We start from the raw sequence: 115,343 nt of genomic DNA, 5'->3' as shown, positions 1-115,343 counted from the left end.
CGTGCTGGCGGCAATGCTGCACGGAATCTCGAACAAGATTGACCCCGGCGCACCTGTGGTCGGCAACGGCTACGAGGCCGAGGGCGACGACATCCGCCTGCCCAACCACTGGGCCGCCGCGATCGAGGCATTCGACAAGTCTGCCCTGCTACGAGACTACTTGGGTGACCGGTTCGTGACCAATTACGCCGTGGTGAAGGGCGTCGAGATGGCCAATTTCATGGCCCAAGTGACCGAGCTCGATTACACTTGGTATCTCAGGAACGCCTGACCCCTACCGCCGGTGGTTCTGCGCCGTTTCGAGGAACAGGCTCACCGCTTCACTGTGCCGGCTCAGCCGCCGCCAGCCGATGCCGATATCGACCGTAGGCAGGCTTTCACGCGTGCGTTTGGACAGGATGCGGTCGCCTTCCAGGCTCCACGGCCGGTAAACCAGGTCGGGCATCAGGGTGATCCCCGCGCCAGTCCCCACCAGGCTGCGCACCCCTTCGACCGACGATGTGCGGAAGGCCACGCGCGGCGGGTGGTCGAACTTGGCCCACATGCCCTCGACCAGCCCTTCAAGCTCGTCCAGCGCCAGCATCACCACCGGATCGTTTTCCATCTGCGCCAGCGACAGGCCATCGACATTGGCCAGCGGATGGGTCGGCGCCATCCATGCGCGGCATTCGCTACGCAGGAGCACTTCGTAGTCGATCGCGTGCCGCTGTTCGAGGTTGGCCACCAGCAGCAGCGCCAGGTCCAGTTCGCCGCCCACGAGCATGTGTTCGATATAGCTGCGCTTGTCCTCCACCAGGCTGACTTCGATCCGCGGATAGAGCCGCTGGAAGTGCGATAGCAGGTCGGCAAAGAAATAGCCGGTGACCAGCGGCGTTGCGCCGATGCGGATGCGGCCCTCGGTCTGGTCCTCGCCCGGCCCGGCCCCTGCCGCAAGTCCTGCTATGGCATCGACGATGGACCGGGCATTGCGCAGGAACTGGCTGCCTTCGCGGGTCAGCGTCACGCCCTTGGCATGGCGGTTGAACAGCGTCATGCCGGTTTCCAGCTCCAGCGTACGGATTGCATCGGTCACGGCGCTTTGCGAAATGCCCACCGCGCTCGACCCGCCGGACACCGAACGGGCCTCCGCCACGGCGATAAAATAGCGCAACTGGCGAAAAGTGATGTTCATGCGGTTTTTCCGATAGCTCGGATGCTGCATAATCTACTGGCAGCGCGCGTCAAACGTGCTTTCATGTCGAATTGTGCACTTGCAGCATTCAGGATGTGGAGTAGCATCCGCTCCAACCAGATGCGTACCGGACCCGGAATTGTGATCGAGGGCCGGTCGCTGAAAACAGGGGGTCACTACGATGAGCACTTTCAGGACTTCGGACAAATTCGCCCGCCAGCTCTTGCGCCATAACGGCATCGGCCGCCGCTCGATGCTGCAGGGCATGGGCATCGCAGCTGTCGGCATCAGCTTCGGTGGCCTCGCCGCCTGCAGCGGGTCGGAAACCGGCACGGCCAGCACGGGTGAGGAAGCAACGCTCAATTTCTACAACTGGGACACCTACATCGGTGAAACCACGCTGGAGGATTTCGAGGCGTCGAGCGGCATCGCCGTCAACATGAGCTTGTTTGCCACCAACGACGAGCTGTTCGCCAAGCTGCGCGCCGGCAATCCGGGCTTCGACGTGATCGTGCCGTCGAACGACTTCGTGGAACGGATGGTCCAGTCGGACCTGCTCGAACCGCTCGACCACTCGCTGATCCCCAACATGGCCAATGTCGATCCGACCTTCATTGATGTGGCCTATGACCAGGGCCGCGCCTATTCGATGCCCTATACTTGGCTGGCGCTGGGCATCGGCTATCGCAAGTCGAAGGTTTCCAGCCCGCCCGACAGCTGGAAGGTGCTGTTCGATTCCAATGAATATGCCAACCGCATCGCCCTACTGTCCGAAGCGGGCGACGTTATCCGGTTGGGCGCGAAGTACCTGGGCCATTCGGTCAACGAGATCACGCCGGAGATCATCGCCGAGGTGGAAGCCATGATGATCCGCCAGAAGCCGTTCGTCCGCACCTTCCACGAGGACAACGGGCAGGACCTGCTGCTGTCGGGCGAGGTTGATCTGGTGCTGGAATACAACGGCGATATTGCCCAGATCATGCTGGAGGACGACGATATCGATTTCGTCATCCCGAGCGAAGGCAGCCAGCTCAATTCGGACAACCTGTGCATTCCCAAGGGCGCACCGCACCCGCTCAATGCGCACATGTTCATCAATGACCTGCTCGATGCCGAAGTGGGCAAGAAGATCACCGAGACGATCCTCTATCCGACGCCGAATGCTGCCGCCAAGGCGCTGATGCCGCCCGAATACAGCAACAATCCGGTGATCTTCCCGTCGGCCGACCGCATGGCCGTGTCGGAATATGCCAGCTACAACGAGGCCCTGCAGCCGCTCTACGAAGAGGCATTTACCCGCATCCGCGCAGCCTGACGCAAGACAGGGTAACTAGGGGCCGCGATGGAAAGCTGGAGAACAGCCAAGGGGATGTTTGCCGCCGTCGCGACGGTGCCGACCCTATGGCTGATCGGCTTCTTTATCGTACCCCTCGGCATTGTCTGGCTCTACAGTTTCGGCACCAATGCCAGCCTGACCGAGATCGAGATATCGGGCACCTTCTCGAACTACTCCCGCGCGCTCGATCCGCTCTACCTCGGCATCCTGTGGAAATCGATCCTGGTGGCCGCCGCCACCACGGTGATCTGCATCGTGGTGGGCTTCCCGGTGGCGTTGGCCATCGTGTTTTCCAGCAACAAGTGGAAGCCGTGGCTGCTGCTGGCCATCATGCTGCCGTTCTGGACCAACCTGTTGATCCGCACCTATGCGCTGATCGCGGTGCTGCGGCGCGAGGGCTATGCCAACCAGTCGCTCGGCTGGCTGCACGACAACCTTGGCGGCCTGCTGCCGCTGGTCGGCCTGCCCGCACCCGGCGCATATGAGCCGCTGGAACTGCTGTACAACAATTTCGCGGTGATTTTCGGGCTGGTCTATGTCCACCTGCCCTTCATGGTCCTGCCGCTCTATGCCGCGCTCGACCGGCTGGACAAGTCGCTGATCGAAGCGAGCCTTGACCTTGGCGCCGGGCATTTCCGCACCCTCTTGGCGATTGTCGCGCCGCTGGCGGCACCGGGCATCATTTCCGGCGTGATCATCACTTTCGTGCCGGCACTGGGGGCCTATCTGACGCCTGACCTGCTGGGCGGACCGGACAGCCAGATGATCGCCAATGTCATCGAACGCCAGTTCAAGCGGGCGAACGACTGGCCCTTCGGCGCGGCGCTCAGCTTCATCCTGATGTATGCCACCTTCATCGCGATTGCCTTCCAGGCGATGAAATCGCGTCAGGCGGAGGCAAGGCAATGACGATGCTGGCCCGGCTGCTGCGCAAGCGCGAGCCGATCGCGCCACTGGAATATACCCGCCGGTTATGGATGCGGACCTGGGTGGGGCTGGTGATGTTCTTCCTCTATGCCCCGCTGATCACGCTGGTGGCTTTCAGCTTCAATGACAGCCGCCGCAACATCGTGTGGCGCGGCTTCACGCTGGAATATTACGAAAAGGCCCTGAACAACGCGAGCCTGATGGAAGCGCTGCTCAACTCGCTGACCATCGCCGCGCTCGCCACGGTCGCCAGCGTGGTGCTGGGCGCATTGGCAGCGGTGATGCTGTGGCGTTTCCGCTTCCCGTTCAAGGGCGCGGCCGAAGGGGCCATGGCGCTGCCCATCGTGGTACCGGAAATCTGCCTTGGCGTGGCCTTCCTGGTGTTCTTCGCCAAGATCGGCTTCCCGACAGACCTGCCCTGGCCGCTGAACCTGGGGGCGATAACCATTGCCCATATCACTTTCTGCTTTCCCTTCGTGGCGATGGTCGTGCGCAGCCGCCTGACCAGCTTCAACCGCGAGGAGGAGGAGGCGGCAAAAGACCTTGGCGCAACCGAGCTGCAGGCCTTCCGCGACGTGCTGCTGCCGCACATGAAGCCGGGGCTCGTGGCGGGTGCACTGCTGGCTTTCACCCTCAGCCTCGACGACTTCGTCATCACCTTCTTCACCAGCGGCCCCAATACCATCACTTTCCCGGTGAAGGTCTATTCGATGGTCCGCTTCTCGGTGACGCCGGAAGTCAACGCGGCAAGCACATTGCTCATCGTGCTGACCATCATCCTGACCACCATTGCGCTCAAGATACAGAGCCGCATGGGCACGGTTTCGCAGCGGCACTGATTTTTTGAGGCACTGATCGCATGACCGAACAACAGCCGATCATTTCCATCCGCAACGTGTCGAAGCGCTTCGGCCCGGTCACGGCGGTGGACAATGTGTCGATCGACATCATGCCGGGTGAGTTCTTTGTGCTGCTGGGGCCGTCGGGCTGCGGCAAGACCACGCTCCTGCGCATGATCGCCGGGTTCGAGATGCCGACCGAGGGGCAGATTCTGATCGACGGGCAGGACATGGCGAAAGTCCCGCCCAACAGGCGCCCGGTGAACATGGTATTCCAGTCCTATGCCGTGTTCCCGCACATGACGGTGGAACAGAACGTCGGCTACGGCCTCAAAATTGCCCGGGTCGGTTCTGACGAGATCAAGTCCCGCGTGGCAGAAGCGCTGGAACTGGTGAAGCTGGATGGCTTCGGCGCGCGCCGGCCCGACCAGCTTTCGGGCGGGCAGCGGCAGCGCGTAGCCCTCGCCCGCAGCCTGGTGATGCGACCAAAGGTGCTGTTGCTGGACGAACCTCTGAGCGCGCTCGACGCCAAGCTGCGCGCACAGATGCAGTTCGAACTGGCCGACCTGCAGGACGAAGTAGGCATCACCTTTGTAACCGTGACCCACGACCAGGACGAGGCACTGTCGATGGCCGGCCGCATCGCGGTGATCAACAAGGGCGAAGTGGCGCAGTTGGCACCGCCTTCCGATCTCTATGAATTTCCCGCCAACCGTTTCGTCGCCGATTTCGTCGGTTCGGTGAACCTGTTCGAAGGCAAGCTCACGCTGGACGAACCGGACCGGGCGGCGGTGGAGTGCGAGGGGCTGGGCAAGGTGTACCTCAACCACGGCGTAACCGGATCGCACCAGTCCAACGTGTGGGTGGCAATCAGGCCGGAGAAAATCTACCTTCACGTGCCGGGTGACGGAAAAGCCTTCCGTGCCGCGCAGGAAGATGCGCCCGAAGGCTACAATTTCGCTCGCGGCAAGATCAGGGGCATGAGCTATCTGGGTGATATCACCCTGTTTGATATCCAGCTCGAATCGGGCGCCATGCTGCGCGTGTCGCGCCCCAACCTCTCGCGCCGCGACCAGGAGGATTTCACCTGGGATGACAAGGTTTCGATGCACTGGCGCGCCGATAGCCCGGTGGTGCTGCTGAGCTAGCAGGCTGTTCCATCGGCAAATCCGATGGCATCGGGCTACCCTTTTGTATTTCCACCCACCTTGGCTCGCGCCTAATCGTGGCTGGCCCGAAGCAACCGACAGGACACCGCATGATCGCCCACAGCCAGTTCATCGCCGGGCGCCCCGCCAACGGGGAGGGTGAGCCCGAGGCGGTGTTCAACCCCGCCACGGGTGAACAGATCGCCAGCCTTGCCAGCGCCAGCAAGGCCCAGGTTGAGGCCGCCGTGGCAGCAGCGCAGCAGGCCTTCACCGTATGGTCGAAGATGACCCCCGCCGATCGATCACGCCGGATGCTGAAGATCGCCGACCGGATCGAGGAACTGGCGGACGACTTCGCCGCGCTCGAGATGCTCAACTGCGGCAAGCCGATTGGCACTGCCCGCGCTGTGGACGTGGGTAATACGCTGGACGTTTTCCGCTTCTATGCCGGTGCCGCCCGCACCGTTCCGGGCGTCCCGGCCGGTGAATACAAGGCCGGGCACACCTCCATGGTGCGGCGCGATCCTCTGGGTATCTGCGTCGGCATCGCCCCCTGGAACTATCCGCTGATGATGGCGAGCTGGAAGATCGCGCCGGTGATCGCGGCGGGCAATACGGTGGTTCTGAAGCCCAGCGAACATACGCCACTGAGCGCCCTGAAGCTGGCTGAAGTATGCGCCGAATTCCTGCCCGAAGGCGTGGTCAACGTGGTCACCGGCAATGGCAGCGGCGTGGGCGCGCAACTGGTGGCGCACCGGCAGGTCCGCATGGTCTCGCTGACCGGCGACGTGGCGACCGGGCGCAAGATCCTCGAAGCCGTGGCCCCCACGATCAAGCGCACCCATTTCGAACTGGGCGGCAAGGCGCCGGTGATCGTGCTGGCCGATGCCGACATCGCCGCTGCGGTGGAAGCCATAGCGGAAGGCGGCTTCTACAACGCCGGGCAGGATTGCACCGCCGCCTGCCGGGTCTATGTCCATGCCAGCCTCTATGACCGGCTGGTTGCCGACCTGAAGCTGGCGACAGAAGCGATCCCGATGGGCGATCCTGCGGCGGCAGGCACCCAGCTTGGCCCGCTCATCACCGCCCGCCAGCGTGACCGGGTGGACGGCTTCGTTGCCCGTGCCGCCGCCGATACGCCCGCCGAAGTGGTTACCGGCGGATATGCGCCCGAAGGCGAGGGCTTTTTCTACGCGCCCACGCTCATCGCCGGGGCGCGTCACACCGACGAGATCGTGCAGAAGGAGGTGTTCGGCCCGGTCGTGTCGATCACCCGCTTCGAAGAGGACAACCAGGCGCTCGACTGGGCAAACGACAGCGAATACGGCCTCGCCAGCTCGGTGTGGACGCGCGATGTGGGCAAGGCGGCGCGGTTTGCGGCAGAGCTGCAATATGGCGTGACCTGGATCAACACCCATTCGGTCAACGCCACCGAAATGCCGCATGGCGGGGTAAAGAGCTCGGGCTATGGCTCGGACCTGTCGATCTACAGCCTGGAGCATTACATGACCACGCGCCACGTGATGATAAAGCACTGATGGGCAACGCCCGCCCCGTCCTCGGCATCATTGCCTGCCAGCGCACAGTCGGCACGGAACCGGCGCAGGCGGTGATCGAGCGTTATATCCGGCCGACGATGCAATACGCCGATGTCGCCGCGCTGATCGTGCCCAGTCTGCCCGACCTGATGAGCGCGAGCGAAGTGGCCGGGCGGCTGGACGGGATCCTCCTCACCGGCAGCCCATCGAACGTCGAGACCAGCCGTTATGGCGAGGCTGGCGGCGATGGCCCGTTCGATCCGGGGCGCGACGAGATCGCCTTAAGCATTGTCGATCGCATGACCGGCGGGGGCAAGCCGGTGTTCGGCATCTGCCGGGGCTTCCAGGAGATCAACGTAGCGCTGGGCGGCACCCTGCGGCGCGATGTGTCGGCCAGCGCGGACCTGCTGGCCCACCACGCCGCAGAAGACGTGGCTTTCGACGCGATGTTCGATCACCTGCACCCGGTCCACATCGAGAGCGGCGGGATGCTGGCGCGGGCGTTCGGCAAGGACGAACTGACCGTCAACTCGGTCCACTTCCAGGGCATTGGCCGCCTCGCCGATGGCCTCACAGTTGAAGCGAGGGCGCCCGACGGGCTGGTTGAGGCGTTCTCGACTACCATTGGCAGTGCCCCCGTGCTTGCGGTACAGTGGCACCCGGAATGGAACACCGACACCAACCCCGACAGCCAGGCTTTTTTTCGCCTGCTCGGCCGCGTCCTGCGGGGCGAGGCATGATGCGCATCACCCGCACCTGCCGCTTCCTCGCGCGGATCGGCTTTTCTCCCTGACCCTGCCGCTTGCCCCTCGCCAGCCCAGACCAACGGAGAAAACCCATGCCGCAGAACTATGACATCGCCGAACTGAAGCGCCTCGACGTGGCGCACCACCTGCCCGCGCAGCAGGACTACAAGCTGATCGAGGACATGGGCGGCAGCCGCATCGTGACCCATGCGGAAGGCTGCTATATCCACGATGGTGATGGCAACCGCATCCTCGACGGAATGGCCGGGCTGTGGTGCGTCAACGTAGGCTATGGCCGCGAGGAACTGGTCGAGGCCGCCACGCGCCAGATGCGCGAACTGCCGTACTACAACACCTTCTTCAAGACCGTGACCCCGCCCACCGTGCTCCTCGCCCAGCGCATAGCGGGGCTGACCGGTGGCAAGTTGCAGCACGTGTTCTTCAACACCAGCGGTTCGGAAGCGAATGACACCGTGTTCCGCATGGTGCGCCACTACTGGAAGGTGAAGGGCGAGCCCAAGCGCACGGTCTTCATCAGCCGGTGGAACGCCTACCATGGCTCCACCGTGGCGGGCGTTAGCCTGGGCGGCATGAAGTTCATGCACGAACAGGGCAACCTGCCCGTCCCCGGCGTGGAGCACGTCCGCCAGCCCTACTGGTTCGGCGAAGGATTCGGGCAGGACAAGGTACAGTTCGGCAAGGACTGCGCCGCCGCCATAGAGGAACGTATTCTCGCCGTCGGGCCGGAGAACGTCGCCGCCTTCATTGGCGAGCCGGTACAGGGCGCAGGCGGCGTGATCATTCCGCCCGATGGCTACTGGCAGGAAGTCGAGGCGATCTGCCGCAAGTACGGCATCCTGCTGGTGGCGGACGAAGTGATCTGCGGGTTTGGCCGCACCGGTAACTGGTTTGCCCACCAGACGCTGGGCTTCACGCCCGACATGGTGGCCATGGCCAAGGGCCTGTCATCGGGCTACCAGCCGATCAGCGCCACGGCCGTTTCCAGCGATATTGTCGAGGTACTGAAGACCGGCGGCGATTTCGTCCACGGCTTCACCTATTCGGGCCATCCGGTGGCTGCCGCCGTGGCCCTGGCGAACATCGACATCCTCGATCACGAAGGGCTGGTGACACGCACCCGCGACGACACCGGGCCTTACCTCGCCAATGCCCTGAAGCGGCTGGATGGCCACGAACTGGTGGGCGAAACCCGCTCGATCGGCCTGCTCGGCGCGGTTGAGATTGTCAGCAAGCCCGGCACGAACGAGCGCTGGGGCGGGAAGGAAGGCAATGCCGGGCCAGTGGTGCGCGACCATTGCATCGCCAATGGCCTGATGGTGCGCGGCATCCGCGATACAATCGTGATGTGTCCGCCGCTGATCATCACGCACCAGCAGATCGATGACATGGTGGACATTATCGCCAGGTCGCTGGACCAGGCACTGCCCGATTTGCAGGCGCTTTAACCCAAGCTATTGCATCCGGCTGTGGCTCTGCCGACATGCAGGCCACGATGGCCGATCTGTTCGATATCCCGCTGGTCCCCGGCCTCGCCCTGGCCGAAGAGTTCCTGTCGCCCGACGAGGAGCGGGCGTTGATTGCGGGTATCGACGGTGTGGCGCTGGCGCCCTTCCGGTTCCAGGGGTGGGAGGGCAAGCGACTGACCGCCTCGTTCGGCTGGCATTACGATTTCGACCGGGCGCAATTCGGCCCGACCACACCGATGCCCGATTGGCTGGTCGGGATGCGGGAACGGGCGGTCAGGTTTGCCGGGCTCGATCCCGCCGCGTTGGTCCAGGCGCTGGTGATCCGTTACGATCCCGGCGCGGGCATCGGCTGGCACCGCGACCGGTCAGTGTTCGAGCACGTAGTGGGCCTGTCGCTGGGGTCCGACGCCGTTCTGCGGCTTCGTCAGCGGCTACCTGACGGCAAGTTTGCCCGTGCCGCGCAGCCCCTCCCCCGCCGCTCGGTCTATCACCTGTCGGGCGAGGTGCGGCACCAGTGGGAACACAGCATCGTGCCCATGGAAGTGACCCGCTGGTCGATCACCTTTCGCAGCCTCGCCCGCTGATCGCCGCTTTACTCCGCCCGCGCCATGTGGAACCTCCCGCACAACGGGAGAGAACGGGATGGATCAGGTAGTCGGCGGACTGCGCCAGCAGGTCGAGCGTAAGCTGCTGGTGCGGCTGATCATTCCGATCGCCATCATCACTTTCGTCAATTCGATCGACCGGGTGAACGTCTCCTATGCGGGCAGCGCAATGTCGGCCGACCTTGCCCTGTCGCCCGACCAGTTCGGGCTGGGCGTGAGCATGTTCTTCTTTGCCTACCTCCTGTTCCAGTACCCCCACGTCCGCCTGCTGCGCGCCTGGGGCATCAAGCGGTGGATCTTTGTATCCATGGTACTTTGGGGCCTGTCGGGCCTGTGGATGTCACGGGTGGAAAGCGCCGCCGAGTTCTATGCCGCACGCTTCCTGCTGGGCATGGCCGAAGCGGGCTTTGCGCCGGGCATGACCTGGCTCATCTCACGCTGGGCGCCGCCTTCGATGCGCGCAGGAGCCCTGGCGGCGGCGCTGGTCGCGGTGCCGCTATCGATGGTGCTGGGCGGACCGCTGTGCGGCTGGCTGCTGGGCATTGCCAACCCGCTGGGCTGGGAGCCTTGGCGTTACATGTTCCTGCTGATCGCACTGCCCAATCTGGTGCTGGCCGTGGTGGCGGCGCTGTACATGGTGGACAGCCCGGACAAGGCGCGCTGGCTATCACCTGTAGAGCGCGACTGGCTGGCACGCGAGTTCGTGGCGCAGGAAGGCGCGGCAGACAGCCCGGCCATACCGATCCGCCAGTTGGCGCGCGATCCATGGCTGTGGCGCTGCTGTCTGACCTGGCTGCTGGTCATGACCGGCTCCTACGCGCTGGTGTTCTGGCTGCCGCAGCTTGTCCGCCAGCTGAACCTGGGATCGAGCGAGCTGATGATTGGCACGCTCAGCGCCCTGCCGCTGGCAGCGCTGGCAGTAGGCCTGATGGTCAATGGCAGGCGATCCGACAAGAAGGGCGAGCGGCTGCGCCATACCGGTTTCCCCGCCGCTGCCGCCGGTCTTGCCATGATGGCGGCAGCGTTCCTCCAGCCGGGCTGGCCGGTGCTGGCGCTGCTTTGTGTGGCGGGCCTTGGCATCGGTGCGGCGCAGGGGGTGTTCTGGGCCATCCCGGGTACTGTGCGGCTGGGCGGCGACCGGGTGTCGGTAGGAGCCATCGCGCTGATCAGCATGTTCGGCACGGCAGGCGGCATCATCGGCCCGTGGCTGACCGGTGCTCTGGTGGAATCGAGCGGCAACTTCGCGCTCGCCATTGCCCTCCTCGCCTCGCTGCTGGTGCTGGCCCTGCCGATGATCGCTATCGCCCCGGGAGAAAGGGCGAAGGTCAGGCCAGCCGCGCAGTTCTGATCATGTCTGCCGCCTTTTCGGCAATCACCACCGTTGGGGCGTGGGTGTTGCCGCGAATGACATCGGGCATGATCGAGGCATCGGCCACCCGCAGGCCCGCGATGCCCTTCACGCGCAGTTCGCTGTCCACCACCGAACCCATCGCGCAGGTGCTGGTCGGATGGCCCGCACTGATCAGGCTGGCGCGCAACCAGCCTTCCACTTCCTCATCGCTCTGCGCGGCCGGACCGGGGGCCAGCTCGGCCTTGACCAGCGGTCGGGCGGCCTCGGTGTCCATGAATTGCCGGATGAAGCGGAAACCCTTGCGCAGCCGCTCGCTGTCGCCTTCCGCGCTCATGAAGTTGAACTGCACCTGCGGCAGCATGGCCGCGTCGGCAGAAGCCAGCGACACCTCGCCCCGGCTTTCCGGGTTGAGCAGGATCGCCCCGCACGAGAACATGGCCGAAGGCGACTTGCGCCAGCCGGGGAACCACACCCGCGCATCATAGCCGCTGTGGACCACCTGGAACTGCAGGTCGGGCCGATCCTGCCCGTCACCCGAACGGACGAAGCCCTGGACCGACATAGGGCTTTGCGCCAGCGGCCCCTTGCCGGTCAGCTGCCAGTGCAGGAAGTTGACGGCCAGCCGGTCGAGCCTGATCTGGCGGTTGAAATCGATGTCCAGCGCACCGGCAAAAATACCCATGGCGATGGGGTGGTCCTGCAGGTTCTGTCCTACGCCCGGCAGGTCCAGCGCCACCTCGATGCCGTGTTCGCGCAGGTGCCCGCCCGGCCCAATGCCCGACAGCATCAGCAGGTGCGGACTGTTGAGCGCGCCTGCCGACAGGATCACCTCGCCCCGGCAGCGGATAGCCTTGCCGCCGACCAGCTCGATCCCGCTTGCCCTGCCCTGTTCGATCGTCACCCTCCGCACCGGGCTATTCGCCATGACTTGCAAGTTCGGCCGCCCCTTCACCGGATCGATGAAGGCCCGCATCGTGCTCGCCCGGCGACCCTGGCGGATGGTGCAATCGGGAATGCCGAAGCCTTCGGGCTGGGCCACGTTGAAATCCGGGCAAGGTTCATAGCCAAGCTCGCGGCCCGCCGCGATGAAGGACGGGTAAAGCGCCGGGTCGGGTTGCATGGGGGAAACGTGCATCTCGCCCTCGCCACCATGGACCTCGCTCGCCCCGCGCCAATTGGTTTCGGACCGACGGAACAGCGGCAATAGGTCGTCATAGCCCCACCCCGCATGACCCGCATCGCGCCAGGCATCGTAGTCCGCCGCCGCGCCGCGAATGTACATCGTGCCGTTGATGGCCGAAGAGCCGCCGAGAAGCTTCCCGCGCGGAATCGGTTGCGCACGACAATCGAGGTTGGGGTCGGGCGCGCTCATATAGCCCCAGGTGAAGCGCTCGCTGGCCGCCGCCTGCATCCAGGTAAGCGGCATGTCGATCAGCGGATGGCGGCTGTCAGCGCCTGCCTCGACCAGCGCCACGGTCACGCCCGGGTCCGCGCTCAAGCGGTTGGCCAGCACGCAGCCCGCGCTGCCTGCCCCCACAATGATATAGTCGAACTCTTCCACCATGCGTCCCGTCCCGTTACACGTGGGCAAAGCCTAGCGCACAATGGCCGGGCGGGGGAGAGAGGCTTTGCAGAAACCCGGACTGGAACTGGCATTCAGCGTGCGGCTGGATTTCCACGATGGGCCGCGCACCCGCTTCACTCCCGGCCCGGCATCGTTCACCCGCGGTTTCGTTGGCCTGGCAGGCGGTGTGGTCGAGGGGCCGCGACTTGCGGGCAAGGTCGTGCCAAACTCCGGCGGTGATTGGCCGCGCATGTGGGCCAGCGGCCTGATAGAGTTCGAGGCACACTACATGCTGGAAGCGGATGACGGCACGCCGATCTATATCCATAATCGCGGCCTCGCCTGGTCCCCACCCGAAGTGCTGGCGCGGGTCGAGGCGGGCGAAACCGTGGGGCCAGAGGAAACCTACTGCCGCATCACCCCGCGATTTGAAGCACCTGCCGGGCCGCACGATTGGCTGTGCCGCACGATATTTGTCGGCACCGCCGAACGGCGCGGGGCATCCACCTTCTTCGACTATTATGCGGTGACCTGAGCCATGACCGTCAGCCCCACCACCGCAGACCACATCGCCGTGCAGCAGGTGATCGCTCGCTATGCCTGGGCGCTCGACACCGGCGATGTAGAGGGCTTTGTGGGGTGTTTCTGCCCCGATGGCGAGTTGGTGTGGGATGCGTTCGAGCAGCCGGAAAGCTGGCAGGGCCACGATGCGCTGCGCCACTTCGCGCGCTTCTTTGCCGCCCTACCAAGCTCGGCGGGCCGGCAGCATCACGTTTCGAACATCGTCATCACGCCCACCGCCGATGGTCTTGCGGCGCGGTCCTATTGCATGGTTGCACTGAGACAGGGTGATGGACCACACGCCCTGCACGTGATGGGCTGGTATGAAGACAAGTTCCGCCAACACCTAGGCCAGTGGCTGCTGGCCCGCCGCACCATCCGTGACTGGTCCGGGCCGATCCTGGCGGGCTTTGCGGGCCAGACGGGCGAGCGGGTGGCCCGCCCGATGCCGCCGCCGCTGGCCGGTCTGCGCTATCCGCCCGAAAGTTAGTCAGAACGTCGAGTTGGTCGCCCCGCCGTCGATCACCAGGTTCTGCCCGGTCATGTAATTGGCAAATTCACTGCAGAACATCGCCACGAAAGCACCCACATCGTCGCAATCGCCGAAGCGTTCGGCAGCGATGCGCCATTCCTTCGAGAATTCAGCCACTTCCTGCTCGTAGGTCGTGCCCTTGGCCCGCGCCCGTTCGCCGAACTGGTCGGCCACGAAAGCGCTGTGGTGCATGCCGGGGAGCACGTTGTTGATCATCACGTTGTGCTTCGCGACCACCTTGCCAACTGCCCCGGTATAGTTCGCCAGCGCCGCCCGCGTTGCGCCGGACAGGACGCGAATTTCGCCTGGATACTTGGCCGCCACCGTAGCGATGTTGACCACCCGCCCCCAGCCGCGCTGGGCCATGCCGTCCACCACTTCGCGCATGAAGGCGATGGGCGACAGCAGCGAAATGTCGATCGCCTCGCGCCACTGCTTTTCGGTGATCGCGCGATAGTCGGGCGTCATCGGCGGCGGAGCGCAGGTTCCCACGAGGATATCGGGCGCTGGGCAGGCGGCGAGGATCGCGGCGCGGCCTTCCGGCGTACTGTGATCGGCGCAGATCGGCGTGACGTGGGAGCCGGTTTCGGCGGCAATCTCGCGACAGGCGGCAACCAGCCGCTCCTCGCCCCGTGCCGAGACGAAGACTTCAACGCCCTCGCGGGCCAGCGCCAGCACCGTGCTGCGCCCCATGCCCGCGCTGCCGCCATTGACGATGGCCTTGCGGCCCCTGATCCCCAGATCCATTAATACCCTCTCCCGTTCGGCATTTTCCGGCAGGCTGGCGCAGTTCGGCCCGAAATGCCAGTGCGAGACGACAAGTCCAGCTTTGACCCGTCCGCCCGATTGGCTATCGCGCAACCAATGATGGATCGTTTCCTGGCTGCCCACCGCCCGCTGTTCGTGCTTGTGATATTCACCGGCAGCTTCCTGCTGTTCCTGATCCAGCCGATGGTGGCGCGCATGGCCCTGCCGCTGCTGGGCGGCGCGCCCAACGTGTGGAACAGCGCAATGCTCGTGTTCCAGGCGCTGCTGCTGGGCGGTTATGCCTATGCCCATGCGCTGGCGCGGCTGCCGCTGCGAAGGCAGGTCGGCGTGCATCTGGCGCTGCTGGCAGCCGCAGCCCTGACCCTGCCGATCGCGCTGGCCGACATCGCCCGCCCGGCAGCTGGGTGGGAAGTGCTGTGGGTTCCGGCACTGTTCGCGCTGACTGTCGGCCCGGTGTTCATGCTGGTGTCCGCCCAGGCCCCGCTGATGCAACGCTGGTATGCGGCGCATCCTGCTGCGGGCAATCCCTATGTGCTTTACGCGGCGTCCAACCTCGGCAGCTTTGCCGGCCTGCTGACCTATCCGCTGTGGCTGGAGCCGCGCATGGCGCTGGGCGAGCAAAGCGGGCTGTGGACCGCAGGCTATGCCCTGCTGATCGTGCTTGTCGCGGCGCTCGCGATAAGCCGCTGGAACAACGGCACGGTGGTATCCGGCCCGACAGTGACGGTAGAGGTGGAAGAACCGGCTGTCAGGCCCACCGCACGCCAGATCCTGCTGTGGATCGCGCTGGCCGCTGTCCCATCAGGCCTGATGCTATCGACCACCTCGCTGCTGACGACAGACCTCATGGCCATGCCCCTGTTGTGGGTGATCCCGCTCGGCTTCTACCTGCTCAGCTTCTCGCTGGCCTTTTCGGATAGTGGCGACTGGTCACGGGTCCTGACCCGCCTCGCGCCGGTATTGCTGTTGCTGGTAGGCAGCATGGCGATGATCTCGGGCGGACAGGCCAATCCGGCCACCGCCATCGCCATGGTCGGGCTGCTCTTTGTCCTCTCGGTTGCGCTTCACGCGCGGCTGTACGACCTGCGACCACATCCCCGCCACCTGACGCTGTTCTACCTGGTGGTGGCGGCAGGCGGCGCACTGGGCGGGGCGTTTACCGCCATTGTCGCGCCGGTGCTGTTCGACTGGATCTACGAGCATCCGATACTGTTGATCGGCGCTGCGCTGCTGCTGCCCGCCAAGCCGCTGGTGCCGCAAATGGCGTGGCTGTGGGAAGCTGGCCCGCGCCGCCGGGTGATAGCGGGTTGCCTGCTGCTGGTCGCAGTCGTGCTCATGGCCTTGCTCGCCCAGGCGACACTCGACGGCAACGGCTCCAGGATTCTTGCGCTGATCCTGGCATTGACGGTGCTGGGTGTGGCGGCGATGGGCAACCGCGCCGCCTATGTCGCGGTGGTGGCGCTGCTGATGCTGGGGCACGGCGGGATCGGCACGCTGAAAGCCAGCCTGGAAGGCGACCGAACGCGCAGCTATTTCGGGGTCTATACCGTGGAGGTCGTGGACAACGGGCGGCTGCTGCAGTTGAGCCATGGCACGACCGTCCACGGTCGCCAGTGGCTGGTGCCATCGCGCCGCACCGAGCCGACCACCTACTACGGCCCAACTGCAGGCGTAGGTATCGCACTTGCCGAGGCAGCGCCGGATGCAGTGGTGGGAATTGTCGGTCTGGGTGCGGGGACACTCGCCTGTTACCGGCAACCAGGGCAGCAATGGGTCTTTTTCGAGATCGATCCGCAGGTGGCGCGCTATTCGGACGATGGCACTTTCACTTTCCTTGCCGACTGCACGCCCGATGCCCGCATGGTCATCGGCGATGCCCGGCTGGAACTGGCCAGGGAACCGCAGGGCCACTTCGACCTGCTGGCGATCGATGCCTTCTCGTCCGATTCCATCCCCATGCACCTGATGACGGCAGAGGCCTTTGCCACCTACCAGCGGGTAATGGACCGCGATGGCCTGCTGCTGCTGCACGTGTCGAACCGTTTCATCGACCTTGCCCCGATGATCTCGGCCCTGACGCAAGCGACCGGTTGGCACGGGCTGCTGCGCTCTGACATGGAACAACCGGGCGAAGGACTGACGCCATCGGTGTGGATCGCGCTCGCCCGCACTCCGGAACGACTGGACGCACTGGAACAGGCGAGCACCCTGCCCTGGACCGCCCTGCCGCCACCCGCCCGCCGCGCATGGACGGATGACAACGCCTCGATCCTGCCGCTGATCCGCTGGTGAAAGGGCAGGCGACCGGTTGCGCGCCTAGCGTTCCTCGCCCATGCGGATGATGGCGCGGCGGTCGGTTGCGGACAGGAAGGTTGGCAGGCTCACCTTGGAGCCCCGCTCCCCGATCACCGCACCCGGCCCGGTCGAGGCCGAGTAATCCGGCAGGCCGGCGGCGATGAGCAGGAATGGCGAGATACGGCTGCGGGTGCACAGCCCGCCGTCGCCATCGCGCACCAGCGAATTTTCGAACTTCACGCCCTGGACTGCACCAGGGCTGCGACGGACGGTGGCCACCTCAAGCTGGCCCTCACCAAAGTCGAGCACGAACTGGGTGCCCACAGAGACATCGATAAGGCCTTCGATCAGGGCCCCGGTCTGCGACATGTTGCGCAGCATCACCGTGTAATAGTGATCCTCGCGGATCGCGCCGATCTTGCGGTACATCTTGATCCGCTCGTAGCGTTGCCTGGCATAGCCGCTGGGCTCGATACCCCAGTCGGCCTGTTCGGCCTGGGTCACGAATTCGGCTTTCTCGAGCGGGGCGTAGTAGATGTAGCCCTGGACATGGCTAACCCCCAGTTCCCGCACGAGGTCGAGCTGGTCAAACGTTTCCACGCCTTCGGCCGTGGTTTCCATCTCCAGCGCGTTGGCGAGGCTGACGATGGCGCAGATGATGGCGCGGTTGCGGACATCATCCGCAGTGGCGCCGCGCACGAAACTCCGGTCGATCTTGATCTTGTCGAACGGCGCGGTCTTCAGATAGGCGAGCGACGAATACCCGGTGCCGAAATCGTCGAGCGCCAGGCGCACGCCCAGTTTTTTCAGCGCCTTGAACGTTTCGTCCGTGGCAGAACTCTCGGCCAGGAACACTCCTTTGGTGATCTCCAGCTCCAGACGGCGCGGAGCCAGCCCGCTGGCCGACAGGGCCTGGGTCACGACCAGCGGGAAGCCCGGATCGTCAAATTGCGTGGGGGACACATTGACTGCAACCCTGAGCGGAGCGGTCCAAGCCGCCGCGTCGGCGCAGGCCTGGCGCAGGACCCCTTCGCCGACCCGTCCGATGAGATTGCATTCCTCGGCGATCGGGATGAACAGAGCTGGCGAAATCCGCCCCTGTTCGGGATGATTCCAGCGGATCAGCGCCTCGGCTCCCGAAACCTGGTTGGAAGTGGAACTGACAAGCGGCTGGTAAAGGATTTCGAAATCGCCGCTCAACAGGACATCGTGCTGGGCATCTTCCAGCGCGCGACGCTGTCCGGCCGCATCGAGATGATCCGTTCGGCCCGGTCCCCCAGTTAACCGCGGTCGTCCATCCCCGGCAGGAAAATCTGGAACTCGTCGCCGCCCAGCCGGCAGACTTTCTAGCGGTCGCCCACCACCGAAATCAGTCGATCGGCTACCAGCTTGAGCAGGCTGTCACCCGCCGTATGGCCCAGCGTGTCGTTCACCTGCTTGAACCGGTCCAGGTCAATCAGCATGGTGGCACAGGGCTTTCCGCGATGGCGGTAGGACGACAGCACCTGTTCGAGCATGACACCCATCCGGCGCCGGTTGATCAGCCCGGTCAGGGGATCGTGCATGGCCATCTGCGACGTTTCCTCCACGTCGCGCCGGTCGCTGGTAATGTGGAACAGACGCCGTGGTATCCGGCAAAGGCCCCTGCAGCATCCACTCGGGGCGAGCCCGAGAGCGACCAGAACCGGCTCTCCCCAACCGATACCGTCTCGATCACGACCCGTTTGAAGGTCTTGCGCCTAGTCATAGTAAAGTGAAGATTGCGCGCCGCATCGCTCTCGCCATTGCCGCTGTCGAACAGCCCCGCCAGCGTGACCCGGCCTCGCGGATCCTCAGACGACAGCGCCTACCAGATGGACTCGGAAACAGCGACGAACCGACCCTCGACATCGGTCCTCCACACTCCGCCAAGTTCGAGACTCTCGAACAGCAGGGCGAATTCTTCGCCACCACCCGCAATCATGTCGCTGGACGGAAGTGCCGCCCTGCCCACGATCAGTCGGTGCATCATGGTATTGGCTGCGGCACGCATGGGATCGAGCGACTTCTGCTATTATCTTTGCAATCTCTAGGCTCTTATATTCAAATGGTTAGCTTTTCCGAACAATCCCAGGATTGTTGGTCGTCGGGGACTGCTCTAGACACTGTCGCGGGCGATCAGGCGGAAGCCCGCGTCGATACGCCGGGAGGTGAATTCGCGGCCTTCCTGGTGGCGCGAAATTGCGGCCATCACTTCGCGGGCGATGCGCGCGCCGTCGATATCGACCGTGGTGATCGTGGGTCGCATCTCGCCGGAGATGGCATTGTTGCCAAAGCCGATCACCCCGAGGTCATCGGGCACTCGCAGCCCCGCCGCCTGGGCCTCGACGATGATTCCCTGGGCCAGGAGGTCGGACCCGCAGACGACCACGTCGGGCCGCTCGGCCAGCCGACGCACATCGGCGAAGACCCGCCGGGCGTGGCCGAAGCGGGTGGGCATGTCGGTGATCGATTCGGTCGGCAGGGACAAACCCAGTGCTTCCCATTCGGCAAAAAAGCCGTCGCGCCGGCTGCGCGCACGCGGGCTTTCTGCGGTCACCACATGGGGCCGGAGATAGCCCCGCGAGGCGAGGAAGCGGGCAATGTCGCGTCCGGCATCCTCGTGGCGGAAGCCGATGGCCACTCCCACCGGATCCTCGGGCAGTTCCCACACCTGGATGAACAGGGTCCGGCTCCGCCCCACCATGTTGATCACGTTCTGGCTGACGGTCCCGGTCGCGATGATCGCATCGACGCGGCGCGAGAGTGCCGCCCGTACCAGGCTGTCGGTCCGTTCGGTTCCGGTGCCTGTCAGCCCGATCATCACGTTGTTTCCGCTCGCCGTCATCTCTCCGACCATGCGCTCGATCATATCGTTGAACAGCGAGTTCTCGAGGCAGGGTATGAGCACTGCGACCATGCGGCTCTTGTTGGTGGCAAGGTCGCCGGCCAGGGCGTTGGGAATATAGCCCGTCTTGTCGATCGCAGCGCTGATCCGCGTTCCGGTCTCTCCTGCCACCACGCCGGGATTGTTGAGGAAGCGGCTGACCGTGGCGGCAGATACATTTGCTTCGCGCGCGACGTCGTTCAGCGTCGGGGCCCTGGTCATCGGTGACATGCTATCTCCGCGTCATGGTGACCGTGGAACATGCCCCAGCCCAGCGCCCGGTGCAATCGCCTTGCATGCATTGCGACCTCTGCCTGCAAAATTTCGCAAGGCCTTACATCGCGGTAGCCGTGAAAATCTGGCCGGCCTCTAGTCGCCCGTCACCCGGAGAATACCGCGACTGCGCATCCAGTCGAACAGGGGCGGGCCCCACAGCTTTTCGGTCATGGTGAAGTTGGGCACGTCGTAGATGTGCAGTTCGGCCGGCTGGTAGGCCGCGTTCCAGATGCGGAACACTTCGATCAGGCCGTCCGTCACCGCTCCGTGTTCTGCCTCCACCGCCATGAACAAAGGGGGAGCGCCCTCCCACGTTGCAACATCCTGCAACGAAGGGCCGAAGATCGAGACAAGGAAATCGGGCCGTTCGTCTGCTGCGGCCTGCCGGTCGAGCAGCGTGCCGAAAGCCACCCCGCCACCGGCCGAAGTGCCCATCACCCCGATCCGGTCAGGGTCTATATTCCATTCTGCCGCATTCGCGTGGAGCAGGCGGAGCGCGGCCTGGGCATCCTGCGTTGCCAGTTCGAGCACGTCTGTCATGGCGATAGTGCCGGCTGCCGGATTGGCATTGCCGTTGACGATTTCCATGCGGGGAAAGCGAGCAGGCGGATCAGCGGGATCGCGCGGCGGGGGCGGAGCGGTCATCCATTCCAGCTCTGCCGGACTGAATTGCAGGGTGCGATATTCCAGCATCAGCACGCCCACCCCTTCGCGCACCAGGGCGTCGATCTCGTCCTGCAGCGCGGCTCCCGTCCCCAGCACGCGCAGGCCGCCACCCGGTAGCATGACGAGGGCCGCGCCGCTGGCACGATCGGGCCGTGGCAGGAGCAGTTCATAGACCGGCTGGCGGGTGTTATAGACCGACACGGCACCATCCCGCTCGATCGCGACTCGCTCGTGTTCCCAGCTTTCCGAACCCGGTGCAGGCCCGTCATAGAGCGGCTGCCGTTCCACATGGGCGACGCCTTGGGCTGACCAGAGGAGTGCAGCCAGTGCGACAGAACCTGCCAGCAGTTTCCTGCCACCCTTGCGACGGATCATCTAAGCCTCCTCACCCTGCCCCCGTCAGTCGGTCTGGAACGTGACCGGCGTGCTGGTCGGTCCCAGTTCGGGCAGCCTGGTCATTTCGAGCGGTCCGTCAAGCGCCATGCCGGTGGTCCGCTGGAGCAGTTCTTCCAGGAAGATGCGCATCTCCAGGCGGACCAGCCCCGCGCCCGCACACTGGTGCGCGCCGCGCCCGAACCCGAGGTGCTGGCGGATGTTCTCGCGGTCGAAGCGGAAGCTGTGGGGGTCGTCGAACACCTCGTCGTCGCGGTTGGCCGAGGCATAGACCATGGTCACCGGATCGTCCTTGGGGATCGTCCGGCCGTGCAGTTCGACATCGCGCGTGGTGGTGCGGGCAAAGCCGCGATAGGGCGAGTAGAGCCGGATGAACTCCTCCACCGCCGCCGGGATCCGGGCGGGATTTTCCCGCAGGTACTGCTGCAGGTCCGGGTGGCGGATCAGGTGGATCACGATCGCCCCGAACAGCGGCGGCGGAGCCATCAGTCCCACCACCAGCACCTGGCGGATGGTCTCGATCACATAGTCCGGCGGGATCGGGCCGGACGGGGTCTCCTCCGCCAGCAGGGCCGAGGCCGGATCGCTTTCAACAGGCCGCGGATGGCGTTGGCGATCCTCCACCACCTCGCGTGCCACGGCATAGAGCTGGCCGCTGGTCCGGGCCACATCGTCCATGTTCTCGTTGCGCCAGGCGACATTGTAGAGCCGGGCGACATCGGCCAGGAGCACCGCGTTGGATGGTTCCAGGTTGAGCCACTCGACCTCGATCCAGGCCGGATAGATGGTGGCAAAATCGCTCGACACATCGCCCCGCCCGGCACCGATCATCCGCTCCAGTTCACGCGACGCATGGGCGCGCAAGCGCGGTTCCAGCGCAGCGATGCGCGAGTTGCGCAAGGTCCGGTCGAGCGCACGGCGGAACGGGGTATGCTCGGGCGGATCCTTGCCCAGCGGCGGCCGCCGCTTGCCGAGCGACATGTTGGGAATGACATTGATCTTCGAGGTGATGAAGGTCTCGTTGTCGGTCACGGCCGCCACGATATCGGCATGCCGGGTCAGCGCCCAGAACCCGCCGTGGGCGCTGGAATGGGCCACGGGGCACTGTGCGCGCATCCGCTCGTACTCGACATGCGGGCTGTCGAACGTCTCTTCTACATGCGGATCGAAATCGTCCGGTACAACGGACGCTGGCCCAGTCGCTGGCCCAGTCGCTGGCCCAGTCGCTGGCCCAGTCGCTGGCCCAGTCGCTGGCCCAGTCGCTGGCCCAGTCGCTGGCCCAGTCGCCTCGTCGGTCACGCAAGTCCCCTCAAAAGCAATCTGCAGGCAAAGATGCAGCCTGCCTGCAAGCGCTTACAGTCTTGCTGAGGGCGGCGCAAGGGGGCGAAAGGCGGTAGCGGACAACCAAAAGTCGCCATTCTCAATCCGTTGGCATCACTGCAAGATCAAGGCTCGACGCACCCGGATGTAAGCGCTATCACCCCGCCATTCAGCGGATTTGGGTAAGGCATGGCAGCTTCATCATTATTGATCCTCGCCATATTGATCCTCGCCATCGCGGTAACCTGTGCCGTGCTGCGCCTGGTGGTGCGGCGGCAGTTGCGCGACCTCAAATGACCGACAGCCAGACGACAAGAACCACCCCCTCCCTGCGGGGCACGATCCTGCTGCTAGGGGCCGTTGCCGCGCTGGGATCGCTCGCCACGCAATTGCTGGTCCCGGCCCTGCCCTCGATCGCGGGCGAGCTGGGCGTGGGCGTCGCATCGGCGCAACTGGTCGTGGGAGTATTCCTTATCGGCCTTGGAGCGGGGCAGTTGCTGGTGGGGCCCCTGGCCGACCGGATGGAGCGACGCCGACTGCTGCAGCTCGGCCTGCTGATCTATACGGCGGCAAGCCTGCTGGGCCTGGTGGCCGAAAGCCTCGGCGTGCTGCTGCTGGCACGCCTGGGTCAGGCGGTAGGCGCGGCTGCAGGCCTGGTTACCGCGCGTGTCCTGCTCAACACCATGGTTCCGCCGGAAAGGGCCGTGGCGGCGCAGGCTGCACTTATGACTGTTGTGCTGGTATCGCCCGCCATTGCGCCCGTAATCGGCGGGCTCGTCACCGAATGGTTCGGCTGGCGGGCGATCATGGGCGGGCTGGCTCTGGCCGGGATTGTGGCAGTGCTGGTGGTCTCGCGCAGGATCCCCCGCGCCGGACCGGCTGCGGACCTCCCCGATCGTCCGACGCTGCGGGTGGCCTATCGCCGGGTGCTGGCGAACCGCCGGTTCCTGGCCGCGACCTCCGCCATGGCGTTCGCCAGCGCCAGCCTCTACGTGTTTCTTGGCTCGGCCCCGTTCCTGCTGGAACGAAGCTATGGCCTGACCCCGCGCGAGACGGGCATGTGCCTGCTGCTGGTCGCCTGTGCCAGCATCGCTGGAACCAGAGTGGTCGGACTGGTCCAGCGGCGGACCGACGCACTGCTGGTCTCGACCGTGCTCGGTGTCCTGGCGGCGGCGACGCTGTTGTCGCTGTCGTGGCGGGGCAATCCCGATCTGCCGCTGGTGCTTGCGCCACTTGTTCTGCTGGGACTGACCGCAGGACTGACCGGCCCAACGGCGATCAGCCATATCCTGGCCAGCGAACCCGGGCTGGAAGGCACGGCAAGCAGCCTGGCGGGCGCGCTGCAAATGTTGGCCAGCGCATTCCTCGCATGGATGCTCGGTCCCTATGCCGCCGAAACTGCCATGCACCTTGGTCTGTCGCTGACTCCCTTGACGGGCGCAGCCCTGCTCGCGGCAATCGCGTTGCGCAAATCCTGAGAAGCACTTCTGCAAGCGCTTGCGCAATGCCGATGCAAGCGCTATCAGCGCCACAAAAGGGGGGTCTGATCGCCCCTGACAGGGAGGAACCATCAGATGAACAGTCGCAAATTTTCCGCAAGTGCCTTGGCCGTCCTGCTGTGCGGTACCGCCATGCCCGTCGTGGCCCAGGACTCAGCGCCCGAAGGCGGGCTCGACCAGATCCTCGTCACTGCCGAGCGGCGCGAACAGAACCTGCAGGACGTGCCCGTCTCTGCCACGGTCCTGTCGGGCGAGCAGCTGACCCAGCGCGGTGTGGTCACTCTCAACGACATCCAGCAGGTCGCCCCGTCGATCGCGATCAACACCTTCAACCGTTCGACCTATATCAACATCCGCGGCGTTGGCATCGCCCAGTCGGCTCCCACTTCGAACCCTGGCGTCGCCTACTACATCGACGGTCAGCTGATCCCGCACGAACAGTTCATCGGCCACAGCTTCTACGATATCGGCACGATCGAAGTGCTGCGCGGCCCGCAGGGGACGCTGAGCGGACAGAATTCCACCGGCGGCGCGATCTATGTCCGCTCGCCCGCACCACAGTTCGACACCACGTCGTTCGGCGGCGATTTCACCGTGGGCAACTACAACCGCTACCGCGCTGTACTGACTGCCAATATCGGCGCAGAGAACGTGGCCCTGCGCCTTGCCTATGTGCATGACGAGCGCGACAGCTTCACCGACAACATTGCCGCCAACGCGCAGAGCCAGCCCGGCAACATGAACCTCGATGCAGTGCGCGCCAACCTGGCGCTGCAGACATCGGACGGACGCGGCACGATCAATCTGCGCGGCGAATGGTTCGACATGCAGAGTGACAACAATGCCGTGAAACGCCGTGGTGACACGGTCAGCACCGATCCTTTCGAGATCCAGGAAGATGCGCTGTCGTTCCTCAACCAGCGCGGCTACCGCCTGTCCGCCGAAGTGAACTACGAAATGTCGGACAGCGTCGGCGCACGCGCGCTGGTGTCGTTCCAGGACGGCTATACCCGCGACCAGACCGATGGCGATCGCACGGCAACCGCAGTGGGCGTACCCGCCAACCTGCCGACCAGCGGCGCGAATACCCGCACCTTCCCCGGCCGCGTAAGCATCGGCGATACAGTGTTCGAAACCTTCATCGCCGAATTCAACCTGCTGTCGCTGGGTACCGGCCCGCTGCAATGGGTCGTCGGTGCGTTCATGCTGGACGAAGATGTCCCCGTCACCCTGCTGCGCGACAACCGCAACACCACCGATTTTGTCGTATCGAACAGCGACATCATCGCCGAAGCGGTGAACACCTCCTATTCGGTGTTCGGTCAGGCTAACTATTTCCTCAATGACAACCTCGAAGTGCTGGTCGGTGGCCGGTACAGCTGGGACAAGCAGGTCTATACGCGCTTCGCAGTCCCCGGCCCGCCTGTCGCCCTGCCACTGACCAGCGCCGCCACTTCGGAGAAGCTGACAGGCAAGCTGGGCCTCAACTACCACTTCGACAACAACGGCATGGTCTATGTCTCGGCTTCGCGCGGGTACAAGGCTGGCGGTGTGAACCTGACGCCCAACACCCCCGACTTCCTGCCGGAACAGAACACGGTCTATGAGGCCGGCTTCAAGACTGAAATCCTCGATCGCCACCTGCGCCTTAACGGTGCGGTGTTCATGTCGGAATACGAGGACATCCAGCTCTCCAGCCTGGTCGGCGGCCTGCCGGTTACCCAGAACGCGCTGGCGGGCGAATCCATCGGCGCGGAACTGGAAGCGACTGCCCAGTTCGGCGGGTTCCAGGCCAATTTCGGGGTCGGCTACCTCGATGCCACCTTCTCCAACTCGGCCTGTATCTCTGATACCAACCTGCCCGGCACCGATGTCGGCTGCCCGACCAACCTGCGCTTCGTTCCCGAAGGCGCGACGCTGCCGTTCTCGCCCGAATGGACGATCAACGCCGGTGTCCAGTACACCTTCATGCTGGGCAATGTGGACGTAACCCCGCGGGTCCAGTGGTCGCACCTGTCCAGCCAGATCGCCACGCCGTTCCCTTCGGCCAATACGATCGTGCCCGGGCGTGACCTGTTCGATGCCCGCATCACTTTCGACCTGGGCGAGAGCTACAAGCTGGAAGCCTTTGCCAACAACATTACCAACAAGACCTATATCGCCTCGCAGATCCAGAACAGCTCGAGCGCCGATGGCGGCATCATCTATGGTGCGCCGCGGACGATCGGCTTGCGCGTAAAGGTTGAATTCGGCGGCTGATGAAATCCGGTTCCTCCCTCCCGGCGCCTCGCAAGGGCAAGCGGGTCCTGCTGCTGGCAGCGGGCCTGCTTTGCGGGGCGCTGGGATTTTCCGGGCTGGCCGGGGCGGAGGGGCCTGCAGACGATCGCTGGTGGGGTCCGGGCGAAGACCGGACCTGGCCCGAAGTGCTCGACTATCCCAACGCCAACGGTATCTTGCGCACGCTGATTACCGGCGGCCCGGTGCAGACCAAGGGGCACCCGTTCTTTGAACCGATGGGCCCCAATGGCCGGGCCTGTATCTCATGCCACCAGCCCGCTGACGCCATGAGCCTGGCGGTCGAGACTATCCAGGAGCGCTGGCGGGTAACAAACGGCACGGACCCGATCTTTGCCGCCTACGACGGGTCAAACTGCCCCGTGCTGCCGCAGGGCGAGGCAGCGTCCCATTCGATGCTGCTCGAGCACGGCCTGTTCCGCATCGAGCGGCCCTGGCCGATTACGGAATACGAAGGGCGCGCCGTCACTCCCGATTTCACCATCGAGGTCGTGCGCGATCCCCATGGCTGCAACAGCGGCGTGCAATATGGCCCGGAAAACGGCCGCATCTCGGTTTATCGCCGCCCCAGGCCGCTGGCCAACCTCAAGTACCTACTGGCCGTCGGCTTTGCCTATGATCCCAAGCAGGGTCTGACCCTGCCGCGCGATCCGGATACCGGCGAATACCTGTCGGGCAACCTGATGTCGGACAACCGCGCGGTCAACCTGCGGCTACAGATGGAAGATGCCGCCAGCACCCATGGCGAGATGATCGACCGCCTGTCGCCCGCCGCCATCCAGGCCATCACCGCCTTCAACCTGAGCGTGTTCACCGCCCAACAGGTGGGCGCGCATGGCACCGCACTCGACAGCCTTGGCGCAACCGGCGGCCCGGCCACCCTGCGCGATAGCGAGGCAGGCGCGCTCGGCTCCATCGGGGTGCCGGTGTTCAGCGAATTCGCCGTATGGGAGACCATTGCGCCGGAAGAAGCCGCCCGGCTTTCGCCAGAACAGCTGGAATGGCGGCGCTCCGTCGCGCGCGGGGCGCGGGTGTTCCGCGACAAGACCTTCCTCATCACCGACAGCGCGGGCATCAATTCGCCGATGGGCTTCGGCAACCCGGTGCGCAATTCCTGCGTGTTCTGCCACAATATGACGCGCATGGGGAACGACGTGGCACCGGGTCAGGTGGATCTTGGCACCACCACCCTGCCCTTTGCCGATCCGCTGCCCGATTTCCCGCTGTTCCGCATCACCTGCACCGGGGATCCGCACCCGCATTACGGGCGAGTGATCCTGACCTATGATCCCGGCTTCGCCCTCACCAGCGGGCGCTGCGCCGATGTGGGCAAGATCACGCTGCAGAGCCTGCGCGGCCTGTCCGCCCGCGCGCCCTATTTTGCCAATGGTTCGGCCAAGGATCTGGAAGGCGTGGTCGACTATTACGAGCGGCGCTACAACATCGGCTATACCGCGCAGGAGCGGCAGGACCTCATCAACCTGATGAGCGCGCTGTGAGGCACCTGATCGCCCTTGCAGCGGCGAGCCTGCCGGTCATGTCGGCCTCGGCGGCACAGGCGGCAGACAACCAGCGGTTCATCGCCTGTCCGATCTATCGCGATGCCGATGCAGGAGCCAAGTCGGGCTGCTGGCTGGTGACCGATCCGGCAACCGGCCAACAGTGGGATGTCTCGCAATCGCCCTACAAGCCGGACTGGAACTATGCCGTGCTGGTGGAAGGCACCGCCGCAGACACGGCGGAGCGGCCTTGCGGGGCGCCGGTGCTCGATCCGGTGCGCACGTCGCGGCTGGAAACGCAGTGCCTGCGTCACATGCTGCCTGCCGAAGGCTATCCCGGCCGCCCGTTCGTCCGTCCGGCGCGCAACATCAGCCCCTTGTCCAATCCGCCCGCTCCGCCCCCCGGCCCTTACAGCGAGCGGGCCTTCACCCTGTTCTTCGAACTGGACCGCAGTTTCGTGGTCTATCAGTACGGCGACTACCTGCTTGACCAGGCGGCGCACTGGATCCGCGCGACCAACCCCCGGCGGCTGGTGGTAACCGGCTATGCCGCAAGCGAACCCGAAACCGTCTCTGGCCAGGTCATCGCCGAGCGGCCCGAAATGGCGCAGCAGCGGGCCGAGGTGGTGGCCCTGTCGCTCAGCCGCCTGTTTCCGGACATGGAAATCGAGACGCATGCAGTGACCGGTGCGCAGGTGAACGACCATCCCGATGCCGACGGCATCCCCGGCCAGTCACAGCGCCGGGTGGAAATCACCGCCCTGTTCTAGCGCCGGAACAGCGCGCCGACATCGGCGCAATCATCCAGCGCCAGTATCCTGCCTGCAAGATCCTGCGCCTCGCCCACCGACAGCGGCATGGCCGCGCGCGTTGCGCAGTCGGTGAACTTGGCGATCATCTGTGCATCGCTCAGCGGATTGTCGGCGGTGCCGCGGGCACGGTCGAGGGCAGCGTGGAACCGGCGCCCATCCTTAAGGGCAATTTCCAGCGTCCCGGCATCGCCGCGCCAAGCTTCTGCCCCGGCCGGCTGGTGGAATTCCACCTTACGCGCCAGCGCCAGGACTGCCGGATCGCGCAAGTGGTCCAGTCCAAAACTGTCAAGTCCGATGCTCCGGTTGACGAGGGCCGAAGCGGTGCAGAACGGGATGGAGAACTTGGCATCGATAGCCACAGCGGGGGCAGCCTTGCGTACGGCGGGCTCCACCAGCATCCGCTGCATCGGCCCCAGCCCCACCCTGACCTGATTGATCTCGCCGACAGCAAATCCGTGTTCCGCCACCAATGCCAATGCCATCTCGATAAAGGGGTGCGTGCCCCGACAACTGGGCCAGGGCTTGAAAGTCAGGTGTTCGATCCAGAAGCTGTCGCCAAGCGGCGCGAGCAGCACCTCACGGTCGAACTTTCCGCCGGCGTAGAGCGCATAGAAGCCTCCCTTGCCCTCCAGCGGTTGCTCGAACCCGGCCAGCCCCTGCTGTGCCAGCAGCGCCGCCTGGACCGCCGCCTGGGCAGGAAAGGCCTCGCGGACAGCGCGGATCACGGTGCGGGCGGAATACTTGATCTCGCCCGGCATGGTCACCTGGCACAGGCTCAGCGATAGGGCATCGGCCATCTGCCGCGCGTCCAGCCCGAGCAGGTGCGCGGCGCCAAGGGCAGCCCCGTGGCCAGCAAGGATGGGCGGAGGATACCAGCCCCCCACTTCCATCTTTTGCTGCAGGGCAAGGCCCATGCGGCAGGCCATGTCGCATCCCGCAACCATCGCGGCGAGGAAGCGCGGCCCGCTTACCGGTCCACGAAACTGGGACAGGGCAATCAGCGCAGGAACAAGACTGGCGTTGGGATGGCCGGGGGCTAGATCGAAGGCGTCTTCATAGTCCAGCGCATGGGCCATTGCCCCGTTGGCCAAGGCTGCCATGACCGGCGATGCGCCATAGCCTGTCCCAAGCACGCTGCACGCCCCATCGCCCATGGCGCGGGCGAGGCTGACAAAACCATCCACCTCGCGCACCATGCCGCTGGCCCCCAGCATGACACCGGTCGCATCGAGCAGGACCCGCTTCGCCGCATGGACCGTCCCGGGGCTCAAGCCGTCATGGTCGAGCCTGGCATAGAGCCCGGCCAGTTGCATCGTCACATCGTCTTGCGTCTCGGATTTACCCATGGGGACCGCTCTCCTTGCACAGTGGCAATATGGCTCCGCTCCAACCCTTGCAAGCGCTTACACGTCGCACCGCAGGCAAATCGCCTGCTGGACGGGCGCTTCGCCTGCGGTATTGTTCGCTGCGATAATGATAGAGCCTCGGGAGGGTGAAGCGATGAATCCGGCATACAAGGGTGCCTTGTCGGGCGCGGCAGTCCTGGCCTGCGGTGCATCGCTGCTGGCCATGGCGCAAGGCCCGTCCACGCCAGCACCGGTGGCCGACCCCGCCGCACAATGCGCTTCCATGGCGCAACTGGTGCGGCCCGGCGTCGAAGTGATCCGTGCCGAACTTGTGCCCACAGGCCCCGCACCCGCCCCGCCCGGAGCCTCGCCCGCCATCCTGCCCGAACACTGCCTGGTAAGCGGCGCGATCGACCGGCGGATCGGTGCGGGCGGACGCGAATTCGCCATCGGTTTCGAACTGCGCCTGCCTGCGGAATGGAACGGGCGGTTCCTGTTCCAGGGCGGCGGCGGGCTTGATGGCGTGGTCCAGGCGGCGGTCGGCAACATTGCCAATTCGTCCGGCCGGCCCGCACTTGCCCGCGGGTTCGCCGTGGTCTCGACCGACAGCGGGCATGCTGGCTCGATCGTCGATGCGACCTTCGGCCTCGATCAGCAGGCCCGCACCGATTACGCCTACAACGCGCTCGACAAGGTGACCGACGAGGCGAAGCGGCTGGTGAGCGTGTTCTATGGCACCGCACCAGACTATTCCTATTTCGTCGGCTGTTCCAACGGTGGCCGCCAGGCGCTGGTGGCCTCGCAGCGGCTGCCGCTGGAATACGATGGCATCGTTGCAGGCGATCCGGCGATGAGCTTCTCACGCCTGGCGCTGGGCCAGGTCTGGAGCATGTCGGTCGTCGCCCGCATCGCCCCGCGCGATGCCGATGGCCGGCCGGTCTATTCCCGCGCCTTCACCGACACTGACCTGCAACTGGTGCGCAGTGCAGTGCTGGACCAATGCGATGCGCTGGATGGCCTGGCCGATGGCATGATCAACGACTGGCAGGGCTGTTCCTTCCACCCGCGCCAGCTGCAATGCAGCGCCGCCAAGACCGATAGCTGCCTGAGCGAAGGCCAGGTGGGCGTGCTGGATGACTTGATGCAGGGTCCGCGCACGGCTGGGGGCCAGCACATCTACGGCCCGTTCACCTTTGACACCGGCATTGCGTCCAGCGCCTGGCGCGGGATGCGGCTGGGCACCAGCGAGACCGGCCAGCCCAATTCGGCCGACAGTTCGCTCGGCCTCGGCCAGTTCCGCTATCTCCAGCTCACCCCGCCCGATCCGGACTGGGACCCGCTCGCGCCCTATGACCTAGATGACATGCTCGACCGGATCCGCCACCAGGGTGGCATGGGCGATGGGGACAGCCCTTTCCTGTCCACCTTCGTACTGGGCGGCAAGATGATCGTTTATAACGGCATGTCGGACCAGGGCATGGCCACTCCGCACATCGCCCGCTGGTATGAGGACATGCTGGAAGCCACCGGACCCGGCGCGGCAGAGGCGGTCAAGCTGTTCACCGTGCCCGGCATGCTCCACTGCAATGGCGGCGAGGCGACCGACCGGTTCGAGATGCTCGATGCCATTGTCGGCTGGGTAGAACGCGGCGAAGCGCCCGAACGGATCGTGGCAACCGGCGCGGCGATGCCCGGCATGTCGCGCCCGCTCTGCCCCTATCCGGCAGTGGCCCGCTATACCGGCGGTGATCCGGCCGATGCGGCAAGCTTCAGCTGCCGGGTGTGATGGCTGGCGGCGCGGCGGCTTTCAACTGGCGGCTGTAGAACCACCCGATCCCGATCAGGCTGAAGCCCAGCGCCACGAAGCTGGCGATCCGCGCAAGGCCCTCAAGATCGGCGGCATCGACCAGGAACACCTTGAGCACGGCCAGCAGCATCAGCACTAGCGAACCAAGCCGCCAGTTGCGCAAGCCCTGCTTCGCGCCCCACCACAGGAAGCCGATGGCCAGCACGATGCCGGTCAGCGAGCGCAACAGGTCCTCGGTCTGGCCCATCGGCACGGCTCGCAGCAGCGAGCCGGAGAACACCTGCCGCAGCAGGCTGATCGCCAGCAGGGTAACAAGCAGCATCACCGCCGCGTCGATCAGCAGGGCAGGCCGCGCTGCTGCCGGGCCGAGCTTTGCCCGCCACCACAGCAGCGCGGCAATCGGCAGACCATAGGCTGGCAGCAACAGGTTGGCGACCGGCGCGGGGCCGACTGCCTGGGCATCGAACAGCGGGTTGTGCAGCAGCAGGGTGAACACCAGCCAGTGCAGCGCAGCAAGCATGGCCAGCGCGGCTGCGAAGGGTGCCTCTGCGGCAAACCGCTGGCGCAGGCTCCATGCCGCGAAGGCGAGACCAGCCAGCAGGACCTGCCATACCGTCCGCTCTGCCAGGCCGAGGCTCGTGAAGTCCGCGAAATCAGCCAGGCCGAACACCTGCTTGAAAACGATATGCACCGGCACGACCATGGCCAGCGCTGGCAACAACGGCAGGCCCTCTTTCACCTTGTCCAGCCGGTCCGCATTGGCCCAAAGCAGAACGGCCAGCGCCGCTGGGAAAGGCAGCAGGTAGAGCGCGGTCTCCCGCACGCCGGGAAGCCGGGTCGCCAGCACCGGATCGCCCGCCAGCCCCGGGAAGGCGCCCATCAGCCATTCCACGCCGGGAGCCAGGGCCCATAGGCCTGCAATGACGGCAAATGCCACCTGCGCCGCGCGCCGTTCACGCAGGGCAAGGGCGCAGGCCATGGCAGCCACGGCGGCAAGCCAGGCCAGCGGTTCGGACGGCAGGACTTGTGCGGCCAGACCATAGGCGAACCACGCGGCCAGCACTTCGGCCACACGGGTCCAACCGCGGCGGTGCTCGCGCCATGACAGGCCTGCGAAGAAGGCAGCCACGGCGGCCCAGCGCAGGACCGCAAACACATCGCCCGTGCCAGCTTCGAAACCCGCCAGCCTACCAAATTCGACAAGGGCGTCGCCAGTGAGGATGTGCAGCACGAAGACAGCGGAAGCCCCGATCCACGCCATGCCCTGCAGGCCGTCATCGCGGCGGTCCCGTACCAGCAACAGCATGCCAGCGCCCAGCGAGCCTGCGACCAGCGGCGCGGCCCAGGCCGGCGTCAGGTATAGCCCGCCAGCCAGCAGCAGGGCCCAGGCGGTGAGGGCCAGTGCCAGCGCTTCGGGGCTCGCCCTCTCGCCGGTTGCGGGCCACAGGCGCCACAGCGCGGCGGCGGGGAACAGCGCGAGCACCAGCGCAGCCAGCCCCACGCCCCATTGCACCGTGTCGTCGAATGCGCCGAACTGCCATGCCGTGGCAGCAAACAGCCCGAGCACCACGACGCACAATTGCGCCAGGTCGAAGCGGTTGTGCCGCGCCGTCCAGGCAAGGGCCAGCGGCACACCGGCCAGGATCGCGGCAAAGCTGCCCGCCACCAGGGCGAAGGTGGACGCCTGCGGCTCCTGCCAGTCATACAGCATCAGTGGCACCAGCAGGCTGGCAAAGCCGCTCGCCCGGCGCAGCGGTTCATTGCGCCAGCCGAGCAGGGCCAGCGCGGCCGCCAAGAGCAGGAACAGGCCCCACGACAACAGGCTGTGGCCCGCCGCATTGATCAATGCGGCCAGCTGGATCGCGGCGATGGCGGCAGCGATGCTTTCCACCAGCCACTTGTGGCGGCCCATGTCAGGCATGGCCCACAGCGGCAGGGCCACGCCGAGCACCAGAAGGAACAGGCCCACGGCCAGGGTATCACCCGGGCTGCCATCCATGCCGAGCAGCAGCAGGCCCCAGCCAAGCCCGCCGCCCAGCGCTGCTAGCCCCATCCAGGCCCAGCGGCGATGGCGCGATGTCACCATCAGCCCGCCGGTCACCAGCGCAAGGTAGGTAGTGAGCAGCGGCACGTTGGCCTCGTCCCCGCCGACCAGCAATGGCGCGGCAAACCCGCCGACCAGACCCAGCACGGCACTCGGCATGCCGAAGCGGAACGACAGGGCGATTGCGGCAGCGGTCACAGCGGCGAGGCCGATAAATGCGGCGAGTGGGCCGATCAGGCCGTACATCGTCCCGGCAAGGTAGAAACTGGCATAGAGCGTGGCGATCCCCGCGCCCGCCAGCGCCTGCCGTACGCGCGGATCGGCCACCCGCTCCTCGAACCGGTAAGCCGCTTCGGCTGCTGCCAGCAGGCCAAGCCCGAAAGCAAAGCCGAGGAATACCCGCACCTCCGGCGTCAGCAGTCCGGCATCGATCGAATAGCGCACGATGAAGAAGCCCGCGACGGCCAGGGTGATCCCGCCCGCCCAGATCGGCAGCAGGCGGCCGAACAAGTCCTCGAAATCGAACCCCAGGCGGCTGGCGAAAGACATTGGAGGAAGGGCAACTTCCTCAAGCACCGCACCAGGCTCCGGCTCGGCCTTGCGGGCCATCGCGGGGCGCGGAGCGCAAAGTGATGGTGCAGGATCGGGCGTGGGTTCAGGTGCTGGCTCCGGCATCGCAACTGTCTTGGGCGTGGCGACCGCAGTTTCGCCAGGCTGCCCGGCCTGCAACTGCGCCTCTACCCGCGCGAGGCGCTGTTCCAGCCAGTCTAGGTCGCGATTGCCCTGCTGTTGCGCTTCGAGCGCGGTGACACGCTGCCACAACTGGTAGGCTACCACGCCAAGCGCGATAATCAGCAGAATTTCCACGCGGCACCCCTCCCCTATGGATGGCGGCGGTTAGACCATATCGCAAACCGTTGCGCACCCCGGCGGCACAGAACGCTGTGGGTAGTGGTCAGCCGCCACTGCCTGCAGGCCGGTCGATCACCCCGGAATCGAGCAGGGGCGCGGCATCCACGGCAGCAATGCCGAGCACGTCACCCAGCCGTTCGAGGCCTGCCAGCATCATGGCCTGCTCCCACTGCGGCAGGACGCCGAACTGCTCGGTAAAGCGCGCCTGCAGCAGGTCTGGCGCGTTTTCGATAGCCTCCCGCCCGGCAGGCGTGGCCGACAGGAGGATCCGCCGCTTGTCCTCTGCTCCGCGTTCGCGGGTGGCGAGGCCCATGGCTACAAGCCGGTCACAGATGTTGGTGATCGTCGCCTGGCTGAATTGCAGCGCGGCCGACAGGGCAGTGGGCGTGGTCTGCCCGCGATCGGCGATTTCCTGCAGCACCAGCAATTGCGACGGGGCGAGCCCGGTGGCGGCAGCCAGTTGCCGGTTGCCGAGGTCGGATGCCCGCAGGATACGCCGCAGCGCGCGCAAGGCAGGAATGGTCAGGGTTTGCTCCATGCCCCCATGTCTAGGCGGCCCGCACGCGCCCGCCAAGACCTCCTCGATACCTACCGCCGCGCCTCTTGCGGGGACCGCCCGGACGATTTGCCAACAGAGCGGAACCAAGCGCGGACTGCGCAATTATATGCTACGATTTTGGAATTAGTTTTTCCGCCCAGACACCCCGTGGGGTTGTCAAACAAGGCCAAAGCACTACATTACGCGGGCACTTCACCGAGCTAGACACAGGATCAGGGGCACAAGTTTAATCAAATGTTGGAAGGACAATCTGCCGACCAGAACGCGACCGACATTGCGGATCCTGCCTCTCGCGAGGCTGTTGGCCAACTGCGGCTCCGCGCCCCGGTTGCGGCAGACGGGCCAAGCGTCACACGGCTGATTGCCGATTGCCCGCCGCTTGATACCAATTCGGCCTATTGCAACCTGCTCCAGTGCAGCGATTTCGCCGATACATCGATCCTGGCGGAACGCGATGGCGACCTGCTGGGCTGGATATCCGGCTATCGCCCGCCTTCGGCTCCCGACACCCTGTTCATCTGGCAGGTTGCCGTGTCCGCCAAGGCGCGCGGCATGGGGTTGGCCGGGCAAATGCTCGATACACTGGTGAAGCGCCCCGGGCTGGCCGATGCCACGGCACTGACGACCACGATTACCGCCGATAACGCCGCCTCATGGGCGCTGTTCGAGGCCTTTGCCCGCCGCCACGGCGCCACGCTGACCCGCGCCCTGCGGTTCGAGCGCGATGAACACTTCGGCGGCGCGCACGACACCGAGTGGGAAGCGCGGATCGCGCCACTGCCCACCGCCTGAACCCCTTTTTCCAAAGTACAACGGAGACCCCTCCCATGACCACTTCCCCCCAGCCGAGCAATCAGGCTCCCGACACTGCGATCTATGACCGTCGCGAATCCGGCGTCCGCTCCTATTCGCGCAGCCTGCCGCGTCAGTTCAACAAGGCGCAGGGCGTATGGCTGCATGACGAGAACGGCGGCCGCTATCTCGACTTCCTGGCAGGCTGTTCCTCGCTCAACTATGGCCACAACCACCCGGTGATGAAGCGCGCCCTGCTCGACTATATCGAGGCCGATGGCGTGACACACGCGCTGGACCTGCATACCGATGCCAAGGAGGACTTCCTGCGCACCTTCGAGGAAGTGATCCTCGAGCCGCGCAAGCTCGATTACCGCGCCATGTTCACCGGTCCCACCGGCACCAATGCGGTCGAAGCCGCGATCAAGCTGGCGCGCAAGGTGACCGGGCGCGAGATGGTGATCGCCTTCACAAACGGCTTCCACGGCATGACGCTGGGCGCGCTGGCCTGCACCGGCAATGCCGGCAAGCGCAGCGGCGCGGGTGTGCCCCTCAGCCACGTAAGCCATGAGCCCTATGACGGCTATTTCGGGCCGGACGTGAATACTGCCGAACTGCTCGACCAGCGCCTGTCCGATCCGTCCAGCGGCCTTGATGCCCCGGCCGCGATCCTGCTGGAAACCGTGCAGGGCGAAGGCGGGCTCAACACCGCCAGCCCCGAATGGGTGCGCGCCATGGCCAAGATTGCCCGCAAGCACGGCGCGCTGCTGATCGTGGATGATATCCAGGCAGGCATCGGCCGGACGGGATCGTTCTTCAGCTTCGAGGACATGGGCATTGTGCCCGATATCGTCACCCTGGCAAAATCGCTGTCGGGCATGGGCCTGCCCTTTGCCCTCACCCTGTTCCGTCCGCACCTCGATGTGTGGTCGCCGGGCGAGCACAACGGCACGTTCCGTGGCAACAACCACGCCTTCGTTACCGCCACGGCATCGCTGCGCCACTTCTGGGCCAGTGACGACTTCGCCCGTGACATCAAGCGGCGCGGCGACCTGCTCGGCAAGCGGCTGGATGCAATGGCCACCGAACACGGCCTTACCACTCGTGGACGCGGCATGATGCGTGGGATTGACGTGGGTTCGGGCGAAGCGGCCGATGCCATTACCGGCGCCTGCTTCGATGCGGGCCTGATTATCGAGACCAGTGGCGCACATGGAGAAATCGTCAAGGTACTGGCCCCGCTGGTGATCGAGGACGACCTGCTCGAACAGGGCCTGACCATCCTCGAACGCGCCGTCCGCACCGAACTTGTCCCGGCCCGCGCCCCCGCCCTGGGCAAGGCCGCCTGATCCCCATTTTGGAGAATAACACCATGATTATCCGCAAGTTGAAGGAAATTCGCCGCAGCGACCGCAACGTCAAGTCGGACGGGTGGGAAAGCGCCCGTCTGATCCTGGGCGATGACGGGATGGGCTTCTCGTTCCACCTCACCACGCTCAAGGCCGGCAGCGAACTGAAGATGCATTACAAGCATCACCTCGAAGCCGTGATGGTGCTAAAGGGCACCGGAACGATCGAGGACCTGGGCACCGGCGAGACGCACGAGCTGAAGCCCGGCGTGCTCTATGCGCTGAACGAGAACGACCGCCACGTGGTTCGGCCGGAAACCGATATCCTGACCGCCTGCGTGTTCAACCCGCCGGTCACCGGCCGCGAGGTCCACGATGCCGACGGCGCCTATCCCGCACCCGAACCGGAACCCGCTACTGCCAGCTGACAAGAGTACCCCATGCAAGATATCTACCCATCCCGCTGCAAGTCCGAGCCCGAGGTCCTGCCGCGGCAGGAGCCGGTCGCCCGCGCCGCGTGGAGAGAAAGTGCCCCGCTCAGCCAGGCCCAGATCGAGCATTTCGACAGCCAGGGCTTCCTGGTGCTCGAAGACCTGTTCGCTGCCGACGAGGTCGTCGCCCTGCAGGACGAGACGCGCCAACTGCTGGCCGATCCGTCCAGCCTTGACCCCGAAACAGTGATTACCGAGCCGGGCGGCAGCGAGGTGCGGTCGATCTTCGCCATCCACCGGCAGAGCGCGCTGTTGGCGCGTCTGGCGGCGGACGAGCGGCTGGCGGGCGTGGCCTCGTTCCTGCTGGATGACCAGGTCTATCTTCACCAGACCCGGCTCAACTACAAGCCGGGGTTCAACGGCAAGGAATTCTACTGGCATTCCGATTTCGAGACCTGGCACACCGAGGACGGCATGCCGCGCATGCGGGCCCTGTCGATGTCGGTCCTGCTGGCCGAGAATACCCCCGACAACGGCCCGCTGATGGTCATCCCCGGATCGCACAAGAGCTTCATTACATGCGTCGGCGAAACGCCCGATGACCACTATCGCAGCTCGCTCAAGAAGCAGGAATATGGCGTGCCCGACCAATGGAACCTGGCACGGCTGGCGCACGAGCACGGCATCGTTGCCCCTACCGGCAAGCCCGGCACGGTAATCCTGTTCGATTGCAACACGATGCACGGATCGAACGGCAATATTACGCCTTTCCCGCGATCCAACGCCTTCATGGTCTATAACGCCGTGTCGAACCGGCTTGAGCGCCCTTATGCCGCACCCCGCCCGCGCCCCGATTTCATCGCAGCGCGCGAAGTGGAGCCGCTGGTGATGCAAAGCGGATCGCTGGCCCGCGCAGCCCAGGTCGAAAGGGCCTTTGCATGACAGACACGATCCAACCTGCGACCCATACTGTGGAGAAGATCGGCGGCACGTCTATGGCCGCCACCACCACCCTGTTCGACAATGTGCTGATCGGCGGGCGCAGCGGCGAAGGGCTGTACAACCGCATCTTCGTCGTCTCCGCCTATGCCGGGATGACCGACCTGCTGCTGGAGAACAAGAAGACCGGCGAACCTGGCGTCTATGCCCGGTTCCTGCGGGGCGGCGAAGGCTGGAAGGACGCGCTGGAACAGGTGCGCCACGCCATGTGCGAGCGCAATGGCGAGATGTTCGCCCGGTCAGAAAGCCTCGCCCATGCCGACCGCTTCGTCCACCGCCGGATCGAGGCGCTGAACGCCGTACTCGACGATCTCGACCGCCTGCGCGCCCATGGCCGCTTCCGCCTGTCCGACCAGCTGGTCACCGCGCGCGAGATGCTGGCCGGGCTGGGAGAAGCGCACAGCGCGCACTCCACCGCGCTGCTGCTGCGCGACCGCGGGGTCAACGCGGTCACAGTCGACCTCACCTTGTGGACCGAGGAAGATGTCGCCAGCCTGGATGACCGCATCCGCGAAGCGCTGGAACCGATCGACCTTGCCAGCCAGATGCCCATCGTGACCGGCTATGCCGGGTGCGAGGGTGGCATGGTGCGGCGCTATGCCCGCGGCTATTCCGAAATGACCTTCTCGCGCATCGCTGTCCTGACCGAGGCGCGGCAGGCGGTGATCCACAAGGAGTTTCACCTCTCCAGCGCCGACCCGCGCCTTGTCGGCGTGGACCGGGCACGCAAGATCGGACGCACCAATTACGACGTGGCCGACCAGCTCGCCAACCTCGGCATGGAAGCGATCCATCCGCGCGCCGGGCGTGGGCTGCGTCAGGCGCAGATCCCGCTGGTGGTGCGCAACACCTTCGACCGCGAGGACGATGGCACCACGATCTGCGGCGACTATGTGTCGGACAATCCGCGCATCGAGATCGTCACCGGCGTGCCCGAAGTCCATGCGCTGCAGTTCTTCGAACAGGACATGGTGGGCGAGAAGGGATATGACAGCGGCATCCTGGAAGTGCTCACCCGGCACGGCGCCTGGGTGGTCAGCAAAAGCTCAAATGCCAACACCATCACCCACTACCTGTCGGGCAGCACCGAAGTCCTGCCGCGCGTCATGGAAGACCTGGAACAGCGCTTTCCCGGCGCAGCGGTAACCGCACAGAAGGTTGCCATCGTAGCGGTGATCGGCAGCGACATCTCCGAACCCGGGCTGGTCCCGCGGGCGCTGGCTGCGCTGGACGCTGCCGGCGTGATGATGATCGCCATGCAGCACCAGATCCGCAATGTGGACGTGCAGTTCATCGTTGCCTGCGACGACTTCGAGGACGCCACCCGCGCGCTGCACCGGGCGCTGGTGGAGAAGGTGCCGGTCGTCGCGCAAAACAAGCGCGCCGCCGCCGCGTGACGGGAACCAAGGCGCCGCCAGCGCCTCTATCAATGTGCTGAAGGCAATCGCCCCCGTCCGTAGCCTGCTGTTGGCGATCTTCCTGCTGATGGCGGGCAACGGCTTCATGTCCACGCTGGTTTCCGTCCGGCTGGAACAGGGCGGGAGCAGCGCTCTGGTGATCGGCGCGGTTGCCACGGCTTACTTTGCCGGCCTCATCATCGGCTCGCTGAGAGCGGGACTGCTGGTCGGCAGCGTCGGCCATATCCGTGCTTTTGCCGCCTTCGTCTCGCTGCTCTCGGTCAGCACGCTTGGCTATGCGCTTCACCGCGATCCGGTGCTGTGGGGCATGTTGCGGCTGATCGACGGGCTGTGCGTGGCGGGTGTGTATGTCTGCCTGGAAAGCTGGCTGAACGAGCGTGCCGAAAGCGAAACCCGCGGCACGGTGTTGGCGGGCTACATGATCGCGCTCTATGTCGGGCAGGCACTGGGGCAGTACCTGCTCAATCTCGGCACCAGCCTGCCTTCGCTGCCCTTCGTCGTCGCCTCGATGCTGGTGTCGCTCGCCGCCATACCAGTCGCCCTCACCCGCATCCACGCCCCGCCGATTGTGCCGGTGGCCGGCCCGCAGATCCGCGAGCTCTATGCCGTGTCGCCATTGGGTGTGGTGGGCGCGACGATTACGGGGCTGATGCTGGGCGGGTTCTATGCCCTGGGTGCAGTCTATGCCCAGCGGATCGGGATGACCCTGTCGCAAGTCGCTTTTTTCATGAGCGCGGTGATCCTGGGCGGGGTGGCGCTGCAATATCCGCTGGGAATCCTGTCCGACCGGCTCGACCGGCGGCGGGTAATCGTCCTGGCCTTTGCCGGAACAATCGCCACCAGCCTGGGTATTGTCCTTGTCACCGAACCCGGCTGGCCCTTGCTGGCGCTGGGTGCATTGTTCGGCGGCCTGAGCTTTGCGCTCTACCCCTTGTGCGTGGCCCATGCCAACGACCGTCTGCCGCCCGAACAGCGGGTGTCGGCCAGTTCCAGCCTCGTGCTGGCCTATTCGCTGGGGGCGGCGGGCGGACCGATTGCAGCAGCCAGCGCCCTGACGCTGGCAGGACCGGCGGGCCTGTTCTGGTTCACCGGGGCCTGTGGGGCGCTGGCCCTGCTGTTCGGCCTGTGGCGCCAGTTGCGCGCCATGCCGGTGCCTGCCGAGGCCCAGGGCACCTACCAGATCCTGCCTCGCACCACTCCGATGAGTGCGGCGCTCGATCCCTCGGCCGAGGCCGACCAACAGGAGGAACCATGACCGACCGCCACGCAACGCACCTGATTGGCGAGGACATCCCGGCCGGTCATCCCGAAGCCACCCCGCCCTCGGTTATCAAGCGGGCAATCGCCGCCTCGGCACTGGGCAACGCCACCGAATGGTTCGACTACGGCATCTACGCCTATGGCGTGGTCTATATCTCTGCCGCGCTGTTTCCCGGCGAACTCGAGAACGCCACATTCTTCGCCCTGGCGGTATTCGCCATCTCGTTCCTTGTGCGCCCATTGGGAGGATTTTTCTGGGGGCCGCTGGGTGATCGCTATGGCCGCAAGACGGTGCTGGCAATGACCATCGTGCTGATGTCGGTCGCGACCTTCTTAGTCGGCCTTATCCCGTCCTATGACAGGATCGGCCTGTGGGCCCCGGCCCTGCTGGTGATCCTGCGCATGGTCCAGGGCTTTTCAACCGGCGGTGAATATGGCGGCGCGGCGACTTTCATGGCCGAGTATTCGCCCGACGACAAACGCGGGTTCTACGGCAGCTTCCTCGAATTCGGCACGCTGGCGGGCTTTTCACTCGGCGCGCTGCTGATGCTGGGCTTCTCGGTCTGGCTGGGCGAGGCGGCGATGTATGACTGGGGCTGGCGCATCCCCTTCCTGGTGGCCGCGCCGATGGGCCTGATCGGCCTCTATTTGCGCTCGAAAATGGAAGACACCCCGGTGTTCCGCGAGATCGAGGAGCAGCACGAGACCGAACCTGCCGTTTCGACCGAACTGCGCCACCTGCTGACCGGATACTGGCGGCAGATCCTGACCATGGGCGGGCTGGTCGTGGCACTCAATGTCGTCAACTACACCCTGCTCAGCTACATGCCGACCTACCTGCAGCGGCGGATCGGCCTCGGTGCCGACGATGCGCTGATGGTGCCGATCATCGGCATGCTGTTCATGATGGTGCTGGTGCCCTTTGCCGGCGCCCTGTCCGACAGGGTTGGCCGCAAGCCCCTGTGGTGGTTCTCGCTGGTCGGCCTGTTCGTGGCCGTGGTGCCGCTGTACCTGCTGATGTCCACCGGGCTGGTAGGGGCAATCATCGGCTTTGCCCTCCTCGGCCTGCTATACGTGCCGCAATTGGCGACGATATCCGCCACCTTCCCGGCGATGTTTCCCACCCACGTGCGGTTCGCCGGTTTCGCGATTTCGTATAACGTCGCGACATCGCTGTTCGGCGGCACGGCCCCTGCTTTCAACAGCTGGCTGATCGACCGGACCGGCAACGAGCTGATGCCCGCCTTCGTGATGATGGCCGCCTGCGCTGTCGGTGCAGTTGCCTTGTCGCGAACCCGGGAAACCGCCGGAACATCGCTGCGCGGCAAGAGACTACCGGGATATTAGGCCGCATTCGCGGGAGCTTTCAGTCGCCCGCCCCGTTGAACGGGGAAAGGAGCCTTCATGCGAACTTCCCTGCTTTGTGCCAGTGCCGCCCTGTCCCTGATACTTGGTGCCTGCACCATGGAATCTGGCGATGAGGAGCAGGATGCCCAGCCTGCAGCTGCGACCGTTGCCGACAGCAATGGAGCCGATTCCATGGCTTCGATCGACCCCGCGCCCGGGGCAACGGCCAGTGCCGATCCTGGACAAGCCGATGCAGAACAGCGGCCGATGATGCAGGCGCAGGTCGTGCTGGAGAGGCTGGGCTTTGGGCCGGGAGTGATCGACGGCGAGGCGGGAAAATCCACCGCCAACGCGCTCAGCGGTTTTCAGGAATCGCGCGGCCTGCCGGTGACCGGCGAATTTGACGAAGCCACCCGCCAGGCACTGGCCCAGTGGGACAACATCGCGGCAACCCGCATTGTGACCATACCCGACGATTGGAGCGAAGTGAGCTTCACGCCCGTTCCCGATGGAGCCGAGGCACAGGCCGGGATGGCGAGGTTGGGCTATGAAAACATGGCCGAGAAGCTGGCCGAACGGTTCCACACCACACCCGAGGTGCTCGCCCGGCTCAATCCAGGCGGCCAGCCTGCCCGAGCGGGTAATGCGTCAAGCTCCACATCTTCCTCTTCAACCAGCCGAACGCAGCCGACCTACTCCCCGGGACAGCAGGTTCGTGTGCCCAATGTGGGCGCAGACCGGATCGATGCGGCATCGGTCGATAACAAGGATTGGCTGGATACCCTGCGCTCGCTGGGTGTAGGTACCGACCAGCCCGAGGTTACCCGCATCGTAGTCGACGAGTCCGAAGGCTGGCTCAAGGCCTATGACGAGGCCGATAAGCTGGTCGCCATGTTCACTGTCACCACCGGATCCAGCAACGATCCGCTGCCCTTGGGCGAGTGGGGCATCAACGGCGTCGCCTATAACCCCCCGTTTGCCTATGATCCGGAACTGTTCTGGGATGTGCCCGACAGCGAGGAAAGCCAGCAGCTGCCGCCCGGACCCAATGGCCCCGTCGGTGTGGTGTGGATCGACCTCACCAAGGAGCATTACGGCATCCACGGCACCCCCGCGCCCGAAACCATCGGCTCGGCGCAAAGCCACGGATGCGTCAGATTAACCAACTGGGATGCGGCGCGGCTGGCCATGATGGTCAGCGGATCGACCAAGGTGTTGTTCCAGGCCTGATCGCTGGCGTCAGGCTAGGCCCGCACTGGCGATATCGCGGGTAATTTCCTGTGTCCAGCGGGTGACATTGCAGTCCCTCACGCACTCGTTCATCGCCTGCCACCGCTCCTTGCGCTCCTCCAGCGGCATGTCGAGCGCGCGCTGGATCATCGAGGCGATGTCGTCGGGGCTGTAGGGGTTGACCAGCAGTGCTTCGGGCAGTTGCTGTGCCGCACCGGCAAAACGCGACAGGATCAGAACGCCGGGATCATCGGGGTCCTGTGCCGCGACATATTCCTTGGCCACCAGATTCATCCCGTCGCGCAGCGGGGTGACGAGGCCGATCTTGCACGCCCGGTAGCAACCGAACAGTTCCGCCGTGGTATGACCCTGGTTGACGTAGCGCACCGGCACCAGATCGATCCGGCTGCGCGCCCCGTTTATCTGCCCCGCCTTCTGTTCCAGCGTGGCGCGGATCTGCTGGTATGACCCGATGTCCTCGCGACTGGGCGGGGCGATCTGGATGAAGACCAGATCGTTCACCCGTTCCGGATGTCGATCGAAAAAGCGGCTGACCCCGTCCATTCTCTCGGGCAGGCCCTTGGAATAGTCGAGCCGGTCCACCCCGATCATGGCCGTGCGGCGACGGGTGCTCGAAAGCACGCGCTGGGCTGCTTGCCGCGCATCGCCGGTATCACCCTGAGCCATGAAATGATCATAGTCGATACCGATGGGATAGGCCCGCGCGATCACCGTGCGCCCTTCGAAATCGATCCGCCCCGTGGCATCGTCCACCGTCGCGCCCAGTTCCTTGCGGCAATAGTGCAGGAAGCTCTCCAGCCATTCGTCGCACTGGAAGCCGATCACGTCATAGGCCAGCAGGCTTTGCACCAGCCGTTCGTGATAGGGCAGCGAGACGAACAGCCGGGTCGGCGGCCAGGGGATGTGCAGGAAGAAGCCCATGCGGTTGCGCACCCCGCGCCGTCGCAAGCCGTCACCCAGCGGGATCAAGTGGTAATCGTGGATCCAGATGAGGTCGTCTTCGCGCACCAGCGGAGTAAGGCTGTCAGCAAACAGTTCGTTCACCCGCTCATAGCCCATCGCCGTATCGCGTTCGTACTGGGTCAGGTCGAGGCGGTAGTGGAACAGCGGCCACAGTGTGGAATTGGCATAGCCGTTGTAATATTCATCGATATCCTGCTGGGCGAGGTCGATCGTCGCCATCGTGACGCCGTCGTGTTCCTGCATATGAGGTTCTACCGAGGGTGTCTCGGCCTCTTTGCCCGACCAGCCGAACCACAGTCCGCCTGCTTCGCGCAGGGCTGCGAGCAGGGCTCCGGCCAGTCCACCTTGAGCCCCTTGCGCCCCGCGCGCTGTCGGGACTGCGACGCGGTTGGAAACAACAACCAGCCTGCTCATGGACACATCATCGTATGGTGTTCCAACTTTGCGACAAAAGGCCTGCGCAATTGATCACTCCCACCAATGAGTAGGTCTGGGGAAAGTTTCCCCACAACTCGCCCGTCTCGAAGTCCATGTCTTCGGACAGCAGGCCCGACCGGGTGGTATGGCCCAGCATGGTGGTAAACAGCTCGCGCGCCTCGACCGTGCGGTCGCAGCGGGCCAGCGCATCAATCAGCCAGAAGGTGCAGATGTTGAACGCGGTTTCGGGCGCGCCGAAATCGTCTTCCTGGGCATAGCGCAGCATGTGTTCGCCCCGCCTCAACGCCTGTTCAACCGCGTTGAAGGTGGACACAAAGCGTGGATCGTCTGGCGCAAGATAGCGCAGTTCGACCAGCTGCAGCAGGCTGGCATCCAAATAGTCGCTTTCAAAGCTGGCGCCATAGTGGCCGCCATCGGACGTATCGACCCAGGCCTCCGCATCTATTTTGGTGCGTACTGTGGCAGCGCGGGCAGACCAGTATTCCGCCCGATCCTCCTTGCCCAGCCGCAGGGCGGCATTGGCCAGCCGGTCGCAGGCAGCCCAGCTCATGACCGCGGAATAGGTGTGGACTTCCTGCCGGGTGCGGAATTCCCACAGGCCCGCATCGGGCTGGTCATGCTTGGCCCAGGCCATCTCGCCCACTTGCTCCAGGCTGGCGAAATCGTGATCATCGGCCATACGCAGCAGGCGCTGGTCGAAGAAGCCCTGCACCGTAGGTAGCACGATCTGGCCATAGCAATCGTGCTGCACCTGCAGATAGGCGGCGTTGCCCACGCGCACCGGCCCCATGCCGCGATAGCCCGCCAGGTTATCGGCGAAAGTCTCGTGCAACTCGCCATCGCCCATCACCGAATAGAGCGGCTGGATATGCCCCCCTTGCGCGTTGTCGACGATGTTGCGCAGATAGGTGAGATACTTCTCCAGTACGTCGAGCGCGCCCAGCCGGTTCAGCGCCTGCACGGTGTAATAGGAATCGCGGATCCAGCAGAACCGGTAGTCCCAGGTCCGCTGGCTGCCCGGCGCTTCGGGTATCGAGGTGGTGAGCGCGGCGACGATGGCGCCCGTTTCCTCGTGCTGGCACAGTTTCAGGGTAATGGCGCAGCGGATCACTTCGTCCTGCCACTCCAGCGGTGTGGCAAGGCCGCGCACCCAGATCTGCCAGTACTTGCGCGTCAGGTCTTCCATCTCGCGCAGTTCGGCCCGCACGTTGCCGCTGAAGGCCTCGTCCGGCCCGAGGAAGAAATGCTGGTCGCTTTCGACGCGGTAGGGCCGGCCTTCCAGCACGTAGCCCACCGGCGCATCGGTCGAGAGGCGCATGGCCTGGTCGCCCAAAAGGTAGCGCACGTGGTTGGTACCATGGGTGGTTTCGGCCACTTGCGCGCCATAGTCGCGCATGGGCCTGAGCGTCACCTTTATCCGCGGCGTTCCCGCAACCGGGCGCACCGTGCGCACGAAAGCCACCGGGCGATACATGCGGCCCGACCGTTCGAACCGGGGGCAGAAATCAGTCACCTCCACCGCGCTTCCGTCCTCGGCCTCGAGGCGGGTGACGAGGATCGGGGTGTTGCGGACATAGCGCTGGGTCGCGGAGACCTGGCCGACCAGTTCGAACCGCCAAACGCCGCGCTCCCTGTCACCGGCATTGAGCAACGAACAGAATACCGGATCGCCATCGACCCGCGGAATGCAGCCCCAGACGAGGCCTGCGTCGTGGTTGATCAGGCCGGAGACCTGGCAGTTTCCGATGGGCCACAGCTCAAGGCTCTGGGCTTCGCTTTTTTCAGGGATGGTCAAAGTTGGAGCCAATGTTGAACTGCGGCGGTATCCGCCAGATTGTAACGGGCGAGCGCGCTGTTGCGTTCCCCCACGGAAATGCCGAAGCCTCCCAGCCGTTCGCAGGCGGCAAAGCCATCCTCGTCGGTAATGTCGTCGCCCACGAACACGGGCGTCGATCCCGCAAATGGTGCAACGGCCATGAAGGCTTCCACCGCCGCCCCCTTGTCGACACCGGGGTGAACCAATTCGACCACCATCTTGCCGCGCTTGATGGCGAGGCCGTGCTGCTCGGCCAGCGACGTCATGAATGCCAGGCACTCATCTTCACGCGCCGGGTTTTCGCGGGAATGGAGCGCAGCGCCATGTGGCTTGCGCTCGAAGCCGACTTCGTGAGCCGTGGCAAAGGCCTCGATCTGGGCAACCACGGCAGGAGGCACCGGCACCATTGCGGCTCCGCCCACTTCGCCGCCCGCCATGCGCCGCGCCGCGCCGTGCGACCCGGCAATGGCGACGGCGATAGTCCCGCAGTGGCGCTCCACATCCTCGATCCCGCGCCCGCTGACGAGCGCCAGGCGGCCCCCGAGGCGGTCAGACAGCGCATCGAGTCGCGCAGACAGCAGGTCGGGCACCGCGATGGAACCGGGCGTGTCGGCGATCTCGACCAGCGTTCCGTCGAAATCGAGGAACAGGGAAAACGGTCCGGCGTGGATCAGGTCCGCCAGCGGCGGTGGAGGTTTCAGGTGATCGGGAACACTAAGCATTGCACTGCAGCATAGGATGCCCGACCGACCCGTCAACCGTGGCCAACCCGAGAAGCGCAGATGGCTCCCCTAGCGGGACTTGCCCGATTTGCGATTCTTGCGCGCGGCATAGCGGGCATCTCGTTCGGCCTTGCGTTCTTCCTCGGTCGGCTGGGCCGCCTGTGCGGCCTCCTCCTCGGCCTGGGCTGCGGCTTCCTCGGCCAGGGCGGCAGCGATCTTTTCCTCGGCTTCGCGCTGCTTCTGTTCGCGGGCGAGGCGGGCAGCTTCGCGCTTGGCAGCCTCCTTGGCCTCCTTCTCGGCCTGGCGGGCCACACGGGCCGCGATGGTGGCTTCGTCGAGCACGGGAGCGGCCTTCAGCTTGGCGAGCGCCTTCTCCTTGGCCCGTGCCGATGCCGTTGCCCGGTCCTGAAAGCCCGGTTCCTTGTAACCCTTCATCATCGTCCCTTTGGTATGTTCGTTGGTATGGTCGTGGCCATGTTCGTATATGCGGATGAGCGCCCCATGACAGATGCGGACCGGTCTGTCAGGCTTCTTCGTGGTCCATCCATTGCGCCAGTAGCGAGGTCGGCCGGTCCAGCAGATCAATGACCGGACCCGTCTCGACGTTCCGGCCGTGCTGCATGAAGCACAGGTCATCCGCCACCCGGGCTGCATCGGCGATATCGTGGGTGACCAGCACGATGGGAATATTCGACATGGTCCGCACCTGCTCCAGCGAGCGGTGCAGCAGGCGACGGATTGGATGGTCCACGGCAGAAAACGGCTCGTCCAGCAGCAGCACTTCCGGCCGCCGCGCCAGCGCCCGCGCCAGGGCAACGCGCTGTTGCTGCCCGCCAGAGATCTGGCCTGGCTTGCGATGCTCAAGGCCGGCCAGGCCCAGGCGGGCCATCAGGTCTGCGGCCTGTTCGGCTCGCTCGTCAGCCGGCAGATCGAGCATGGCCTGCATCACGTTGGCTGCTGCCGAAAGGTGCGGAAAAAGGGCGTAGGACTGGAACACGAAGCCCACCTTGCGGTCCTTGGCCGCCAGGTCCACGCCGCTCGCGCTGTCGAACCAGGTCTCGCCATTGCAACTGACCGCGCCTGCCGCCGGATGGTGCAGCCCGGCAATCGCGCGCAGCACGGTGGATTTGCCCGCGCCCGACGGACCAACCATCGCGAGCGTCCGCCCGCGCGGAACCGCCAGATCGAAATCCAGCATGATCGGCGCGTCCTGCCGCAAGCTGATGTGCAAACCGTCAGCCATGCGGGCGAACCCTTCTGGCAAGGTAGAAAGTAGCGGTCACTGTCGCCAGCGATACACCCATCAGCAGCAGTGCCATGGCATTGGCCCCGGCCATGTCGAAGGCCTGCACCCGGTCATAAATCGACAGGGACAAGGTGCGTGTCTCGCCGGGGATCGACCCGCCGATCATCAGCACCACGCCGAATTCGCCCAGCGTGTGGGCGAAGGTGAGGACTGCGCCTGTCACCACGCCGGGCCAGGCCAGCGGCAGTTCGATCCGCCGGAATGCCTGCCACTGCGAATGGCCGCAGGTCGCCGCAGCGTCCCGCAAGTCCGTCCCGACGCTCTCGAAGGCCCGTTGGACCGGCTGCACGGCAAAGGGCAGGTTGACGATGACGGAGGCGATGAGGATCGCTTCGAACGTGAACACCAGGTTGGTGCCGAAGACACTGCGCCACGCCATTCCAATGGGCGACGTCGGACCCAGGCCGACCAGCAGGTAGAACCCGATCACTGTGGGAGGCAACACCAGCGGCAGGATCACCAGCGCCTCTGCCAGCGCCTTGCCGCGAAACCGCGCATAGGCCAGCCACCGCCCCAGCAGCAGGGCCAGCGGCAGCAGAATCGCCACCGTTGCCGCCCCCAGTTGCAGCGCCAGGATCAGGGCCTGCCAGTCCATGTGTCAGCCTGCTCCATCGGGCAGGGTAAAACCGCTGCGCTCGAAAATGCGCCGTGCCTCGTCGCCTGAAAGATAGCGATAGAACTGTTCGGCCACCGGCCCGGCATCACGCATCAGCACCATCCGCTGGCGCAAGGGCTGGTGCCAGTCGGCGGGGATCACCACGTGGTCGATTTTTCCCTGCAGCGCCGGATCGTTTACCAGGGACAGGGCGACGATTCCCCCTTGCGCCCCGCCGGTCACAGCAAACTGCATAGCCTGCGACACGTTTTCGCCCATTACGAGCCTTGGCTCCAGCTCGTCCCACAAGCCCACGTGTTCGAGCGCTTCGCGGGCGCGCTGGCCATATGGCGCGTGGTCGGGATTGGCGATGGCGAACTGTTCGATCTGGCCACTTGCAGCGGCCTGGCGCAGCCCTTGAAGCTGCGGATCGAGTTGCAGGGGCGAGCCTGTGGGCGCAACAAGCGCAAGGCGACCTACGGCATAGAGACGCCCCCGGTCCCGCGTTTTCCCGGCCTCTGCCAGATCGAGCACATATTGCTCGTCCGCCGAAAGGAACAGGTCGAACGGCGCATCGTGCTGCAACTGCTGGAAGAAGTTGCCCGACGAGCCAAACACCAGGTCCACCTCGTGCCCGGTCTCGCTCTCAAACGCGGCCGCCACCTCCGTCAGGGCCAACCGCAAGTCCGAGGCAGCGGCAACGCGCGCACTATCGTCAGGGCTGGTGCCGCAAGCGGACAACAGCACGCAGCATAGGAGCGCGAGCCGGCGCCGGGCGGACAAGGGTATCATCGAACGATCCTGCAGGAAGCGATATGCGCTTGCATATACATCGCTATGCCGGAATACCCGCATCATGCAAGCTGTTTGGCAACGCCGCTTCCAATGATAAGTGCAGGTCCATGACCACGCCGCCCGCCCCCCGCCTGAAAGTAAAGGCGCAGATCCTGGTGGGGGACGAAATCGCCATTGGCCCCGGCAAGGCCGACCTGCTCGAAGCGGTCGAACGCACGGGATCGATTTCCGCCGCCGGTCGCGATCTCGGCATCAGCTATCGCCGCACGCGGGACATGATCGACGTGCTCAACTGCCACTGGGGCGGCGCGGTGGTGGAGACGGCGAAGGGCGGCCCGGCTCATGGCGGATCGGTGCTGACCCGCCGGGGCCGCGAGGTGCTGGATGCCTACCGCCGGCTCGACGCCGAAATGCACCATGCAGCCGAGACTCACGCAGCTGCTCTGCTGAGGCTGGCAGGCCGGGAATAAGCCAAATAGCGTATGCCCTTGCTGCCCGCGCAATCCGACATTGCCGGAGCCGCCCGATAAGATCTGCCGCCTGACCAGGCAGACCATGGGCCACGGCTAAGGACGGGCGCATGACTGATACACCGCAATTCGCACCCGGCTTCGCGATGAACAAACGCGAACTGCTTTCGCTCATCGGCAAGTCTGCCGGGGCCGGCGCCATGCTGATGGCCATGGCCCCCCTCAACCAGGCCCACGCATCCACCTTCACCGGACCGATCAAGCTGGACGGCGGGGCCAAGGGCAAGTCGGTTCTGGTGCTGGGCGCGGGTGTGGCCGGGATGGTCGCGGCGCTGGAACTGAGCCGTGCGGGCTACGAGGTGAAAGTCCTCGAATACAACCCCCGCGTCGGCGGGCGCGCCTGGACCATCAAGGGCGGCGACACCTTTACCGAACTGGGCGGTGCCACGCAGACCTGCGAGTTTGCGGAAGGCAACTACATCAACCCCGGCCCCTGGCGCATCCCGACAGAGCATGGCGGGCTGATCCACTATTGCCAGGAACTGGGCGTGGCGCTGGAACCCTTCCAGCAGAACAATTACAACGCCTATCTCCACTCCACCTCCGCCTTCGGCGGGCAACCACAGCGCTACAAGACCATCCAGGCCGACTATTACGGCCATGTCTCCGAACTGCTGGCAAAGGCGGTCAACCAGAACGCGCTGAACGATGCGGTTACGGCAGAGGATGCCGAAATCCTGCTGGAATCTCTGCGTTCGTGGGGCGCGCTCGACAGCAATATGCGCTATGTCAGAAGCGCGGAATCTGCCCGGCGGCGCGGGTGGAGCAAGGGCCCCGGCGGCGGCCTGACTGCGGAACCGATCCCGTCCGATCCGCTCGACATCTCCACCGTGTTGAAATCGGGCATGTGGCGCAACATCGGCACCCATCTCAGCAACGAACACCAGCACGCAATCTTCCAGCCGGTCGGCGGCATGGGCCAGATCGCTGCCGGGTTCGACCGGGCGGTAGGCCACCTCATCAGGCTCAATTCCAAGGTCACCGCCATCAGCCAGGACGATAGCGGTGTGACGGTGGACTATATGGATACCCGCACCGAGGAGCGGCTGAGCGCGCGGGCAGACTATTGCATCTGCACCATTCCGCTTTCTGTCCTGGCGCAGATCCCGCTCAACGTGAACGCTCCGCTGGCCGCCGCCATCAAGGCCGTGCCCTATCGTCCCAGCGTCAAGATCGGGCTGGAATTCAAGCGCCGCTTCTGGGAGCAGGACGAACAGATCTTTGGCGGCATCACCAGCACCAACCTGCCGATCAGCCAGATTTCCTATCCCAGCTATGGCTATGGTTCGCGCGGGCCGGGCGTCTTGCTGGGGGCCTATACCGGCGGGGCCATGTCCTATGAACTGACCGGCCAGTCACCCGCCCAGCGGGTGCAGCGTGCGGTGGACTGGGGGGCGCAGATCCACCCGCAATATCGGGAAGAGTTCATGAACGGCATTTCCGTCGGCTGGCACCGCGTGCCGTGGACTCTGGGCTGCTTCGGCATGTGGAGCGAGGAAAGCCGCGCCACCCACTATCGCAACCTGTGCGAGATCGATGGCCGCTTCATGGTGGCGGGCGAGCACGCCTCGTACATCGGCGGCTGGATCGAAGGTGCGATTACCTCCTCGCTCGATGTGATCGAGCGGCTCCATCAACGCGTCCAGGCAGGATAACCGCTATGACAGCCAAGACTCCGCTCGCCGCACTTGCAGCCGTCACCCTGGCACTGAGCGGCGCACTCGCTGCCGGTGCGGATGCACAGACGGCTCCTGCCTCTCCTGTCGGCGCAGATGCCGACAGCACCGCCGCCTCCACCACGATCAGCGGCCCGACGGGCGCGGACGTCTATGCCAATGTCTGCGCCGCCTGCCACATGCCCGATGCCATGGGCGCCGTCGGAGCGGGATTCTACCCGGCGCTCGCCAATAACCCCCGCCTGCTCGGCAGCCGCTACCCTGCCTACATCGTCGTCAAGGGCATGAACGGCATGCCGCCGATGGCCGACATGCTGGACGACCAGCAGATCGCCGACGTGGTCAACTATGTGCGAACCAATTTCGGCAACGACTATCCCGGCCCGATCTCGCCCACGGAAATCGCCGCGCTTCGTTGAGGCGCATTGCCTGCCGCCCAGCCGGTTGTGGATCGCGCCGCGTCAGAAATCCGCTATCAGCGCGATGCTGGCATGACGGCGCGGGCGATAGACAAAGCCCCCGCTCGACGTGACATTCCAGCTGTAGGCATTGGTCACGTTGTTCACCTGCGCCCGCAGCAGGAGATTGGCAAACGCCAAGTCGAAACGATAGCGCATCCCCAGATCGATGATATCACTGCCGGGTGCCAGCAGGGTTCCGGGCGCATTTGCGACTTGCGAACCCCGGCTGTTCACGCTGATGTCGAACGACAGTGGACTATTCCCGCCGTCCAGCCGCCAGTCGGCATCGAAGATGATGCGGCGGCGGGATGAGCCGACAGGCCGGCTGCCGATCTGCCCTGAATCCACCAGCAAGCCGCTGATCCGCGAATCTAGCAATACCGCTCCAGCGACGATATTGAGCCCGGGCACCACCTGGCCGGTCAGGCTCAGTTCCACTCCGCGATTGGTGTTGGAGCCCAGTTCGCGGAAGACCTGCCCCGGGTCGAGGTTGAAGTAGGGCTTGTCGATGGAGAACAGCCCGGCCACCAGCCGGATACCGCTCGGGAAGGCATAGCGCAGCCCCAGATCTGTCTGCCGCGTCCGCAGCGCTGGCGGCGCATCGCCCTGGTTTACGGCAATGTCGGGTGCCACCACGGCATCCTCGAACCCACGCACATGGCCGCCGTAAAGCACCAGGTCGCGGGTCAGGAACAGCGAACCGGTGAGGCTGGCGGTCAGCGGATTGTCGCGGATCGCCACGTCCTCACGCCCGATGGCGGCGAAATCCACTTCCTTGCGATAGGTGGACTGGGTGATCGAGGCATCGAGCGAGAAGCTCCCGGGGGTGGTTGCGCTCCAGGCCAGGCCGATGCTGCCCTGGCGCACGCGATCGATGTTTTCCGCCCCCAGCGCGATCGCGGGCCGTTCGCGAATGTCGCGGGCCAGCAGCGTGCTTTCGCCCAGGTTGATCCGCTGCTGCCCGCCGAATTGCCGCTCACCCTGCCGTCCCCGCGCGCTCAACATCAGCTTGTGTGCCACCCGGCCGGTGACCATGCTGCGCGTCAACCGCAGTTCGCCCGATGTAACATCATCGTGGTTGTTGCCGTCGGCCACGATGATGCGGGCAGGCGTGGTGCCATCTGCGCGGAGGCGGGTGAACAGGTCGGAATAGGTTTCCGGTATGTCGCGGCCTGACTGGAACAGCCCGGCATCCACCTGCCATTCGCCGAAGGGAAGCTTGGCAACCGCGCCGAACACCTGGTTGATGTTTTCACGCAGGGCCCAGGGCTGGGAAAGCAGTTCACGCCGCCGGTACTCGGGCGGCAGGAAATCGCCGTCAGGAAAGACTACCGGGGCGGCGGGATCATCCCAAAAGCGGAATTCCGAGGCAAAGGCGATAATCTGCGCGCCTTCCCATGGCCGGACGGCCACCGTGCCGCCAAATCCGGTATTCTGTGCCCTGCCCCCTTCGTGCCGTTCCTGTTCGCGCAGGTTGATGGAAAAGGTGACACCGGCATCCGGCCCCAGTGGCAGCCTGCCATCGATCAGCGCGATGGGCGAACCGTACTGGCCGTATTCCAGCCTGACACGGCCGCCGAGGACGCCGAAATTGCTGTAGAGGCTGTAATCGACGATCCCGGTAGGGGCGGGGAAGGCATACCCTTGCGCCGACAGGCCCACACGGATCATGTTGCCCGAAATGGCCCGCCCGCCGGGCCCGGAAGCCTGCACGAAGTACAGCCCTTCGATCCGGCCATTGCCTGCATCGACCGGAGAGAAGCCGCGCACGTCGTTGCTGTCGTACAGACCCCCGCGCTCGTTGCCGACCGACTGGCCGAAGGCATCGTCGGCATTCACAACCGCGTTGTCTTCGGCCGGGCTCGTCTGCGCCGCCGCCGGTGCCGCCAGCAGCAACACCAGCGGCATCAGGCAACAGGTGGCAGCGCAAAGGGAATTGCCGCCCGGTTGACGGGCAGGATCGAAGGAAGATGTCATGCTGATCCTGTCAGGGCCAAAGCCCCCGATGCCGGTACTATTCCGCTGCGCGTCGCGTCGCTTTTGCCAACGGTCAGGGAGCGATAGCTGCGATGCCCTCGATCTCGACATACATGCCCGGCCGCCCCAGCGCCGCGATCTGGATGGTGGAGCGGGTCGGACGGTTGGGCTGCTCCGGCGTGCCGAAGAAGGTGGCGAACACCTCGTTCATGGCAGCCGAATCCATCCGCCCGTCAGTTTCCGGCGTACCGACCAGGAACACGGTCAGCTTGACCAGATCACCCATCCCCATCCCTTGGGACTCTAGCGAAGCCTTGATGCGGTTGAGCACCGAAAGTGTCTGCGCGCGGGTATCGCCCAGATCATCGGGATTGGCGGGATCGAGCGGGGCCGGCACCGTGCCCGAGACAAACACGATCTGGCTGCCCGGCGGGACCATCGCCAGGCTGGCGATGCGCGCGGTGGGGCTGCTGTAAACGCGCTCGATTTCGGGTGCCTCCTGCGCTGCAGCGCAGCCGGTCGAAAGCAGGAGGGCTGCCGGAAGAGCGGAAAGGGCGAGAATTTTGTGCATGGGCTGGGCTCCTGTTGGTCTTGGATGCAGTTTGGGGAGCGGGGATGGTGGCCACCCCCGCCCCGGTTCGTCAGAAGTTCACCGTCACGCGGGCGTAGTAATATCCGCCGTTGCTACCATAGGGCCCGAAGTTCAGCGGTGCGTTGTGGGCGCCGTTGTTGTTGATATAGGGCGAGCGACCCGAGAGCCATCCGGTGGAAGGATTGGCAGGATCGTAGTCGGCCACGAAATCGGGCACCGGCGGCCGCTTGTCGAACAGGTTGTTGGCACCGATCGCGATGGTGAAGTTGTCGGTGATGTCGTAATCCAGCTCGAGATCGAAGATCGCCGCCGCGCCTACTGTCGCCTCGTAGAATGTGCCCAGGATCGGGCGCGGCGTTGTCGAGAAGGCGTTCGGCCTGACGAGCTGGGTGGTTGCCGAATAGTAGTTCATGCGCAGGTTGGCGCTGAACGCTCCCGTTTCGAACAAGCCACCCAGGTTGGCGCGGAATGTCGGGCTGGCATTCTCGATCACGTCTTCGGCAGTAACCGTCCACAAGGTACCCAGTGCCGAGCTGTCCGTCACCTTGGTCTCGTTGACGTTGGCGCTGGCCGTCAGGTCGAGCGAACCGAAGGACAGGTCCACCGGATAGCGGGCCGAGAATTCCAAGCCCAGGGTGCGGGTGTCGATCCCGTTGGTGAAGGTCTGGATCGACAGGCTGCCCGATTCCAGCACCGTCGGGTCAAGCTGCTTGCCGCTGGCGATGATGGCATTGTTGACCAGTTCGAACGGCGTCAGCCCGTTGATCAGCGGGGTCAGCACCGGAACGCCCGGCGTACCGATCGGCTGGTTCTGCTGGCCCTGGATGGCGCCGGACGACACGATCCGGTCGTTGATCTTGATGTAGTAGCCATCCAGCGTGACTACCAGGCGCGGCACGGGCCGCAGCACCATGCCAGCCGAGAAGTTGACCGATTCTTCCGGTCCAAGCGCCCCGAACCCGGCGCTGGTCGCACCCGGCGAGCTGGGAGCAAGTTGCAGGACCGCGCTGGTCGGACCCACGTTGGTGGCCGAATAGCCCGATTCCTGCAGTGACGGGGCACGGAAGCCCGTGCTGGCCGTGGCGCGCAAGGCGAAGGCGGGCGAGAAATCGTAGCGCGTGGTGATCTTGCCGATCAGCGTGCTGCCGAAATCGCTGTAGTCCTCGAACCGGCCAGCAAGGTCGAGCGTCCAGTCATCCACCGGATTGGCGATGAAGTTGAGGTAGGCTGCCTTAGCCGTCCGGCTGATCTTGCCGGCATCGGTGGCCGAATAGCCGGGGAACGACTGGCCGCCTTCGACGAACAGCGAACCGGCGTCGCCCTGGAAGATTTCGTAGCTTTCGTCGCGGAACTCGCCACCGAAGGCAACAGTCAGCGGGCCGCCCGCCAGGCCGATGTCAAATTCCTTGTCGATATCCACGGTGCCGACGAACTGGTTGAACTGGAACCCGCCGTCATAGAAATCGGTCGGCGAGAACCCGGTCGCCACGAACAGCGAGGCGTTGGCAGAACCGGTGGTGTAGACCTTGGCCACGTCCTCGGCATAGGTGCCCGACACGTCCCAGTTCCAGCCCCCGGCAGTTTCCCCGCGCAGGCCACCGGTGAACGAGAACTCGTCCTGCGTCACTTCGATGTGCGGGACCAGGCCGGTGGCAGCCGTATTGCCAAAGCAGTTGGTCGGATCAGTCGTCTGGGCAGTAGCCGTAAGCGGGTCGCGGCACAGGCGGTTGGGTACGCGGTAACCCTGCAGCGCGTCACCGGCGCGATAGGACACGTTGCCGAAAGAATAGACCTCGAAGGTGTCGAACTCATAGCCGAAGTTGTAGAAGCCCAGGGTCAGCTTGGAGGCAGGTTGGCCGCCGTTGATGCCGTTGAGCAGGTCGTTGTCGGCGATGTTCTGATAGAGCGGGCGGAAGGCCGCGGAGATACCGCTCGATTGATTGATCGTGCCGTTGAGGTTGTAGACCGAGAACTGCCCTTCGCCGATCGTGGTCACCTCGTTGCGGCGGTGGAACAGGGCGATATCAAGGAAGCCGGCATCGCCCACTTCCATCCCGAAATTGCCGCTGACGCTGTAGGTCCGTCCTTCACCATCGAAGTATTCACCCGCCGTGGCACGCAGGGTGCCGCCCTGGGTATCGCTTTTCAGGATGATGTTGATCACTCCGGCGATGGCATCGGAGCCATAGACCGCGGCGGCGCCATCCTGCAGGATTTCAATGCGCTGGACGATGTCCGGCAGAATCAGGTCGATGCTCGGTGCGGCGGACCCGCCGAAGGCGCCGTTGATGACCTGGAGGATGGAGTTACCGTGGCGGCGCTTGCCATTGACCAGCACCAGTGTGTGGTTCGGGCTGGTGCCGCGCAGGCGGGCCGACAGCGAGAAGCTCGCCATGTCGGTGCCCTGCGTCTGCGCCTGGAACGACGGGACCAGCTGGGTCAGCGCCTGGTTGAGGTTGGGCTGGCCGACCCGGCTCAGCGCATCATCGGACAGCAGCAACACGGGGGCAGCGCTTTCCGCTGCATTGGTCCCGGTGGCGCGTGTACCGGTGACGATGATCATGTCACCTTCGGTCTCGGCGGCACTCGGCGTTGCGTCTTGCGCAAGGGCCGGAGCGCCCAGGGCCGTGGAAAGTGCGGTGGAAGCGGCGAATGTGACTGCAAGTGTCTTCGAGAAGCGCGACATAGGAACCCCCTTATCTTGTCGTCCTCCCCCTGGACCCGGTACTTTCCGGCTTTGGGTTGAGCCGCCTTCCCCGAGCCCATGCAGTCGGAGAAGGCGGCTACCCGCCGGTTGTTGTCTATCGGCACCTTCCAGCGGGAGGAGCCAAACCGGACTCGTTGTTCCGACCCCCTCAATCGAGAGCATTGGTGGCCTGATGCACATACGCCGTTTGGCGTAGGGAGCGTGTCTGCGGGCCGATGCTAGCCCTTGGCATCATTCCTTCCGGTGACGGCAGAGGCATCGCCCGCGCCCCATCCCGGTCCAAACCGGAGATTGCCCATGGCCCGTCTGTTTCCCCTTGCTACCGCCGCCGTTGCCGCCCTGGCGGGAGGCTTGATGACCGTCCCGGCAGCAGCAGAGGGCGAGGTGATCCGCATCCAGCGCAATCCCAATGCCATCATCCTTGAAGCGGCGCGGGTGAATGCCGGGGCCGATGTGATCTATGTCTCGGGGCAACTGCCCTCGCCGCTCGATCCGGCCATGCCGATGAGCGAGGTGACAAGCCTTGAACAGATGGGCGATACGCGGGCCCAGACAGTCTCCACCCTGGCCAAGATCGCCGATGTGCTCGCCACCCAGGGCTTTACCATGGGCGATGTGGTCAAGCTGCAGCTGATGGTCGTGGCCGATCCAGCCACCGGCGTAATGGACTTTGCCGGGGTCAACGCCGGCTTCCGGGAGTTCTTCGGCACCGAGGAAAACCCGCTCACGACCGCGCGTTCGACCTTCGAGGTCGCCGGACTGGTGGGGCCGCACTTCCTGATCGAGATCGACGCGATCGCTGCCCGCGCGCCGCAGGATTGACTGCCATAGGCTCCGTTCGAGGCCGCCAACTGCGCATTTGCCGGTGAAATCGCCTGTTGCGGGTGGATTTTTTCGTTCGTTTCCTGTTGCGATGCAGCAGCATTCCGCGGTCTCGGAAGCGAGCCTGTTTTATAAGTGCCGCTGGTCCAAAGTCCAAGTCGAGCGCGTCCGCCCCTGCGGCCCGCATACGCCATTTGGCGTATTTACGCCGGCAAACAAAATTCCAGAAGCCAAGCCTTTCCGTTTCCAGCCACGGGGACACATCGCAATACGTTGACAAGCTCGTATCATTTTGAGTCTATCTTGATACAATTCTAATATTTATTGAAGCCACATCTCCTGTCATGATTCTATTGTGAATCTCTCTAAGTATTATTTGAACATACGGCAATGTCCTAAAATGGTCATTACGCTGTTGCAGCATTGAAACATCCAATTCTGGACAGACTTTTTCGGTAGTATGCCTTGCGCGACTGCCGCTGCAGGACTAATTGAGCCTCAGCGCATAAGACGCATACAGGCCAAGCGGACAATCCGATCCGCACCAGCCTGATAAAACAGTACCGTACGTTCAAATATACGTGTTCCAGGAGAGAACCCATGAAACTGATGTTACCGCTGATCGCGGCTGGCCTGCTCGTCGGTGCCACGGCCGCAACTGCTGCCGACCGCGAAGCCGTTTCCGTCCGGATTGATGCGTCCAGCGTGGACTTTTCCGATCCCGAGAGCATTGCCGCGTTCCGCCGCGACATCGCCCGCCAGATCGAAGCCGTCTGCAATCCGGGCGACCGGCTCGATGCCGACATGAAGCCGGACTTCCGCTGCCGCCAGGAAATGGCCGCCAACCTTGAACCGGTTGTCGCCCAGCTTATCGCACGCGCTTCGGATCGCCAGCTCGCTTCGAACCGCTAAGCGCCCTTCAAGGCAAACATCATGGCGGGTCGGACGATGGCGTCCGGCCCGCCATTTCGTTTCACTGCTCGGTAACGCGAATCGCGATCGCGGCTGCTGAGGATCGCGTTTCCACGCCCAGCTTCACAAACACGTTCTCCAGGTGCTTCTGCACGGTGCGCCGGCTGATGTTGAGCATGTCGCTGATATCGCGCGTGGTTTTGCCATAGCTGACCCATAGCAGGACTTCCGCCTCGCGCGCGGTCAGGCCCAGCGCGGAGCCGAGTTGTTGGACATTCTTCTGCGGGCTGAGCTCGTTGAGGCGGATCAGCACTTCATTGTCGCGGTAGTGACTCACCATGACCAGTTCCAGCGAGCCTTCGCCGCTGCCCTCGTTCGAGTCCTGCTCCACCCGCACGCTGCCGCCGATCTCGTTGCGCGAGAGGAGGCGCTCCACCGGCACACGCAATTCGGGCGGCAGGCTGTCGCGCCGCGTCCAGGCGGGCACGGTGCGCAGGATGGCCGCTTCGGCGCGCGGGGTACACCACAGCAGGTTGCCTGTGGCATCGGTCGCCAGCATCATCCGTCCGGTCGCATCGAGGCTGGCCGCGCTGGCCTGGACCGCCCGCCCCTGGTTCATGTGGACCCGCACCCTGGCGAGCAGTTCGTTGATGTTCACCGGCTTCTTCACATAGTCCACGCCGCCCACCTCGAAGGCTTCGACCACGTGTTCGCTTTCGGTCAGTCCGGTCATGAAGATCACCGGGATATTGGCCAGGCGCGGGTTGCGCTTGATGCGGACAGTGGTTTCGAACCCGTCCACCTCGGGCATCACCGCATCGACGATTATCAGATCGGGCAGGATCCGGTCGAGCAGCTCGATCGCGGCCGGGCCGGACGTGGTGACCAGCACCGAGATGTCCGCGTTTTCAAGCGCGTCGATAATCAGGCTCAGGGTGCTTGGCTCGTCATCGATCACCAGGACGGTGTCGGAATGTCCGGGGGTTCGGGTACTCATGTTCGCTCCAGCAGTTTGGCCATCCCGGCAAGGTCGAATTCGTCGAGCGCCGCATAGAGCGCCGTGACCAGCCGGCCGTGGCCGGGCGCGGTCTCGGCCAGCATGGCGATCTCCGCTTCGATGCCGCGGACATGACCGATAAGAATCCGTTCGCGCAGGCTTTCGACATGCGGCATGGCCGCGCGCGGCAGCCCGCCGGGCGCAGGTGCGCGATCGGTGGCCGCGTCGCCCGATGCTTCCCACTTCCACGACAGGCCGAGCAGCGCCGCGATGGCTTCGGCCATTTCGTCCAGCCGGTAGGGTTTGACGAGGAAGTGGTCGTGGGTCGGCTGGTGGTATTCGGGCCGGTGGAATTCCTGGGCATTGGCTGATGCCATGACGATAACGATGCCCTGGCCCAGCCTGCCCCTGATCCGCGCCGCAGTCTCCCATCCCGAAATGCCGGGCAGCGAGATGTCGAGCACGGCGAGGTCGAACGACCGTGCGGCGCACAGCGTCTCGGCAGTTTCGCCGTTGGGCAGCGAGACCACTTCGAACCCGCAAGCACCAAGGAACCGCTGGAGGAAATCGCGCTGGTCAGGATCGTCATCGACAATCAGGATTGAACGCTGTGGCCCTTCGTGGCCCACGATCCGGCGAAGCGGCGCCTCGGGTGCGAGAGCATTGGCCGGTTCCGACAGCATGAGCGTGACGCGAAACTTGGATCCGTGCCCCTGCTCGCTTTCCACCTCCAGTTTGCCGCCGAGTATCTCAATAATCGCCTTGGTGATGGGCAGGCCGAGGCCTACCCCCTTGCCTTCGTGCCCCTCCACCCCAGTCACCTGCTCATAGGGGTCGAAGATGCGCTCCAGGTTCTCGGGCGCAATCCCGGGTCCGGTGTCGATCACGTCCAGCGTTGCCACTTGCCCGCGATAGGCCACGCGCAGGATTACCCCGCCCGTTTCGGTGAACTTGATCGCGTTGCCAAACAGGTTGAGTAGGGCTTGGCGCAGGCGGGAATGGTCCGTCTTCACGAATTCGGGCATGCGCGGCGGCAGTTCCAATTCGAGCGAGAGCCCCTTGGCCTCGGCAGCGGGACGCATCATCCACACCAGCTGGTCGAGGAATTCCGGCAGGCGGATAATCTCGCTGCGCACCCGCAACAGCCCGTTCTCCAGCCGCGAAATGTCGAGCAGGCTTTCAACCAGGGTGGTCATGTGTTCGGCGCAGCGCCGGATCACCCGCGCAGCATCCTTGGGCGGAACATCGGCCTCCTGCTCGATCAGCTGGGCATAGCCGTAGATGGCATTAAGCGGCGAGCGGATCTCGTGGCTGACATTGGCGAGATAGCGCGCCTTGGTGTGGTTTGCCGCCTCGGCCGCCTGCTGGGCCTGCAAGGCCGCTTCAAGTTGCCCGGAAAGCTGGGCCAACTGCTCTATCCGGTGACGCAGCAGGCGATAGCTCACCACGACGGCGATCACTACCGCTAGCAGGCCGAACAGCGTGAACCGGTGGTTGCCCCAATGTCCGCCACCCCACCATATCTCCAGCAGCAGCAGGGCGGCTTCCAGCAGGGTTGCCAGGACGATCAGGCCGAAGGCCATCGGCAACAGGGAAACATGGTCACGCAGACGCGGCAGGGAAAACGCAGGCAAGGTCCGTTTCGACAAGGCAGGGAATGCAGGGTTGCCGGAAGCCTGGGTCAATGCAGGCGCCCCGCTTCTGCGATGCAGGCGACTTGCGGCGCGTTGTAACCGCCCGGTTGGGAAGATGCTGCCTGTTCGTTCATGTGACCCTTTGGCGCCCTTTGGGCATGCCTTCTTATTCGCGTCAGATGGTGCATCGCAAAATCATATGTTGCAAGGCAGCATATGTTTGGTTCGCGCCTGTGTCATTTTAACATCGCACCCACCGGACCACCTTCGGGATCGCACTCGGGCAAGAACGCCAAGTGCCTGCGATTTATATGTTTATCCATTCTCCTTTGTCGATCTCCCGGCTAGTCGGTCCGGTCGGTCTGGCCTGCCCCGGGATGGTCCATTGCGTCATAGCGGGACCTGAGGCTCATCTGGCCAGCGAAGCGGCTTCGAAATCGATCCGCCCGAGACCTGCTGCGTCCGGCGAAAGCGGACGGCTTCCCGCTGGCGCTCCGTTGGCACGCAGGATGAAAGCCACCAGTGCAGTGGTATCTTCCGGCGACAGCGTGCCGGGTGCGTTCTGGGGCATGGCGCGCCCCAGATAAGCGAACAGGTTGCCCAGCGGCCGCCCTGCCCAGTTGGCCACGAACTTTCCGACCAGGCCCGGCGTTTCCACCGTGCCTTCAAGTTGCGCCCCGTGGCACATCGCACAGCGCGCGGCATAGATCCGCGCGCCCTCGTCCGCCTGCCCGGTCGTATAGACCCCGCTCTGGGTGCCGCGGCCGGTCGCCGGGCTTGCCGCAAGCATTGCCAGTCCGCCCGCCAGGGCAATCGCCAGAGCCCGCCGGTTCATGCCGCCCCCCGCTGGTCGGCAGGCCAGAAGAAGCGCGAGAGGCTGGCCATGGCTTCCTCCACTGGCGCGCGGTTGGGTAGTTCCATGCTGTCGCCCACCCCCAGCATTTCGCCAAGATCCGGGTTGTTGTTCATGATCACGATCCCGTCTGCCTTGGCCATGGCCGACATGTTGTTCGAACGGATGGAATAATTGACCCCCGGTTGCGGTACCAGCCAGCCGGTCTGTCCGCGCACCGGGATGACCGTATGATCCTGCCACAGGTCGCGCGCGGCATAGCCGGTAGCGTGGATCACGACCCGTTCGGGCAGGTCGCCCACATCGGCCGGGCTATGCAGGTTGCGCATTTCATAGCGGCCGCCGCGGGCGAGAAACTCGGTCATCAGCAGGTGGCTGTAGGCGGGGAAGTTGAAATACATGTGCGAGGAACGCGTGGCATAGGGCGTGCCGAAGGGATTCTCCCCGGGTTGCAGCGGCACCGACTGGGGCACAATGTCCCTGATCCGGGAATCGAGCCTGGCAAATTCGGAGTTCTGCTGCGGCAGGCCTGTGGTTTCGTAACGGGCAGCGATGGCAGGATCGGCCGGCCAGGTGCGCCGTTCGATCGGGTTGTCCGACAGAGAGTAGCTGTCCCCGAACGCCACCGGCTCTCCCGGCAGCCCCAGCATCGTGCGGAACATCTTCCACGAATAGCGCGCCATGTGCTCCCACTGGTCGGGAAACTGCGGACCTGCGGGCCCTGCAAGGGCAATGCGCGATCCCGGCGTGAACGAGCCGCTCGCCCGGAACGAGCGGGTCTGCTGGATCGGGTCGCGGGCATAGATGGTAACGGCCAGCCCGGCGCGCTGGGCGACGATGGCCGAAGTCAGGCCGATGATGCCGCAACCGACCACCGCGATCCTGTCCGGCAGGACCGACAGCGCCTTGCCCACGGCCACTTCGGCCGAACCCCACGACAGCGACCAGCCGCTGCCGCCGTGGCCATAGTTGTGGATTACCAGCCGGTCGCGCACCGTTTCAGTGCCGAGGTTCGGCCCGGCAGCGCGCAGCGGGCGGATGCAGCACTTCAGGTCAATCAGCTGGTCGGGCGAAAGCCGCATGGGGACAAGCGGCGGTGCTGGGCCGAGCAGGGCCTGGGCGCGCAGGCTTCCGGGCAATGCCAGCCCGCCAGCCAGGGCCAGCGTACCGCGCATCACGCCGCGGCGGTTCTGCATACCAATGGTCGCCGAACGCAAAGGCAGGTGTGTCAAAGCCGGGTCCCCCTGCCGGACCGCTTCGGGAAAAACGGGAACAGCGGATATTGCGCAAATTGCGTATTGCAACGGTCGCGCCAGGCTCGACACCCGCCAGGCAAGTCGCCAAATTTATGTTGACCACTCAACTCCTGCTGCTGTCTAAGCCGGTTTGGCATATTCCCGCGACAGAGAGGTCCAGGGCCGCATGAACCGGTTCGATATCGAGGCATTCATCGACAGGCAGGCCATCGGCCGCCCGCAATTGCTGATCCTGCTGGTCTGCGGACTGGTGTGCTTCATCGACGGGTTCGACATGTTCATGATCGGCAAGATCGCCCCCGCGATTGCCGCCGATTTCGGCCAGCCGCCCGAGGCCATGGCCAACCTGTTCATCTGGCAGCAGATCGCCATGGCAGTGGGCGCTTTCGTGGTCTCCCCGCTGGCCGACCGCTTTGGCCGGCGGCGCATGTTGACGATGTCGTGCGCCTTGTTCGGCGGCTTTACACTTGTCAGTGTGTGGGCTGAGACGCTGACCCAGCTGACGGTCCTGCGCGCGCTCGCCAGCGTGTTCATGGCAGCCGGCCTGCCCATGGCCCTGGCGCTGATTTCCGAAGCGGCCCCTGCAAGGCGGCGCGCCACATTCGTTGCACTGTCGCTGGTCGGCTATTCCACCGGCAATGCGGCAAGCGGCGCGGTGGCGGCCTGGCTGATCGACGACTATGGCTGGCAGAGCGCCTTCTGGATCGGCGGCATCGCGCCCATCGCCTGCATCCCGCTGCTGTTGTTCTTCGTGCCGGAATCGATCAAGTTCCGAGCCGAACGCAACCCACGCGATCCGCGCATCGCCCCCATTCTGCGGCGGCTGGACCGCACCGTGGAAGTGCCGGAAGATCCGGTCTATGTTTTCGGCAAGTCCGATGGGGAGGCCCGCAAGGCGAAGCTTAGCGATATCTTCACCGAAGGCCGCGGCCTGATGACCGCCGTGCTGTGGGCCGCCTGCCTGATCTCGATGACCAGCATCGCGCTGACCAGCCAGTGGCTGCCGACCTTCTTCCAGGAAATGGCCGGTGTGCCGATCCAGGAATTCGCCGTGTCCGCCCTGATCGGCTATCTCGGCGCGATCACCGGCACACTGCTGATCGGCTACCTGATGGACCGCTTCCGCGCCACGCGGATGATCCCGCTGTTCTACTTCGGCCTGTTCCTGGCCTATATCGGCATGGGCTGGGTTTCGTTCGAGGCGCAGATCTTCGTCTTCATCCTGATCGCCTTCAACTTCCTCCAGACCGGCGGACAGGCCGGGCTCAACACGCTGATCACCAAGATCTACCCGCCGCGGATGCGCAGTACGGCGCTCGGCTGGGCTGGCGGTGCGGGGCGGGTCGGCGGAGTGCTGGCACCGGTCTATGGCGGGCATGCGGTAGCCCAGCACTATTCGCTGGAACTGACGCTGGGCATTGCCGCCCTGCTGCCGCTGACCGTGGTCGTGCTGATCCTGGTGCTGGGCAGAGTGGTGCGCACCGGCAAAGCCGTGCTGGCACCGGAAGCCGGGCGGGTCTGACTAGGTGGCACAGGTCGGCAGTCGGGAGTGGTTCGACCGCTATGTCGCCGCCTTCAACGCCCGCGACTATGCCGGCTTCGGGGCCTACTATGCCCCGCAAGTGGACTTCCAAGGGCAGGCGGCAAAGCTCACCGGCGGCCAGGCTATCATGGATTTCTATGGCCGGATCCACGCCCAGGTGGACGAAACGGTAGAAGTGCTGGCCTTTGTCGGATCACCCGGGCTGGTGGCAGCAGAACTGCTCACCACGCTGGTATCCAGGGGCGACTGGCCGCACTTTCCCAATGGTCCGATGACCGCAGGCGAGCGACGCCAGAGCCGCAATTTCGCGTTCTACGACATCGATGAAAACGGGCTGTTCACCCGCATCCGCACGGCCAACTTCTGGCGCTCGGCCCGCTAGCCGGGCAGGACCGCATGGCCCTGCCCGGTTGCGCGATCAGTAGCGGAAGCGCAAGCCCAGCTTGTAGCTGCGGCCGATCACGTCATACAGCACGTTGTTGGTCGGACCGAAGCTGGACGGGGCATCGACCGGCGGATCCTTGTCGAACAGGTTGTTGACCACCCCGAACAGCTGGAGGTTTCTGTCGCCATCGGCCCACAGGTCATAGCTGGCGTTGAGGTTGAAGTAGGTCCAGGCACCGATCCGGTTGTCGTTGATGCTGTTGTCCTTCAAGGGATCGTATCCCTCGTCTCCCGGACCGACCAGGGCGGTATTGTAGGCCCCTGCCGCAATGTGCCGCATCTGCAACTGCACGGCGAACGGGTCGGCATCATAGGACAGGTAGGAGTTGATGATGTAGCGCGGCACGCCCGACGGCTGCGATACCGGCGAACCATTCATTCCCGCCCGGTCAATCGCCACTCCAGCCGAATCCACTGTGATCAGGTCATCTACGATGGTGGCCAGCGCCCGCAGCGACAGGTCACCATTGCCCAGCGGCATCCGGTAGCTTGCTTCGATATCCCAGCCGCGAGTGATCAGGGAGTTGAGGTTGAGATTGAAATTGCGGATCGTGGTGATCTCGTCATTGTCGTTGCGATCAATGAACTGGCAAAATTCTGTCCTGCCCTCATTGCAACGTGTGACCAGCACCTGGGCTCCCAGGGTTGAAATAGCGCCATCAAGCTTGATGTCGTAATAGTCGACAGACAATCGCAGGTTGCCCGGTCCTATCTCGGGCTGAAGTACCACGCCCGCAGTCCAGGTATCGGCCCGCTCCGGCTGTAGAGTAGCATTACCGCCGAGTAGCACCGAGGCGAGCACTTGAGTGCTGCCATCAACTACCGACTGGAACGAGCTTTGCAGCGGGCCGAACAGTTCGAAGATGTTGGGCGCACGGATATCGCGCGAACGGGTGGCGCGGAAGCGGATCCAGTCCGCCGGAGCGAAGTCCGCGCCCACCTTCCACGTCGTGACCGAGCCGCTGGTGCTGTAGTCGGTCAGGCGCACGGCACCGTTCAGTTCGACCATGTCGACAATCGGCGCGACGACTTCGACGAAGCCTTCCCACACATCGACACTGCCCGAGATCGGCGCGCCGGGGCCGGTATAGAAGCCCAGTGCGGTCGAGATCGGGTCGGCCGTGCCGGTGGCCTGGTCCTTGCGGAATTCCACGCCGGTGGCCAGGGCCAGCGATCCGCCCGGAAGTTCCAGCAGGCTGCCCTGCACCGCCAGGCTGGCGACGTGCTGCTTCAGCGTGGTGTCCTGTTCCACCGTGCCGCTGACATAGTCCGCCGCTGCGGCAGAAGGGCTGCCTTCGCCGAAGATGTTGATCGGCTGGCAGCCGGCGGCGGCAGCAACGCCCTGCAACACCGCCCGGCAGATCGGATCTCCGGTGTTCGGATCGGTAACCACGTCCAGCGCATAGATCATGTTCTGGTTGATGTTGGTGTTGAACCCGCGCTGGCTGTAGTTGGTCTGGCCGTACTGGTAATAGGCGTCGAGGCTCCACCCGGACCCAAGTCCGGCCTCAAAGCCGGTGACGGCACGATAGATATCGCGCTCCACCCGGCCCTGCTGCGGGCCGAGATCGTTCCATATCCTGCCCACCATGATGGCAGGCAGTCCCAGATCGTCCATCTGTGCGCCAACGCTGTCCGGGATGAAGGGGTTGTCGCGGGTGATCCGGCGCGGGCCAAGATCGCGCCGCTGGGCACCGATGGTCTCGGCACTGACGCGGCTGAACGAGCCTTCGGCAAACCAGGTGACCGCGTCGGTCAGGTCATATTCCACATGGCCGAAGGTGTTGATCCGCTCGCTCGGCGAGGCGATGGGGAAGTTCTCATAGAACGCCAGCCGGTCGTCTCCGCCGCCGCTCTGGAAAATGCCCGCCCCGAAGAACGTGCCGTAATCGTGCTGGAAGGTAGTGCCATCGGGATTGAATTCGGTCCCGCGCAGGGGACCGGAGATGACAATGCCGTTGGCGGTGGCTGTAGCCGTCCGCGCATTGGGCAGGATCAGCGTGGCCGGATCGCCCGGTGACACCCGCCCAAGTGACCGATCCGCCGGATCGATCAGCGGGTTGCTGACCGTGTTATAGCTGAGCGCGCACCAGGCCCGCGAATAGCAATCGCCGGTGCCCTGCACATCGACATATTCCGCGCCGACAACCACGCGGCCGCGGCCCCCGGCGAAGCTGTCGCCGATGGCCAGCGAGGCGGCGAATTCCTCGTTATCGCCTTCATCGGTGATCCCACCCTGCACGCTGGCGCGGATGCCCTGCAGGTTGGTGTTGATGATGAGGTTGACCACGCCGGCCACGGCGTCGGAACCATAGGCAGCAGAAGCGCCCCCGGTGACCACTTCAACCCGCTCGACCAGCGATGACGGAACCATGTTGAGATCGACCGCGCCCGCCGGGGCAAAGGAACTGCCCTGCACGGTGGCGGGCACAACGCGCCTGCCGTCGATCAGCACCAGCGTGCGGTTGGCCCCGAGGCCGCGCAGGTCGGCGGTGTTGGCGCCAATATTGTTCTGGAAGATCGCCGTGGTGGATGCGGTGTTCTGCGGCCGGAAAGCGGGCAGGTCGTTGAGGACGGCCGCCACATTGCTGGCACCCTGCCGACCAATCTGTTCGGCACCGACCACGGTCACCGGCTGGGGCAAATCGAACCCTTCGCGCGCGATACGCGAACCGGTCACCACGATGGTGTCGCCCTGCGCGGCACCTTCGTCGGTATCCTGCGCCTGGGCCAGGGCCGGAAATCCGAGCGCCAGCGCCAGGGCAGCCGTGCTGACCCCGAACCGCCCATGAAATCGCCCCCGTCCACTACGGAACGTACGACCGTTTAGTTGCGCCATTTCTGCTCTCCCAAGTCAAGAATATCGTTGCCGCCTGACGGCGATGCGGTCCGCTGTGTGAGATCGATCCTCTCGCGTAACCGTGCCTACGATTCGCGCACAGGTGTTGATTTGTCAATAACGAGCCCTGCCCCTTCGAAGCGAATTGGCTGCAGCTGTGACAGGATCAACGCAGTGCGTAATAGCGAAACAAGCTACGGTCCGGCGCGGTACGGCGTTCGCCGCCTCCCACGATCACGGTGCGCTCCAGCCAGTCGTGCGGGCCTTGCGGAACGCGGAAATAGGGGGTCAACCGGAAGTAGGCAGGCTGTGCCTCCCCTGCTGCAGGCCGCACCAGGAAACCCTTGTTCTCGATGTAAATGCGCGTGCCGTCGTCTGCTTCCAGCAGGTAATGCGCTTTCAGTTCGATCACCCCGTCAATCCGCACCGTGGCATAGTCCGCGCCCGAATGGGGCACCACGCTGCCCGACAGTTTCGGCCCGCTGATCGTGCCGCCGATGGCCGGGGTATAGCCCTGGCTCGACCCGCTCGGCAGGGGGCCGAAGATCATGCGATCGGCGCCGAACATCACTTCGATATCGAACACGTGTTCGAGGCGGCAGTCGGCTGGGCTCATCCTTCGCTGGTCCTTTCGGGGACGATGGGCAGGCGCAACACGGAGTCATGTTCGCCGCCGGTGTGGAACACATGTGCGCCCTTGTTGCGGGTGTCCTCGTGCATCGGGAACGGCAGCATGGCGCCTTCCTCGCGCCGGTAGATGTCGGCCCCGGCGACAACCAGCCGCAGGCTTTCGCCAGCCTCGAAACGGGTCGAGAAGGGCCAGAACTCGATCTCGACCGGCACAACCTGGCCAGGCTCCAGCAGGTCCTCGCGGGTATGCAGGTGGACCGGGCGCTCCGGCGTGGAGCGCTCGGAATCCAGCGCGCGGTGGCTGACCCGCTGCCAGCCCAATGCTACAGGGCCATATTCGTAGAAGGCATAGAAGGTGAAGCCCACCTTCTCCCCCGCCGCGTCGATCTTCTCCAGCGCCACGAACAGGTCCATATCGTCGCTGCCGTCCGCCTCCACCCACAGCTTCAGCGCGGCATGACCGGTGACTTCGGTGGCTACATCGAAAGTGAGGTCGAAGGAGGCGCTGCCTTCAACCGCGTACTGCCGCAGGCTTGCCGCACCCGGCGGATTTTCCGACAGGCGCATGGTCGCAGCATCGAGGTGAAGGTCGCAATAAGTCGTGCGGGCGGGTGGGAACTCGCTTTCGGCCCGCTCTACCGCCACGCCGTGCCGTTCGCGCACTTCAAGCCGCACCGGCGGCCAGGCGGTGACTGCGGTCGGCCGATCACGCAGGAAATGGTCGAAAAAGGCCAGTTGCCGGTCCCTGCTCGATTGCAGGTAATAGTGCGCCCATTTCTTCTGGCCGTGAACATCGAGCCACTTCTGCGCAGCGCCCATGCGCCGCCATGCCTCAATCGTGCCGCGCAGGTGAAGGCCCACGTCTGACCAGCTTGCCACGCAATAGGACGGCTGGGTTATGCCCTCCAGATCGAGTTCCTTGGACTGCCAGAACTCGTCGATCAGCGGGTGGGCGCGGACGTTTTCCAGCGTGTTCTCGGTCCGCCCCAGCGAATAGATGATGTTGTCCGACGCGCGCGGCAGGAAGCCAGTTTCCGGGATGCCTCCGTGGTAGGCAAATTCGCGGTACCAGTCGGAAAATCCCTCCCACGGGTTCAGCGCGGCAAGCGGTTCCGGCTTCAGGGGAGCAACCAGATACTGGATCGCGGCAAGGTAGGACACGCCGGTCATGCCCACCCGGCCATTGCCCCAGTCCAGCCTGCCCAGCCATTCAATGGCATCGGCGCAGTCCTCGGCCTCCTGGATGCCGTTGTGATAAAAGTCCCCGCCCGACAGCCACGCCCCGCGCGGATCGACAACGGCCACGCCATAGCCATGCCCTCCCCACCAGACCGGGTCCGGCCCTTCGAACGGGGTCAGGGTGGACAGCCAATCAGGGTTCACGCCAGACCGCGGCCAAAACACCTGGTTGGAATGCGAATGCTTGCCGTAGGGCCCCCAGGCCAGCAGGACCGGCAGGTCCCGCGTCGCGCCTTCGGGACGGTAGAGGTCGCAGAAAATCTCCGTTCCGTCGCGCAAAGGGATCACGCAGTTGCGTTCGATCGTAAGGCCCTGCTCGGTGCGCCGGTCATAGTCGGCGGGCGGCAGCGGCGGCTTGTGCTTTGCGCTGAACGGATCGACACCCGGGCGGGTGATCCCGGCAAAGCGCGGCGCGGCCATTACAACACCACGAAATAGTGGATGCGATTGGCGCCCGGCACTTTCTCCGCCACGCCCACGAAAACATGACGCGACATCCATTCGTGCGGCCCTGCGGGCGCATCGAAGCGCGGAGTAACGCGCATGTAGTAATCGTCGAAGCCGACATCCTCGTTGTTGCGCATCTTCGCCGCAATCTCGTCATTCTTGGCCCAGCGGTAGCCGACATTCTGCAGATAAATCAGCGCGCCGTCATCCGCCTCCAGCAGGTAGCGGGCATCGAAATCGATCACGCCGTTGTCGCGCGCCAGGGGATAGTCCCCGCCCGACATCGGCACCACCGTGCCATTCAGCCGCGGTCCTTCGACCTTGCCAGACACGGCGTGGATTGCCGCACGCGTGTCGCCCCGCGCACTGGGACGTATCCAGTAGGGCTTGCCAAGTTCGATAGAGATGGTGAAAGCGTATTCCATACGCGGCGAGAAGGGGTGCTGGTCGGTCATGATCATGCTTAAAGCTGGTCAGGAGTTGAGTCGTCAACACATTTTGCGTTAGCACGACATCTGGTCCGCTTTGAAAGCGGGCCAGCGAACCGCACTGCGATCCCTTGCAAGGTCTGGAGTTCGATATGGAGCTACCCAAGGTCTGGAACCTGTTTGGCGAGGATCACCTGCCCTACCGCCTGCTGCTGCTCGCCCGGATGATCGACCGGGAAACCGCCAAGCAACTCCACAGCAAGTTCGGCCTGACCCTGGCTGAATGGCGCGTGCTGGCCATCGCCACGGCCCTGGGGCCATGTTCGGCCAGCGAGATCGGTACCGCAGGAGAAATCGACCGGGCCGAGATCAGCCGCGCCTTTCGCCGCCTTGCTGCCTCCGGCCTGATGCAGCGCCAGCCCGATCCGGCCCACAAGAAGCGCCAGATCATCACCCCCACACCCGAGGGCCTCGCCCTGCACCGTCAGGTAAGGCAGGAACGCCGCGCCTTTTTCCACACCGTCCTGTCAGGCCTGGCGCGCGAGGAGCGGGCGGACATGGACAAGTACCTGGAGCGGATGGCGCTGGCGATAGAGGTCTGATCCGGCCCGCTCCCAAAAGGGGCGCTCAGGTCGCCCCTTCAAGCTGCACATCGTAGGTAAACCACGCATTCTCGCCATGGTCGAACAGCTGGACCCGGCCGCCGCTTACTTGCGCCACACAGGCGCTGGCCGTTCTCCGGTCATAGCCGTGCGCCCGGCCTTCCTCGATTTTCAACGAGATGAAGGCCTGGTCACCGAAATCATAGACTTCCGGCAGAACACCCCCGAACCGCACCGAACGATCGCCGTCGAAGCCCTGCAGCCGGTTACCCCGACACTCGGCCGCAATCCGCCGGTCGATGCCAGAGGCGTGATCGTGCAGCCCGGCGGCCTTCTTTCCGCTGATGACGGCAAAGGCAGCAGCGGCGAACAAGGCGCGGGTGTGTATATCCATTCCGCCACCCTGCCACCGCTGCAAGGGCCGAGGCAAGCGGCGATCCTGGCTCAAGGCCAGCCAGTCGGCCCCCGCCCCTGCCGGAAGCCTACTCGCGCAGGGTTCCGGCTTCTGACAGCAAGGCCGTGCTTGGCGCAGCTTCGCGGCTCACCTCGATGGTCGCCTGGGCGCGCAGGGCGCCGACCTGGACAAGCACGGGGCCATCGGCAGCGGGGTCCTCGACCATCAGTTTGACCCACAGGCGGTTGCCGTCGCGGAACCAGGCCGTCTGGTCTGCTGCCCGCAGGGCGGCAAGACTGTCTTGCTCCACACCTTGCGCGCTGTGGGCGAAGCCGGGCAGTTCGAAGATTACGAATGACCCCTGGTCCATTTCGCGCAGCGATATTGCAAGGGTCTGCTTGGACGTATCGACCCGCAGTTCCGCCCCGCTGGCGATGGTGGTTTCGCCGTTGTATTCAAACCGCCTGCCATCGCGCTGGAGGACAACCGGTTCCGGGATCGGCTGATTGCCGAAATCGGGGAAATTGCCGGAAAAATGGAGGCGTCCCATATCGCCCTGGCAGACAGCCGCACCCCAGCTTGACCGGATTTCGCAGGCGTCTTCTTGCGAGGCGATGCCGTTATCGATCACGATATAGGCACCGGGCGTGCCGGTGACCGAACCATCGCGGTCCTGAAACGCGGCGCTGCGATAGGCTGCCATCCCGCCGTAGTCCGAGGCCCAGCGGCGCTTGACCGGCGGGAAGCTGACCGGCTTGGCATTGATGAAAGTGGCGCCTTCGACCGAGTTTTCTGTGCTCATGCCGAAGCTGGTGAACAGCAGGTAGGACAACGCCCCCGCATCGCGCAGGTCGTTGGGGACATAGTTCACGAATGTCGTGTTCTGCACCTCGTGGAGGTAATCGTAATACTCATAGCCGCGGATCGGGTAATCGGCATAGCCTCCCGGCAGGGGCAGGCTGCGGCCATAGGCCAGTTCTTCCGGCGTGCGCGGGTTGCCGACATTGTCGCTCTCGCCCACGAACAGCGAATCCACCACGCGCGAGGTATAGGGCGCGCGGCCCGGTGCCCCGGCTGCGTGGGTAAAGCCGATGGCGTTGTCGGCCAGCTTCAGGTTGGTGAACAGGTGATACTCACCCCGGCCCCAGATCGCGCCGTTGCGGTTCTTGTAGGCGGTGAAGTTGTCCACCACCGATACCACCGGCGCACTGTTCGCATCAGCCGGATCGGCCAGGCTGATGTGCGCGCCGCCACCGATGGTGAAGGTGCCGTCGGGTGCCGGGCCGCGATCGAACATCAGGCCGTCGAAGTTGGAGTGGGCGGTGTTGCCGGTGAATTCGCGCAGCTGCGTACGGCGCGGCCAGGTATCGCGGCTGATCTGGGTGCCTTCGAACTCGCCGGTCGGATGTGTGGGAAAGGCCAGCCAGAAACCGATCTGGTCGGATCCTGCAGCAACGTTGTCACGATAGATGTTGTCGGGGTTGGTGACCCAGAAGGTGGCAGCCGTGTTGTCCGACGGGATCAAGACATGCGGCGAACGCTGGCCGGCGGTGCCCTGGTGAGCCAGGACCAAGTTGGTCGGCTCGCACGGCAGGGTGGGATGGCACTTGGTCTGGATGCCCAGGTTGCGGACGAACTCGTTGCCGGTCTCGATCCCGTCTTCCAGGAAGAAGCAGTGGCCCACCGTGTTGTAGGTCACGTTGTTTTCCACCCGCAGGTTGTTGGTGCCATGCACCGTAACGCAGCGGCTGAAGGTATCGTGGATCGCGGCGTTGCGGATATATTGCCCCTCACCCTCGCCGATGAGGTGCCAGTGGATAGGGTAGCGGGCCAGGGTCAGATGCTGTCCCATGCGCGACAGGGCCACGCTGTTAACATACATCTTTGAGCCGGCCATAGCCATGATGTGCCCGCCGAAATAGTTCTCCTCGGAATCCTCCGAAGCCTGGATGCGGATGTTGCGCGTGAGCAGGCCCACCTCGCCGCGCTGGTCCACGCCATAGGTGATCTCGCCGAAGTGCATGTAGTCGAGAGGGCGGTCCAGCGTCAGCCTGTTGCCCGCAATGGCCGCGATGCGCCGCCGTTCCGCCTGCCGGGGATCGAAGTCGGTCGAAGCAAGGACAATCTCGTCCCCCACCCGCCAGCCGCTGGCATCCTGCACGTCGATCGCGCTGCTGCCTGCCTGGGCAGTCGCGGCAAGCCTGGTCCAGGTGTGTTCCCGGTCGCCGTGCAGGTTGAGCGTGCCGCGCATCAGGATGATGCCGCGATCACCCATCGTGTTGATGTCCTCGCCGGGGACATTGTCGGTCAGCGTGATCGTGGCAAGGCGGGTATAGGGCCTGTCTTCGGTGCCGATCTCCAGCTCGCCGCCGGGCACGTAGATCCAGTCGGTCGCCAGATCGATATCGCGTTCGGGTGAGAAACTCAACTTGCCCTGGATGGTCAGGCTCCGCAGGACGGGCGGGCTGACATCGAGGACCACATTCATGTCACGGCTGATGGTAACCGCGGCTCCTTCACCGGGCACCCGGCCATCGGGCCAGGTAGCCGGATCGGACCACAGCTTGGGCGCGGCCGCTACCGGCGCCATGGGCGTGCCTTCGTCCATGTGCGCGTGGCCGTCCTGCGCCTGGGCGACCTGCCCTGTGGCAAGCAGCAGCGGCAATGGCAGAAGCACGCAAAGACGGTGCAGGCGAGATGGCTTTCGCATGATATTTTTCCCCTCAGGCAGACTCTTTTGAGTCCCGCATTCTTTTCTGCGTGTAGCTTCGCAACGGACGGATCAATTTGCAAGCAGCTATCCGTTCCGGCAGGCCCGCCGCACGTTCGGCCTGCGGGACAAGTCCCGGATACGCACCTGGCCGGTGAAACGTCTGTGTAACCCGACCATAACCGTAAATTACGTATCGCCCGATCATCGACCGCCAGAAACTCCGACCAAAGCCGGGACAATCCTTTCGAAGATCGGCTGCTGGGAGATTTGCATGCAATCCGGAAACTTCGCCATTACCGCTCCGCATTTACCCGATCGCATGGTGGATCAACTCATCCTCGCGGCCGAGGCGGTCGTGCGCTACCGGATCGCCACCTATCGCGACCGGTTCAAGCTGACCGAACTGCAATATCGCATGATGATGCATGTCGAACAGCACGGGCCGGTATCGGTCGGGGAACTGGCCGCCCTGGTTGACCGCGATATCGCCCAGGTCAGCCGAACTGTGAAGTCGCTGGTCGATACCGGCTTGATGGTCTGCCAGCGGACGCCCGGCAATATCGCCAAGTCTCTCCGCCTTTCGCCCGAGGGCCAGGCCATCTACCTGGAAATGGCATCGGTCGGCGAGGAGTGGGAAGACGCTATCTCAAAGGTCCTGCCGTCCGACGATCTCGTCCATGCTGTCCATGTGATGGAGCGTTTAAACGAGGCGGCGCACCGCATCATGGGTAGGGGGGGGCGATGCAGGTCAGCCTGCAGCCGCCTATCCCCGGCGCTACAGGCGCTTCCACGGCAGCAGCCAGCGTTCGCCGTTGTGCTGGCCGGTCAGGGGGGTCACGCCATAGACCTGTTCCAGAACTTCGGGCACCAGCACGGCCTCGGGCGGACCTTCGCAGAAAATGCCGCCCCGGTGCATGACGATTACCCGGTCGAGGAAGCGGGCCGCGAGGGTCAGCTCGTGCAGCACGGCCAGTACGCCGGTGCCGGTCCCTGCCCGGCGGCGCAGTATGTCCATAACCGCCAGCTGGTGAAAAGGGTCGAGCGCGGCGACAGGCTCGTCCGCCAGCAACAGGGGCGCACCTGTGGCGAGCGCGCGGGCGAGCAGGACGCGGGCTTTTTCGCCGCCTGACAAGACCTTGGCCGAACGGCTGGCGATGGACGCAATGCCGGTCTCGGCCATTGCCAGGTCGATGGCTGCCTCGTCCTCGCCACTGAGGCGGGCAAACCGGCGCTGGAACGGATGGCGGCCCAGGGCCACAACCTCGCGCACACTGATACCCCATTCGATCTGCCGGTCCTGCGGCAGATAGGACAGCAGCCGCGCCCTCTCGCGGGGGCTCATTTGCGCGGCGGGAACATCCCCCAGTCGCACTTCGCCTTCATGGGGCGCAACACCGGCAAGCGCCCGGATGAGAGTCGATTTGCCCGCCCCGTTGGGGCCCAGCAGGCCGACAAACTCGCCCGGCGCCACATTGAGCGACACCACATCGACAATCGGGCATTGCCCGATTCTGACAGTGATCGAATGGGCGCTGAGCATCAGCCGACCCTGCCACTTCGCGACCGGACCACCAGCCACATGAAGAACGGTGCGCCGACCAGCGCGGTCAACACGCCCAGCTTGAGTTCGGCCCCCGGCGTGACCAGGCGCACGGCGATGTCGGCCACCAGCAGCAACAGGGCGCCGCCCAGCGCGCTGACCGGAAGCAGATAGGCCGGGCGGTGCCCCACCAGGGGCCGTAAGAGATGCGGCACGACCAGCCCGACAAAGCCGATCACCCCAGCCACGGCTGTCGCCGCACCCACGCTCAGTGCAGTCCCCAGGACAATCATCCAGCGTAGACGCCCCAGATCGACCCCCATGCTGACCGCCGCCTCCTCGCCCAGGGTCAGGGCCTCGAGTGACCGGGCCGAACCCAGCAGGAGCACGAGACCAACCACGATGAACGGTGCCGCCAGTCCAACGTAGACTAGCGAGCGGTCGGTCAAAGATCCCATCATCCAGAAGACGATTTCCTGCGCGGCAAAGGGGTTGGGCGACAGGTTAAGCGCCAGCGAGGTGAGTGCACCGGCCAGGCTGGATATCGCCACGCCCGCCAGGATCAATGTCAGGACCGAGCTCCCGCCGCTGAGCAATTGCAGGACCAGCACGGCCAGCAACGCGCCGGTAATGGCCAATAAGGGCAAGGCCAGCGGCACGGCGACAGACAGGCCAGTGTAGAGCGCAATCACCGCCCCCAGCGCCGCGGCCGAGGAAATGCCGATCACGCCGGGTTCGGCCAAGGGATTGCGCAGCAAGCCCTGTAGCGCGGCACCCGATGCACCCAGCGTCGCGCCGATCAACAAGGCCAGCAGGGCGCGCGGCAGGCGGATTTCGCGCATGATCAGGATAGCAGTGTCAGCCTCTCCACCCGTAAGCTGGCCGAACAGGGCGGAGAGATTGGCGGCGGCAGGGCCGATCGCCATCGACAGGGCGAAGGCTGCAGTGACCAGCACTGCCAGGACCGCAAATGTCAGGCCCGCCCTGGTCCGTGAGTTGCGCGGAGACGATACACCACTCGGCAGACTGGCCTCGCTCATCAATCGAACTCCTGCCGCGCCGCCACGAAGGCCTCAAGCGCGCGAAGCGTGAGCATATTGCCGCAGCCCGTATAGCGGGCCGGTATGGCGATGGTCCGCTGTTCGCGAACGAGCTTCTGCAGCACAGGATGGCGGAACATCTCTGTTGCCAGGGCAGGTGCAGGATAGTCCGAAGCAAGATCGATCACGTCGGGACGGCTGACCAGCATCTGTTCGAGCGAGACCTGCCGCGTTCCGCCCAGGCCGAGCCGCTGGCCGAGAGTCTCGAAACCGGCGGCATTGGCTACCGCCGCAACCAGCGCCCCATCGCCCGAGGTGAACCCGTTCGCATCGTAATTGGCATAGACCGGCTGCCCTGCAGGATAATCCCCGTATTGCGGGACAGCGGCGAGTGCCTGTTCGATCTGGCGCACCATGGCCTCCCCCCGCTCCGGCTCGCCCACGGCTTGCGCCATCTTGCGAAGATTGGCGATGATAGACGGGAAATCGCCCTCCGGCTCGAACTCGACCACGTTGTAGCCCAGCCGCTGAAGCAGGGCGACTGTCTCGCGTGCGCTGAAGGTACCAGCCAGCACCAGGTCGGGCCGCATGGCGATTACCTCTTCCGCCAGCCCTTCGGTCATAGGCAGGCTACGCGCCTGCTCCACCATGGCAGAATAGCGCGGATTGGTGGCGAGATAGCTGATAGCGCGAATGCGATCGCGTTCTACCATCTGCATCAGCATCTGGTCGGTGCAAACATTGAGCGACACGATACGCCGTGGCGTCAGTGAAGGTATTGCGGGTTCCGCCGCCGGGATTCCGTCGCCCGCGGACGATTTTGCCAGGGCATTGCGGTCGTAGGCCAGGCCACCCGCCGTTGCGAGCACAAACATTGCGGCCAGGCCTCCGCCAAACCACCGCATCGCTGGCGAGAGTTCAGCCGGCAAAATCCTCATCCCCTTCGTTAGTCTCGTCTAGGCACGTTCAACCTGTTACCGCCGACACCCGGCCTCTCGCAATTATGGCAGGATCACCCGCAAGCCCGCGTAAGCTGCAAGGCCCGGCGTACCATAGCTGATGACTTCCTGATATTGCTCGTCGAACAGGTTCTCGACCCGGGCGGTCAGCTGGAAAACCTCGGACAGGCGATATGACCCCGCCAGGCGCACCACTACATAGGAATCCAGCGGGTTCTTCTCGGCTGCAAACACGGTGAAGAAATTGCGGAAGTCGCTGTCCAGCATGCGTCCGTTGTAGATCACGCCAAGGTTCAGATTACCCGCGCCGTCGGGTCCAAAATCGGCTCCGGCGTTGAAGCTGGCCTGGTGGCGCGGTCGGCGAACTTCGCGGGTACCATCGGGGTCGGTCGCATCGAGATAGGTGTAGCTGGCCGCTAGGTCGATCGGGCCTAGTTCAGCCTGCATACTCACTTCGATGCCTTCGCGCCTGCTCCTGCCGGAATCGTTCACCACGGTGGGAAACTGGCTGGTGATCTCGTCGGTCAGCGTGGAGGTGAAATAGGAGACATCGACCAGCACGCTCTCGCCGATCCGATGTTCCACCCCCACGTCGAACCCGCGCGCCTGTTCGGGCGTGAGATCGGGATTGCCCACGAATGTCCCGGGACTGAATCCGAACTGTTCGCTGAACGTGGGGTTGGTCGCTCCGGTACCGTAACTGGTGTGCAGGCGTGTGCCGGTTCCGGGTATCTGCCATGCACCTGTCAGGCTGTAGGTGGTGGCATCGCCGAATGCCTTGTTGCCATCATGGCGCAGCGCTGCTCTGAGGAACAAGTGGTCGAACAGGTTCACACGGTATTCCGCACCAAGCCCGAAGATGTCCCGGCGCTGGGTCGGCACCTGGTCCGGGGCCGAGGGGAAGGTGTTGCGGTAACGCTCTTCCTCGAAGTCGGTGAAGAAGGTGAACACATGGGACGCCTGCGCCCCGGTGTCGAAGGCGAAGCTGGATCGTCCGGCCAGCTTCAGCCGGTCGCCGGAATTGCCGAAAGTGCCGGTTCCGCCCTGCCCGCCTTCCGATTCCCCGTCGGTGTAGGCCGCAGAAAGAACCGTGGCCCACCCCTGCACCGGCTCCAATGTCAGCGCGCCGCCCAGCGAGATGTCGCGGGTGTCGGAGTAGCTGTCGTCATCGATGGCAAGGCCCTGGTCCGGACCGCCCGAAAAATCGAACCCGTCAGCCTCGGTAAACTTGTCAACGAAACGCAGGTTGCCGTCGAACCGGATGCCCGGCGCAAGCTCCACCCCGCCGCGCAGGTAGACGGTGGCGTTGCGGTCACCGTCCCGCTCGGCCCCCAAGGCTGCGCTGCTGATACCGGCGGTTTTGCGGTACTGGCCCGAAGCCGAGAGGAAGTCGCTCCGGTCGCCGACAGTCACGGTTGCGCGACCCATAAAGCTGTCGAAACTGCCAGCCCCTACCGCCCCGTCGAACAGCGGGCCATCGCCGCCCTTGGTCATAATATTGATCACCCCGGCCAGCGCGTTGGAACCGTAGAGGCCGCTTTGCGGGCCGCGCAAAACCTCGATCCGGGCGATATTGCCGCCGAGCAGGCTGGAGAAGTCGAACGCTCCTTCGCCCACCGAGGATACCTCGATCCCGTCGATCAGCACCAGCGTGTGGTTGGCTTCCGCCCCGCGGATGCGGACCTGGGCAAGCTGACCGAAGCCGCCGCCCTGGTTCACGGCAAGGCCGGGCACTTCACGCAGGATATCCTGCACATAGGCATGATTGCGCCGCTCGATGGCGGCGGTGTCGATTACGGTCAGCGAACTGCCGATCCGGGATAGTTCGACCGGAACCGCAGTGCCTGTCACCACGATGATGTCGTCCGGCGCGGCTGCGTTCCCGGGCGCCTGCTCCCCCACCATCTGAGCCTTGGCGACGCCGGGCAGCGCAATCAGCGCGCCCGCCAACACTGATCCCTTGAAGTAACGCAAACCGCTCATTTCTGCCTACACAGTCAGCCGCGCGCCCTGGCTGCCGCTTCCAGCCGGACGAGCAGGTCGAGCAAATGCTGCGCTTCATGCTCTTGCAAGGCTTCGCCTACAAACATCGCCTCGAAATCGGCGATGATCACTTTGAATTGCTGGTACTGGTCTTCCCCCTTGGGTGTCGCCCGCAACTGGTGCGAACGGCTGTCCACAGCCGATTTCCTCCGTCCGACCAGCCCGCGCGATTCCAGCTGCTTGATGATCGGCGTTAATTGCGCGGCATCCAGCGTCAATACCGATGCCAGTTCTCCCGGCGCAATATCCGGATTGCGACAGATCACTGCCAGGGCCCCAAGCTGGTTGGTGGGAATACCGATGGCGTTTGCAAACTGCTGGAACTGGCGGTTGTAGGCGAGCTGGATGCGCCGCAACTTGAAGCCCAGGGACTGAGGTAACGACCGGGCTACGGCCAGCGCCTGCTTCAGCCGCTCGTTCAGGCGTGGCAGGGCGGCATCGCCCCAGGTATGCATGGCTGCTGCATCGTCTATGAAAGTGATGTGCGAGCGGTAGAGCCCCCCGCCGAGCGCCTGCATGTCATCGCACAGGGTGCGGAACAAGCGCTGGCACGCAGCGGTCATTTCGGGATCGTCGCGCCGGTAGATCATGTCGGCCACGAAGATCAGCGCGCGGCCGCCCATGCCGAACATGCCCGTCCACGGATCCAGGCCATGTTCGATAAAGCGGCGCTCGATCACCTCGTAAACTTCGTTCACCCGTTCGCCCACAGCGGCGACGACCGGCCCGAAATCGCTGTGGCCGCCGGGCGAACCATGCCAATCGACAATGCCGAACGGCGCAAGGCTGACTTCCTGCCGCATCCACGCCTGCTGCGGCTCGCCCTTCACCCAGCGCGTGTTTTCCAACTTGGCATCGGGCATATGGCGCTCGAAATGGCGGCGGATCTTGTCGATCCTGAGGTCGATGCCGCCGAGCGTATGGTCGAACACGTTGAAGATCCCATTCCACCAGCCGCGGCCGCGCTCTGCCAGCAGGCGGCCCACAACTTCCTGCGGAATGGCGCCCTCGCCCTGCCAGACATCCTCGCGGAGGGTGCCGCCGGTGATCTGCCGCCAGCCGTTGGCAATGGTATAGGTGGCATTAATGGTATCATCGAGCCGCAAGGGACGCAGCGTATCGACCAGTCGTGCGAGGTCTCCCTTGCCGGGCACGCTGATGGCAAAGCCCGCCATGCCTTCGGGTTCGGGCATCAGCCAGATGCCGATCTTGGTCACGATGGCAAAGTTGGACTGGGTGAACAGGCCATCCCAGTTGGGGCCGAACGGCCACTTGTAGGCCTGCCATTCGCGCGAACCGTCGATCGCGCCAAAACCGGTCCGCACCAGGGTGCCGTCGGCCAGCATCACTTCCATGCCGCAGATGGTTTCGGCGTGGATGCCATAGGGGGTGTAGCCCACGCCGTGTTCCAGCGCGTTACCCATCACGCTGCCCCAGCTGTGGGCTGCGCCGGACATCCACAGCTTCGATCCGCGCCGATCGAGTTCGGCCTTGAAATCGAAATAGCTCACACCCGGCTCGACCACGACATAGGCGAGGTCTTCGCTCAGTTCGACAATGCGGTTAATCCGCTTGAGGTCGAGCACCACCGACCCCTTCAGCGCCGGGGCCGCAGTGCCATAGGCAAAGTTCTTCCCCATCGAGACCGGCCATAGCGGAACGCCATGGCGGTTCGCTGCGGCCAGCACGCGGGAGAGTTCAGCAGTATTGGCCGGCGCAACGGCGGCAGCAGCGGCATGGGTTTGCTGGTCCCCGATGGCGAAGGGATCGAGATAGCTCGCCCGGTCTGGCTCGCTGGTGAAGACCCATTGCTCGCGGACCGCCTCGCGAAACTCGGCGAGAGCAGCCGCAAAGGCGGCGGCATCGATTCCGGGAGGGGTCAGATCGTCCATCAGGAAGTGATAACCGCCGGGACGCAAACCGACCAGCCGCGCGTGTCGTTAAGCCTTGGTGTGAGGGGTTGCGGCGACGAGGCCGCAAGTATCAAAACTCTCATTTGCCCCCTCCCGGTAATGCCCTTTGAGCAAACGGCTACATGGCAAGTTGCAAACGCTTGCAACAGATGTTGCCAATCTGTTTGTATATGTCAAGAAGGGGGAAAGGGCGAAAGGCCTTGCCGAAACGGGAGCGGACCATCTGACATGACATTGTCCTATGCACACCATCCTGCACTGCGCGGACCGATGGAGCCAGCACGGTTCAATTCGGAAGTTTTCGATTGCGAAGTGATCGGCACGATCCCCCCGGGCCTGAATGGAACCTTCATCCGGGTCGGGGCCGAATGACTCTATCCGCCGATGTTCGCCGACGATTCGCCCTTTGCCGCCGATGGCATCGCCAGCACTTTCCGCATCGCCGACGGATCATGCGATTTCACCGCCCGCTTCGTGGAAACGCCGCGCTATCTCGCCAACCGGCAGGCCCGGCGGCAGCTGTTCGGCTATTATCGCAATCCCTTTACCGATGACCCGTCGGTAGCCGGTGTTTCGGGCACCGTGTCGAACACCAACATCATCATGTTCAACGGCAAGATGCTGGCCCTGAAAGAAGATGCCCTGCCCTACGAAGTTGATCCGGCCACCCTTCAAACCGGCGGCTCGTATGATTTCGGCGGCGGCTACAAGGCGCCCACCTTCACCGCCCACCCCAAGATCGACGGGAGGACGGGCGAGATGATCGCTTTTGGCTATGAAGCCGAAGGCCTGGCGAGCAATGCCATATGGATTTACACGATCGATCCCGGTGGCATGGTGACCAGCGAACGCAAGCTGGCCGCGCCCTATATGTCGATGGTCCACGACATCGCCATTTCGCAGAACTACATCCTGATCCCCGTCTATGGCATGGTCTCCAGCATGGAACGGCTTCACCAGGGGAAGGTCCACTGGGGCTGGGACGATAGGATTCCAAGCTATATCGGCATTGTGCCGCGCAATGGCGATGCCAGCGAAGTGGTGTGGATTGCCGGGCCGGAGATGGCGATGGTCCACACCTTTTCCGCCACAGACGAAGGCGGCGTGATCACGCTTCACGCCGCAGTCAGCGATTCCAATCCGTTCCCGTTCTTTCCGGACGTCAACGGCAAGCCGTTCAACCCTGCCGGAGCCCGCACCACCATCCGCAAGTACACCTTCGATGTCGCCCGCCCGCAGGCCGGATGGCAGGAAGAGACACTGTTCCCCGAATGGGCCGGGGCATTGTCCAGGATCGATGATCGCTACCTGGGACATCCCTACCGCTACGGCTTCCTGACCGCCGCGCACCCGCACGAAGCTATGGCGGGGCAGCGCCGCATATCGCCGATGTCGTCATGGTGGACATGATCCGCATGAACCGCATCCTCGAATGCAATGTCGAGATGGGCTATGTGGTGGTGGAGCCCGGCGTGGGCTTTGATGACCTCTACCACTACCTGACAGACAACGACATTCCGCTGTGGATGTCGGCCCCCGCGCACACCTGGGGCAGCGTGCTGGGCAATGCGCTGGAACGCGGCGTGGGCTACACCCCTATGGCGAGCACGCGTCCAAGGTTTGCGGAATGGAAGTGGTCACGGCCGATGGCAGCCTGCTGCGCACCGGAATGGGCGCGCTGGAAGGCAGCAATGCGTGGCATGCGTTCCCCTATGGCTTTGGTCCGTCGTGGGATCCGGCCTTCATGCAATCCAACTTCGGGATCGTCACCAAGATGGGCCTGTGGCTGATGCCGGCCCCGCGCCAGACGCTGAACCTGGCCATGCAGCTCGACCGGACGGACGAACTGCCGGCAGCGGTGGATGCCCTGCGACCGCTGAAACTGGACGGGACGGTCGCGGCCAGCCCGTCGTTCGGCAATGTCATTCGCAACCTCGCCACCCGCGCCACGCGGTCGCAGTATTACCAGGGAACGGGCGCCATGCCCGCCGACGTGCTGGAATCGGCGCGGCAGCAGGCAGGCGTGGGCCACTGGAACTTCGGCATACGCCTGTTTGGCGATCCGGACATCAACGCGATCAATGCCCGCAAGGTGCGCCAGGCCTTTGCCGGAAAGGTGGATGCGGAATTCACCGAAACCGAATGGAACGCAGGGGATGACCTGCCGGGATCGGGCCACCCCGTCCCGTCGCTTGGCGCGCTTGGCGTGGTGGACTGGCTCGGCGGACCCGGCGGGCACCTTACCTTCTCGCCGGTTTCGCACTTTTCCGGGGCCGAGGCGTGGAAGCAATATACCACCGTGCGCGGCATGTACGAGGATGCGGGGTTCGACTATTATGGCGGCTTTACCGCCGGACAGCGCTATCTCAACCACATCACCATGATCGTCTTCAACCGCAACGACGATGACATGACCGCCCGCGCCAATGCGCTGTTCTCCCGCCTGATCGCGGTCGGGGCGGAAAATGGGTGGGGCGAATACCGCACCCATACCCTGTTCTATGACGAAGTGGCCCGGAGCTTTGCCTACAACAACGGCGCGCTGCTGCGCTGGAACGAGAAGGTCAAGGACGCCATCGACCCGCAGGGCATCATCGCGCCCGGCAAGATGGGCATCTGGCCCCGCCGCTATCGAGGTGTGCAGGGATGAGGTGGCCGCTGATTTCCGTGTTCGCACTAGCCGCAGCCATCGCCGCGCCCGCCGCCGTGGCCGAAGATGCCGCCCAACCTCCGGTTGCAGGTGAACGGCTCTATATCGAGAAGTGCGGCCTGTGCCATCTGCCAGGTGGCTTCGGCACCCGCGTGCTCGAACGCCGCGTGCCGGCGGGCCAGGCTCTGCTGCAGGATCGCCAGTCCTTGCCTGCTGCCTATACTTCGGCTGTAGTCAGGCGAGGGATCGGATCCATGCCGCAAATGCGCGAAGCAGAACTCGCCGATGCGGAACTGGCGGCGATTGCCACCTATCTGGAGACCGGCCGATGACGGCAATCACCCGGCGCATGATGATGCAACATAGCGCGGCTGCCGCTGCGGCAGTCTCATTGGCGGGAACTGCCGCCTTCTCCTCGTCCCTGCGGGCAGCACCATCGCAAGCCAGCCCGGCCTTGTTCGTGTTCGATGCTCGCTTTGATCGTTCGGTCGCCCTGGCCGAAAGCTATGCCCGGGCCGGTGCCATCCTGCTCGATCCGCGCGAGGCCGATCTTGGCCGCGCATGGCAGGGGCTGATCCCATCATTGCTGCAACAGGGGCAGCGGATCGAAGGCCTGACACTCTGGTCAGATCGCCTGATCAGCGAGATTTTCGCACGCGAACACGCCGTCGCTTTCCAGTCGACGGAGATATCCGCGGGAACAGGAAGCACCGGCATGTTGCAGCAATGGTGGCTGGCATGATCTTTTCGCGGCGACAGTTCCTCGCCAGCAGCAGCATCGCAGCCCTGCCGGTGGTCGGCGTTCCTGCCGCTGCAGCACTCTCTGCCCAACCTTACGAAATCGGCGAGATCTGGGGCATGCGCTACGTTGCACGAGGCGCGGAAGCGGCCACTGTGCCGCGCCGCAGGCACCGGAAGGTGCATATCGGGTAACTGGCGCACCAAGGGCGGAAGACGTCGCCCCCTTCACCTTCCCACCGGTCGATCAGGCCGGGGTGGCTATTGGTGTATTTCAACCATCCCAGGACCTTGCCGGTATTGCGCATTCAGCCCCGCCTCGGCGGTCACCTGGCGCAGGTAATCGACCACTGCGTCATGTTCGTCGCTACCCGGCGCGGGCAGACGCGGGACGGCGTCGCGGCCGATGTGGAGCGGCAAGAAACCGGCCTTCAGCAGCTTGCCGCCCGCCACCTCGAACCGCGCCACCATCGCCAGGCGCGAGGCTGTCGGGAAGTTGTAAAGGCCTTCGAAATCCGGCTCCCATTCCTCGGCCAGGACCCTGATCTCGTTCCAGCTTTTGGACTTGGCATGGGCCTCGTCCATGGCGAGGTCGGTGGCGAAATTGCACAGGCAGTGGAACACTGGCTTGCCGTCGATCACCTGGCAGCCCTTGATGATGTGCGGATGGCCGCCGATGATCGCATCGGCCCCTGCCTCGATCGCGGCGCGGGCCACGTCATGCTCGTAATCGGCAACTACCGCGCGGACGAAATGGATGCCCCAGTGCTGCGATACGAAGACGAGGTCCGCCTGCTCCTTGGCCGCCCGGATATCCGCCTGCATGGCAGCCAGGTCTTCGCGGTGGGGATAGGTGTGGACGCGGGCGGGCGTCCCGGGCTGGTCGTGTTCGATCTGCTCGTAAACCGTATGGGCCCGCATCGGCGCGCAACCGGGACGGCGCTCGTCGGCCCAGTAGGAATGGGGCAGGATCGAGGAATAGGCGAGGAAGGCCACACGGGTGCCGTCGCCCAGGGTGCGGATGACCGGTTGGCGCGCCTCGGCAATGTCCTTGCCTGCGCCTACCACACTGATCCCGGCCCGTTCGAGGTTGCGGCGCGTTTCGAAGTAGGCCTCGCGTCCCCAGTCCATGCAGTGGTTGCCGGCCATAGAAATCACATCGAACCCGGCCCGGGCCAGGGCGGCCGATCCGTCGGGCCGCGCCAGGACGGCGTGGCGCGCTTGCGGCAGGCGCGTGCCGCTGGCGGCAAAGCTGGTTTCCAGCTGCCCGAAGACTATGTCCGCCGCCTGGAGCACCTCGCGCGTGGCGACATAGCTGTCGTCATAGTTCGCGCGATCGGGGGCGAGGTCGCCAGTCGCCAGAATGACATGGGTCACGAAACAATCTCCCAACTGCGGCAGGGTTTTCCGGTCCTTCGCGCAAGCGTTTGCATGGCATAGAGCGAGTGTGCGGACAAGTGATCCAGGCGGCCCTCAGGAGGGGGGTTACACGCTGTCCCGGGCAATCAGCCGGAAGCCCCCGTCAGTCGGTCCGGAACGTGACCGGCGTGCTGGTTGGTCCCAGTTCGGGCAGCCTGGTCATTTCCAGCGGTCCGTCAAGCGCCATGCCGGTGGTCCGCTTGAGCAGTTCTTCCAGGAAGATGCGCATTTCCAGACGGACCAGCCCCGCGCCCGCACACTGGTGCGCGCCGCGCCCGAACCCGAGGTGCTGGCGGATGTTCTCGCGGTCGAAGCGGAAGCTGTGGGGGTCGTCGAACACCTCGTCGTCGCGGTTGGCCGAGGCATAGACCATGGTCACCGGATCGTCCTTGGGGATTGTCCGGCCATGCAGTTCGACATCGCGCGTGGTGGTGCGGGCAAAGCCGCGATAGGGCGAGTAGAGCCGGATGAACTCCTCCACCGCCGCCGGGATCCGGGCGGGGTTTTCCCGCAGGTACTGCTGCAGGTCGGGATGGCGGATCAGGTGGATCACGATCGCCCCGAACAGCGGCGGCGGAGCCATCAGTCCCACCACCAGCACCTGGCGGATGGTCTCGATCACATAGTCCGGCGGGATCGGGCCGGACGGGGTCTCCTCCGCCAGCAGGGCCGAGGCCGGATCGCTTTCAACAGGCCGCGGATGGCGTTGGCGATCCTCCACCACCTCGCGTGCCACGGCATAGAGCTGGCCGCTGGTCCGGGCCACATCGTCCATGTTCTCGTTGCGCCAGGCGACATTGTAGAGCCGGGCGACATCGGCCAGGAGCACCGCGTTGGATGGTTCCAGGTTGAGCCACTCGACCTCGATCCAGGCCGGATAGATGGTGGCAAAATCGCTCGACACATCGCCCCGCCCGGCACCGATCATCCGCTCCAGTTCACGCGACGCATGGGCGCGCAAGCGCGGTTCCAGCGCAGCGATGCGCGAGTTGCGCAAGGTCCGGTCGAGCGCACGGCGGAACGGGGTATGCTCGGGCGGATCCTTGCCCAGCGGCGGCCGCCGCTTGCCGAGCGACATGTTGGGAATGACATTGATCTTCGAGGTGATGAAGGTCTCGTTGTCGGTCACGGCCGCCACGATATCGGCATGCCGGGTCAGCGCCCAGAACCCGCCGTGGGCGCTGGAATGGGCCACGGGGCACTGTGCGCGCATCCGCTCGTACTCGACATGCGGGCTGTCGAACGTCTCTTCCACATGCGGATCGAAATCGTCCGGTGCAACAGCCGCTGGCCCAGTCGCTGGCCCAGTCGCTGGCACAGTCGCCTCGTCGGTCACGCAGGTCCCCTCAAAAGCAATCTGCAGGCAAAGATGCAGCCTGCCTGCAAGCGCTTACAGTCTTGCTGAGGGCGGCGCAAGGGGGCGAGACACGCCGTGCTCCCGGTCAGCCCCCCACAACCTGGAACATCAGCACGGCAATGAAAGTGCTCAGTACCACGCCCAGCAGGGCGCACAGGATGCCGGGCGTAACCAGATCCTCGCGCCCCTGCGCTGCGGCGACCGCCGCCGTCGAAGTCGGCCCTCCGACCCCGGCGAGCGAGGCCAAGAACAGGACGTGCGGGTCGGACTTCAGCAGTCGGCCGATGACCAGCAGGAACACCAGGTTGATGGCCAGTGCAGTCGCCGAGAAAATCAGGACCCGCAGGCTCGAATAGCCCAGCGCCCCAAGGTCGATCTGCGCCGAGACCGCGCCGATGAACAGGAACATGGCAATCATGCCCATTTCCCTTGCCCCGCTAAGAATCTCGCGAATTCGCGGGAAAAGGTTGGGCACGGCCACGGCAACCAGGGTTACGACCAGGATCGAGTAGTTCTCGATCCCCATGGCGATCGTCAACCAATCGACCACAAGGAATGCGCCCACTGCATAGATCAGCGCCAGCAGTTCCCCAAGGGGCGGAGAGGGAGCACGACTTCCATCCTTGATACCGGCCACCGAATCCTTGGCGGCAAAGTGCCCCGCGCTGGCTCCGGGCTGGACGCCGATGATCCGGCCGATCAGGCTGCTCTGCATCAGCACCATGAGGATCATGAGATAGATTGGCGCAAGCAAGGCATTGACCGCCAGAATCGCCGCAACCAGGGTCGCGTCCGCCTGGATGGCCTGGGCCGTGGCGACCATGTTCAGGACACTGCCGATGAACAACGCCGAAAGCAGCGACCACAGGCTGCCCTCGTCGTCGAAATGCATGAGCTGGCCGACAATCAGGATTGCCACGACCACTCCCACCCCAGCCAGCAGGAACGGCGGCAGCATCTTGCCCGACGATCGCAGGATTTCCCCGATATCGGCCTTGAGCAGCAGCAACAGGATTCCAACCGGGATGGCGATCCCCGAAATGCTGTCATAAGTCGGAGACTGCGTTGGAAGGACGCCCACATTTGCCAGGGTGCACGGGATGATCAGCACCATCACCGGCCCCGGCAGGAATTTCCGGAAGCGGCTGCGCTCCAGCGCGATCGAGATCGCAATGGCTGTCAGCAGTATCCAGACGATTTGGAACAGCCCGCCAAGGGGAAATTCGATCATGTAGCTGTGATCCTGTCCGGCACTTGTTGGAGCGTTCGATACAATTCCCGGTCTTGCCGCTTCGCCTGGGCGACAACCCGAAGGCACGTTCTAGAAACGGTCACAAAGTCATGCAATCGCTTTCATGCACGCCATGCACGACTGCCGACCGGCCAGCTGTGTCTGATCCGGGAAAGACCCTCAGCCCTACAGGTTGATCGTGACCGACTTGATCTCAGTGAAAGCTTCCACACCCTGCCGCCCGTTCTCGCGGCCCCAGCCCGATTGCTTGAAGCCGCCCAGCGGCATTGCCGGATCGGGGCCGCCCATGCCGCCGTTGATCCGCACCATTCCCGCTTTCAACCGCTTGGCCAGCTTCAGGCCGTTGGACATGTTGTTGGTCCAGATGGCGGAGGACAGGCCGTACTGCGTATCGTTGGCCGCCGCCGCGACCGCTTCCAGATCGTCGTCGCCGAAAGTCATCGTGCACAGCACGGGGCCGAAGATTTCTTCCTCCACAGCCTTCATCCCGGCCCGGGTTTCGGTGAGCACGGTGGGGGCGAGGAAATTGCCGCCCTCGCCGCCTTCCACATCCAGCTTGCCGCCGCCGACCAGCACCTGCGCGCCTTCGGCAAGAGCGCTTTCGAGATAGCCGGTCACGCGAGCGAACTGCACATCGCTCACCAGCGGACCCATTTGCGTGCGCGGATCCATCCCGTTGCCGACCACCAGCCCGCGCGCCATGTTCGAAATGCCTTCAAGCACCTCGTCGCGCACACTTTCATGCACGAACAGCCGCGAACCGGCAGCGCAGACCTGCCCGGCATTGCCGAAAATCCCCATCGCCGCGCCGGGGATAGCCTTGGCGAGGTCGGCATCGGCGAAAATGATCACCGGGGACTTGCCGCCCAGTTCCAGTGTAACGCGCTTCAGACTGTCGGCGCAGGCATGGACGATGCTCTTGCCGGTCACGGTCGATCCGGTGAACGAGATCTTGTCCACCAGCGGATGGGCAACAAGCGCCGCGCCTGCGGTCTTGCCGAAGCCGGTGCAGATGTTGATCGTGCCTTCGGGGAAGCCTGCCTCGGCCACCAGTTCGGCCAGGATCACGGCGGAAAGCGGGGTCTGCTCGGCCGGTTTCAGCACCACGGTGCAGCCCGCCGCGAGTGATGCGCCCAGCTTGGCCACTGCCATCACGAAGGGGAAATTCCACGGCACGATCGCGCCGACCACGCCGACCGGCTCGCGCACCGTATAGGCATGCCATTCGCCGGGATTGGACGGGGTGAAGGTCTCGCCGTTCAGCTTGGTGCACCAGCCGGCGAAATAGCGCAGGGCCTCTGCAGCACCCATGCCGCCGCCGAAGAAAGCCATCATCAGCGGCATGCCGTTGTCGAGCGTTTCGGTCAGCGCAATGCGGCTGGCATTGGCCTCGATCAGGTCGGCCAGCCGCAGCATGATGCGCGCCCTCTGGGCCGGTGCCATGTTGCTCCACTTGCCGCTTTCGAAGCAGCGGCTGGCAGCTTTCACGGCAAGGTCGATATCGGCGGCATCGGCAGAGGCGGCATGGCCGATTACCGCGCCTGTTGCAGGATCGGTCACCTCGAAGGTCTCACCCGACACCGCGCTCACGAACTCGCCGCCGATGAACAACTGGCGCGGTTTTGCCAGCAGGTCGGCGCGCAAGGCTGGTAAGAGCGAGGTATCGACGGGCATGGGGGGAGGGGACATATCGGGCATCCTCTGGAATTTGGCTATCAGGCTCTGGCCGTCCAATACAAGCCAGCGGGTGCCACGCAAACAGAATGGTTTGCGCCAGCGCCGCGCCGACCGTAACGAACGTGAAGGAGAGAAGCGAGAACCATGCAATTTGAAACTGGGCAATTTGACTATGTGATCGTCGGCGCGGGATCGGCTGGTGCTGTTCTCGCCGCCCGGCTGACCGAGGATGCGGCTACCCGCGTGTTGCTGCTCGAAGCTGGCGGCAAGGGTGATGACTGGCTGCTGCGCATGCCGCTGGGCTTCCTGAAGGCACTGTTCAAGCCCGGCTATACCTGGCCCTATATGTCCGAGCCGGAGCCGCACCTGAACCAGCGCCGCCTGTTCCTGCCGCGCGGGCGGCTGCTGGGCGGATCGTCCAGCATCAATGGCATGTTCTACATGCGCGGCCATTCATCAGACTTCGATCGCTGGGCGCAAAAGGGTGCCAGCGGCTGGAGCCATGCCGATGTGCTGCCCTATTTCCTGAAGATGGAGCGGCACTGGGCGGGCGACGATGGCAAGCATGGCGCGCAGGGTCCGCTGGCGGTAACACGCAACGCCACGCGCCACCTGCTGCACGATCAGCTGATGGAAGCGGCGCAGGCTGCGGGCCTGCCCATTACCGAGGATATCCACGTCTACGAAGAAGGCGTCGCGCGCGGCGAACTGACGATTGACGAGCGCGGGCGGCGTGCCTCGACCTTTGCGGCCTATCTGAAACCGGCGATGGCCCGGCCCAATCTCACCGTGCTGACAGGCGCCCAGGTGTCACGCGTGATGCTGGAAGGCAAACGCGCCATCGGCGTGGCCTTTACCCACGAGGGCGAAGCGAAGCAGGCGCTGGTCGGGTGCGAGGTGATCCTGTCCGGCGGTAGCTACAATTCGCCGCAATTGCTGATGCTGTCGGGCATCGGACCGGCCGAGCACCTGCGCCAGCATGGCATAGCAGTGGCACACGACCTGCCGGGCGTAGGGCAGAACCTGTCAGAACATCCCCGCGTGCCGGTCGAATTCGCCGCCAATGGCGCCGTCACCTTCGTGAACCAGCTTCGGTTCGATCGCGCGGCGCGGCATGTGATCGAATGGAAGCTGTTTGGCACCGGGGCCTTCGCCGCCCAGGTCAACAGTGCCAACCCGATCCTGCGCACCGATCCTCGGCTGGCCCAGCCCGACATCCAGCTGTGGTGCAACCCGGTCAAGGTCGGCGCGCACCTGTGGTTTCCCGGAATCAAGGCCCCGCCCAAGCACGAGATGACCAGCGACGTGATCCTGCTCCACCCTGAAAGCCGGGGCCATGTGGAGCTGCGCAGCGCCGATCCGGCGGACAAGGTGAAGATACACCTCAACATCTTCAGCGCAGCGGCCGATTTTGCCACGGCGCGCGCGGGCATCCGGATTGCGCGGCGGCTCTACGGGACGGAACCGATGGCGGGCCTGGTCGCGTCCGAGACCTTGCCCGGCCCCGATGTGACCAGCGACGAGGCCCTGGACGAACATATCCGCCAATATGCCCAGGTCACCCAGCATCCGGTCGGCACCTGTGCCATCGGCCAGGGACCGCTCGCCGTTGTCGATCCGCAACTGCGCGTTCACGGCATCGCGGGCCTGCGGGTGATCGATGCCTCGGTGATGCCCGATGTGCCCGGAGGCAACACCAACGCCCCCACCATCATGATCGGCGAAAAGGCCGCAGACATGCTGCGCGGCCGCAGCCTGCCGCGTTTCGAGGACCACACATGACCACAAGTGACTATATCATCGTCGGTGCCGGCTCATCGGGCGCCGTGCTGGCGGCTCGGCTGACCGAGGATCCCAACGTCACCGTCACCCTGGTGGAAGCGGGGCGGCGGGAGCGCAACATCCTGCTCGAAATGCCCATCGCCTTCCCGATCGTGATGATGGGCGGCACCCGCTTCAACTGGTCCTACATGGGCGAGCCCGAACCTTTCGCCAACAACCGCTGCATCCGCCAGCCGCGCGGCAAGGCGCTGGGCGGGTCATCGATGATCAACGGGATGCTCTATGCCCGCGGCCATCCGCGCGATTACGACGAATGGCGGCAACTGGGCCTTGAAGGGTGGAGCTGGGACGATGTCCTGCCGCTGTTCAAGCGCAGCGAGAATCATTGGGGTGAGGCCGACGAATACCACGGCAGCGGCGGCCCGCTCAGCACTACCAAGCATATCCCCGACGGCGAGCTGTTCCCACGGTTCATGGCAGCGGTGGAGAAGCTCGGCTACAAGCGCCAGACCGACCATCATGGCCCCGACCAGGAAGGCTGGGGTTCGCCCGACATCAACATCCATCGCGGACGGCGCGCCAGCACGGCGGCGCGGTTCCTCTACCCGGCGATGAAGCGTCCCAACCTCACCGTGCTGACCGGTGCCCACGCCACCCGCGTGGAAGTCGAGAATGGCCGGGCGGTCGCGCTGCATTACCGGCAGGATGGCCAGGACAAGATTGTGCACGCCGGGCGCGAGATCATCCTTTCGGGCGGCGCATACAACACGCCGCAACTGCTGCTGCTATCGGGCATCGGGCCGGCGGAGGATTTGCGCCAGCATGGCATACCGGTCGTCCACGACCTGCCCGGTGTAGGGCAGAACCTGCAGGACCATCCCAGCATTGCGATGATTTCCGGGGCCGAACGCAAGGCCACGCTCAATCCCGAGCTGCGGTTCGACCGGCTGACCCTGTCCGTGCTGCAATGGCTCGCCACCGGCAAGGGGCGCATCGCCAACATGCCGGTCACGGCAAACGGCTGGATAAAGACCCGCCCTGACCTCGAACGCCCGGACGCGCAGTACCTGCTCCAGCCGACCACCATCTTTGCCCGCCCCTGGTTCCCCGGAGTCCGCGCGCCCGCACCTGATGTGATTGCCATGGCTTGCGTCTTGCTGCGCCCGGAAAGCCGCGGCTGGGTCAAGTTGGCCAGCGCCGACCCCTTTGCACCCCCGCGCATTGTCAACAACGTCCTCGGCACCGAAAACGACCGCGCGTTCTTCCGCCGAGTGGTGCGCCAGATCCGCGAAATCTGGGCAACCGATCCAGTGCGCGATGTGCTGACCACCGAAATCGCGCCCGGCCCTGCAGCGCAGACCGATGCCGAGATCGACGCCTGGGTCCGCGAGGCGACCAACACCGCTCTCCATCCGGTAGGAAGCTGCGCGATGGGTACCGACGCAATGGCAGTGTGCGATGCGCAATTGCGGGTGCGCGGGCTGGAAGGCCTGCGGATCGCCGACGCATCGGTCATGCCGCGCATCGTGGGCGGCAACACCAATGCGGCCTGCATCATGATCGGCGAGAAGGCCGCCGACCTGATCCGGGGTGATAGGTAAGGAAGGTCGCAAGACCCTTGCCGTGATCAGCGGAAATGCCGGAACAGGAATGTTGCCCACTGCTGTTCATGGGTGGCGGTGCCGTCAGTCTAACCGCAACTCGTCTCCGATCGGCATAGCTGACCCCAGCCCAGCATCGGCTCAGGCCATGAGGGTCTGCCACTCGGCCAAGGCGGCCGAGCGGAGGGTCTTTTAGGTCTGTCTGTCGATCAGCTGGCGTCGAGATTGACCCGAGGGGCCGCGAAGCGAAATGGTTATGGACGTTGGCGTGGGCCGAGGCGAATTTCTGTAACGACTTCATCTGCCGAAACCGCAGCATTGCCCGCTCTCTTCGTCGGAACGGCAGGTTACTATTGATGTTGGCTTCGCCGCCCTTCGGGTCAGGTAGACCTAGTCGAGGTGCCATTTCCACTGGCGAAAGCCCGTCATCCGGCTGGCGCAGGACATCGGCGGCAAACATCGGGCCTAAGCGGTTCCACCAGTGGCGGACGGTCTCGTGGCGAACGTCGATCCCTCGTTCGAACAACAGGTCCACCACGTTCCGCAGCGACAGCGGGAACCGGACATACATCAAAACCACAAGGCGGATCACCACGGGCGATGAGTTGAAGTACCGGAATGGGCTAGCGGTCTTCTTGGAGCGGGGCATGGGTGCGCCCTACCCTCGCTGGTTCAGAAATCCAGCGGTGCGTTTGCTTTGACAGGCAGTTTCTTTCCATGCGCTTGGTGCCAGAACACCGCCTCCCGGGGAGGGCGCGGCAATCGCCAATCCGCTCGCCGGTCGTCGCTATCATGTCGCCAACGGCGGCTCGCGGGAAATTTTGAATTCTCACCTGCGGACCTTGCCGCGCGCTACAACCGGCCACCGCGATTATTGGGGGCAAAGCCGTGCCCAGCATCCCGCCAACGCGGCTGCGCCATTCTCGGGCAAGCCGGTGCCGATGCGTATCGACGGCCGTTACCTGGTCCGCGGAGACCGGCCATGAATCGCACTCTCTTGGCTGCCATCATCATACAAATAATTACAATTTCGGCACGCGCGACGGCCACTTTCCCCTTGGAAAAGCGGCGTCACCAATGCAGGCTGCTCGCAATAACAATAATGCGGACATCCGTTCGCGAGAGGGGATGAAAGCCATGCGCAAGCACCCAAACCTGTTCCTGTTTGCGTCGCTCCTGCCGGCCACGCTCCTGCTCGCCAACGGGTCGGGCGCTGCGGCCCAGGCGGGCCATGACCATGCGATGGAGGCGGCGGAGGCACCTTTGTCGGCGGTGACGCGCACGGTGCGCTGGTCCGATCCGGCGGCCTGGCCCGAGGGCCGCGTTCCGGCCGCTGGCGATGCGGTGACGATCCCGCGCGGGACCGAGGTGCTGCTCGACGTGAGCCCGCCTGAACTGCGCAGCCTGACGGTGGACGGCCGGCTGCGCTTCGCCGACGAGAGCGATCTCGAACTTGCGACGGACTGGATCTATCTGCGGCGGGGCGAACTGCTCATCGGCAGCGAGGACCGGCCGCACACCCACAAGGCCACGATCACGTTGACCGACAACGTGCCGGGCGAAGACATCAATACGATGGGCGATCGCGGGATCATGCTGATGGGCGGCACGCTCAGTCTACATGGCGACCGCGACCACGCCTGGAGCAAGCTGGCCGCGACGGCCGAAGCGGGCGCCACGCGGATCGAAGTGCTCGATGCCAGCGGCTGGCGGGTGGGCGACGAGATCGTCTTGGCCTCGACCGACTTCGATCCCCGCCAGGCCGAAAAGCGCACCATTACCGCTGTCAGCGGCAATGCCATTACGCTCGACCGACCGCTGGAATACATGCATTTCGGTGAGATCACCTTCGAGGTGGACCAGCGCGGCGAAGTGGGCCTGCTCACTCGCAATATCCGCATCCAGGCATCGGAGGATGCCGACGAGACCTATTTCGGCGGGCACATCATGGCGATGCCCGGATCGAAGGTCCAGGTGTCCGGCATCGAGCTCAGCCGCATGGGCCAGCACCTGACGCTGGCGCGCTACCCAATCCACTGGCACCTGGTCGGTGACGGACAGGGTCAGTACATCAAGAACTCGGCGATCCACGACACCTACAACCGCTGTGTGACGGTGCACGGCACCAACGACCTGCTGATCCAGAACAACGTCACCTACAACACCGTCGGCCATTGCTTCTTCCTCGAAGACGGGATCGAGACGGGCAACGAATTCATCAGAAACCTGGCGATCCAGACCAAGTGCCATCCGACACTGGATTGCGTGCCTTTCAACATTGCCCCCAACGGGGAGGTCAAGCAGTACGAGAATCGCCAGGCCCTCATCCAGGCGAGCTTCCACAGTGAAAACGTCCTGCTGCCTTCGGACAATACGGTAGCCTCCTTCTGGATCACCAATCCGGACAACAGCTATATCGACAATGTGGCCGCCGGTTCCGACCAGGCCGGTTTCTGGCTGTCGCTGCCAGAACACCCCAACGGCGAGTTTCTGGGCACGCCGATCAGTCTCCAAACCTGGCCGCGCCGGACGCTGATGCGAGAATTCAGGGGCAACATCGCCCATTCGAACTACGACGGGTTCATGTTCGACCGGAACATCGCCGAAGACAACACCTTCGCGCTGGCCGGCAACACATACCTGCCGTTGAAAGACCCTTCTGACCCGAGCAGCGAGGCGCTGGTTACCTATTTCGACGACCTCGTCGCCTACAAGAACCGGAACCAGGGCCTGTGGGGCCGCGGCGAACTTCTGCTGTTCCGCAACCTGAAGTCCGCTGACAACGCCATCGGGGTAACGATATCGTCGGGGTCTTTCGGCACCGAGACCTATACCTCGTTGGTGACCGATTCCCTGTTCGTGGGCGAGACCGACAATGTGGGCAATCCCCGGACGCCTGAAGAGATCGCTTACGGCCGCAGCCTGCCAAAGCCGCTGATCCCGGACTATCCCATCCGCGGCTACGAATATTACGACTATCGTAACGAGGTGGAGAACACGACCTTCGTAAACTACCAGGACAATGATCTGCGCAAGACAGGTGCTCTGTCGTGGCTCATGTACAACAGTTCGGGCGTGACCACCGCCAGCACCATCAGGACCGCGACATACATCGACGCCAAGCCGGTCTATTTCCCGGAAATCGACTGGAGGTTCGACAACGACAACCGGGGCGGCAATTCCTGGAGAACCCTGTCGATCCTCGATCTGGACGGTACGACATCGGGCATCCCGATGTCGCACATCAATCTCCATGATGGCGAGAACAACAGCGTCGTCACCGATGACACCTGCGTGATCCAGCCGGATTGGAACGCTTCCGTCTGCGCTGGTGATGTCGGGCGCTTGTCTTTCGCACCGCGCTCGGGCTTTTCTCCCGGACGTCCGGGAACGAGCGGCAGGGGTCCGGGTGGAGGTTCCGGCATTCTGGCCGCTCTCTCCAATCCGCCCCCGCCTCAAGCGCCCATTACGCTGTTCCGCAACGGCACGGAATTTCAGGTCGCAGGCAGCCAAAGCAATGTGCGTGCCGGCACCGAGCTCCAGGTCAGGACCGAAAGGCCGGAAGTCACCCTCAGCCTGGCCGAAATGGATCAGGGCTCGTGGGTTGTGTTCGAACTGCCGGGCTTCGCAAACGCGGCTTCGGGAACGGAACAGCGGAGCCTGGACGCCTTGCGCCAGGCCAACGAGACTTCCTATTTCAAGGGTAGGGACGCGCTCTGGGTCAAACTGGTAGTAGCCGAGCCTCCGATCATGCCAGTCCGTCCCTTGGATATTCAAGCCAGTATAGCGCTAAGCAGATAAGTTATACTTCGAGAACTAAACGAAGCCCTGGGCGCAATTCGGGGGTTTATTCGAGCGGGTGCTGTCAGGCAAACGCTAACTTGTCTCCGCTTGCGGCCTTTCGTCGCGTTGAGAGACGAGTATGAACCCCCGGCCCTTCAAGCGTCACCGGTTTCCGCCTGACACGATCTGGCTCGCAGTCTGGCTCTATTTCCGCTTCACGACGAGCTTGCGATGACGAGGAGTTGCTCGCCGAAAGCGGGATCGACGTGACGTACGAGACCGTTCGAAGCCGGGCGACCAAGTTCGGTCCGGCGATCGCCGCAAGCAATTGCCCAACTACAATAATTTCATTGCGCCGACGGTGCGATATTGCTCAAAATGGCCTGAATCGACCCAAAATCAGCGATTTTCCCTGTAAACGTCCCGTGAACAGGGAAACCAACCGATTGTCATTGGTGCGGAGACTGGCCCCGCAAATCGGGCTCGAAACGGCCGGAGAATGGTCGAAAGATTGCGGCAAGTGACGGATTGCATGCCGCAAACCCACGGGATTGCGGCCCAATTTCAGGGCATCAAATTACAGAGAATGGTGGGGAATATGGGTGGCGGTGCTGTCAATCGGATGGCAACTTGTCTCCGTTTGGCGAAGTTGTCACCTTCCCAGCGTCAGTTCAGGCCATGAGGGTCTGCCACTCGGCCAAGGCGGCAGAGCGGCGGGTCTTGTAGGTCTGTCTGTCGATCAGGTGGCGTTCGAGGTTGACCCGAAAGGCCGCGAAGCGAAATGGTTGTGGACGTTGGCGTGGACAGAGGCGAACTTCTGTAACGACTTCATCTGTCGGAACCGCAGCATGGCTCGCTCTCGCCGCCGGAACGGCAGGTGGCTGTTCTCCACCCGGTTGTTGGCCCAGCGTCCCACCTCCTGCTTGTCGGCATTGCCGAGCTCGTTCATCGCTGCCTTGTACGAGCGCAGGCCGTCGGTGGTGATCTCAGCTGGCGAGCCGTGGCGCTTCAGCGCCTTCTTCATGAACCGCAGGGCTGCCTTCTTGTCGCGGGTCCTGGTGACGTAGCTTTCGAGAACCTCGCCTTCCTGGTCGACCGCTCGCCAAAGGTAGTGCATCTCGCCGTTGATCTTCACGTAGACCTCGTCGAGGTGCCACTTCCACTGGCGGAAGCCCTTCATTCGGCTAACCCGCTGGCGGCGGATGTCGCCAGCGAACGTGGGGCCGAACCTGTTCCACCAGTGGCGCACCGTCTCATGGCAAATGTCGATGCCGCGTTCGAAAAGCAGATCCTCCACGTTCCGCAACGACAGCGGGAAGCGGACGTACATCATCACCACTAGGCGGATGATGTCAGGTGACGAGTTGAAATGGCGAAACGGGCTTGGCGGCAGAGCTCGAGATTTGCGGGGCATCACTGCTGGCTAGAAGGGCTCGGCGCGAGGTGCCACGTTGCTCTGACAGAGCCGTCGACCAGGCTACCAACCTTGATCTTGCCGATTTCCATGTGCGATTTCTTGTTGTTGACGACATCTGGATACCGCTTGGCGAGAACATGCTGATCGAGACTTTTCGGCCGGTCTGGGACCGGGCGATTGACGGGTTCGGCAACAACGGTCCCGGAGTGCGGCGCAAGACGCAGCTAACATCACCGTGGGATGTGCTGCATCCAAGCCGCCCTTCGGCGCGGAATTCCACGCCGAGCCCCGCTCTTACGCCGAACTTGCTTCTGTCCCGAATCGACGACTATTTTGCCGGGCGCCCGCTTCCCACATCGCCCAGGGCCGTGCGCGAGCAGCAGGCCAGCGAGGCTGCCGCGATCGAGGACGCGGCCGACGAGGCATGAACCGCCGGCCGCAGCTCGTTGAGCCCGCAGCCAGCCACGTTTCTCGGCCAGCTCTCGGACGGGCATCGCCATCCGGGCAAACCCTGCCGAGAGCCGGAGAGCCAACTGAAACGGCAAAAACTGGCGCCATGTTCAGGTCTTGCGCTCGATTTCTCCGACCATTTCTGGAAAGCCGGACGACGGCAACGCCACCATTATACAGCATTCGCCCAGGCGATCGCGTCGGCACCGGCGGGGAGAACAACCGGGCAGTCGGGATCGGTCGCCGAGCGGAAAACTGCTTCAGCCACATCGCGAGCGGTCGTGACATCTCCCGATCCCGCGGCGTGCAGTGCAGCCATCGTCTGGTTGGCAAACTCCTGGTAGGCCGGAGGAAACCAGCCGCCCTTTGCAATCTGCTCCTGCAGATCGTCGGCAAAGCTCGTCGATGGTGCCATGCCCGGGACGACAACCTTCGTGCGAATGTTGAAGGGAGCCAGCTCGAGTGCTGCTGCCTCCGTCAGCGAAGTCAGGGCAGCCTTGCTGGCACGATATACGGAGAGCAGCGGAATGGGCTTGTAGGTCGAGCTGGAACTGACGTTGACGATCACGCCCGACCGGCGTTCGCGCATGCCGGGCAGCACGGCCTGCATCGTCGCAATTGCACCAAACAGATTGGTCTCGAATATTCGCCGCGCCACATCCATTGGCGTGCCTTCAACTGCGTTCAGCCAGCCAAGGCCGGCATTGTTCACGAGCACGTCGATGTCACCGGCCTCTGAAATTGCCGCTACGATGCTTTGCTCTCTGGTGACGTCCAGAGGGAGGACACGAAGATGCTCTGATGCAGGCAAGGTGCTGGCAGCGGGATTGCGCATCGTTGCGACAACGGCCCAGCCCTGTTCGAGGAAGTACAGGGCAGTCTCGCGGCCGAAGCCGGTGGAGCAGCCGGTGATGAAGACGGTATTCATAGCGTCGATCCTTGTATGGGCGAACTTGCAACGCTAAGATATGAATGATCCTTCAGTTTTGGAATTCGCATATGAACCGGCCCGCACCCGACCTCCTGAAACCCCGGAAAACCCCGCTTCAGGCGCGGTCCACGGTCACTGTCGAGGCGATACACACGGCAACCATTCAGGTTTTGCTGGCGGATGGAGTGGGGCGGCTCACGACAACGCGCGTGGCGGAACGGGCCGGAGTGTCAGTCGGTACGATGTACCAGTATTATCCGCACAAGCAGGCACTGCTGTTCGCCATCGTCGAGCGACAGCTCGATCTGATCGTGACGGCGATGCTGGCGGCCGTGGAACAGCTGAAAGGACGCGATCTGCGGAGCGTTGCTGAGGGGTTGGCGACGGCCTGGCTCGACGCCAAGATGGCAGATGTCGTCTCGTCGCGGGCGATCTACGGCATAGCTGCGGAGTTCGATCTGGCGGAACTGATGGACCGGGCGAAGGTGGCTCTCGTTGAAGCGATCAGCTCACTATTGAAAGCCGTTCCTGATGCGCGACTTGCAGATACCAATTCTGCGGCTTTCATGCTCACCGCGCTGCTGGGCGGGTCGGTCCGGGTCGTAATGGAGGCCGTGACGGAGGAAGAAGACTTCGAGCGCCTGCGGCGGGAATTGCCACGTGCTTGTTTCGGCTACCTGCGACTGGTTTCGAACGAACCCGCCGAGCGCGCCCGTAACGCGGATCAATGACTGACACTTGCAGGCAGACGGCAGCGCGCATCTGATGCTTGGGTCGCCACGATAAGTAAGTCTGAAAGCACGTTGCCCAATTTCTGAACGTTCCAGAACGGATCGATAAACCCGCAGGCATATTTTGGCCCGATCATTTTCAGTACGGCGTCGTCGAACAAATGCCATCAGCTGGGATCGCAACGTTGGTTGCTGCGGTCGAAGCGGTCATTTAGCGTCAGCCCGTCGGTGACGTTGAAATCAACGTCACCGACGGGCTGAAATCCTATCCCGCGGCGATGCGTGAGCTGGACTATTTGGAGCGTCAGGAGGTCGGTCGCCACCTCAAAAAGCCGGTTGGAGAATTCACACCTGCCATTCCGACGACGAGAGCGGGCGATGCTGCGATTCCGACAGATGAAGTCGTTACAGAAATTCGCTTCCGTCCACGCTTCGATATCAAACCACTTCAATCAGGAACGTCACCTCGTAGATCGACAGACATTCAAGGCACGCCGCTCAGTCGCACTGGCTGAGTGGCAAAGCCTTGTGGACTGGGCCAACGCTGGGGAGGGGATTGGCCCGCCAATCGGAGACAAAGTTAGCTTCCGACTGACAGCACCCCGTGGTGCTGGGCTGAAAGCGGGAGCGGATGACGGCAACGAACCAAAGTGCGGTTAGTCTGACAGCACCGATAAGAGTGAACGGCTGAATTCAGGTCGGCAACTGTCCGGCAGCTATGCGTACCGGGCAAAACCGCCAGAGCAGCCTCTTCAAAAGCCGAGGGTTATGGTGAGGGAGGCGGATAAGTTGTCCAACTTTGTGCGTGTGAGCCACTGCAAGTTTGCGCCTAGGCCCCAGCCTCCGCCTAGCTCCAGCCCGCCAGCAAGGGCGAGCAGAAGCGCCTGACCCTCTGCCTGCGGGGCGCGTACTGTAAAGTCCTCGCCCGGTGCGCCCGCCATGCTCAGCCCAAGCTGGGCCACGATGTCCTCGCCGTCCACATATTGGGCGGAGAGGTCGAGATTGCCGCGCTCGCCTTGCCAGTTGACGAACGCGCCGCCCCCCCAGCGCGTGACGCTGTCATCGCCGCCGGAGCTGGCAAGGTTGAGGCTACCCGCCCCGGTCTCGGCAAAGCTGCCCAGATCGACCCGCGCATGGCGCACCGAGCCCAGCGGTCCGGCCGCCCAGCCACCGCCTACCGCGAAGCCATAACGCAGCTCGCCTGCTAGCGAGAGGCTGTCCAGGTCCACCGCGCTTGAGGCCATGCGGTTCACCGCGCCCAGCACCACCTGTCGCCATACGCCAAGATCCAGCGAAGCATGATCGATCGCCGCACTGGCGCTCAACCCGGCATTGCCGGTGCCGAATCGGGCATAGGCGCCCAGCGTCCAGCCATCATATTCCGCCCCTGAACTGCTACCCGGCACGGCCACATCCCCGTCCAGATAGCCCGCAGCCGCCCCGATCGCCCAGCCATTACCGGCCCCGCGATATTCGAAGCCCAGTTCGGCCCCTCGGTTCTCGCCATCCACCCGCGCAGCATTGCCGTCACCCGCCAGATGCCCTTTGCGCGCGGTGCCGCCCAGCCAGAGCGCCCAGCCCTCACCGGTGCCGGAATGCGCCCGCGCAAGCATCCGCTCGGCCTGCGCCATCCCAGCCAGCGCCGTATCCGCGAGCACCGAGGCATAGATTTCGCCCGAAGCGGCATCGAAGGCTGCCCGTGCGCTGGCGCCGCTCATGAACAGGATATCGAGATAGACATTCTCGGCATCCGAACCGGGCGCGGCGCCAAATGTGTCGAGCACGGACGCAGCCTGCTGCTGGTTCCAGGTCTCCGCCGCGGTCGGGAACAGCGGCGGAGGGGTCGGTGTCGGAGTAGGCGTAGTCTTCGGCGTCAGGGTCAGGACAACATCGTTGCCGTCGCCGCCATCATACTGGACTGAAGGCGTCAGGAAGGCGAGATCGTTCTCGACCGCGCCGAACGTGCCGCCCACCGGATCGGCCGCGTCATTGTCGATGATCAGATAGTTGAACGGATCGGCCCCGCCGAAGCTGCCGCCTTCGATGACGCTCAGCGTCGCGCCGCCAAGTTCGACAGCGCCATTGACCACCACCAGATCGCTAGATCCATCTGGGCTCACTTCGATCTCGAGCACCGAAGCCGCATCGAGCGTGAAATCGCCATTGACCGTGATCGTACCAATCGAGTTCCCAGGCGCAAACGTACCGCCGGCCGACACCACATTGCCCAACGTCCCCGTACCCCCCAGCACCGCGCCGCTATGCACGGTAAAGTCCAGCCCGCCCAGGCTACCATTGGCCAGCAGTACGCCGGCATGCACCGCGAAACCGGCTTCCACGTTGCTGATGCCGGTCATCGTCCAGGTCGATGAGCCGATTTTCTCGAAGCTTTCGAAGTCGTTGTACTGCGTGCCGATCAGGCCGAAATCGAAGCTGGCGCTGCCTTCGCCGCCCAGCGCGAACAGATCATTTCCCGCCCCCGCCTCGACTGTGCCGATTACTACGCCCTGAGTCTGCAATTCGAAGATATCGTCGGTCGTGCCGGTGAACTGCACGGCGACGCCGCCCGCGCCGGTGGCGCTCTCGATCAACCCGTTGTTGCCGAGGTTACCGACCACGGCATCATCCACGGTGAAGGTGCCATAGAGGATGCCGCGGTTCATCACGGCGCGGCTGTTCGTGCCGGTAGCCTCAAATCCGTCGAAGCTGTCGATGATGCCGTTAACGACAGTGCCGTTGGCCGTCGTCGCGCCGATATGGCTTTGTCCGGCCAGCGAAAGCGTGGTGCTCTCCGAGAGGACCAGAGCGTGGGCGTTGTCGCCACTCGTGGTGGCGGCCATCGCTACAGCCAGGAAGGCCTCGGTGTTAATATCTGGTCGGTCGGTGCCAAGCCCCGCGCCGAGCACGATGCCGTGCGAATTGGCGCCGGAGGTAGCCACAGTAATATCATCCATGATGACTTGGCTGACGCTGTTGGTAGCGTTGGCCCCAAACATATCCACCAGCAGCCCGGTCGCATTGTCGCCTAGCGTCGTTATCGAAGTCTGGGTGAGGAAAAGTGTGGCATCGCTCCCCATCCCGTTTCCAGGACCGTAAAACGCGATGCCCGTCGAGTGGTCGCCCTCGCTGTCCACAGTGATATTGTTGAGGGAATAAGCGACGCTGCTGTTGTTGTGCTGTACGACCGGATTGCCGATGACGATGCCGGCCGATCCTGCCCCAAGCGTTTCGACAGACGCTGAACTCATGTTGAAACTAGTGGCGCTGAGGTCGCCGATGCCGGTCAGACCCGGAACGAGCAGGCCGGCGGAGTTGTCGCCCTGCGTGTTCAAAACGATGCCACCGGTCAGGCTGGCGTTCATCGCGCTGCCGGTGCCCACGCCGCCCAAACTTATCGCGGCCGAGTTGACGCCCTGTGTTTCGAACGTGCTTCCGATGACGACCACGTTGACTACAGTGCCATCCCCGCTTGAGGTCTCCAGCAGTGTGGCGTTGTTGCCTAGCGAAGTCAGCGTGGAATCCGAAACGAACAGAAGCATGTCGCTGTTGTCAGCGACGCTCAGGCTCAGGACGCCGGATCCGTCGCCGACGGTGCCGAAGCTGGTATTCTCGGCGGAAAAGCTCAGGCTGGAGCCATCGCCGAGATTGACATCGACCAGGGTCGAGTCCGCGCCGTTGGTCTGCAGGGTGGAGCCGGTCGCGCTCAGCGTCGCCATCGCGCCGGCCGTGTTGTTGTTGATCAGGATGCCAGGAGCGTCGTCGCCGGAGGTCAGGAGCCTCGAGCCGTTCAGCAACTCGATAATTGCGTCCCCATGGAGTTCGATCGCCGGAGCGGCGTTGCTCTCGATCAGTCCGGTGCTGCCGAGATTGCCGACAACGCCCGCACCGACCGTGAAGGTGCCGTAGAGAATGCCATGGTTCATCACTGCCCGGCTGTTGGCGCCAGTGGCCACGAAGGTGTCAAAACTGTCGATGGTGCCGGTGACCATCAAGCCATTCGACGCGATCGGGCCTGAATAGGTCGCCGTGGCCGGGTCCCAAATTACGCTGGCAAGGTCCAGCGTCAAAGCGGAGTTCTCCGAAATTACAAGTGCATGCGAGTTCGCGCCGGAAGTCGTAGCGGACATTCCGTCGCCGATTAGGAGCGCACTCTTGAAGTTCATATCGGTACGAGTTGTACCCAAACCGTCACCCAGAATGATGCCGTGCGAATTGCTGCCGAAAGTCATGGCCCTGAGCGGAAGATTCGTCATTGTGATCTTGACGTTCGTGCCCGGACCGGCCTTGCTCAGCCCCTCCGTAAAGATCACGCCATGCGAGTTGTTTCCAGTTGTAACGACGTCGCTGTGTATGGCGACCGCGGCAACGGTGTATTCATTGCCCGATGGCGTGGCCCCCGGCCCGAAAAAGAAGCCCGGGGAATCGTCCCCCGCCGTGGTCACGACCGCTCCTATGTCCGAGGCCTGGAACGAAGAAATCAGCGTGCTGGGCGTATCCGCCCGGGTCTGGCCGAAGATCACCCCGGGCGAGCGCTCGCCAAGCGTATCCACCGTAAACGAAATGTCGATTAACACCGCCTCTTGGGTATTCTCCATGTTGCCCAAAACGTTGAAGATGACGCCGGGTGAATCATTGCCGGATGTGTCGACCTGCACGGTGTGGCCTGCGACGCCCATGAAAGCATCGCCCGCCCCGGAGCCGATGCCCCCGGAAAGATAGCCAGGCGATCGATCGCCGGTCGTGGTGATCACCTGATGTGAATCGAACATGATCCGGCTGAAATTGTCGGTTCCGCCCTCGCCGAACACAATGCCAGGAGAATCGTCGCCCAAAGTCGAGATTTCAGCGCCCATATCCGTGTATATTGCCGTGAAATCATCCTCCATCTCGAAGACCATCCCAGCACTGCCTGAACCTTCGGTAGAGACGGTCATTCTGAGATTGTTGATGGTGATCGCCTGTCCGGCTCCAGCGCTGGAGAGAAAGCCGGTTGAACCTGCTCCAGTCGTAGCGATCGAAATGTCTGTTGTGCCGTCCAGATTCGTCAAACCCGCGCCCAGCACCAGCCCGTGCGCATTGGCTCCAGACGTAGCGATATCGATAGCGGTCAATGCTAATTGGGTGGGGCTATCGTTAATTCCTCCTATCCCCATCCCGCCCACATACAGGCCCACCGCATCATCGCCCTGCGTGGTGATACGGACATCCTCGACAATACGGGTCACTGGGCTGCGGTCGAGCAGGCCGTCAATACCGCGGAGACTGAGGCCTATGCTACCCGCACCGCTGGTGGCGATGTCCATGTCACCGACGAAGACTGACCAGTCGCTGTTCACAAAATCGCCGCTGAAACCGGCGATGTCGAATCCGTTCGCGTTGTCGCCCAGCGTTTCAATTGTGCTGTTCGTCAACTCGATGGAGATGGAACTGTTGACCGACCCCCCGGTCAAGCTCCCGCCCAGTACAATGCCGCGCGCTCCATCGCCCGCCGTGCTGATGTCCATAGTCGCGAGATCAATAACGGTGACGCTGTCATCATCGGCAAGTGCAACGTCGACACGCAGTGCGTCGGCCCCGGTTCCCAGTGTCGAGATCAGCGTATCGCTAAAATCCAGGCTCATTACCGAGCTGTCCTGCCCGCCGCCGCCAATCCTGATGCCGTGCGAATTGGCGCCTTCGGTGGTGAAGCTGCTCTCAGCTATACTGAGTAAAAAGGCCGAGCTGCCATCCCCCGAGCCGATCAGCGCCAAGGCGGGCGCATCGTCACCAAGAGTTGCAACCGACACATTTCGCATTGTCAGCTCACTGGCGCTGCCATTCCCGGTTTCTTCACCCAGAATGCCGCCGCTGCGGTCACCTGCGGTCGAGATTTCGGTGTCGAGAATGGTCGTCGACCTCACGGAGCTTGAACCGCTGCGGCCAAGGTCGATTGCAGGGGCATCGTCACCCAGCGTGTCGACTGTACTGTCCGCTATAAAGAAGGTCTGCGAGGAAGAATCGAAGCCGCCGCCCAGCAGGATCCCGGCGGAGCCATCGCCTTCACTGGCGAGAGTGCCGTTAATGATCGCGACGGTGATCAAGGATGAACCGATCCCGGTAGTCGAAAGATTAATCAGAGCGCTGCCCGCGCCGGTGCTGGTGAGGCTGCTGCTCTGCACGAAGACCAGCGCATCGCTGCTGCCATCCTGCGCGATCCGGATCACGCCGGATTTGTCGCCATAAGTGCCGAGAGTGGAAGCCACAACAGAGAAGCTGACGCTGGAGCCGCTGCCGGTATCGATATCGAACAGTGTGGAATTGGCGCCATTGGTCTGCATGCCGGGGCCGAATTCGCCAGCATACATATCGCGCATCTGCAGAGTGGCAGTGGAGTTGTCTGCGCCGTGCATCACCAGGCCGGGCGAATTGTCGCCAAAGGTGGCGATCATCGGCAATCCGTCACTCGACAGCCCGCCGCGCGCCTCGAACGCCAGCACGCTGGACGTGCCCGGACCAATGATGGCGGGTGCATTGTCACCGGCGGTAAAAACATGCCCGTCGCCCAGCATGTAAACCATCACAGCGGAATCGTCCTGACCTGCATCGATGCCCGCCGCACCGTCGCCGACAGTGAGGATCGTGCCGCCCGATGGGGTTGTCTCGTCATATTCGCCCAGAGTCACATGCAGCGCCGAATTCTCGCCCATGGAAATGGCCGGGGCGCCTTCGACAAGCGAAGCGATAATGCCGCCATCGCTTACCACTGCCCGCGTGGCGCTGTTGTCGGCCAAGCTAATGGCGACTGCGCCGCCGGCAATGATTTGACTGCCCGAAACGATCACCTGATTCGTGCCGGGCTCCATCAGGAACGGGCCGTCTGTCGGCAACCCGGCATTGGGATCGACCGCGCTGGTGATAAATTGCGTGATCGCATTCATCGCTTGGTCGGCCATCTTGGCCTTCTGAACGGTCACCACCCCGGTTATGTTTTCTATGCCCGCCTGCAGCGCGGCATCCTCGGTGGCGCCAAGCTCGACAGTCGCGCCCGTTGCAGGCTGTAGCGGGGCCAAAGCCCCGATCCCGGTGAAGAGCTCCGTGAAATCCTGCCGCGTGACAACGCTGCTGAAATCGCCCGCGATCACACCGGCAATGCTGGCCGGGATCGCTGCGGGATCAACGTCGCTGATTGTGGCCCCGCCCATGTCGATCTTTGCCCCGCCGCCGAGATGCATCGCCGGGCTGGTCGGAGCCTGCAAGATCGCGCCTTCCTGCATCTCGACCGTAACGTTCACAGATCCCGGCGCGATGATGGGATCGGTCTCTGGATTAGGCGCAGCTACCGTGCAGGTAACCGTGTCGCCAACCGTAGGCGCGCTACCGTCACTGGCGGCGAAGGCTGGCGTCGCTCCCCCTGCAATCAACCCGGCAATGATCGCGCCCCTGCTGGCGGAACGTTTGGCGAAACTCAGGGCCTTTGACGTGCGGAGGAAGGTGCAGTTGGTCAGGTCGGTTCTGGTCACGGCAGGCCCCTTTGGCTGGCGGGCGCACAAACCCTGCGCCCTTACTTAGGAAGGCGCAGGATTTGCCGAAAACCGATCAGATTAATTCTGTGCTGGTTGAAAAAAAGCAGATGACCCCCGGAACAGGTCCGGGGTGGCGGGGTGTGTCAGCGCAGGAGACAGCCCCAGCTCATGTCAGCGGCATAGCCGGCTCTGTCAGAGCAACGTATGGCAGCGCAGAACAACACGCACAGGGACACGCTATATTGAGGTTGAGATTCTATGCCGATCAGTCGCCTCAGCAGGCGCGCAGGGCCGCCGTGGCCCTTGCATAGGTGTCGTTCCGGTCGAACTCAGTCATCGTCCAGCGCCGGTCCAGTTCTTCGAACTGGCTCACGGCTTCGCTATACCGCATGCACGCCAGAGACCTGTCACCGGCCAGGTCGGCGATCCTGCCGAAAGCGTGGAGCTGGATCGCTACATCGCGCACGAACCCGGATTCTTCCGGCTGCTGGGCTGAGAGGCGGCGGCGGATTGCGAGCGCTTCGGCGGCGCCATCGAGCGCGCTGTCCATCCGCCCGGCGTTGGCGTGCGTCAGGGCCCGCTGGCCACCGATGACGGCGAGGAGCCGCAGACTGCCTTGATCGTCGGAGTCGCGTTGTACCTGGTTCTCCATCAGCTGGTACGCGGCATCAAGCACCCGGGCACCTTCGCTGGCCCGGCCAGCGTCGTCGAGTGAACCGCCGCGACTCCATTCGACGATTGCCAGATCACGCTCTATACCCGGGCCGCCAATCCCGGAATCCATGGCCCGCGTAAGGATTGCCGAGGCCGTCGAAAGTTCACGCAATGCGCCTTCGATGTCGTCGAGGTAATAGAGGCCTTCTCCCTTGTGGCGATGGAGCCGGGCAGCAAGACGCACGCCCTCTTCTGTCGCCCGGGTCGCTGGTCTGAGCGTCGCTAGTTCGGCGAGTCCGTCGTTGAATGCTTCCACGGCTTCTTCGGTCCGCTCGCTCCATTGAAGATTCTCGCCCTCGACGACTTTTCCCTGCGCCCTTGCAAGCGCACAGCCATCGCGGTTGGAACAGTCTCGATCGAGAAGAGCCACAACACTGTGAGCGTACGCGAGGCCCGTCTCCGTGTTGCTTTCGATATGGACTGCGACTGCGGCTCGCATGTGGCGCAGGTCCGCCAAGGCCAACGCGACCTGTTCGTCCCCTGGTGCGTCCGCATGAAGAGCCGACAGGATCTCGTCGGCGCGGGCATAGTTGGCGAGCGCCTGTTTGCGGCGACCGAGGGTCCCGCCGGTCGGCCCGCCGACCACGTCTGCGAGCCGTTTGAGCCCGCGTCCGGCTTCGAGCCGCACGTCAGCGGGGGCGGTGGGATTTGCGGCCAAGGCATCGAGGTAGGTCTGAGCGGTGGAAGCAAGCAACTCTCTCGCCGCCGTTGTGCCCGGAACGGCTTCCACCTCGTCATAGACCTCGAACATCATCGTGGTAGCTAGGCTGCGGACGTCTTGGAAGCGGCGCTCGGCTTCGGCGCGAGAGGCTTCGGCTTCAGACCAGGATTGTGAGAGCAACAGCAATCCGCCGAATAGAAGAACGGTGGAAAGTGCCGCCAGGGAGACAGGAATGCGGTGGCGCAAGATGAACTTGCGTGCGCAATAAGATTGCGCGGTCGAGAAGGCATCCACGGGGCTGCCCTGGCGGTAACTCGATATTTCGGCCGCGATCATGGCCGCATTTGGGTAGCGTAGTTCCGGGATATCGTTCGAGGCCTTGCGCGCGATCGCGTCCAGTTCCGGATCGTCATGTCCTTCGAGCATCACGCCCAGCAAACAGCCTAGTGAATAGATATCGATCAGAGTCGTGACCTGCGCGCCCGCCACCCGTTCGGGAGCCGCGAAGCCGGGGGTGAGGCTCAATCGGCTCAGCGGGGAATGCGGTTGCGCGGACTCGTCACCGTGTTGCGGGCGAGCAATGCCGAAATCGATAAGCTTAGCTTCGCCGTCTTTGGTTACCAGAATATTCCCTGGCGACAGATCCCGATGAATTACCAGGTTCTGGTGGGCGAACTCTACCGCGTTGCAGACCTGCACCATCAGGTTGAGGCGCTCGTCGAGCGACGCTCCTCCTTTGAGCCAGCGCGACAGCGAGATGCCATCGACCATCTCCATAACAATGTAGGGCGCGCCCTCGTCGGTCTCGCCGCCGTCGTAGAGCCGGGCAATGTGGGGATGGCTCAGCCTGGCAAGAATCCGGCGCTCGCGGCGGAAGCGTTCGATCATCCCGTCGGACAGGACGCCCGGACGGATGACCTTGATAGCCACGACATGCTCGAAGTCGGCGTCGGCGCGGTGAGCCTGATAAACGGAGCCCATCCCCCCGCGGCCCAGGACCCGGACTACATCGTAGGCGCCAATCCGGGCCGGCACCGGTTCGTCGGGCATGACGTGCCCGTGGCGAATCGCACCTCCAGTGCGAACCGACGCCGTGGAAAACTCTGACGCAGATAACAGCCGCAAAGCCCGCTCGCGAATTGCCTCGCTTGGTTCTCCCGAAGCCACAATATAACTGCCCGGGTCTTCGGGGCGCAGTTCCAGGGATTCCTCGAACAGTGTCAGCGCAGCGAGTTCCTCGCTCGGGGGCAGGCGGGCGCTCACGAGTTTTCGAGCCGGTCCTGTAGCCATGCGCGGGTCACGACCCAGCGACGCTTCACCGTCGCCTCCGACAGGCCGAGAACTTCGCCGATGCTGGTGAGCGACATCCCGCCGAAGTAACGCATCTCGACGATATCGGCACGCTGAGGATCGATTTCCGCCAATTCTTCCATTGCCATATTAAGCGCAATCAGCTCGAAATTCGGCTCAAGGTGGGCCACGTCGGTGCACAGGGTCACCACCTCGTGCCATCGTTTCTGGCTATTCTTGCGCCTCACATGATCCAGTAGGACCTGACGCATGATCGTGGATGCGAGTGCCAGGATGTGCGCGTTGCTCTTCCATACTATGCGATCCAGTCCCGCCAAGCGGATGACGGCTTCGTTGACAAGTTCACCAGCCGAAAGCGAAAAGTTTCGTTCGCCAAATAGGCGAGCTTCAGCAATCCGCCGCAGATCGCAGTCAAGTTCGGCGAACAGTCTGTCGCCGGCCGCTGCGTCTCCGTCTCGCCAGAGATTGGCGTAATGGCATAGTTCGACCTTCGCCGTCATGCTATCCTCCGGTTGTATAGGGCGCGGCTTCGTTGTTGCATGCCCCCAAGCATCGGCCAAGTGTCCAATCGGGCTCTGTCAGACCAATCGCACCGCTGGAATTCTAAGCCGGCGAGGGTAGGGCGCTGTCATTCCCCGACCCCGCAAATCTCGAGCCCTGCCGCCAAGCCCGTTTCGCCGTTTCAACTCCTCACCCAAGGCGATCCGCCTGGTGGTGCTGCAGAACGTCCGCTTCCCGCTGTCGCTGCGGAACGTGGAGGATCTGCTGTTCGAACGCGGCATCGACGTTTGCCACGAGACCGTGCGCCACTGGTGGAACAGGTTCGGCCCGATGTTCGCCGCCGATGTCCGGCGTCAGCGGGTCAGCCGCATGAAGGGCTTCAGGCAGTGGAAGTGGCACCGCGACGAGGTCTATGTGAAGATCAACGGCGAGATGCATTACCTGTGGCGAGCGGTCGACCAGGAGGGCGAGGTGCTGGAAAGCTACGTTACGAAGACCCGCGACAAGAAGGCTGCGCTGCGGTTCATGAAGAAGGCGCTGAAACGCCACGGCTTGCCGGCCGAGATCACCACCGATGGATTGCGGTCATACAAGGCGGCGATGACCGAGCTTGGCAACACTGACAAGCAGGAGGTGGGACGCTGGGCCAACAACAGGGTGGAGAACAGCCATCTGCCATTCCGGCGACGCGAGCGGGCCATGCTCAGGTTCCGGCAGATGAAGAGTCTACAGAAGTTCGCCTCTGTTCACGCCAGCGTCCATAACCAGTTCGCTTCGCGGCCCTTCGGGTCAATCTCGAACGCCACCTGATCGACAGACAGACCTACAAGACCCGCCGCTCGGCTGCACTGGTCAAGTGGCAAACCCTCATGGTCTGAACTGACGCCGGGCTGGGGAGCTCCATCCCTGGATCGTTGAGGCAGCCCTCGCGCGGTTAGGTAACCGACACCTCTCCGGGGACGAGCAGCGGGCGACCGCCCGAAGAGAACCGC

Annotated in this window: 90 protein-coding genes and 6 pseudogenes (1 of these 96 running past the window's edge); 49 read left to right on the top strand and 47 right to left on the bottom strand. The window is 64.1% G+C overall.

Translation table 11 applies throughout. The annotated features are described in order from the left end of the window. Positions 1–271, top strand: the final stretch of a protein-coding gene (locus M3P36_RS11370; RefSeq protein WP_249703571.1) for a glutamine synthetase family protein. It extends 1,118 nt beyond the left edge of the window; the window shows 271 of its 1,389 coding nt (coding positions 1,119–1,389); the start codon falls outside the window, past its left edge; the stop codon is at positions 269–271. Between the two features lie 3 nt (positions 272–274). On the opposite strand, the gene M3P36_RS11365 is transcribed toward M3P36_RS11370, so the two are convergent. After that, positions 275–1,171, bottom strand: coding sequence for a LysR family transcriptional regulator (locus M3P36_RS11365; protein ID WP_249703569.1), 897 nt, complete (start codon positions 1,169–1,171; stop codon positions 275–277). Between the two features lie 181 nt (positions 1,172–1,352). Here M3P36_RS11365 and M3P36_RS11360 point away from each other — a divergent pair, with 181 nt between their 5' ends. The 9 genes from M3P36_RS11360 (at position 1,353) to M3P36_RS11320 (ending at position 11,145) form a co-directional block, all read left to right on the top strand. Beyond that, positions 1,353–2,486: an ABC transporter substrate-binding protein gene (locus tag M3P36_RS11360; protein ID WP_249703567.1), complete on the top strand. Its 1,134-nt coding sequence runs from the start codon at positions 1,353–1,355 to the stop codon at positions 2,484–2,486. Positions 2,487–2,540: 54 nt separating this feature from the next. Next, the gene (locus M3P36_RS11355; RefSeq protein WP_249703565.1) at positions 2,541–3,416 is read left to right on the top strand and encodes an ABC transporter permease; all 876 of its coding nucleotides are present in this window, start codon (positions 2,541–2,543) and stop codon (positions 3,414–3,416) included. After that, positions 3,413–4,273 (top strand): ABC transporter permease, encoded by an 861-nt coding sequence (locus tag M3P36_RS11350; protein ID WP_502798380.1) that lies wholly within the window; start codon positions 3,413–3,415, stop codon positions 4,271–4,273. Before M3P36_RS11355 ends, M3P36_RS11350 begins: the two co-directional genes overlap by 4 nt. 20 nt (positions 4,274–4,293) lie before the next feature. Further along, positions 4,294–5,421, top strand: a complete 1,128-nt coding sequence (locus tag M3P36_RS11345; RefSeq protein WP_249703563.1) for an ABC transporter ATP-binding protein — start codon at positions 4,294–4,296, stop codon at positions 5,419–5,421. A gap of 110 nt (positions 5,422–5,531) precedes the next feature. After that, positions 5,532–6,959 (top strand): gamma-aminobutyraldehyde dehydrogenase, encoded by a 1,428-nt coding sequence (locus M3P36_RS11340; RefSeq protein ID WP_249703561.1) that lies wholly within the window; start codon positions 5,532–5,534, stop codon positions 6,957–6,959. Continuing rightward, the gene (locus tag M3P36_RS11335; protein WP_249703559.1) at positions 6,959–7,699 is read left to right on the top strand and encodes a gamma-glutamyl-gamma-aminobutyrate hydrolase family protein; all 741 of its coding nucleotides are present in this window, start codon (positions 6,959–6,961) and stop codon (positions 7,697–7,699) included. Before M3P36_RS11340 ends, M3P36_RS11335 begins: the two co-directional genes overlap by 1 nt. Before the next feature lie 98 nt (positions 7,700–7,797). Further along, positions 7,798–9,171, top strand: a complete 1,374-nt coding sequence (locus M3P36_RS11330) for an aspartate aminotransferase family protein (RefSeq protein WP_249703555.1) — start codon at positions 7,798–7,800, stop codon at positions 9,169–9,171. A 47-nt stretch (positions 9,172–9,218) separates the two neighbouring features. Then, positions 9,219–9,776, top strand: a complete 558-nt coding sequence (locus M3P36_RS11325; RefSeq protein ID WP_249703552.1) for an alpha-ketoglutarate-dependent dioxygenase AlkB — start codon at positions 9,219–9,221, stop codon at positions 9,774–9,776. A gap of 58 nt (positions 9,777–9,834) precedes the next feature. After that, positions 9,835–11,145: an MFS transporter gene (locus M3P36_RS11320; protein ID WP_249703549.1), complete on the top strand. Its 1,311-nt coding sequence runs from the start codon at positions 9,835–9,837 to the stop codon at positions 11,143–11,145. On the opposite strand, the gene M3P36_RS11315 is transcribed toward M3P36_RS11320, so the two are convergent. Continuing rightward, positions 11,123–12,712: a GMC family oxidoreductase gene (locus M3P36_RS11315; protein WP_249703546.1), complete on the bottom strand. Its 1,590-nt coding sequence runs from the start codon at positions 12,710–12,712 to the stop codon at positions 11,123–11,125. The two genes, M3P36_RS11320 and M3P36_RS11315, sit on opposite strands and share 23 nt — an antisense overlap. A 64-nt stretch (positions 12,713–12,776) precedes the next feature. Between M3P36_RS11315 and M3P36_RS11310 the strand changes: the two genes are divergently transcribed. Both M3P36_RS11310 and M3P36_RS11305 read left to right on the top strand, forming a co-directional pair. Continuing rightward, positions 12,777–13,247: a DUF3237 family protein gene (locus tag M3P36_RS11310; RefSeq protein ID WP_249703543.1), complete on the top strand. Its 471-nt coding sequence runs from the start codon at positions 12,777–12,779 to the stop codon at positions 13,245–13,247. 3 nt (positions 13,248–13,250) lie between these two features. Then, positions 13,251–13,763, top strand: a complete 513-nt coding sequence (locus M3P36_RS11305; protein ID WP_249703541.1) for a nuclear transport factor 2 family protein — start codon at positions 13,251–13,253, stop codon at positions 13,761–13,763. On the opposite strand, the gene M3P36_RS11300 is transcribed toward M3P36_RS11305, so the two are convergent. Further along, on the bottom strand, positions 13,764–14,552 hold the full coding sequence (locus tag M3P36_RS11300; RefSeq protein ID WP_249703539.1) for an SDR family oxidoreductase: 789 nt from the start codon (positions 14,550–14,552) through the stop codon (positions 13,764–13,766). A 117-nt stretch (positions 14,553–14,669) separates the two neighbouring features. Between M3P36_RS11300 and M3P36_RS11295 the strand changes: the two genes are divergently transcribed. Next, a complete protein-coding gene (locus M3P36_RS11295; RefSeq protein ID WP_249703537.1) occupies positions 14,670–16,865 on the top strand; it encodes a fused MFS/spermidine synthase in 2,196 nt (731 codons plus the stop codon). Positions 16,866–16,889: 24 nt separating this feature from the next. On the opposite strand, the gene M3P36_RS11290 is transcribed toward M3P36_RS11295, so the two are convergent. The 6 genes from M3P36_RS11290 to M3P36_RS15280 all read right to left on the bottom strand — a co-directional run bounded on the left by M3P36_RS11290 (position 16,890) and on the right by M3P36_RS15280 (position 22,206). Continuing rightward, positions 16,890–18,068 (bottom strand): EAL domain-containing protein, encoded by a 1,179-nt coding sequence (locus M3P36_RS11290; RefSeq protein ID WP_249703534.1) that lies wholly within the window; start codon positions 18,066–18,068, stop codon positions 16,890–16,892. A gap of 146 nt (positions 18,069–18,214) precedes the next feature. Beyond that, positions 18,215–18,439: a diguanylate cyclase domain-containing protein gene (locus tag M3P36_RS11285; protein WP_249703531.1), complete on the bottom strand. Its 225-nt coding sequence runs from the start codon at positions 18,437–18,439 to the stop codon at positions 18,215–18,217. Between the two features lie 275 nt (positions 18,440–18,714). Continuing rightward, positions 18,715–18,900, bottom strand: a complete 186-nt coding sequence (locus tag M3P36_RS11280; protein WP_249703528.1) for a hypothetical protein — start codon at positions 18,898–18,900, stop codon at positions 18,715–18,717. A 105-nt stretch (positions 18,901–19,005) separates the two neighbouring features. After that, a complete protein-coding gene (locus tag M3P36_RS11275; RefSeq protein ID WP_249703526.1) occupies positions 19,006–19,995 on the bottom strand; it encodes a LacI family DNA-binding transcriptional regulator in 990 nt (329 codons plus the stop codon). 147 nt (positions 19,996–20,142) lie between these two features. Then, a complete protein-coding gene (locus M3P36_RS11270) occupies positions 20,143–21,090 on the bottom strand; it encodes an alpha/beta hydrolase (RefSeq protein ID WP_249703523.1) in 948 nt (315 codons plus the stop codon). A gap of 24 nt (positions 21,091–21,114) precedes the next feature. Beyond that, positions 21,115–22,206 (bottom strand): cytochrome P450, encoded by a 1,092-nt coding sequence (locus M3P36_RS15280; protein ID WP_249703519.1) that lies wholly within the window; start codon positions 22,204–22,206, stop codon positions 21,115–21,117. 515 nt (positions 22,207–22,721) lie between these two features. Between M3P36_RS15280 and M3P36_RS11260 the strand changes: the two genes are divergently transcribed. From M3P36_RS11260 to M3P36_RS11245, 4 genes are all read left to right on the top strand, one after another. Beyond that, positions 22,722–23,906, top strand: coding sequence for an MFS transporter (locus M3P36_RS11260; protein ID WP_249703518.1), 1,185 nt, complete (start codon positions 22,722–22,724; stop codon positions 23,904–23,906). 96 nt (positions 23,907–24,002) lie between these two features. Next, positions 24,003–26,186, top strand: coding sequence for a TonB-dependent receptor (locus M3P36_RS11255; protein ID WP_249703515.1), 2,184 nt, complete (start codon positions 24,003–24,005; stop codon positions 26,184–26,186). Beyond that, positions 26,186–27,721 carry a hypothetical protein gene (locus M3P36_RS11250; protein WP_249703511.1) on the top strand — a complete coding sequence of 512 codons (1,536 nt, stop codon included), beginning with the start codon at positions 26,186–26,188 and terminating at the stop codon, positions 27,719–27,721. The genes M3P36_RS11255 and M3P36_RS11250 overlap by 1 nt, the downstream gene beginning before the upstream one ends. Continuing rightward, on the top strand, positions 27,718–28,491 hold the full coding sequence (locus tag M3P36_RS11245) for a hypothetical protein (protein WP_249703508.1): 774 nt from the start codon (positions 27,718–27,720) through the stop codon (positions 28,489–28,491). The genes M3P36_RS11250 and M3P36_RS11245 overlap by 4 nt, the downstream gene beginning before the upstream one ends. On the opposite strand, the gene M3P36_RS11240 is transcribed toward M3P36_RS11245, so the two are convergent. Next, positions 28,488–29,879, bottom strand: a complete 1,392-nt coding sequence (locus M3P36_RS11240) for an MmgE/PrpD family protein (RefSeq protein WP_249703506.1) — start codon at positions 29,877–29,879, stop codon at positions 28,488–28,490. The two genes, M3P36_RS11245 and M3P36_RS11240, sit on opposite strands and share 4 nt — an antisense overlap. Positions 29,880–30,033: 154 nt before the next feature. Here M3P36_RS11240 and M3P36_RS11235 point away from each other — a divergent pair, with 154 nt between their 5' ends. After that, positions 30,034–31,665: a tannase/feruloyl esterase family alpha/beta hydrolase gene (locus tag M3P36_RS11235; RefSeq protein ID WP_249703503.1), complete on the top strand. Its 1,632-nt coding sequence runs from the start codon at positions 30,034–30,036 to the stop codon at positions 31,663–31,665. Here the strand turns inward: M3P36_RS11235 and M3P36_RS11230 are convergent. Further along, complete coding sequence (locus M3P36_RS11230; RefSeq protein ID WP_249703501.1) at positions 31,649–34,597, bottom strand: DUF2339 domain-containing protein; 2,949 nt, start codon at positions 34,595–34,597, stop codon at positions 31,649–31,651. The two genes, M3P36_RS11235 and M3P36_RS11230, sit on opposite strands and share 17 nt — an antisense overlap. Positions 34,598–34,685: 88 nt before the next feature. Continuing rightward, positions 34,686–35,180 (bottom strand): MarR family winged helix-turn-helix transcriptional regulator, encoded by a 495-nt coding sequence (locus M3P36_RS11225; protein WP_249703499.1) that lies wholly within the window; start codon positions 35,178–35,180, stop codon positions 34,686–34,688. A 255-nt stretch (positions 35,181–35,435) separates the two neighbouring features. On the opposite strand from M3P36_RS11225, the gene ectA reads away from it, so the two are divergent. Genes ectA through M3P36_RS11185 form a run of 8 tightly spaced genes read left to right on the top strand, consistent with a single transcriptional unit; the run spans position 35,436 to position 44,027 of the window. Further along, the gene (ectA, locus tag M3P36_RS11220; protein WP_249703497.1) at positions 35,436–35,993 is read left to right on the top strand and encodes a diaminobutyrate acetyltransferase; all 558 of its coding nucleotides are present in this window, start codon (positions 35,436–35,438) and stop codon (positions 35,991–35,993) included. 35 nt (positions 35,994–36,028) lie between these two features. Then, complete coding sequence (gene ectB / locus M3P36_RS11215; protein ID WP_249703493.1) at positions 36,029–37,342, top strand: diaminobutyrate--2-oxoglutarate transaminase; 1,314 nt, start codon at positions 36,029–36,031, stop codon at positions 37,340–37,342. Positions 37,343–37,365: 23 nt separating this feature from the next. After that, the gene (locus tag M3P36_RS11210) at positions 37,366–37,770 is read left to right on the top strand and encodes an ectoine synthase (protein WP_249703489.1); all 405 of its coding nucleotides are present in this window, start codon (positions 37,366–37,368) and stop codon (positions 37,768–37,770) included. Between the two features lie 12 nt (positions 37,771–37,782). Further along, the gene (gene thpD, locus M3P36_RS11205) at positions 37,783–38,715 is read left to right on the top strand and encodes an ectoine hydroxylase (RefSeq protein WP_249703487.1); all 933 of its coding nucleotides are present in this window, start codon (positions 37,783–37,785) and stop codon (positions 38,713–38,715) included. Next, positions 38,712–40,169, top strand: a complete 1,458-nt coding sequence (locus M3P36_RS11200; RefSeq protein ID WP_249703484.1) for an aspartate kinase — start codon at positions 38,712–38,714, stop codon at positions 40,167–40,169. Before thpD ends, M3P36_RS11200 begins: the two co-directional genes overlap by 4 nt. Next, positions 40,069–41,445, top strand: a complete 1,377-nt coding sequence (locus M3P36_RS11195) for an MFS transporter (RefSeq protein WP_349630571.1) — start codon at positions 40,069–40,071, stop codon at positions 41,443–41,445. Before M3P36_RS11200 ends, M3P36_RS11195 begins: the two co-directional genes overlap by 101 nt. Next, complete coding sequence (locus M3P36_RS11190) at positions 41,442–42,797, top strand: MFS transporter (protein WP_249703480.1); 1,356 nt, start codon at positions 41,442–41,444, stop codon at positions 42,795–42,797. The genes M3P36_RS11195 and M3P36_RS11190 overlap by 4 nt, the downstream gene beginning before the upstream one ends. A gap of 57 nt (positions 42,798–42,854) precedes the next feature. Then, positions 42,855–44,027, top strand: a complete 1,173-nt coding sequence (locus tag M3P36_RS11185) for a L,D-transpeptidase family protein (protein ID WP_249703478.1) — start codon at positions 42,855–42,857, stop codon at positions 44,025–44,027. Positions 44,028–44,036: 9 nt separating this feature from the next. Here M3P36_RS11185 and M3P36_RS11180 read toward each other — a convergent pair whose 3' ends face one another. The 7 genes from M3P36_RS11180 to modA all read right to left on the bottom strand — a co-directional run bounded on the left by M3P36_RS11180 (position 44,037) and on the right by modA (position 50,635). After that, positions 44,037–45,425, bottom strand: a complete 1,389-nt coding sequence (locus M3P36_RS11180) for an alpha,alpha-trehalose-phosphate synthase (UDP-forming) (protein WP_249703476.1) — start codon at positions 45,423–45,425, stop codon at positions 44,037–44,039. Between the two features lie 7 nt (positions 45,426–45,432). Beyond that, positions 45,433–47,244, bottom strand: a complete 1,812-nt coding sequence (locus M3P36_RS11175; RefSeq protein ID WP_249703473.1) for a glycoside hydrolase family 15 protein — start codon at positions 47,242–47,244, stop codon at positions 45,433–45,435. Beyond that, positions 47,241–47,987: a trehalose-phosphatase gene (gene otsB, locus M3P36_RS11170; RefSeq protein WP_249703471.1), complete on the bottom strand. Its 747-nt coding sequence runs from the start codon at positions 47,985–47,987 to the stop codon at positions 47,241–47,243. The genes M3P36_RS11175 and otsB overlap by 4 nt, the downstream gene beginning before the upstream one ends. 69 nt (positions 47,988–48,056) lie before the next feature. Further along, on the bottom strand, positions 48,057–48,422 hold the full coding sequence (locus tag M3P36_RS11165; RefSeq protein ID WP_249703679.1) for a DUF6481 family protein: 366 nt from the start codon (positions 48,420–48,422) through the stop codon (positions 48,057–48,059). An 88-nt stretch (positions 48,423–48,510) separates the two neighbouring features. Next, positions 48,511–49,230, bottom strand: a complete 720-nt coding sequence (locus M3P36_RS11160) for a sulfate/molybdate ABC transporter ATP-binding protein (RefSeq protein WP_249703469.1) — start codon at positions 49,228–49,230, stop codon at positions 48,511–48,513. Beyond that, positions 49,223–49,888 carry a molybdate ABC transporter permease subunit gene (gene modB, locus M3P36_RS11155; RefSeq protein WP_249703466.1) on the bottom strand — a complete coding sequence of 222 codons (666 nt, stop codon included), beginning with the start codon at positions 49,886–49,888 and terminating at the stop codon, positions 49,223–49,225. Before modB ends, M3P36_RS11160 begins: the two co-directional genes overlap by 8 nt. A gap of 3 nt (positions 49,889–49,891) precedes the next feature. Then, complete coding sequence (modA, locus tag M3P36_RS11150) at positions 49,892–50,635, bottom strand: molybdate ABC transporter substrate-binding protein (RefSeq protein WP_249703463.1); 744 nt, start codon at positions 50,633–50,635, stop codon at positions 49,892–49,894. Positions 50,636–50,790: 155 nt separating this feature from the next. On the opposite strand from modA, the gene M3P36_RS11145 reads away from it, so the two are divergent. The 3 genes from M3P36_RS11145 to M3P36_RS11135 all read left to right on the top strand — a co-directional run bounded on the left by M3P36_RS11145 (position 50,791) and on the right by M3P36_RS11135 (position 53,308). Beyond that, positions 50,791–51,153: a winged helix-turn-helix domain-containing protein gene (locus tag M3P36_RS11145; protein ID WP_249703461.1), complete on the top strand. Its 363-nt coding sequence runs from the start codon at positions 50,791–50,793 to the stop codon at positions 51,151–51,153. Between the two features lie 110 nt (positions 51,154–51,263). Next, positions 51,264–52,868, top strand: a complete 1,605-nt coding sequence (locus tag M3P36_RS11140; RefSeq protein WP_249703459.1) for a flavin monoamine oxidase family protein — start codon at positions 51,264–51,266, stop codon at positions 52,866–52,868. Positions 52,869–52,873: 5 nt separating this feature from the next. Beyond that, positions 52,874–53,308, top strand: a complete 435-nt coding sequence (locus tag M3P36_RS11135) for a c-type cytochrome (RefSeq protein ID WP_249703457.1) — start codon at positions 52,874–52,876, stop codon at positions 53,306–53,308. Between the two features lie 42 nt (positions 53,309–53,350). On the opposite strand, the gene M3P36_RS11130 is transcribed toward M3P36_RS11135, so the two are convergent. From M3P36_RS11130 to M3P36_RS11120, 3 genes are all read right to left on the bottom strand, one after another. Then, positions 53,351–55,327 (bottom strand): porin family protein, encoded by a 1,977-nt coding sequence (locus M3P36_RS11130; RefSeq protein WP_249703454.1) that lies wholly within the window; start codon positions 55,325–55,327, stop codon positions 53,351–53,353. Between the two features lie 73 nt (positions 55,328–55,400). After that, a complete protein-coding gene (locus M3P36_RS11125; RefSeq protein ID WP_249703451.1) occupies positions 55,401–55,898 on the bottom strand; it encodes a RidA family protein in 498 nt (165 codons plus the stop codon). Positions 55,899–55,968: 70 nt separating this feature from the next. Then, positions 55,969–58,605 (bottom strand): TonB-dependent receptor plug domain-containing protein, encoded by a 2,637-nt coding sequence (locus tag M3P36_RS11120; RefSeq protein ID WP_249703449.1) that lies wholly within the window; start codon positions 58,603–58,605, stop codon positions 55,969–55,971. Between the two features lie 318 nt (positions 58,606–58,923). Here M3P36_RS11120 and M3P36_RS11115 point away from each other — a divergent pair, with 318 nt between their 5' ends. Continuing rightward, positions 58,924–59,448, top strand: coding sequence for a Rid family hydrolase (locus M3P36_RS11115; protein WP_249703447.1), 525 nt, complete (start codon positions 58,924–58,926; stop codon positions 59,446–59,448). A gap of 600 nt (positions 59,449–60,048) precedes the next feature. Further along, a complete protein-coding gene (locus tag M3P36_RS11110) occupies positions 60,049–60,360 on the top strand; it encodes a UrcA family protein (RefSeq protein ID WP_249703445.1) in 312 nt (103 codons plus the stop codon). Positions 60,361–60,421: 61 nt separating this feature from the next. On the opposite strand, the gene M3P36_RS11105 is transcribed toward M3P36_RS11110, so the two are convergent. The 4 genes from M3P36_RS11105 to M3P36_RS11090 form a co-directional block, all read right to left on the bottom strand. Then, positions 60,422–61,357 (bottom strand): response regulator transcription factor, encoded by a 936-nt coding sequence (locus M3P36_RS11105; protein ID WP_249703443.1) that lies wholly within the window; start codon positions 61,355–61,357, stop codon positions 60,422–60,424. Then, on the bottom strand, positions 61,354–63,006 hold the full coding sequence (locus M3P36_RS11100) for an ATP-binding response regulator (protein ID WP_249703441.1): 1,653 nt from the start codon (positions 63,004–63,006) through the stop codon (positions 61,354–61,356). The genes M3P36_RS11105 and M3P36_RS11100 overlap by 4 nt, the downstream gene beginning before the upstream one ends. 394 nt (positions 63,007–63,400) lie before the next feature. After that, complete coding sequence (locus M3P36_RS11095) at positions 63,401–63,826, bottom strand: c-type cytochrome (RefSeq protein WP_249703438.1); 426 nt, start codon at positions 63,824–63,826, stop codon at positions 63,401–63,403. Continuing rightward, positions 63,823–65,040: an FAD-dependent oxidoreductase gene (locus M3P36_RS11090; RefSeq protein WP_249703436.1), complete on the bottom strand. Its 1,218-nt coding sequence runs from the start codon at positions 65,038–65,040 to the stop codon at positions 63,823–63,825. Before M3P36_RS11090 ends, M3P36_RS11095 begins: the two co-directional genes overlap by 4 nt. Before the next feature lie 226 nt (positions 65,041–65,266). Between M3P36_RS11090 and M3P36_RS11085 the strand changes: the two genes are divergently transcribed. Both M3P36_RS11085 and M3P36_RS11080 read left to right on the top strand, forming a co-directional pair. Further along, positions 65,267–66,622, top strand: a complete 1,356-nt coding sequence (locus tag M3P36_RS11085; RefSeq protein WP_249703434.1) for an MFS transporter — start codon at positions 65,267–65,269, stop codon at positions 66,620–66,622. Between the two features lie 4 nt (positions 66,623–66,626). Then, positions 66,627–67,025, top strand: coding sequence for a nuclear transport factor 2 family protein (locus M3P36_RS11080; protein ID WP_249703432.1), 399 nt, complete (start codon positions 66,627–66,629; stop codon positions 67,023–67,025). Between the two features lie 36 nt (positions 67,026–67,061). Here the strand turns inward: M3P36_RS11080 and M3P36_RS11075 are convergent, their stop codons facing one another. The 4 genes from M3P36_RS11075 to M3P36_RS11060 all read right to left on the bottom strand — a co-directional run bounded on the left by M3P36_RS11075 (position 67,062) and on the right by M3P36_RS11060 (position 72,697). Further along, complete coding sequence (locus M3P36_RS11075) at positions 67,062–69,926, bottom strand: TonB-dependent receptor domain-containing protein (RefSeq protein ID WP_249703430.1); 2,865 nt, start codon at positions 69,924–69,926, stop codon at positions 67,062–67,064. 166 nt (positions 69,927–70,092) lie between these two features. Further along, a complete protein-coding gene (locus tag M3P36_RS11070; protein ID WP_249703427.1) occupies positions 70,093–70,542 on the bottom strand; it encodes a DUF3237 domain-containing protein in 450 nt (149 codons plus the stop codon). Next, positions 70,539–72,215 (bottom strand): CocE/NonD family hydrolase, encoded by a 1,677-nt coding sequence (locus M3P36_RS11065; RefSeq protein ID WP_249703426.1) that lies wholly within the window; start codon positions 72,213–72,215, stop codon positions 70,539–70,541. Before M3P36_RS11065 ends, M3P36_RS11070 begins: the two co-directional genes overlap by 4 nt. Further along, entirely contained in the window at positions 72,215–72,697 is a 483-nt protein-coding gene (locus tag M3P36_RS11060) for a DUF3237 family protein (RefSeq protein WP_249703424.1), read from the bottom strand. The genes M3P36_RS11065 and M3P36_RS11060 overlap by 1 nt, the downstream gene beginning before the upstream one ends. A 125-nt stretch (positions 72,698–72,822) precedes the next feature. Between M3P36_RS11060 and M3P36_RS11055 the strand changes: the two genes are divergently transcribed. After that, entirely contained in the window at positions 72,823–73,272 is a 450-nt protein-coding gene (locus M3P36_RS11055) for a MarR family winged helix-turn-helix transcriptional regulator (RefSeq protein ID WP_249703423.1), read from the top strand. 25 nt (positions 73,273–73,297) lie between these two features. Here the strand turns inward: M3P36_RS11055 and M3P36_RS11050 are convergent, their stop codons facing one another. Continuing rightward, positions 73,298–73,666 carry a hypothetical protein gene (locus tag M3P36_RS11050; RefSeq protein WP_249703420.1) on the bottom strand — a complete coding sequence of 123 codons (369 nt, stop codon included), beginning with the start codon at positions 73,664–73,666 and terminating at the stop codon, positions 73,298–73,300. 88 nt (positions 73,667–73,754) lie between these two features. Continuing rightward, complete coding sequence (locus M3P36_RS11045) at positions 73,755–76,343, bottom strand: G8 domain-containing protein (protein ID WP_249703418.1); 2,589 nt, start codon at positions 76,341–76,343, stop codon at positions 73,755–73,757. A gap of 307 nt (positions 76,344–76,650) precedes the next feature. Between M3P36_RS11045 and M3P36_RS15365 the strand changes: the two are divergent. After that, a pseudogene (locus tag M3P36_RS15365) lies at positions 76,651–76,920 on the top strand (HVO_A0114 family putative DNA-binding protein); the annotation flags it as partial. A gap of 234 nt (positions 76,921–77,154) precedes the next feature. On the opposite strand, the gene M3P36_RS11040 reads toward M3P36_RS15365, so the two are convergent. The 5 genes from M3P36_RS11040 to M3P36_RS11020 form a co-directional block, all read right to left on the bottom strand. Further along, complete coding sequence (locus tag M3P36_RS11040) at positions 77,155–77,919, bottom strand: ABC transporter ATP-binding protein (protein ID WP_249703416.1); 765 nt, start codon at positions 77,917–77,919, stop codon at positions 77,155–77,157. After that, positions 77,919–78,959: a FecCD family ABC transporter permease gene (locus M3P36_RS11035; RefSeq protein ID WP_249703414.1), complete on the bottom strand. Its 1,041-nt coding sequence runs from the start codon at positions 78,957–78,959 to the stop codon at positions 77,919–77,921. The genes M3P36_RS11040 and M3P36_RS11035 overlap by 1 nt, the downstream gene beginning before the upstream one ends. Continuing rightward, positions 78,959–79,834 (bottom strand): ABC transporter substrate-binding protein, encoded by an 876-nt coding sequence (locus M3P36_RS11030; protein ID WP_249703412.1) that lies wholly within the window; start codon positions 79,832–79,834, stop codon positions 78,959–78,961. The genes M3P36_RS11035 and M3P36_RS11030 overlap by 1 nt, the downstream gene beginning before the upstream one ends. A 126-nt stretch (positions 79,835–79,960) precedes the next feature. After that, positions 79,961–81,901 carry a TonB-dependent receptor plug domain-containing protein gene (locus M3P36_RS11025; protein WP_249703410.1) on the bottom strand — a complete coding sequence of 647 codons (1,941 nt, stop codon included), beginning with the start codon at positions 81,899–81,901 and terminating at the stop codon, positions 79,961–79,963. Positions 81,902–81,915: 14 nt separating this feature from the next. After that, entirely contained in the window at positions 81,916–83,853 is a 1,938-nt protein-coding gene (locus tag M3P36_RS11020; RefSeq protein ID WP_249703408.1) for an FAD-binding protein, read from the bottom strand. A gap of 249 nt (positions 83,854–84,102) precedes the next feature. Here M3P36_RS11020 and M3P36_RS11015 point away from each other — a divergent pair, with 249 nt between their 5' ends. From M3P36_RS11015 to M3P36_RS10990, 7 genes and pseudogenes are all read left to right on the top strand, one after another. After that, positions 84,103–84,246, top strand: a complete 144-nt coding sequence (locus tag M3P36_RS11015) for a carotenoid oxygenase family protein (protein ID WP_249703406.1) — start codon at positions 84,103–84,105, stop codon at positions 84,244–84,246. A gap of 12 nt (positions 84,247–84,258) precedes the next feature. Then, positions 84,259–85,284, top strand: coding sequence for a carotenoid oxygenase family protein (locus M3P36_RS11010; protein WP_249703403.1), 1,026 nt, complete (start codon positions 84,259–84,261; stop codon positions 85,282–85,284). Then, a pseudogene (locus M3P36_RS15360) lies at positions 85,272–85,409 on the top strand (FAD-binding protein); the annotation flags it as partial. The gene M3P36_RS11010 and the pseudogene M3P36_RS15360, both read left to right, overlap by 13 nt. Positions 85,410–85,501: 92 nt before the next feature. Then, positions 85,502–86,524, top strand: coding sequence for an FAD-linked oxidase C-terminal domain-containing protein (locus tag M3P36_RS11005; RefSeq protein WP_249703381.1), 1,023 nt, complete (start codon positions 85,502–85,504; stop codon positions 86,522–86,524). Continuing rightward, complete coding sequence (locus M3P36_RS11000) at positions 86,521–86,856, top strand: c-type cytochrome (RefSeq protein ID WP_249703378.1); 336 nt, start codon at positions 86,521–86,523, stop codon at positions 86,854–86,856. The genes M3P36_RS11005 and M3P36_RS11000 overlap by 4 nt, the downstream gene beginning before the upstream one ends. After that, a complete protein-coding gene (locus M3P36_RS10995) occupies positions 86,853–87,266 on the top strand; it encodes a hypothetical protein (RefSeq protein ID WP_249703377.1) in 414 nt (137 codons plus the stop codon). The genes M3P36_RS11000 and M3P36_RS10995 overlap by 4 nt, the downstream gene beginning before the upstream one ends. Then, positions 87,263–87,457, top strand: a complete 195-nt coding sequence (locus tag M3P36_RS10990) for a hypothetical protein (RefSeq protein WP_249703375.1) — start codon at positions 87,263–87,265, stop codon at positions 87,455–87,457. Before M3P36_RS10995 ends, M3P36_RS10990 begins: the two co-directional genes overlap by 4 nt. A 66-nt stretch (positions 87,458–87,523) precedes the next feature. Here the strand turns inward: M3P36_RS10990 and M3P36_RS10985 are convergent, their stop codons facing one another. The 4 genes from M3P36_RS10985 to M3P36_RS10970 all read right to left on the bottom strand — a co-directional run bounded on the left by M3P36_RS10985 (position 87,524) and on the right by M3P36_RS10970 (position 92,979). Beyond that, positions 87,524–88,639, bottom strand: a complete 1,116-nt coding sequence (locus tag M3P36_RS10985; RefSeq protein WP_249703373.1) for a CapA family protein — start codon at positions 88,637–88,639, stop codon at positions 87,524–87,526. 145 nt (positions 88,640–88,784) lie between these two features. Further along, positions 88,785–90,017, bottom strand: a complete 1,233-nt coding sequence (locus M3P36_RS15275) for a cytochrome P450 (RefSeq protein ID WP_249703371.1) — start codon at positions 90,015–90,017, stop codon at positions 88,785–88,787. A gap of 106 nt (positions 90,018–90,123) precedes the next feature. Continuing rightward, positions 90,124–91,269 (bottom strand): DUF819 family protein, encoded by a 1,146-nt coding sequence (locus tag M3P36_RS10975; RefSeq protein WP_249703369.1) that lies wholly within the window; start codon positions 91,267–91,269, stop codon positions 90,124–90,126. 186 nt (positions 91,270–91,455) lie between these two features. Next, a complete protein-coding gene (locus tag M3P36_RS10970) occupies positions 91,456–92,979 on the bottom strand; it encodes an aldehyde dehydrogenase family protein (RefSeq protein ID WP_283773448.1) in 1,524 nt (507 codons plus the stop codon). A gap of 132 nt (positions 92,980–93,111) precedes the next feature. Here M3P36_RS10970 and M3P36_RS10965 point away from each other — a divergent pair, with 132 nt between their 5' ends. Both M3P36_RS10965 and M3P36_RS10960 read left to right on the top strand, forming a co-directional pair. Next, positions 93,112–94,749, top strand: coding sequence for a GMC family oxidoreductase (locus M3P36_RS10965; RefSeq protein WP_249703368.1), 1,638 nt, complete (start codon positions 93,112–93,114; stop codon positions 94,747–94,749). Further along, entirely contained in the window at positions 94,746–96,350 is a 1,605-nt protein-coding gene (locus M3P36_RS10960; RefSeq protein WP_249703365.1) for a GMC family oxidoreductase, read from the top strand. The genes M3P36_RS10965 and M3P36_RS10960 overlap by 4 nt, the downstream gene beginning before the upstream one ends. A 192-nt stretch (positions 96,351–96,542) precedes the next feature. Here M3P36_RS10960 and M3P36_RS15355 read toward each other — a convergent pair. Further along, a pseudogene (locus tag M3P36_RS15355) lies at positions 96,543–96,999 on the bottom strand (transposase family protein). A gap of 488 nt (positions 97,000–97,487) precedes the next feature. Between M3P36_RS15355 and M3P36_RS10950 the strand changes: the two are divergent. Beyond that, complete coding sequence (locus M3P36_RS10950) at positions 97,488–100,151, top strand: G8 domain-containing protein (RefSeq protein WP_249703363.1); 2,664 nt, start codon at positions 97,488–97,490, stop codon at positions 100,149–100,151. A gap of 653 nt (positions 100,152–100,804) precedes the next feature. On the opposite strand, the pseudogene M3P36_RS10940 reads toward M3P36_RS10950, so the two are convergent. Next, positions 100,805–101,526 (bottom strand): annotated as a pseudogene (locus M3P36_RS10940) (IS6 family transposase). Here M3P36_RS10940 and M3P36_RS10935 point away from each other — a divergent pair. Continuing rightward, a complete protein-coding gene (locus tag M3P36_RS10935; protein WP_249703362.1) occupies positions 101,517–101,978 on the top strand; it encodes an Eco29kI family restriction endonuclease in 462 nt (153 codons plus the stop codon). The pseudogene M3P36_RS10940 and the gene M3P36_RS10935 sit on opposite strands and share 10 nt — an antisense overlap. A 194-nt stretch (positions 101,979–102,172) precedes the next feature. Here the strand turns inward: M3P36_RS10935 and M3P36_RS10930 are convergent, their stop codons facing one another. Continuing rightward, complete coding sequence (locus tag M3P36_RS10930) at positions 102,173–102,928, bottom strand: SDR family oxidoreductase (protein ID WP_249703359.1); 756 nt, start codon at positions 102,926–102,928, stop codon at positions 102,173–102,175. Between the two features lie 44 nt (positions 102,929–102,972). Here M3P36_RS10930 and M3P36_RS10925 point away from each other — a divergent pair, with 44 nt between their 5' ends. Both M3P36_RS10925 and M3P36_RS15350 read left to right on the top strand, forming a co-directional pair. Continuing rightward, positions 102,973–103,662, top strand: a complete 690-nt coding sequence (locus M3P36_RS10925; RefSeq protein WP_249703357.1) for a TetR/AcrR family transcriptional regulator — start codon at positions 102,973–102,975, stop codon at positions 103,660–103,662. Between the two features lie 227 nt (positions 103,663–103,889). Next, a pseudogene (locus M3P36_RS15350) lies at positions 103,890–104,193 on the top strand (DDE-type integrase/transposase/recombinase); the annotation flags it as partial. A gap of 221 nt (positions 104,194–104,414) precedes the next feature. Here the strand turns inward: M3P36_RS15350 and M3P36_RS10915 are convergent. From M3P36_RS10915 to M3P36_RS10905, 3 genes are all read right to left on the bottom strand, one after another. Beyond that, entirely contained in the window at positions 104,415–111,161 is a 6,747-nt protein-coding gene (locus M3P36_RS10915; RefSeq protein ID WP_249703353.1) for an autotransporter domain-containing protein, read from the bottom strand. A 277-nt stretch (positions 111,162–111,438) separates the two neighbouring features. Further along, entirely contained in the window at positions 111,439–113,802 is a 2,364-nt protein-coding gene (locus M3P36_RS10910) for a serine/threonine-protein kinase (protein WP_249703351.1), read from the bottom strand. Continuing rightward, positions 113,799–114,350, bottom strand: coding sequence for an ECF-type sigma factor (locus M3P36_RS10905; RefSeq protein ID WP_249703348.1), 552 nt, complete (start codon positions 114,348–114,350; stop codon positions 113,799–113,801). The genes M3P36_RS10910 and M3P36_RS10905 overlap by 4 nt, the downstream gene beginning before the upstream one ends. Before the next feature lie 130 nt (positions 114,351–114,480). Between M3P36_RS10905 and M3P36_RS10900 the strand changes: the two are divergent. After that, positions 114,481–115,229: pseudogene (locus tag M3P36_RS10900) on the top strand (IS6 family transposase). The last annotated feature ends 114 nt before the right edge of the window (positions 115,230–115,343 follow it).

The sequence above is a fragment of the Altererythrobacter sp. KTW20L genome (assembly GCF_023501975.1).
Taxonomy (GTDB): Bacteria; Pseudomonadota; Alphaproteobacteria; order Sphingomonadales; family Sphingomonadaceae; genus Alteraurantiacibacter.
The sequence above is the reverse complement of the archived record's forward strand: the minus strand, read 5'-3'. Positions and strand labels throughout refer to the sequence as shown.

Bases quoted from the DNA above. Each gene is read 5' to 3' on its own strand.
- M3P36_RS11365 (WP_249703569.1), bottom strand. From the start codon at position 1,171: ATGAACATCACTTTTCGCCAGTTGCGCTATTTTATCGCCGTGGCGGAG.
- M3P36_RS11360 (WP_249703567.1), top strand. From the start codon at position 1,353: ATGAGCACTTTCAGGACTTCGGACAAATTCGCCCGCCAGCTCTTGCGC.
- M3P36_RS11355 (WP_249703565.1), top strand. From the start codon at position 2,541: ATGTTTGCCGCCGTCGCGACGGTGCCGACCCTATGGCTGATCGGCTTC.
- M3P36_RS11350 (WP_502798380.1), top strand. From the start codon at position 3,413: ATGACGATGCTGGCCCGGCTGCTGCGCAAGCGCGAGCCGATCGCGCCA.
- M3P36_RS11345 (WP_249703563.1), top strand. From the start codon at position 4,294: ATGACCGAACAACAGCCGATCATTTCCATCCGCAACGTGTCGAAGCGC.
- M3P36_RS11340 (WP_249703561.1), top strand. From the start codon at position 5,532: ATGATCGCCCACAGCCAGTTCATCGCCGGGCGCCCCGCCAACGGGGAG.
- M3P36_RS11335 (WP_249703559.1), top strand. From the start codon at position 6,959: ATGGGCAACGCCCGCCCCGTCCTCGGCATCATTGCCTGCCAGCGCACA.
- M3P36_RS11330 (WP_249703555.1), top strand. From the start codon at position 7,798: ATGCCGCAGAACTATGACATCGCCGAACTGAAGCGCCTCGACGTGGCG.
- M3P36_RS11325 (WP_249703552.1), top strand. From the start codon at position 9,219: ATGGCCGATCTGTTCGATATCCCGCTGGTCCCCGGCCTCGCCCTGGCC.
- M3P36_RS11320 (WP_249703549.1), top strand. From the start codon at position 9,835: ATGGATCAGGTAGTCGGCGGACTGCGCCAGCAGGTCGAGCGTAAGCTG.
- M3P36_RS11315 (WP_249703546.1), bottom strand. From the start codon at position 12,712: ATGGTGGAAGAGTTCGACTATATCATTGTGGGGGCAGGCAGCGCGGGC.
- M3P36_RS11305 (WP_249703541.1), top strand. From the start codon at position 13,251: ATGACCGTCAGCCCCACCACCGCAGACCACATCGCCGTGCAGCAGGTG.
- M3P36_RS11300 (WP_249703539.1), bottom strand. From the start codon at position 14,552: ATGGATCTGGGGATCAGGGGCCGCAAGGCCATCGTCAATGGCGGCAGC.
- M3P36_RS11295 (WP_249703537.1), top strand. From the start codon at position 14,670: ATGATGGATCGTTTCCTGGCTGCCCACCGCCCGCTGTTCGTGCTTGTG.
- M3P36_RS11285 (WP_249703531.1), bottom strand. From the start codon at position 18,439: ATGGCCATGCACGATCCCCTGACCGGGCTGATCAACCGGCGCCGGATG.
- M3P36_RS11280 (WP_249703528.1), bottom strand. From the start codon at position 18,900: ATGCGTGCCGCAGCCAATACCATGATGCACCGACTGATCGTGGGCAGG.
- M3P36_RS11275 (WP_249703526.1), bottom strand. From the start codon at position 19,995: ATGACCAGGGCCCCGACGCTGAACGACGTCGCGCGCGAAGCAAATGTA.
- M3P36_RS11270 (WP_249703523.1), bottom strand. From the start codon at position 21,090: ATGATCCGTCGCAAGGGTGGCAGGAAACTGCTGGCAGGTTCTGTCGCA.
- M3P36_RS11260 (WP_249703518.1), top strand. From the start codon at position 22,722: ATGACCGACAGCCAGACGACAAGAACCACCCCCTCCCTGCGGGGCACG.
- M3P36_RS11255 (WP_249703515.1), top strand. From the start codon at position 24,003: ATGAACAGTCGCAAATTTTCCGCAAGTGCCTTGGCCGTCCTGCTGTGC.
- M3P36_RS11250 (WP_249703511.1), top strand. From the start codon at position 26,186: ATGAAATCCGGTTCCTCCCTCCCGGCGCCTCGCAAGGGCAAGCGGGTC.
- M3P36_RS11240 (WP_249703506.1), bottom strand. From the start codon at position 29,879: ATGGGTAAATCCGAGACGCAAGACGATGTGACGATGCAACTGGCCGGG.
- M3P36_RS11235 (WP_249703503.1), top strand. From the start codon at position 30,034: ATGAATCCGGCATACAAGGGTGCCTTGTCGGGCGCGGCAGTCCTGGCC.
- M3P36_RS11225 (WP_249703499.1), bottom strand. From the start codon at position 35,180: ATGGAGCAAACCCTGACCATTCCTGCCTTGCGCGCGCTGCGGCGTATC.
- ectA (WP_249703497.1), top strand. From the start codon at position 35,436: ATGTTGGAAGGACAATCTGCCGACCAGAACGCGACCGACATTGCGGAT.
- ectB (WP_249703493.1), top strand. From the start codon at position 36,029: ATGACCACTTCCCCCCAGCCGAGCAATCAGGCTCCCGACACTGCGATC.
- M3P36_RS11210 (WP_249703489.1), top strand. From the start codon at position 37,366: ATGATTATCCGCAAGTTGAAGGAAATTCGCCGCAGCGACCGCAACGTC.
- thpD (WP_249703487.1), top strand. From the start codon at position 37,783: ATGCAAGATATCTACCCATCCCGCTGCAAGTCCGAGCCCGAGGTCCTG.
- M3P36_RS11200 (WP_249703484.1), top strand. From the start codon at position 38,712: ATGACAGACACGATCCAACCTGCGACCCATACTGTGGAGAAGATCGGC.
- M3P36_RS11190 (WP_249703480.1), top strand. From the start codon at position 41,442: ATGACCGACCGCCACGCAACGCACCTGATTGGCGAGGACATCCCGGCC.
- M3P36_RS11185 (WP_249703478.1), top strand. From the start codon at position 42,855: ATGCGAACTTCCCTGCTTTGTGCCAGTGCCGCCCTGTCCCTGATACTT.
- M3P36_RS11180 (WP_249703476.1), bottom strand. From the start codon at position 45,425: ATGAGCAGGCTGGTTGTTGTTTCCAACCGCGTCGCAGTCCCGACAGCG.
- otsB (WP_249703471.1), bottom strand. From the start codon at position 47,987: ATGCTTAGTGTTCCCGATCACCTGAAACCTCCACCGCCGCTGGCGGAC.
- M3P36_RS11165 (WP_249703679.1), bottom strand. From the start codon at position 48,422: ATGAAGGGTTACAAGGAACCGGGCTTTCAGGACCGGGCAACGGCATCG.
- M3P36_RS11160 (WP_249703469.1), bottom strand. From the start codon at position 49,230: ATGGCTGACGGTTTGCACATCAGCTTGCGGCAGGACGCGCCGATCATG.
- modB (WP_249703466.1), bottom strand. From the start codon at position 49,888: ATGGACTGGCAGGCCCTGATCCTGGCGCTGCAACTGGGGGCGGCAACG.
- M3P36_RS11145 (WP_249703461.1), top strand. From the start codon at position 50,791: ATGACCACGCCGCCCGCCCCCCGCCTGAAAGTAAAGGCGCAGATCCTG.
- M3P36_RS11140 (WP_249703459.1), top strand. From the start codon at position 51,264: ATGACTGATACACCGCAATTCGCACCCGGCTTCGCGATGAACAAACGC.
- M3P36_RS11135 (WP_249703457.1), top strand. From the start codon at position 52,874: ATGACAGCCAAGACTCCGCTCGCCGCACTTGCAGCCGTCACCCTGGCA.
- M3P36_RS11130 (WP_249703454.1), bottom strand. From the start codon at position 55,327: ATGACATCTTCCTTCGATCCTGCCCGTCAACCGGGCGGCAATTCCCTT.
- M3P36_RS11125 (WP_249703451.1), bottom strand. From the start codon at position 55,898: ATGCACAAAATTCTCGCCCTTTCCGCTCTTCCGGCAGCCCTCCTGCTT.
- M3P36_RS11120 (WP_249703449.1), bottom strand. From the start codon at position 58,605: ATGTCGCGCTTCTCGAAGACACTTGCAGTCACATTCGCCGCTTCCACC.
- M3P36_RS11115 (WP_249703447.1), top strand. From the start codon at position 58,924: ATGGCCCGTCTGTTTCCCCTTGCTACCGCCGCCGTTGCCGCCCTGGCG.
- M3P36_RS11110 (WP_249703445.1), top strand. From the start codon at position 60,049: ATGAAACTGATGTTACCGCTGATCGCGGCTGGCCTGCTCGTCGGTGCC.
- M3P36_RS11105 (WP_249703443.1), bottom strand. From the start codon at position 61,357: ATGAGTACCCGAACCCCCGGACATTCCGACACCGTCCTGGTGATCGAT.
- M3P36_RS11095 (WP_249703438.1), bottom strand. From the start codon at position 63,826: ATGAACCGGCGGGCTCTGGCGATTGCCCTGGCGGGCGGACTGGCAATG.
- M3P36_RS11090 (WP_249703436.1), bottom strand. From the start codon at position 65,040: ATGCAGAACCGCCGCGGCGTGATGCGCGGTACGCTGGCCCTGGCTGGC.
- M3P36_RS11085 (WP_249703434.1), top strand. From the start codon at position 65,267: ATGAACCGGTTCGATATCGAGGCATTCATCGACAGGCAGGCCATCGGC.
- M3P36_RS11075 (WP_249703430.1), bottom strand. From the start codon at position 69,926: ATGGCGCAACTAAACGGTCGTACGTTCCGTAGTGGACGGGGGCGATTT.
- M3P36_RS11070 (WP_249703427.1), bottom strand. From the start codon at position 70,542: ATGAGCCCAGCCGACTGCCGCCTCGAACACGTGTTCGATATCGAAGTG.
- M3P36_RS11065 (WP_249703426.1), bottom strand. From the start codon at position 72,215: ATGGCCGCGCCGCGCTTTGCCGGGATCACCCGCCCGGGTGTCGATCCG.
- M3P36_RS11060 (WP_249703424.1), bottom strand. From the start codon at position 72,697: ATGACCGACCAGCACCCCTTCTCGCCGCGTATGGAATACGCTTTCACC.
- M3P36_RS11055 (WP_249703423.1), top strand. From the start codon at position 72,823: ATGGAGCTACCCAAGGTCTGGAACCTGTTTGGCGAGGATCACCTGCCC.
- M3P36_RS11050 (WP_249703420.1), bottom strand. From the start codon at position 73,666: ATGGATATACACACCCGCGCCTTGTTCGCCGCTGCTGCCTTTGCCGTC.
- M3P36_RS11040 (WP_249703416.1), bottom strand. From the start codon at position 77,919: ATGCTCAGCGCCCATTCGATCACTGTCAGAATCGGGCAATGCCCGATT.
- M3P36_RS11035 (WP_249703414.1), bottom strand. From the start codon at position 78,959: ATGAGCGAGGCCAGTCTGCCGAGTGGTGTATCGTCTCCGCGCAACTCA.
- M3P36_RS11030 (WP_249703412.1), bottom strand. From the start codon at position 79,834: ATGTTTGTGCTCGCAACGGCGGGTGGCCTGGCCTACGACCGCAATGCC.
- M3P36_RS11025 (WP_249703410.1), bottom strand. From the start codon at position 81,901: ATGAGCGGTTTGCGTTACTTCAAGGGATCAGTGTTGGCGGGCGCGCTG.
- M3P36_RS11020 (WP_249703408.1), bottom strand. From the start codon at position 83,853: ATGGACGATCTGACCCCTCCCGGAATCGATGCCGCCGCCTTTGCGGCT.
- M3P36_RS11015 (WP_249703406.1), top strand. From the start codon at position 84,103: ATGACATTGTCCTATGCACACCATCCTGCACTGCGCGGACCGATGGAG.
- M3P36_RS11010 (WP_249703403.1), top strand. From the start codon at position 84,259: ATGTTCGCCGACGATTCGCCCTTTGCCGCCGATGGCATCGCCAGCACT.
- M3P36_RS11005 (WP_249703381.1), top strand. From the start codon at position 85,502: ATGGAAGTGGTCACGGCCGATGGCAGCCTGCTGCGCACCGGAATGGGC.
- M3P36_RS11000 (WP_249703378.1), top strand. From the start codon at position 86,521: ATGAGGTGGCCGCTGATTTCCGTGTTCGCACTAGCCGCAGCCATCGCC.
- M3P36_RS10995 (WP_249703377.1), top strand. From the start codon at position 86,853: ATGACGGCAATCACCCGGCGCATGATGATGCAACATAGCGCGGCTGCC.
- M3P36_RS10990 (WP_249703375.1), top strand. From the start codon at position 87,263: ATGATCTTTTCGCGGCGACAGTTCCTCGCCAGCAGCAGCATCGCAGCC.
- M3P36_RS10975 (WP_249703369.1), bottom strand. From the start codon at position 91,269: ATGATCGAATTTCCCCTTGGCGGGCTGTTCCAAATCGTCTGGATACTG.
- M3P36_RS10970 (WP_283773448.1), bottom strand. From the start codon at position 92,979: ATGTCCCCTCCCCCCATGCCCGTCGATACCTCGCTCTTACCAGCCTTG.
- M3P36_RS10965 (WP_249703368.1), top strand. From the start codon at position 93,112: ATGCAATTTGAAACTGGGCAATTTGACTATGTGATCGTCGGCGCGGGA.
- M3P36_RS10960 (WP_249703365.1), top strand. From the start codon at position 94,746: ATGACCACAAGTGACTATATCATCGTCGGTGCCGGCTCATCGGGCGCC.
- M3P36_RS10950 (WP_249703363.1), top strand. From the start codon at position 97,488: ATGCGCAAGCACCCAAACCTGTTCCTGTTTGCGTCGCTCCTGCCGGCC.
- M3P36_RS10930 (WP_249703359.1), bottom strand. From the start codon at position 102,928: ATGAATACCGTCTTCATCACCGGCTGCTCCACCGGCTTCGGCCGCGAG.
- M3P36_RS10925 (WP_249703357.1), top strand. From the start codon at position 102,973: ATGATCCTTCAGTTTTGGAATTCGCATATGAACCGGCCCGCACCCGAC.
- M3P36_RS10905 (WP_249703348.1), bottom strand. From the start codon at position 114,350: ATGACGGCGAAGGTCGAACTATGCCATTACGCCAATCTCTGGCGAGAC.